Source organism: Stenotrophomonas veracruzanensis (genome assembly GCF_032911525.1).
In the GTDB taxonomy this organism is placed as follows: Bacteria; Pseudomonadota; Gammaproteobacteria; order Xanthomonadales; family Xanthomonadaceae; genus Stenotrophomonas; species Stenotrophomonas africana.
Map to the genome: position 1 here is coordinate 1 of NZ_JAWJTI010000013.1, position 94,271 is coordinate 94,271.

Below are 94,271 nucleotides of genomic sequence, written 5' to 3' on the forward strand. Positions count from 1 at the left end.
GCAGGACGCCCAACCCCGGTCTTGCCGTGTGCGCAGGACAGCGCACACGAGCAAGCGGCGATCGAGCTTACATGGACGTACTTGCAGCGTCCCCCGCGCAGCCCACCCGCCCGGCCCAGCCCATGAGGCCGGTCGACTAACAGTCGACCCTACCAAGGGGTCGCCACGAGGGGCTCCGCCGTTGGCCGGACACCCCGCGACAAACCCGCCCACGTGCGCAATCCCGGCGAACGGCGGACAATGGAGACCTTGGCGGCCCGCCGCGCCGCCCCTCCCGCTTTCCGCTGCAAGGATTCCGCCATGGCCGCCCGCAAGTCCTCCGCCCCCCTGATCGAAGTCACCGCCCGCCCCGGCCAGCCGCTGGGCATGGCGCCGGCCACCTTCCTGCGCGACTTCTGGCAGAAGCGCCCGCTGCTGATCCGCAACGCCTTCCCCAACTTCCAGACCCCGGTACAGCCGGAAGACCTGGCCGGGCTGGCCTGCGAAGAAGGCGTGCTGGCACGCCTGATCGAGCACGACAAGACCCAGGATGGCTGGCGCGTACGTACCGGCCCGTTCCAGGAAGACGTGTTCCCCGCCCTGCCCGACCACGACTGGACCCTGCTGGTGCAGGACGTGGACAAGTGGGACCCGGATGTGCGCGCCCTGATCGAGCACTTCAGCTTCCTGCCGCGCTGGCGCATGGATGATGTGATGATCAGCTTCGCCGCTACCGGCGGCTCGGTCGGCGCCCATGTCGACCAGTACGACGTGTTCCTGCTGCAGGCCCACGGCCACCGCCGCTGGCAGATCGATGCCAGCGAATCGATCAAGGGCAAGCAGCCGCCGCTGGGCTTCCGCCCGGACGTGGAGCTGAAGCTGCTGAAGGTGTTCAAGCCGACCCACGACTGGGTGCTGGCGCCGGGCGACATGCTGTACCTGCCGCCGAACGTGCCGCACCACGGCGTGGCCGAAGATCCGTGCCTGACCTTCTCGTTCGGCATGCGCGCGCCGTCCTCGGCCGAGTTGATCAGCGATTACCTGGACACCCTGATTGCCGATGCCGACGAGAACATCCGCTACCAGGATGCCGACCTGAAGGTGCCGGCCGATCCGAACGAAATCGACACGGTGGCGATGGCACGCGTGATCACCGCGCTCAACGCCATCCGCATGAACGACCCGGACAAGCTGGGCGACTGGTTCGGCCGTTTCATCACCACCTACCGTGCAGCGGGCGAAGTGATGGCCCACCAGGCCGCGCCGGCCCCGGAGGAAGTGGTCCAGGCCCTGGCCTCGGGCCTGCTGCTGCAGCGCCACCCGTGGGCACGCCTGGCCTGGCGCCGGGCCAAGCGCGGCGCCAGCCTGTACGTCAGCGGCCAGGACTTCGCGCTGCCGGTGAAGGACGCCCAGCGTCTGGCCGGCGCCGAACAGCTTGATGCCACCGCCTACCGTGGCCTGTCCGACAAGGGCCGCGCGGTGATCCAGCAGCTGCTGGTCGGTGGCGTGTTCCAGCTGATCGATCCGAATGAGGTGTATGACGCTGAAGATGAGGATGACGGCGAAGACGCCGTGGTGCTCGGCGAGGTCGTCGAAGGCCGCGACCGTGTCGACGCGATCGACGCCGACTCGGTGTCCGACGATGTCCACACCGTGACCGTGCACGACGACGGCATCGAGGTCATCGTCAACTTCGAGGATCACGACGAAGACGACAGCGACGACGGTCGCGCCTGAGCCTTGCCATGATCCGGGTCCAGCAGATCAGCCACGCCGACGCCCACGTCGCCATCCACGACGTGCGCCAACGCGTGTTCGTGCAGGAACAGGGCATCGCCGCCGAGCTGGAACGCGATGCGCTGGACCCGGTCAGCGCCCATGTGCTGGCGCTGGATGCCGACGGCCAGCCGGTCGGCACCGGCCGGCTGGCCCCGGATGGTCGCATTGGCCGCATGGCGGTGCTGGCCAGCCATCGCAGCCAGGGGGTGGGCGAGGCCCTGCTGGAGGCACTGGTCGAGGCCGGGCGCCGCCTCGGCCTGGCCGAACTGCACCTGCACGCCCAGCTGCCCGCCCGCGACTTCTATGCCCGCCAGGGATTCCTGCCCGAAGGCGAGGTGTTCGAGGAGGCCGGCATCGGCCACCAGCAGATGCGCCGCCGGCTGAGCGCCGCGAGCGCCATCGACAGCCGCGCCGAGGCGGTGGCCATCACTACGGCCATCATCCACCGCGCCCGTCGCCAGCTGTGGCTGCACAGCCGCCAGCTGGACCCGGGGCTGCTCGACGCGCCCCCGGTACAGGCGGCACTGCGCCGCTTCGTCACCGCCCGCCACGACAAGCAGCTGCGGGTGATCGTGCACGATGCCGCTGCGATCGCGTCTGCCGGGGCACCACTGCTGGCGCTGGCCCAGCGCCTGCCCAGTGTGATCCAGTTCCGCGAGGTCAGCGACCCGGTCGACCGTGCGCTGGCCTCGGCCTGCCTGCTCAACGATGCGGGCGACTTCTACTTTCGTCTGATCGGGCATCGGCTTGACGGCGAGGCCGGCATCGCGCTGCCGGCACGTTCGCAGCCGTTCGAGCAGCAATTGCAGCGCGTCTGGGACCGTTCGCGCGATTGCAGCGAACTGCGCGCGCTCGGCATCTGAGCCCGCACAACGGACTCAACCTGTCTGGAAGCGGCACCGGGGGACGCGGGATACCTCTGGTGGTGCCCCTTCGTGTCCGGTTGGGGGTACAATTTGGCTGTTTGAACGCGCCCGCGCAGGGCTATTCATCTTCCTGCCGGGTCCTTCTGAAGCCATACCCCACAAAGCGAATCAACACCCTCCATCGTGGACAATCAACTGAAGCAGTTTGCGCAATCTTCGCAACTCGCCGGCGGCAACGCCTCCTATGTCGAGGACCTGTACGAGCAGTACCTGGTCTCCCCGGATAGTGTCGATCCCAAATGGAAAACCTACTTCGACGGCTTCAAGGGCCGTGAAGCAGGTGACATTCCGCACTCGGCCGTCATCTCCCACATTGCGGACGCGGCCAAGGATGCGCTGAAGGCCGGTACCGGTAACGGTGCAGGCGACGAGCGCGAGCGCAATGTCGGTCGTCTGATCACCGCCTACCGTTCGCGCGGCCACCTGGACGCCCGCCTCGATCCGCTGGGCCTGGCCGCACCGGTCAACACCCCGGACCTGGGCCTGCCGTTCCACAGCCTGTCCGATGCCGACCTCAACAGCGAGTTCAGCACCGGCGGCGTCGGCGGCCAGCCGCGCATGAAGCTGCGCGACCTGCTGGCGCGCCTGAAGGCGACCTACACCGGCTCGATCGGTGCGGAGTTCATGCACATCTCCGAGGTCGAACAGCGCCAGTGGATCTACAAGAAGCTGGAAGCGGCCGGTGGCAACTACCAGCTGGACGCTGACACCCAGCGTCGCACCCTGGAGCGCCTGACCGCGGCCGAAGGCCTGGAGCGCTACCTGCACACCAAGTACGTCGGCCAGAAGCGCTTCTCGCTGGAAGGCGGCGACTCGCTGATCCCGATGATGGACACCATCATCCGCAGCGCCGGCAAGGATGGCGTCAAGGACGTGGTGATCGGCATGGCCCACCGCGGCCGCCTGAACGTGCTGGTCAACACCCTGGGCAAGAACCCGCGCAAGCTGTTCGACGAGTTCGAAGGCAAGTTCGAGCACGACGAACACGCCTCGGCCGGTGACGTGAAGTACCACATGGGCTTCTCCGCCGACGTCGCCACCGATGGCGGCCCGGTGCACCTGGCGCTGGCGTTCAACCCGTCGCACCTGGAAATCGCCGACCCGGTCGTGGCCGGTTCCGTGCGTTCGCGCCAGGAACGCCGCAAGGACACGGCACGCAAGCAGGTCATGCCCATCCTGATCCACGGCGACGCGGCCTTCTCCGGCCAGGGCGTGGTCATGGAACTGTTCCAGATGTCGCAGGCCCGCGGCTTTGCCGTCGGCGGCACCGTGCACATCGTGGTCAACAACCAGGTCGGCTTCACCACCTCCAACCCGCTGGATACGCGTTCCACGCGCTATGCCACCGACGTGGCGAAGATGATCGCCGCCCCGGTGCTGCACGTGAACGGCGATGATCCGGAAGCGGTGGTGTTCGCCGCGCAGCTGGCCTTCGAGTTCCGCCAGAAGTTCGCCAAGGACGTGGTCATCGACCTGATGTGCTACCGCCGTTGGGGCCACAACGAGGCTGACGAGCCGGCGATCACCCAGCCGCTGATGTACCAGGTGATCCGCAAGCATGCCACCACCCGCGAGATGTACGCCGAGCAGCTGGAAAAGGCGGGCGTGATTGCCGCCGGTGCCGGCAAGGCGATGGTCGATGCCTACCGCGAGAAGCTGGACGCCGGTGAAGTGACCACCGAGCTGGCCAAGGTCGAGAAGACTCCGCCGACCAGCCCGCTGTTCGTCGATTGGCCGAAGCTGCTGGAAGGCAAGCTTTCCGACCCGGTCTCGACCAAGGTGGAGAAGAACAGGCTGGTCGAGCTGGCCAAGCTGATCAACACCATCCCGGAAGAAGTGCAGCTGCACTCGCGCGTGGCCAAGGTCTACGACGACCGCCGCAAGATGGCCGCCGGCGAGATCCCGGGCGACTGGGGCTTTGCCGAGAACCTGGCTTACGCCACCCTGCTCGACGAAGGCAATGCACTGCGCCTGGTCGGCCAGGACGTGGGCCGCGGTACGTTCACGCACCGCCACGCGATCCTGCACGACCAGAAGACCGACAACTACTACATGCCGCTGCGGCAGCTGGTGGATTCGCCGGAGAAGGCCACCGTCATCGATTCGCTGCTGAGCGAAGAAGCGGTGATGGCCTATGAGTACGGCTTCTCCACCACCGATCCGAACACGCTGTGCATCTGGGAAGGCCAGTTCGGCGACTTCGCCAACGGTGCCCAGGTCGTCATCGACCAGTTCATCGCCGCCGGCGAAGCCAAGTGGGGCCGCATCTCCGGCCTGACCCTGCTGCTGCCGCATGGCTATGAAGGGCAAGGCCCGGAACACAGCTCGGCGCGCCTGGAGCGCTTCCTGCAGCTGTGCGCACTGGAGAACATGCTGGTGGTGGTGCCGTCGACCCCGGCGCAGGCCTTCCACATGCTGCGTCGCCAGCAGCACCTGACCACCCGCAAGCCGCTGGTGGTGATGTCGCCGAAGTCGCTGCTGCGCCACAAGCTGGCCGTGTCGACCCTGGACGAGCTGGCCAACGGCGAGTTCCAGCACCTGATCGGCGACGCCAACGCGGACGCCAAGAAGGTCAAGCGCGTGGTGCTGTGCTCGGGCAAGGTCTACTACGACCTGCTGGAAGACCAGACCAAGCGTGGCCAGGACGACGTGGCGATCATCCGCGTGGAGCAGCTGTACCCGTTCCCGCGTGCGCTGCTGGCTGCCGAACTGAAGAAGTACGGCAAGGCCACCGACGTGGTGTGGACGCAGGAAGAACCGCAGAACCAGGGTGCGTGGTACCAGATCCGCCACCACCTGCAGTTCTGCCTGGCCGATGGCCAGAACCTGCACTACGCCGGTCGCGCACGGTCGGCTTCGCCGGCTGCCGGTCATATGGCTGACCACGTCCGCGAACAGCAGCAGCTGGTCGCCGACGCACTGGTCAACCCGTTCAACGACACGTTCGCTGAATAATCCTCCCCCTATTTAGAAGACAAACCAGGAAGCTCCCGCAATGGCCACCGAAGTCAAAGCCCCGGTACTGCCCGAATCCGTCGCCGACGGCACCATCGCCACCTGGCACAAGAAGGTGGGCGACGCCGTCAAGCGCGACGAAAACCTGCTTGACCTGGAAACCGACAAGGTCGTCCTGGAAGTGCCGTCGCCGGTCGACGGCGTGCTCAAGGAGATCAAGTTCAAGGAAGGCGATACCGTGACCTCCAGCCAGGTCGTGGCGATCATCGAAGAAGGCGCCGTGGCTGCTGCCCCGGCCCCGGCCGCTGAAGAGAAGAAGGCTGAAGCCGCACCGGCGGCCGCTGCTCCGGCCGCTGCCGCCGCTCCGGCTCCGGCTGCCAAGTCGGCCGCCGACACCCTGCCGCCGGGCGCCCGCTTCACCGCCATCACCGAAGGCGTGAACCCGGCCGACGTCGACGGCACCGGCCGTCGCGGCGCGGTGACCAAGGAAGACATCGTCAACTTCGCCCGCAACGGCGGCGCCGGCAAGGCCGGTGGCGCACGCCCGGAAGAACGCGTGCCGATGACCCGCATCCGCAAGCGCATCGCCGAGCGCCTGATGGAGTCGAAGAACTCCACCGCCATGCTGACCACCTTCAACGAAGTCGACCTGTCCAAGGTCTCGGCTGCGCGCAAGGAGCTGCAGGACGAGTTCGTCAAGGCACACGGCATCAAGCTGGGCTTCATGAGCTTCTTCGTGAAGGCCGCTGCCAACGCGCTGCAGCGCTTCCCGCTGGTCAACGCCTCGATCGACGGCGACGACATCATCTACCACGGCTACTCGGACATCTCGATCGCCGTCTCGACCGAGAAGGGCCTGGTCACGCCGGTGCTGCGCAACGTCGAGCGCATGTCGTTCGCCGACATCGAGAAGACCATCGCCGACTACGCCAAGAAGGCCCGTGACGGCAAGCTGAGCCTGGAAGAACTGCAGGGCGGTACCTTCACCGTGACCAACGGCGGCACCTTCGGTTCGCTGCTGTCGACCCCGATCATCAACCCGCCGCAGAGCGCCATCCTGGGCATGCACGCCATCAAGGAGCGTCCGATCGCCCAGAACGGCCAGGTCGTGATCGCGCCGATGATGTACCTGGCGCTGTCGTACGACCACCGCATCATCGACGGCAAGGACTCGGTGCAGTTCCTGGTGGACATCAAGAACCAGCTGGAAAACCCGGGCCGCATGCTGTTCGGCCTGTAAGAAACCTCCCGCCCCTCCGCGCCTGCGCGGAGGGGTTCTGGTAATGCATCAAGGAATAATTCAATGGCTGAACAATTCGACGTCGTCGTCATCGGTGCCGGCCCGGCCGGTTACCACGCTGCCATCCGCGCGGCCCAGCTGGGCCTGAAGACCGCCTGCATCGACGCGGCGCTGGGCAAGGACGGCAAGCCGGCCCTCGGCGGCACCTGCCTGCGCGTGGGCTGCATCCCGTCCAAGGCGCTGCTGGATTCCTCGCGCCAGTTCTGGAACATGGGCCACATCTTTGGCGACCACGGCATCAGCTTCAAGGATGCCAAGATCGACGTCGAGGCGATGATTGGCCGCAAGGACAAGATCGTCAAGCAGTTCACCGGCGGCATCGGCATGCTGTTCAAGGCCAACAAGGTCGCCGCCTACTACGGCTTCGGCGAACTGCAGCCGGGCAACGTGGTCAAGGTCACCCAGCATGACGGTTCCATCGTCGAGCTGAAGGGTACCAACGTCATCATTGCGGCCGGTTCGGACTCGATCGAACTGCCGTTCGCCAAGTTCGACGGCGAGACCATCGTCGACAACGTCGGCGGCCTGGACTTCACCGAAGTGCCGAACCGCCTGGCGGTGATCGGCGCCGGCGTGATCGGCCTGGAACTGGGCAGCGTGTGGAAGCGCCTGGGCGCTGAAGTCACCATCCTGGAAGCACTGCCGGAGTTCCTGGCCGTGGCCGACGCCGAAGTGGCCAAGACCGCTGCCAAGGAATTCAAGAAGCAGGGCCTGGACATCCGTCTCGGTGCCAAGGTCTCCAAGACCGAGATCACCGGCAAGGGCAAGAAGAAGGAAGTCGTTGTCACCTACACCGACAGCGAAGGCGAAAAGACCCTGACCGTGGACAAGCTGCTGGTGGCCGTCGGCCGTCGCGCCGCCACCAAGGGCCTGCTGGCGGAAGGCACCGGCGTCAAGATCAACGAGCGTGGCCAGATCGAAGTCGACGCGCACTGCCACACCGGCGTCAATGGCGTGTGGGCGGTCGGCGACTGCGTGCGCGGCCCGATGCTGGCGCACAAGGGCTTCGAGGAAGGCATCGCGGTGGCTGAGCTGATCGCCGGCCTGCCGGGCCACGTCAACTTCGACACCATTCCGTGGGTCATCTACACCGAGCCGGAACTGGCATGGGTCGGCAAGACCGAAGCCCAGCTGAAGGCCGAAGGCATTCCGTACAAGGCCGGCAGCTTCCCGTTCGCCGCCAACGGCCGTGCCGTGGCGATGATCGAACCGGCAGGCTTCGTGAAGATCCTGGCCCATGCCGAAACCGATCGCATCCTCGGCATGCACCTGGTCGGCGCCAACGTCTCCGAACTGGTGCACGAAGGCGTGCTGACCATGGAGTTCAGCGGCTCGGCCGATGACTTGGCCCGCATCTGCCACGCCCACCCGTCGCTGTCGGAAGTGATCCACGACGCGGCAATGGCGGTCAGCAAGCGCGCCATCCACAAGGCGAACTGATCGGCATCCGGGTAGGTGCCGACCGTTGGTCGGCACGCGCCTGCAGACGAAAAGCCCCGCCTCGGCGGGGTTTTTTGTTGCCCATTTTTCGTTTAGAGCCAAGCCCACGCTCGGCTCTACACCTTGGCAGCCGGCTTCTTCGGCGGATCGTCGCAGATGCGGTGTTGCACTACGGCCTCACCAATCTTCCATTCCTTCACCACCTTGCAGCGCTCCTTGGCTTTCGGCACAGAAACCGCTGCAGCATTCGCCTCGTCAGCCGCAGCGGTCTGCTGGCGCTCCAGCCACACCGATGGCGGTGCTGGAGGTGAAGCCACGGCGGGCGCAGCGATCAGTGCCAGAGCGGTCAACAGCATGACCCTCATGCGGCAACCGGCCTGCCGCCGAGCAACCGTGCCGGCAGCATGAACAGCGCGCGCAGGAACGCGAACAGCGCCGAGAAGGTGATGCCGACCAGACGGAACGGCAGGCTCAGCAGCCACACGAACGGCCAGGCGATCAGGGCAAGGATCGCCAGCGGCCAGCACAGCACGAACAGCAGGCACCACACACCGAGCGCGAACAGGGTCTTCATCACGGTCTCCTTGTGGCGGCACCCTGCCGCCTGCGGACACCTTGGCGCCCCGCCCCACCGCCGGCAAACGGTTTGCGACGAAACCGGGCTGGGGGCGATGAAACCGATCCAGCGCTGTTGTAGAGCCGAGCCCGCGCTCGGCTGCTCATGGGAATGTGCGGACCAACGGTCCGCGCCCACCGGAGGCAGAGAGCAGCCGAGCGCGGGCTCGGCTCTACAGGAGCTGCACCGCGCCCGGGCGGCCATGGGCCACCTGGAAGTGCGCCGCGGTGCGCACTGCGGCATCCGCGCGCAGCACGCTGTCGGCGAAGCGCAGTTCGGCATCCACGGTCTGCCGGTTCAGCTGCAGCTTCCACCAGCCGCGGCGGTCGCCGTCGAAGTAGCGGATATGCGGATTCTGCGGAATCGACGGACCGTAGTACGGGCCGTACGGTGTGTCGTCGCCGCCACTGCTGATCGCCGGGGCGATGAATTCGGTGGCCACGATCGGCGCGCGGGCCGCGTCGAAATCCAGCTTCAGGTCGTTGACGAAAGTGGAATGCCAGTCACCGCCGAGCACGATGGCATTGCCCTGCCCGCCCGCCTGCAAGGCCTGCAGCAGCCGGTTGCGTGCGGCGGGATAGCCATCCCAGGCATCGTTCCAGAAGCGCTCGCGTGGCGTGCCGCCGTCCAGCCGCAGCTGCGCCATCAGCAGCTGCTGCACCACCACGTTCCAGCGCGTGCCCTGCGCGGCGGCCATCGACTGCGTGAACCACGCCTCCTGACCCACGCCGAGCATGCTCATGCGCGGATCCAGTGCCGCCTCGCAGCGTGGTGACTCGCCCACACCGCAGGGATTGGCCGGGCGGAACTGGCGGCAGTCCAGCAGCGTCAGCTGCGCCAGATCGCCATAGCGCAGCCGCCGGTGTACACGCAGGCCACCGTTGTCCGCAGGCGTGCTGCGCATCGGCAGGTGCTCGTAGAACGCACGATACGCCGCCGCACGCCGCACGATGAAGTCTTCGGTCGAGACGCCGGGCTTCTCCGGATGGATGCCGGAGTAATCGTTCTGCACCTCGTGGTCGTCCCAGATCACCGCGAACGCATGCGCGGCGTGTGCCGCCTGCAGATCCGGATCGAGCTTGTACAGCGCGTACTGGTCACGGTAGCGCTCCAGGCTGACCGTCTCGCCACTGAAGCGTTCCGCATCCAGTGTGCTGCCACGCGAGTTCTGCAGCGGGCTGTATTCGTACAGGTAGTCGCCGGCATGCAGCACCAGGTCGACGTCACTCTGCGCGATGTCGCGCAGCACCGGGTAGTAGCCGCTGTTCCAGGCCTGGCAGGTGCACAGCGCCAGCCGCAGCTGCTGCAGCTGCGTGTCCAGCAGCGGCGCGGTACGGAAATGGCCGACCGCGCTTTCCTCGTCACCGTCGCAGGCAAAACGGTAGTAGTAGTCGCGGCCTGGGCGCAGGCCATTGACCTCCACGTGCACCGAATGGGCCAACTCAGGCACAGCGGCAGCGACACCCCGTTGCACCAGCCGACGCATGCCGGGGTCTTCGGCCACGAACCAGCGCACCGGTACTGCCCGCGACGGCATGCCGCCGCCATTGAGCGGGTCCGGCGCCAGTCGTGTCCACAACACCGCACCCTGCGGATCCGGATCACCGGCGGCGACACCGAGGGTGAACGGATTACGGCCAAGCCGCGGCCGTGGGCCGGCCGTGGCCAGCCCCGGCATCGCCGCCAGTGCAATCGCCGCCCCCGTGCCTTGCCACGCCATGCGCAGCAGGCGACGACGGCTTTCCGGATCCACAGGCCCGCGCATCAGAAGTGCACGGTAGCGGTGGCCATCACCTGCCGCGGCGCGCCGACCTGCATGGTCGCCAGGCTGCGGGTCGGATCGGCGGCGTAGGTGCCGTTGGTGTTGATCGAGGACAGGTAGCGCTTGTCGGTCAGGTTGGTCAGGTTCAGCGCCACGGTCAGGTTCTGCGCCGGGCCGAGCTTGCCGAAGTCATAGGCCACCGAGGCGTTGACCAGCCAGTAGCTCGGCACCGACACATCGTTGGTATAGGTCACGTAACGCTTGCCGACATGGTTGGCGGCCAGGCGCAGGTCCCACGGGCCCGGCGTCCAGGCCAGGGTGCTGGCGAACATCCATTCCGGGGTGTCGACGGTCTTCTTGCCGCGGGTCGGCACCACACCGTTGTTCACGTAGTCGTTGTCGTAGGTGCTGTCATTCCACGACAGTGCGTTGGACCAAGTCAGGTCCTGCATCGGCTTCAGCTGCAGGGTCGCCTCGGCGCCGCGGCTGGTCACCGAACCCACGTTGGAGAACAGCGCCGGGCAACCGAGGATGCCCACGCACTGCGCGATGGCCAGCAGGCGGTTGTCGAACTTGACATCGTACACCGCCACCGAGGCTTCATAGCCCTGGCCATAGCCGCGCCAGCCCAGTTCGATGGTGCGCGACTGTTCCGGCTTCAGGCTCTGCGCGCTGGCGTCGAACGCGGCCTGCGGCACGTTGAACGGGCTGCCCACGCCCAGCGCGTACGCGGCCACGTTCTTGGCGAACGAACCGAAGATCTCGTTGCCTTCGTTGAGCTTGAAGTTGAAGCCGGCCTGCGGCAGCAGGCCCTTCTTCGAGGTCAGGCTGCTGTTGTTGGCATAGCTGCCCAGCGGCGTGCGCACGCTGGTGCGGGTGTGCGGCGACTTGGCGCCGATGTCGATGGTCAGGCGGTCATCGAACAGGCGGAAGCGGTCCTGCACGTAGAACTGGCGGGTGATGGTGGTGTAGCGCTGGTGCCACACGCGCTGATCCGGGTTGCGCAGGAAGAAGTCGTCGGTGATCGGGCCGTCGATGTAGTAGAAGTTGCGCTGCACGCTGTGGCCGTTGTCCTCGTACCAGAGGCCGGCTTCCAGTTCGTGGCCACCGACGTTCCAGGTGAACGCCGAGGTCACACCGGTGCGGTCGATCGCATACTCGGTGGTGCGGATCGAGATCGGGATCTGGCGGCTGGTGCCCGGGTTGGATGGATTGGACGGGCTGAACCAGTGGCCCTGTCCACGGTTGCTGTGGTTGTAGACATTCACCTTCAACCGCATCGAATCGCTCAGGCCGAAATCGCCGGCGATGCTGGACAGGTCATCGTTGCGCAGGCCGTGGCCGGAGTAGTACGCGTCCCACGGGCTGTTGACGCCACCCGTGTACTTTCCGCGTGCCGCGGCAACCGCGCGTTCCCAGTCCGGCGCGTAGTTGTCCCAGTCCCAGCCGAGGCGATCGATCATCTCCAGCGACAGGTCCTGGTAATCGGCCTCGACGCGGCGCGAGCCGTTGAACAGCGCGGTGATCCTGCTGTCCGTTCCGAAGTTGTAGGTGGCCTTGCCGTTGAACTGCTTCAGCTCCTGCGAGCCCTTGCCCTTCCACTTGTCACCTTCCGAGTACGCGCCGGACAGGTAGGCCGCAAAGCCCTGGTGGTCGCCGGTGTCGAGGCGCGCATAGCTGCGGCGCGCATTGTCGCTGCCGAAGCCCTGTGCCAGAACCACGCCGTATTCAGTGGACGGATCGATCGAGTAGAACTGGAACACGCCGCCAAGGTTGCTGGTGGACGGCGTACCCAGCGCGCCAATGCCGGTGGAGACCTCCGCACCGCCCAGGTTCTCACTGATCACCGCGCGGCTGATGTGCAGGCCGTTGCTGTTGCCGTAGGCCATGTTGCCCAGCGGGATGCCATCAAGGGTGTAGCCCAGGCGGTTCTGGTTGAAGCCACGCAGGCTGATGGTGGTGGACCATTCGTAGGCACCGGTGGCGTCGGCCGATTCGAAATGCACACCCGGCTTGGTCGCCAGCAGCTTCAGCGGGTTGGCACCCGGCGGCAGGATCTTCATGTCCTCGGCGGTCACGCGCTGCACCTGGCGGGCTTCGCCGCGGCCGATCACCGAGATCGAATCGAGCGTGGTGGCCGACGGTGTGTCGATGGCGGGGGCGGTTTCAGCGACAGCCAGCGACGGCAGCGAAGCACAGACCAGCAGGGCCAGCAGATTGCGGCGGGGCGGAGCGTGGGACGGCATGGGGGCGGATTCCTCGGGCACGCTGGACGCCGAAGGGCGGCGTCGAAGGGCAGCAGCGGCGGAATCGTAGAAGCGTCGCGTTACATGTCATTTACACGCCACATACGGAAGATTGGCGTTTTGAATGGTTTGCCGGCCGTGGGGTGGTTGCCGGCCAGCGGCCGGCACGCCTGTTACTCGAACGAGCCGACCGAATCGTGGGCCAGGTTGTCGAAGCGGGTGTATTCGCCGAAGAACTTCAGCTTGCACGAACCGGTCGGGCCACCACGGTGCTTGCCGATGATGATCTCGGCCAGGCCCTTGTCCGGCGAATTTTCCTTGTTGTAGTAATCATCGCGGTAGATGAAGACGATCATGTCCGCATCCTGCTCGATTGCGCCCGATTCGCGAAGGTCGGCCATCACCGGACGCTTGTCGGTACGTGTTTCCAGCGAGCGGTTGAGCTGCGACAGCGCGATCACCGGCACGTGCAGTTCCTTGGCCAGGCCCTTCAGCGAACGCGAGATCTCCGAGATTTCGGTCGCGCGGTTCTCGCTGTTGCCCGGCACGCTCATCAGCTGCAGGTAGTCGATCACCACCAGGCCCAGGTCATGCTCGCGCTTGAGCCGGCGGCACTTGGAACGCAGCACTTCCGGCGACACGCCGGGCGTGTCGTCGATGAAGATCTTGGTTTCCTTCAGCATCTTGATCGCGCTGGTGACGCGGCTCCAGTCCTCGTCTTCCAGCTGGCCGGTACGCAGGCGCTGCGCGTTGATGCGGCCGTTGGAGGAAATCAGGCGCATCGCCAGCTGCGATGCCGACATTTCCATCGAGAACACCGCCACGCCCTTCTTCGACTTGATCGCCGCGTACTCGGCGATGTTCAGTGCGAAGGTGGTCTTGCCCATGGCCGGGCGCGCGGCAAGGATGATCAGGTCGGTCGGCTGCAGGCCGGAGGTCATCGCATCGAAATCGTTGTAGCCGGTCGGCAGGCCGGTGATGTTGCCGCCGTTCTCGAAGCGGCTGCGCAGCTCTTCGAAGGCATCCTTCAGGGCACCGGGCATCGCCACGAAATCGGTACGGCCGCGTGCGCCCTGTTCGGCGATGGCGAACACGCTCTTTTCCGCCGACGCCAGCAGCTCGCTGCTCTCACGGCCCTCGGGCTGGAAACCATCGTTGACGATGTCGGTGCCCACCTGGATCAGCTGCCGCAGCACCGCCTTGTCACGCACGATCTCGGCGTAGGCCACGATGTTGGCTGCCGACGGCGTGGTACTGGCCAGCTCGATCAGATAGGCACCATCGCCCACCAGTTCCATCTTGCCCTGCGATTCGAACCACTCGCCCAGGGTCACCGCATCGAACGGCCGCTCGCGCTCGGACAGCTCGCGGATCGCGCGATAGATCATCTGATGGTCGCGGCGGTAGAAATCACCTTCGGTCAGCTGGTCGTTGACCCGGTCGTAGGCCTCCGGGGCCAGCATCAGGCCACCCAGCACCGCCTGCTCGGCTTCCACCGAATGTGGCGGTACCCGCAACTGGTCGATGCGCGACTCGTCGCGATCGCGATCGAAGCCATCACCGCGCTCTCTGCGGTTGGAACGGAAGCCGGGGCGAGCGGACATGCTGCGGTGTTTCCTGCAAAAGTGGGCCGGACGAGTGTAGGCATGCGCCGACCCCGGCGGCCATGGACAAGGCTGTGGATAAGCCGTGGAGAAACGGGGGATATCCGCCGGTGCCTGGCCAGATTGGCGTGGGGGCGTCGCACTGCCTGCGACGGGCGCCGTTGCGGCACCCGAGCGGGCATTATCGCAGATGGGGGTGGCAACCGCTGGCGTCAATCGCCCTTGACGTGAACCGCGATCAGCGCCAGGAAGCGGTCCACATAGCCCTGCAGGAATTTCTGCGTGCCTTCGTTGTGGATCGTGCCATCGGCATCGATCAGGCCGTCCTTGAAATGAATGAACGCCTCGGGCTGGCCGAGCACGTGCATGTCCAGGAAGGCCAGGCTGTTGCGCAGGTGCTGCTGGGCCACGGCGGTGCCGATCTGGCCGATGGAGGCGCCGATCACCGCCGCGGGCTTGCCGGCAAACGCACTGTCGCCATACGGGCGCGAGCCGATATCGATGGCGTTCTTCAGCACGCCCGGCACCGACCGGTTGTATTCGGGGGTCACGAACAGCACCGCGTCGGCGGCGCGCACCTGATCCTTCAGCCGGGTGCCCTGCGGCGGGTACTGGCCATCGAAATCCTGGTCGTAGAGCGGCAGATCACCGATCTGCACGTACTGGAAGCGTGCACGGTCGCCGGCGATCTTCTCCAGCGCGTGGGCCAGCCTGCGGTTGCAGGACTCCTTGCGCAGGCTGCCGACGAACACGGCGATGGTGGGGACGGACATCGGGACATTCTCCTCATGGTGCGGGAGACCCAGCCTAGTCGCCGGGCCCTTGCAGACCGGTGAAGATCAGCCGCCCGTCACGCCCGCACGCACCTGCCGCCAATGTGCCTGCCAGGCCTGGAACATCAGCACGTTCCACAGATGGGTATGCCACTTGCGCTGGCCGCCGAGGAACTGCTGCCACAGCGGCTGTACCGCAGCCGCCGACAGCACGCCCTCCCGCTCCAGCCGCGCCGGCTGCAGCAGGTCTTCGGCCCATGGCCGCAGGTCTCCCTTCAGCCAGTCACTGACCGGCGCGCCGAAGCCACGCTTGGGCCGGTGCACCATCGACTGCGGCACATAACGGCCCAGCACGCGCTTGAGCAGCACCTTGCTGGTGGTTTCACTGCGCTTGAAGCCCAGCGGCAGCGACCAGGCGAACTCGGCCACGCGTGAATCCAGCAGCGGCGCACGTGCTTCCAGGCTGACCGCCATCGAGGTGCGGTCGACCTTGCACAACAGGTCATCCGGAAGGTAGGTCACGTAATCGGCCAGCATCATCGCGTCGGCCGGTGTGCCGGCACCGTGCAACGGGTCGGCCAGGTCATAGAAGCTGCCCGCGGCCTGCGCCCCGGGCACTGCCGCCGCCGGGTCGCGCCAGCGCGAGATGCGGTTGCGGTACACGTCGCCGATGCCACGCGCGCCGGACTCGGCCAACAGCGCGGCCAGGCCGCCGGTACGCGAGGCCTCGCCCTGCTGCTGGGAGCGTGCGCCCATCCAGCGCCGCAGCGGCCCCGGCACACGGCCCAGCATCTGCCAGTTGCGCAGCGCGCGCACATAGCGGGTATAGCCGAAGAACAGCTCGTCGCCACCATCGCCGGACAGCGCGACGGTCACGCCCTGCCGCGCCAGGCGGGCGACCAGTGCGGTCGGCACCTGCGAGGCATCGGCGAAGGGTTCGTCGAACATTGCCGGCAACTGCGGCACCACCGCCAATGCATCGGCACCGCTGACGTAGAGTTCGGTGTGGTCACAGCCCAGATGCGCAGCCAGTTCCCTGGCCAACGGCGCCTCGTCGTGGCCCGAACCGGTGAAGCCGATACTGAAGCTGTGCACCGGCTGTCCGCTCTGTGCCTGCATCAGCGCGGCCACCAGCGACGAATCGGTGCCACCTGACAGGAACACGCCCACCGGCACGTCGGCCACCATGCGCAGCGCCACCGCGTCCCGCAACAGCCCGTCCAGCTGCTCCTCGGCTTCCTCGATGCGGCCCTGGAACGGCGCGGCCAACGCCGCCTGCATGCGTGCACGCGCATCCCAGTAGGGGCGCTGCGCCTGTTCCGGGCGGTGCGCCGATGCACCCGCCGCTACGGCTTCGGCATCCAGTCGCAGCACGCGGCCCGGCATCAGCTTGTAGCAGCGCTGGTGGATGCTGTGCGGGGCCGGAATGTAGTCCAACCGCAGCAACAGGGTCAGTGCATCGCGGTCGATGTCGTTGTCGAAGGCCGGGTGCTGCCACAGCGCCTTCAGCTCGGAACCGAACACCAGAGTGTCACCGGCCCAGCCGTAGTACAGCGGCTTCTTGCCGACGCGATCACGGGCCAGCCACAGGCACTGCTCCTGGCGGTCCCACAGCGCGATGGCAAACATGCCGTTGCAGCGCTGCAGGGTGTCCTCGATGCCCCATTGCAGGATCGCTGCCAGCAGCACCTCGGTATCGGAGTGGCCACGGAAGGTGTGCCCCAGCGGCTCCAGTTCGGCGCGCAGGGCGGCGAAGTTGTAGACCTCGCCGTTGTAGGCCATCACGTAGCGACCATCGGACGAGGCCATCGGCTGGTGGCCCAGCGGCGACAGGTCGAGAATGCTCAGCCGGCGGTGCGCCAGCGCGATGCCTGCCCCGGCATCGACCCAGCTGCCGCCATCATCCGGCCCGCGGTGGTGCAGCGCCTCGCCCATGGCCAGGACCTGCGCCTGCAGCACCTCGGCCGACGCCACAGGCGCCGGCAACAACATTCCCGCCAATCCACACATGCATCAAGGTTCCTGCGCCAGTTCAAGGGCGGCGCCAATCACCGCATTGTCGCTTGGAAGCCCGAACATTGCTGCCCCCGCCAGCGGGGTATAGGTATCGGCACCGCAGACCCTGCGCAGCGGCAGATGGCCGAAACCGGCCTCGACCAGTGCGGTCACCACGCCCTCGCCCACCCCGCCACTGTGGCGACCCTCGTCCAGCACCAACACGCGCCGTGCACTGGCCGCCTGGCTGGCGATGAAGCCTGCATCCAGTGGCACCAGCCAGCGCAGGTCGACCACCCGCACCTGCCAGCCCAGCTGCTGCTCGATCGCCCGCGCCGCGCGCAGCGCCATCGGCACGCCGTTGCCATAGGTGTAGACCACCAGGTCGCCTGCCTCCGGCGCATAGACCCGCCCCTCGCCCGGTACCAGCGCCTGGCCCTGGGCCGGGTAGTCGAACAGCCACTGGCCATCGCCCGGCTCATGCAGGTCCTTGCTCATGTACAGCGCGATCGGCTCCAGGAACACCGCCACACGTCCATCCACCCGGGCCAGCGCCGCCAGCGTGCGCAGCATCATCACCGCATCGTCGCCACGCGACGGGCAACCGACCACCAGGCCGGGAATGTCGCGCAGCGCCGTGATCGAATTATCGTTGTGGAAGTGGCCGCCGAAGCCCTTCTGGTAACCCAGCCCGGCCACCCGCACCAGCATCGGGTTGCGGTACTGGTCATTGGAGAAGAACTGCAGTGAACAGGCTTCGCCACGCAGCTGGTCGATGGCGTTGTGCAGGTAGGCCAGGTACTGGATCTCCGGAATCGGCAGCATGCCCATGTTGGCCAGGCCCTGCGCCATGCCCAGGATCATGGTTTCGTCCAACAGGGTGTTGAACACCCGGCGTGGGCCGAAGCGGCGCAGCAGATCCTTGGTGACGGTGTAGACACCGCCCTTCTGCGCGACGTCCTCGCCGAACAGCAGGCTCTGCGGATACTTCGCCAGCAGCTCCTGCAGGCCGTGGTTGATCTGGATGGCGAGGTGCCGTGGTGCCTGTCGCTCCGGTAGTGCGTCGGCGCCGCCATACAGTGCTTCGCGCCTCTCGGCGGACACCTCGCGGCGTGCTTCGGCCTGCACCGCCGATGGCGTGTACGGCGCCAGCGGCGCCATCACTTCCTGCAGCGACTGCAGCGTCGGGCGGCCTTCGGCGTCGGCAGCCGCCGCCATGCAGCGCGCGCGCATCGTTTCGTAGGCCACTTCGATGGCGGCCGCATCCATCCAGCCCGATTCCATCGCGATCTGCGCCGAGCGCAGAAGCGGATCCTGCGCCTCGGCCGCGCACAGCTCCGGCAGCGCGCGCCATTCCACTTCAAAGTCGGTGCCGGCGTGGCCCATCAGGCGCGTGGTACGCAGATGCAGGAAGGTCGGCCGCCGCGTGCGCCGGCAGTGTTCCACCGCGGCCTGCACCTGGGCGTGTCCGGTGGCCAGGTCCAGCCCATCGGCGAAGAAATAGTCGAGCCCCGGCTGGCGGCTGAAGCGCTCGGCAATCCAGCCTTCCGGCGTCTTCACAGAGATGCCCAGACCGTTGTCCTCGCAGACGAACAGGACCGGCGCCGGCAGCTTCTGGTAGGCCGACCACATCGCGGTATTGAATGCGGTCTGCGCGGTGGCATGGTTGGCCGAGGCATCCCCGAACGAGCACAGCACGATGCTGTCGGCGGGAATCGGCAGCACCTGCCCCAGCCGCTTGCCACTCTCGATGGCCAGCGCGGTGCCCAGCGCCTTCGGCAGGTGCGAAGCAATCGTCGAGGTCTGCGGCAGCACCCACAATGGCTTGCTGCCCCACACCTTGTGGCGGCCACCACTGGCCGGATCATCCGCGCTGGCGGCGAAGGACAGTGCGGCATCGCGCAGCGGATCGATGCCCGGCACCTGGCGCGAACGCTCGGCCATGAAAGCACCGGAGCGATAGTGCAGGAACGCTGGATCGGTATGCCGGCAGGCCCGCGCCAGCAGCGCGTTGCCTTCGTGGCCGGAGGAACCGATGGTGTAGAAGACCTTGTTCTGCACGCGCAGCACGCGTGCCATCAGGTCCAGCTGGCGGCTGGCCAGCTGCGACTCGAACAGTTCACCGAAGGCCGCAGCGCTGAGCGTGCTGCCCGGCAGGATCGGCGCGTCCGGTGCCGGGCGCGGTCGCGGGGTGCCGCGCCAGCCACGCACCGCATCGAGGAAGTTGACGTCGCATACCTCGGCGCGGTTGAGCGTGCGCATGCGTGCGGGAATCGGATCTGGAACCACAGCGAACATCGAACACCCTCCGTGTCGTTGTTGCATTCCGCCGGGCATGGCCCGGCGCTACCCTGTGGGGGTCACCCTGGTGAGAGTCACGCGGCCTCGAAACGCGAGCGCACTTCGGCGGTCACTGCCGGCATCGGCAGGAAGCGCGGCTGCTCACGCACGCGCTGCAGCCAGGCGCGAACTTCCGGGAACGGCTCCAGGCTGATGCCGCCCTCGCCCGCCACATCGGTATAGGCAAACAGGGCGATATCGGCAATGCCGTATCCGCTGCCGGTGAACCACTGCGCCTGGCGCAGGTGCTGCTCCATCACCGCCAGCGCGGTGGCGGCGCGTTCATGCAGGCGCGGCAGTTCGGCGCGGCGCGGCGAATCGGGTGCGGTCCAGCCGCGGATGAAGCGCGCCACTGCCACGCACGGCTCGTGCGTGTACTGCTCGAAGAACATCCAGCTCAACGCCTGCGCGCGCTCCCAGCCATCGGTGGGCAGGTACGGCGTGCCTTCGGCCAGCCAGAACAGGATCGCGTTGGATTCGGTCAGCACGCGGCCATCGTCGCGGACGATCAGCGGCACCTTGGCATTCGGGTTGAGCGCCAGGAATTCGGGGGTATGGGTCTGGCCGTGGGCACTGTCCACCTCCACCCAGCGGTAACGGCTGCCGAGCTGCTCCAGCAGCAGGCGGACCTTGTGGCAATTGCCCGAGACCGACATGCCATGCACCGTCAGCGGGACGCGCTCTTCCACCATTGCCTGCTCCATCACATCCGGCCGGCGGCCGGCTGCGTGCAGTCTGGCAAGCGCGTCTGTGAATGCCAAGCGCGGGTGCAGCATGGCGGGCTCGGCTCTACAACGGCGAACGGCGCTGTCGCCACTGCGCGCGCGACTGGCCCCAGATCTGCATCGGCTTGTCGTTGTACGGCGCTGGCAACTCCCCCATGCGCAGCATCGTGCTGCCGAGCTTGCGCGCGACCGCCCGCGAGTTGTCGTTGTTCTCGGCGATGGTATGGATCACTTCGTCCCATCCCAGCGTGTCGAACGCCCAGTCGATCGCGGCGACCGCCGCCTCCGGCGCATAGCCCCTGCCCCAGCTGGCATGACGGATGCCCCAGCCCACTTCGGTACCGGGCCAGTCCTGCGGCTGCCACGGGCCCATCCGTCCGATCCATTCGCCGCTGGATTTCTCGATCACGCTGAACATCGAGAAGCCGAACAACTGCCAGGCGCCAGCCAGGCTGCAGAAGCCACGCCAGGCCACCGACGGCGGCTGCACGCCACCGAGGGTGCGCATCGTTTCCTCGTCAGCGCAGAACGCCAGATACGGCTCGTAGTCCTCGCGCAGCAGCGGGCGCAGGATCAGGCGTTCGGTTTCAATGCGCAGGTCGAAGATGCTCATGCCGGCTCCGTGTCGAAAGGAGCGTCCATGATGGTGGATTGGCGCCCCACGCGGATGAATTCTGCCGGCTGCAACGAAACGGGCCGGCATGAGCCGGCCCGTCGGGTACTGCATGCTGCGTCTGGATTACTGGCGCGTGGTGGCCGCAGTGGCTCCGGCGGCAGCGGTCTGCGTGACCAGCTGGCCATCGACCACCGGCAGGCGATCGCTGGCCGGCTTGTTGTCCATGCGCACGGTCTTCTCGGCGCCGTCGTAGCGGTAGGTCACGTTGTAGCCCTTCACTACGTCGTTGGTACCCATGGCAATGCGGTTGCCCGGCTTGCTGGCCATGCGCATGGTGCCGGTGGTGCCGTCCTCGTTGCGATAGGTCACGTTGTAGCCGGTAACGCGGCTCGACTCGGAGGTCGCGGTCTCGGTGTGGCACTGGCGCTCGGTGCGGTTGACCACGCGGCCACCCACATGGCGCTTGTCGATCTGATTGCCGATGAAGCCACCCGCCACGGCACCGGCTGCGGTCGCGGCCTTCTTGCCGTTGCCGCCGCCGACCTGGTTGCCCAGCAGGCCACCCACCACGGCACCGACCACGGTGCCGCCGACGTTGCCGTCACGTTCCGGCAGGCGCTCCTGCACCGTCACGTCCTGGCAGACTTCATGAGGGGTCTGGGTGGTGGAGGTCTCACGCACCGCATCGGTGCCGATCACGGTGGCATAGGCCTTCTGCTTCTCGGTGATCGGGTCGACCTTCAGAACATCGGCATATTCAAGCCCGCGCGGCGCGGAGGGGTCCAGCTTGTCACCACGTGCGCCGTCGTCAGCGGCATTGCCGTCAACGAGGCGCGATTCGCCATTGGGGGTTCCGGCGCTGATGGAATCGGGCGACGTGCCGCCACTCTTCATGAAGGCGGCGGTGGCGATGCCACCGACCAGCAGCGCGCCCGCTGCGACCAGGACAGTTGTAGTTGTGCTTTTCATGACCTGCTCCTTGCGGACCATCCGCAACGTTCTCGGGCCAGATTGCAGCATGCGCTGCCTGAACGGAATCTCCACATTTCCTGCTCATTGCTGTAACCCATTCAGCATCGGGAAATGCTGGGCCCGTGGTAGCGTTTGCATATTCCCCAGGAGGATTCCCGCCATGGCCAACCCGATGCTGTTGCCGGTACTGCAATGGGCACGCCGGCTGCGCTACCCCACCCTGTTCAAGCTCACCGCCGGCCTGTTCGCGCTGACCCTGTTCATCCCGGACCCGATTCCGTTCGTCGATGAGCTGGTATTGGGCTTCGGCACCCTGCTGCTGGCGAACTGGAAGCGCCGCAACGCTGCCACGCCACCACCGCTGGAACAGCGTTGAGCCTGCTGGTCGACAGCCACTGCCACCTCGATGCCGACGAGTTCGACAGTGACCGCGCCGCCGTGATCGCACGCGCGCAGGCCGCTGGCGTGCGGCTGCAGGTGGTGCCGGCGGTGACCGCTGGCAGCTGGCCGAAGCTGCGCGAGGTCTGCAGGCAGGCACCGGGACTGTACCCGGCCTATGGCCTGCACCCGATGTTCCTGGCCGAGCACCGGCCCGGCCACCTGCCGCTGCTGCGCGAGTGGATCGAGCGCGAACGCCCCTGCGCGATCGGCGAATGCGGCTTGGACTTCTTTGCCGAAGGCCTGGATGCCGAGGCGCAGCAGGCGTACTTCGTCGGTCAGCTGGAACTGGCCCGTGAGTACGAACTGCCTGTGGTCGTGCATGCACGGCGTGCGGTGGATGCGGTGATCGCCGCGATCCGTCGCGTCGGCAGCCTGCGCGGCGTGGTGCACAGCTTTTCCGGCAGTCCGGAACAGGCGGCGCAACTGCACAGGCAGGGCTTCCTGCTCGGGCTCGGCGGCCCGTTGACCTACGACCGCGCGCAGCGCCTGCAGCGGCTGGTGCGCGAAATGCCGCTGGAACAACTGCTGCTGGAGACCGACGCGCCCGACCAGCCTGACGCCGGCATCCGCGGCCAGCGCAACGAACCGGCGCGGCTGGCGGTCATCGCCCGCCACGTGGCCGCGCTGCGCGGGATGGATCTGGACGCGGTGGCGCAGGCCACGACGGAGAATGCGCGGCGGCTGTTCGCGCTGCCGGCAAACTGAGGGTAGTGCCGGCCGCTGGCCGGCAACTCCGGAATGATTCGATCAGCGCAGTTGCCGGCCAGCGGCCGGCACTACCCTCACGCGTCGGCGTGATCCTCGACCACTTCGGCCTTCACCTTCTTCGGCTCCAGCAGCATTTCCAATGCCTTGCCCACCGCTGCGAAGGCGAACGCGCCAGTGATGTGGGTCGCCGCGCCCAGGCCTGCGCCACAGTCCAGTTTCAGTGCCGCATCGGCACCGAGGTTCGGGCGGATGCCACAGACGCTGCCATCAGCCTGCGGGTACTTCACGTTCTCCAGCGAATACACCGCCGGCACACCGAAATAGCGCTTGGCGTTCTTCGGAAAATTGAACTCGCTGCGCAGCTTTTTGCGGATCAGCGCCAGCATGGCATCGTGCTCGGTGCGCGAGACATCGCGGATCCGCACCAGGGTGGGATCGGTACGGCCACCGGCGGCGCCGACGGTCAGCAGTGGCAGCTTGCGGCGGCGGCACCACGCAATCGTCTCGACCTTGACCCGGAAGCTGTCACAGGCGTCGATCACCAGATCGAAGCCCCGGTCCAGCAGCTCGGCCATGTTGGACACCGTCAGGAACGCCTGCACCGCATCAACGTCGATGTCCGGGTTGATCGCGCGGCAGCGCTCGACCATCGCCTCGGCCTTGTTGCGGCCGTAGTTGCCTTCCATCGCCGGCAGCTGCCGGTTGGTATTGGACACGCAGATGTCATCGGCATCGATCAGGGTCAGGTGACCGACCGCGGAGCGCGCCAGCGCTTCCACCACCCATGAGCCGACACCCCCCATGCCCACCACCGCCACGCGGCTGCCCTGCAGGCGCTCGAGCGCACCCACGCCATACAGCCGTTCGATGCCGGCGAAGCGTTGTTTGACCTGTTCGTTCATCCGGCTATTTTAACGTGCAGGCGTCGGCGCCTGCAGCGCACCGGCATCGAACCCACCGTTGCACGCCCGGAGAGCCCGCCATGAACGCCAGCCCGCCCCGCCGCCCGTCCACCGCCTACCGCTATCTGTTCGTGCTGTGCCTGGGGCTGCTGATCGGCCTGATCGCCACGGTCATGGTGGGCCGCGCCCTGCAGGCGCGCCGCGACCCGTTCCCGGACAGCCTGATGCAGGTCATGCAGCGACAATCAGAGCTGCTGCAGCAGGCTCAGCAGCAGAACCGCTGCAGCCTGGCCGACAGCGTGCCGCGCCTGCAGGCCGTACGCCTGCTGTCCAATGATCTGGATCTGGCCTTTCCCGGGCTGAAGGACAACGCGCAGTTCCAGCAGCACGCCAGCCAGCTGCGCGGCAACCTCAACGCCGCGCTGGCGTCTCCGCCCAGCGACTGCAAGGCACTGGCCCAGGTGGTGGAAACGGTGCAGGCCGACTGCCGCGCATGCCACCAGGACTTCCGCTGAGCCGCATTCATCCTGCAGCCGGGCAAGGCACGCATGGTTGGCGCGTCGTTCACGTTCGAAAGGAGAGGATTCGTCCACCCTGCTGCATGACGCAGTACCACCCCAGACACCCGCCTTCACGGCCAGGAGACGCCCCATGAAGATCCAGCTCATTGCCGCCAGCGCCATCGCTACCCTCGCCCTGGCAGGCTGTGCCACCTCACCCGGCTACGGCGGTGGTGGCTACAACAACGGCTACAACAATGGCGGCTACGGCAACAATGGTGGCTACAACCAGGGCCGCTGCGCCGACTGCGGCATCGTCACCCGCATCAGCACCGTACAGTCCGGCCGTACCGCCCCCAGCGCTACCGGCGCCATCCTCGGCGGCATCGTCGGCGCCGTGGCCGGCCATGAGATCTCCGACCACACCGGCGGCAGCCGCGGCAACAAGAACATCGCCGCCGCCGCAGGCGCGGTAGGTGGCGCGCTGGCCGGCAACCAGATCCAGAAGAACGTGACCAGCGATACCTACGACATCAGCGTGCGCATGGACGATGGCCGCACCATCGTGGTGAACCAGCGCGACCTCGGTGGCATCCGCGAGAACACCTACGTGCGCGTGGTCAACGGCAAGGTCATCCTGCGCTGATCCGCACCGGGCCATGCGCAAAGAAAAAGGCCCGCTTGCGCGGGCCTTTTTCATGCCGACAGGCGGCGGGTATTACACCGGCTGCACCTTGTCAGCCTGCAGACCCTTCTGGCCCTGCACGACTTCGAAGCTCACAGTCTGGCCTTCCTTGAGGCTCTTGAAGCCCTGGGTCTCGATGGCGCGGAAGTGCACGAACACGTCCTCGCCATTCTGCCGGCTGATGAAGCCGAAGCCCTTCGCATCATTGAACCACTTTACGGTACCGGTCTCGCGATCAGCCATCTCACTAACTCCCTTTGACTCTCTCTTGTTGTTGGAAACGCCTGGTGGGCGGCTGACAAGCAAGGGGGAAGCGAGGTGCATCGATGCAGCGGATCGGGAAGATCTTGCTTCATCAGGCCACGATCCACGGTGACCTTGCCAAGCTCAGCGACTGCAACTTAACCCGCCCAAAACGAAAAATCAACTGGCAAAATCTTTCACTGTCAACCCCAAAACGACCACCATACGGGACAGCATGGGACTCTCATTCATCTTATATCTGCTAGCGGTCATTTTTGTCCTCGTCGGCATCGCCGGAATCATTCTTCCGGCCCTGCCCGGGGTCCCGCTGGTGTTCATCGGACTGCTGCTGGCAGCGTGGGCCGACGGCTTCGTCCATGTGGGCTGGCCAACCCTCGTCGTACTGGCTGTACTGACCGTGCTCTCACTGCTGGCGGACGTGCTGGCCACAGTGGTGGGCGCGCAACGGGTGGGCGCCAGCCGGAAGGCGCTATGGGGTACGTTCGTCGGCAGCATCGTCGGCCTGTTCTTCATGCCGATCGGTTTGTTCGCCGGTCCGCTGATCGGCGCCCTGCTCGGCGAGTATTGGCACACCCGCGAGCTGGGCCGCTCGACCAAGGTCGGCCTGGCCACCTGGCTCGGCATCCTGCTCGGCCTGGCGCTGAAACTGGCGGTGGTGATCGCGATGCTGGGGCTGTTCGCCTTCGCCTGGTTCCTGTGAGCGGCGCAGCCTTCACGCCACACGCACGCAGTGGCCGTGCATAAACCGTGGGGCTGGCCGCGATGCGGTGCAGCCGCCACACTGTGCGATCCCCATAGTCACCGAAGGGCCTGCTGGAATGACCCTCCCCTCGCTGCTTCCCCGCCTTGCGCCGCTGGCGCTGGCCCTGGCCAGTGCTCCGCTGGCCGCGCAGGAGTTCGTGCCCAGCACCGACACCTCGCCGGCCGCTTGCGCGGCCATCACCACCGACGCGGCGCGCCTGGCCTGCTATGACCGCCTGTTCGCGCACACCCCGCAGGCCACGGCCGCTGCCGACGCCGCTGCCGAGGCGGCCGCGCAGGCCCGTCGCGAAGAGCGCCAGACCGCACGCGTGAGCCAGGGCGAAGAGAAACTGCGCGAACGGGTCAGCGACCTGTTCCGTCCGGCAACACCGGACAGCGCACTGGCCAACGCCGGCCGTGGTTCGTTGCTGGACAGCCGCTGGGAACTGGCCGAAGACTCCAAGCTGGGTCCATTCCAGCTGCGTGCCTACAAGCCGGTGTACCTGCTGCCGGCGTTCTGGACCAGCGACCGCAACACCACGCCGCATTCGCCGAACCCGGCAAACACGGTCACCACGCCGCAGGTGCTGGACAGTGCCGAACTGAAGTTCCAGATCAGCTTCAAGACCAAGATCGCCGAGAACCTGTTCGGTGACAACGGCGATATCTGGGCCGGCTACACCCAGAGCTCGCGCTGGCAGGCCTACAACGGCGAGGATTCGCGCCCGTTCCGCGAAACCAATTACGAGCCGGAAGTGATGATGGTGTTCCGCAACGGCTATTCGATCGGTGGCTGGCGCGGGCGCATGACCGGCATCGCGCTGAACCACCAGTCCAATGGCCGCGCTGATCCGCTGTCGCGCAGCTGGAACCGGGTGATGCTCAACATCGGCCTGGACCGTGAGAACTGGGCGCTGGTGCTGCGGCCGTGGTACCGCATTCCCGAGACGCGCAGCGACGACAACAACCCGGACATCGAGGATTACATGGGCCGCGGTGACGCGACCCTGACCTGGAACCGCAACGGCCACGAAGTCTCTTTGATGGCGCGCCATTCGCTGCGCACCGGCAGCCGCTCGCACGGCGCCCTGCAGCTGGACTACGGCTTCCCGATCAGCAACCTGCTGCGCGGCCATGTGCAGGTCTTCGACGGCTACGGCGAAAGCCTGATCGACTACAACCACAAGGCTACCTACGTGGGCGTGGGCGTGTCCCTGCTGGAGTGGTTCTGATGGACGTGACGATCTGGCACAACCCGGCCTGCAGCAATTCACGCGGCGCATTGAAGCTGATTCGCGATGCAGGCTTTGAGCCGGAGGTGATCGAGTACCTCGGCAATCCACCCGATGTGGCCACACTGCGCCAGGTACTGGCCGAATCCGGGTTGAGCGCGCGTGATCTGGTGCGCAGCAAGGAAGCGCAGTTCGCCGAACTGGGCCTGGAAGATGCGGACGAGGCCACGCTGCTGGCCGCGATGGCCGAACATCCCCGCCTGATCAACCGCCCCGTGGTGCGCACGGACAAGGGCACGCGGCTGTGCCGCCCGCCCGAAACGGTGCTGGAGATCCTGTAACCCGCACTGCGTTGGTAGCGCCGAGCCATGCTCGGCTGCAATCATGGACTGCACGCGAACAGCAGCCGAGCATGGCTCGGCTCTACAGAACAGGTTACCGCCAGTCGGTGATGCCTTCGCGGCGGTACACCTCGGCGAACGCCGGGCGCGCCTTCATCGACGTGGCATGCGCCTTGAGCTCCGGCCAGGTGTCGCTGGGCTTCGGCATGTTGCGCGACCAGCGCATCAGCATCACCAGCATGTAGTCGACCACGCAGGGCGTGGTGCCCAGCAGGTAAGGGCCATGCGCCTGCAGGTGCGTGGCCACACGCTGCCAGGCCGCTTCAAGGCGCTGACGGGCCATCTCGCGACTCGCCTCGACGTTCGCCTCGCCCGCCACCTCATGCGGATAGAACCAGGCGCGATAGGCCGGCTGCAGCGTATTGGCACACCAGAACATCCAGCGGTAGGCATCGGCGCGCTGCGGCGTGCCCAGTGCGGGCAGCAGGTTGGCGTCCGGATGGCGATCAGCCAGGTACAACGCAATGGCCGCCGCTTCGGTCAGTACCAGGCCATCGATGAGCAGCGTCGGCACCACACCGGCCGGATTCAGTGCCAGGTACTGCGCTGACTTGTGCTCGCGCGCGTCGAAATCCAGCAGCACCAGTTCGTGCTCGATGCCCAGCTCGATCAGCAGCCAATGCACCACCAGGGCGGCGGTGCTGGTTGAACCATACAGCGTGGTGCTCATGCGCGGGTCCTGTGTGGATGGATCGACCGATTATGCGCCCACACCGGCTGTCGCCGCTCAGCCGCAACTGCTCATGCAGGCATCGCGGCGTTCGCCACAGGACATCATCGGCGCGCGCATCGTGCAGTCATGCGCCTTCAGTTCACAGGAACGGCGCAGTTCGGGGTTGGCAACGTCCTTGCAGCGCTTGTCCGGCGCCGGCACCACCTGCTGCTCGCAATTGCTCTGGCGACTGCCGAGCGAATCGTTCTGGGCCATGCAGCTGCGATAGCTGGCCTGGCATTGCATGCGGCACTGCGCGGAGGCGGAGAAATCCGCACCTTCGTAGGACGACGTTGTGCTGCAGCCGGCCAGGACCAGCAGGAACACAGCCGGGAGGGATCGATGCAGGCGCATGGGCACATCCTGGTGCAGTGGGTGTGTCGACCCTAGCAGACCACGGTTGCTCCTGCATGCACCAGCGCCCCCCGATCAGTACACGGGAATACCGGTGTCGGTGCGGACTTCATTCACGGTGCCGCCGCAGGAGAGAAGGCACTGGGCGTAAGGAGCACTGCATGAAGGAAGCGCCGGGGGACCACAGTAGTCGCCGGCACCGTTGCCTCCTTCGCAGTTGTGCCGCTGCTTGTCATCGGCGATACCACTGCAACGGCTGATGATCCGGCTCTTCTCGCTTTCGCAGCGCCGCTGCTCCGACTCGCCGCGGGCGCGGTTGTGGAAGTCACACGTCGCCTTCTGGCTCTCGCAGACCGACGCGCAGATCTTCCCCGCTTCGTGGGTTGGAGGTTCAACGAAGTAACGCGGCCCGCAGGCGCTGCACGCCAGCGCAGCGACCAGCAACACGAAAACACGCGACCACTTCAGCACGATGGACTCCCTTCCAAGGCGTCAGCCAGCACGTTAGCAGAGCAGGCCGCGTGCGGGCAGGCTGCACACGACAACGGCGCTACACGGGCGCCGTTGTCTGGACCGAAGCGTGCGGGGAATTACTCCACCACCACCGGAATCTTGCCGATGCGGGCCTGCCATTCGCGCGGGCCGGTCTTGTGCACCGATTCACCGGTGGAGTCGACGGCCACGGTCACCGGCATGTCCTGCACGGTGAACTCGTAGATCGCTTCCATGCCCAGGTCGGCGAAGCCGACCACCTTGGCCGCCTTGATCGCCTTGGACACGAGGTAGGCCGAACCACCGACGGCCATCAGGTAGGCCGACTTGTGCTTCTTGATGGCCTCGATGGCGGCCGGGCCGCGCTCGGCCTTGCCGACCATGCCCAGCAGGCCGGTCTGTGCTAGCACCTGCTCGGTGAACTTGTCCATGCGGGTCGCCGTGGTCGGACCGGCCGGGCCCACCACTTCGTCGCGCACCGGATCGACCGGGCCGACGTAGTAGATGAAGCGGCCCTTCAGATCGACCGGCAGTTCCTCACCCTTGTTGAGCATGTCGACCATGCGCTTGTGCGCAGCATCGCGCCCGGTCAGCAGCTTGCCGTTGAGCAGCAGGGTCTGGCCCGGCTTCCAGCTGGCCACGTCTTCCGGCGTGATCGTATCCAAGTCCACGCGGGTGCCCTTGGACGAATCGTAGGTCAGCTTCGGCCAGTCTTCCAGCGACGGCGGGTCCAGCATCACCGGGCCGCTGCCATCCAGGGTGAAGTGCGCATGGCGGGTGGCCGCGCAGTTCGGGATCATCGCCACCGGCAGGTTGGCCGCATGGGTCGGGTAATCGTTGATCTTGATGTCGAGCACGGTGGTCAGGCCGCCCAGGCCCTGCGCACCGATGCCCAGCGCGTTGACCTTCTCGTACAGCTCCAGGCGCAACTCTTCGATGCGGTTGGACGCACCACGGGCCTGCAGCTCGGTGATGTCGATCGGCTCCATCAGCGCTTCCTTGGCCAGCAGCATCGCCTTCTCGGCGGTGCCACCGATGCCGATGCCGAGCATGCCCGGCGGGCACCAGCCGGCGCCCATGGTCGGCACGGTCTTCAGCACCCAGTCGACGATCGAGTCGGACGGGTTGAGCATGGCGAACTTGGTCTTCGCTTCCGAACCACCGCCCTTGGCGGCGACGATCACGTCGACCTTGTTGCCCGGCACCACCTTCACGTTGACCACGCCCGGGGTGTTGTCCCTGGTGTTGATGCGCTTGCCGGCCGGATCAGCCAGCACCGAGGCGCGCAGCTTGTTGTCCGGGTGCATGTAGGCGCGGCGCACGCCTTCATTGGCCATGTCTTCCACGCCCATGGTGGCGTCGTCCCAGCGCACGTCCATGCCGATTTCCAGGAACACGGTGACGATGCCGGTGTCCTGGCAGATCGGACGGTGGCCTTCGGCGCACATACGCGAATTGATCAGGATCTGCGCCATCGCTTCCTTCGCGGCCGGCGACTCCTCGCGCTCATAGGCGGCGGCAAGGTTCTTGATGTAGTCGACCGGGTGGTAGTACGAGATGTACTGCAGCGCGTCGGCGATGGACTGGATGAGGTCTTCCTGCTTGATCGATGTCACGACTTGCTCGCTTGCTGGAGGCTGGCGGGGGTAATCCGCCCATTTTACCCCCTCCCCCGGCCGCAGGGTGGTAGTACCGGCCGCTGGCCGGCAATATCCACGCAAGCCCTCTGTCACGCCACGCGCCACTGCGGCGTCCTTGCCCACATGAACGCCGAAACCGCTTTCCAGACCCACCGCCCGCGCCTGATGGCCCTGGCCTACCGCCTGCTCGGCAGTCGCGCCGACGCCGAAGACGTGGTCCAGGATGCCTGGCTGCGCTGGTCCGGTGCCGATCCGGCGGCCGTCCGCGACCCCGAAGCCTGGCTGGTCACCACCACCACCCGGCTCGGCCTGGACCGGCTGCGCGCGGCCAAGCGCGAGCGCGTGCACTACGTCGGCCCATGGCTGGCCGAGCCGCTGGCGGTCACCCTGGAGCCCGACCCGGCGCCCGGCCCGGCCCAGCTGCATGCGCTGGCCGACGACGTCTCGGTCGCCTTCCTGACCCTGCTTGAACAACTCGGCCCCGAGGAACGCGCCGCCTTCCTGCTGAAGGAGGCCTTCGACCACGACTATCGCGAGATCGCCGAGCTGATCGGCCACAGCGAGGCCAACTGCCGGCAACTGGTGCATCGCGCCCGGCAGCGGTTGCAGGCCGGACGACCGCGCTTCAACGCCGATGCCAGCCAGCACCGGCAGCTGCTGGCGCGCTTCATGGATGCCTCGCAGCGCGGCGACAGCGAGGCGATCCAGGCCCTGCTGCACACCAACGCGTTGCTGGTGTCCGACGGCGGCGGTGTGGTCACCGCAGCGGTGCGCCCGTTGCTGGGCGCCGAGCGGATCGGTCGCCTGTTCTGGGCCATTGCCCGCCGCGGCGCGGTGCATCCGGCGAAGTTGGGCTACGTCAACGGCGAACCGGCGATCCTGCGCTTCCAGGGTGACCGCCTGCACTCGGTCACCACCATCGAAGTGGTCGATGGCCGCATCGCCAACGTGTACAGCGTGCTGAATCCGGAAAAGTTGCCGAAGGTTGTCACGCGCGGTGACGGTGCGGCGTCCTGGTAGTGAAAGGCGGCCATCGTGGCCGCCGTGGAGCCCACGATGTCGAACCATGCCTCTCCCCGCGTCCCCTACATCCGCCTGGCCGCCGAGGCCTTCAAGGGCCTGCTGGCCACCAGCCAGGCGGTGCATGACAGCTCGATCGATCCGACCCTGATGGAACTGGTGTTCCTGCGCGTGTCGCAGCTCAACGGCTGCGGCTACTGCATGGACATGCACGGCACGGCGCTGCGCAAGGGTGGCATCGAGCCGCGCAAGCTGGACACCCTGCCCGCCTGGCACGAAAGCCGTTTCTTCGATGCCCGCGAGCGTGCGGCGCTGGGCTGGGCCGAGGCACTGACCCGGCTGACCGACGGTGCGCCGTCGCAGGCGGCGTTCGATGCACTGGGACCGCACTTCGATGAGAAGGGCATCAGTGACCTGAGCATGGGGATTGCAGTGATCAATGCCTGGAACCGGCTGGGTGCGGGCCTGCTGCCGCCGCTGCCGGCCTGACCCACCCCGGCTTCGAGAGGTTCCTGCACCTGTTGGCAGGTGTCGACCTTGGTCGACACGGTAGATCCACGCCGTGCGTGGATGCGGGAGGGTCGGATCCCTTCGCTTCGCGAAGGGCTCTGATCCCCTCTGGGTCGCTGGGTTCATAGCCCTTTGCCGTGCAAAGGGATCTGACCCCGATGTCGGCCACACGGCTGCACTGACCCCCTCTGCACGTATCAGGCGCGCACAATACGGGCATGCCTGCTCCCCCCACCGCTGGCGCTGCCGCCGCGAAGAAACCCAGCCTGCGCCAGCGCTTCAGGGCCATGCGCAACCTGCCGCCGTTCCTGCGCATGGTCTGGCAGACCAGCCCTGCGCTCACCCTGGCCAGCCTCGGGCTGCGCCTGATCCGCGCCCTGCTGCCGGTGGCGATGCTGTACGTCGGCAAGCTGATCATCGACAGCGCCCTGCACCTGAGCCAGCACGATGCGGGCTTCCCGCCGCTGGGGGAGGCGCTATCCAGCGGCGTGCTCAATCCACTGTTGGGCCTGCTGGCGCTGGAATTCGGCCTGGCCATCGCCTCGGACCTGCTGGGCCGTTTGGTCAGCTATGCCGACGCCCTGCTTTCCGAACTGTTCGCCAACGTCACCAGCATCCGCCTGATGGAACACGCGGCAACGCTGGACCTGGAGGACTTCGAGGACCCGGACCTGCAGGACAAGCTGGACCGCGCGCGGCGCCAGACCATGGGCCGGATGAACCTGATGAGCCAGCTGTTCGGCCAGGTGCAGGACGCGATCACCGTGGCCAGCCTCGCCGTCGGCCTGCTGGTGTATGCGCCGTGGCTGATCCTGCTGTTGGCGCTGGCACTGGTGCCGGCCTTCATCGGCGAATCGCACTTCAACGCGGCCGGCTACAGCCTCAACTTCCAATGGACGCCGGAGCGCCGCCAGCTCGACTACCTGCGCCAACTCGGCGCCAGCGTGGAAACGGCCAAGGAGGTGAAGATCTACAACCTGCACCGCTTCCTGGTGGAGCGCTACCGGCGCCTGTCGGTGGCGTTGTTCCAGGCCAACCGGGCGCTGGCCCGGCGCCGCGCGTTCTGGGGCACGCTGCTGGCCGCGCTGGGTACGCTGGGTTACTACACCGCCTATGCCTACATCGCCTGGCGCACGGTGCGCGGCGATTTCTCGATCGGCGACCTGACCTTCCTCGCCGGCAGCTTCCTGCGCCTGCGCCAGCTGCTGGAGGGCCTGCTGATCGGGTTCTCTCAGGTGGCCAGCCAGGCGCTGTACCTGGATGACCTGTTCTCTTTCTTCCAGATCGAGCCGGAAATCCACTCGCGGGAAGACGCCGCGCGCGTGCCGCAGCCGATCCGCCAGGGATTCGTGTTCGAGAACGTCGGCTTCCGCTATCCCGATGCCGAGCAATGGGCGGTGCGCCATCTGGATTTCCAGCTGCACGCCGGCGAAGTGCTGGCCCTGGTCGGCGAGAATGGCGCGGGCAAGACCACACTGGTCAAACTGCTGGCACGCCTGTACGAACCGGACGAGGGCCGCATCCTGCTCGATGGCCGCGACCTGCGCGACTACGACCTGGACGACCTGCGCGCCAACCTCGGAGTGATCTTCCAGGACTTCGTGCGCTACAACCTCAGCGCCGGCGAGAACATCGGCGTCGGTCAGGTCGAGGCGATGGATGACCAGGCACGCATCGCCGATGCCGCGCGGCGCGGCATGGCCGAGGAAGTGATCGACGACCTGCCCGGCGGCTACGACCAGCTGATCGGCCGCCGCTTCAAGCAGGGCGTGGACCTTTCTGGCGGCCAGTGGCAGAAGATCGCCATTGCCCGCGCGTGGATGCGCAATGCGCAGGTGATGATCCTGGATGAGCCAACCGCAGCGCTGGACGCGCGAAGTGAGTTCGAAGTGTTCCAGCGGTTCAGGGAACTGGCGGATAATCGCACCGCAGTGTTGATTTCCCACCGCTTTTCCTCGGTACGCATGGCCGACCGCATCCTGGTGCTGGCCGATGGCCGGATCGAGGCCAGCGGCACCCATGCGCAGTTGATGGCACAGGGCGGCCGCTATGCCGAGCTGTTCGAGCTGCAGGCGGCGGGTTACCGCTGAGAACGCCTCTCGTTCCGCCCAATGAGAACTTGTCTCATTTGAGATAGAATCCCCCCGACGACTTTCGATAGATACGCCCATGTCCTCCGCTTTTGGCGCCGAAACGGTGCTTGAGGTCCGTCACTGGACCGATGCCTACTTCAGTTTCACCACTACCCGCGACAGCGGCTTCCGCTTCGAGAACGGCCAGTTCGTGATGATCGGCCTGGAAACCGAGGCGCGGCCGCTGCTGCGTGCGTATTCCATCGCCAGCGCCAACTGGGAAGAGCATCTGGAGTTCTTCAGCATCAAGGTGCAGGACGGCCCGCTGACCTCGCGTCTGCAGCACATCAAGCCAGGCGACAAGGTGCTGGTCGGCAAGAAGCCCACCGGCACCCTGCTGATCAGCGACCTGCACCCGGGCAAGAACCTGTACCTGCTGGGTACCGGCACCGGCATGGCACCGTGGCTGTCGGTCATCAAGGACCCGGAAACCTACGAGCGCTTCGAGAAGGTGATCCTCTGCCACGGCGTGCGCTACGAAAAGGACCTGGCCTACCGCGATTACTTCGAGAAGGAACTGCGCGAGCATGAGTTCCTGGGCGAGATGATCGGCGACAAGCTGCTGTACTACCCGGCGGTCACCCGTGAGCCGTTCGCCAACCAGGGGCGCCTGACCCAGCTGATGGAAAGCGGCGAGATGCAGCGCACCCTCGGCCTGCCGGAACTGAGCCCGGAAAACGACCGCGCGATGATCTGCGGCAGCCCGCAGATGCTGGCTGATCTGCGAACTGTGCTCGATGCCCGCGGCTTCCAGGTCTCGCCGCGCATCGGCCAACCGGGCCACTACGTGTTCGAGCGCGCGTTCGTCGAGAAATGATCTGCAACGGTAGTGCCGGCCGCTGGCCGGCTCTCCGTGCGCTCCGGGATTGCCGGCCAGCGGCCGGCACTACCACCCTTCACAACACCGCTTCGATCGCGCCGCGCAGCTGTTCCGGCTTGGTGGTGGGTGCAAAGCGATCCACCACGTTGCCCTGGCGGTCGACCAGGAACTTGCTGAAATTCCATTTGATGCGGGCGCTGCCCAGCAGGCCGCGCTTCTCGCGTGACAGCCATGCCCACAACGGATCAGCCCCCTCGCCGTTGACCTCGATCTTCTCCGACAGCGGGAAGCTGACCGGATAATCCAGCGAACAGAACTGGCGGATCTGCGCGGCGTCACCGGGTTCCTGCGCGCCGAACTGGTTGCACGGGAAGCCGATCACCACCAGGCCACGCTCGCGGTAGTCCTGCCACAGCTGCTCCAGCCCGGTGTACTGCGGGGTGAAGCCACAGCGGCTGGCGACGTTCACCAGCAGCAACGGGTGGCCCTGATAACGGGCCAGCGCCTGCGGCTGGCCGTCGAGGTCGCGGAAGCTGAAATCGTAGGCAGTGGTCATGGCAGCGGGCCCTGGGCGGTGAACGCATGGTACCCGCGCCCGGCCCCGGCAACATGCCTTTTGACACAAGTGCGGGCGCTGCCGGCCGGGTTACCCTCGGGCCCTTGTTTGCCTTACCGGAGTTCCTGCCTTGACCACCCGCCTTGCCCTTGCCGTGGCCATGTCCCTCGGCCTTGCCCTGCCCGCCTTCTCGGCCGGCGCCGCCACCCCGGCTGCCACCACCAATGCCCAGCAGGCCAATCCGTTCTTCGCCGAAAGCCCGCTGCCGCTGCACTTCCCGCAGTTCGACAAGATCAAGGACAGTGACTTCGCCCCGGCCTTCGACGCCGGCATGGCGCAGCAGCTGAAGGAAGTGGAGGCAATCGCCAACAACAAGGCCAAGCCGACCTTCGACAACACCATCATCGCCCTGGAAAAGAGCGGTGACATCCTCGACCGTGCGACGACCGTGTTCTTCAGCCTGGTCGGCGCCGACACCAACGACACCCGAAAGAAGCTGCAGGCCGACTACTCGGCCAAGTTCGCCGCGCACAGCGATGCGATCGCGCTGAACGGCAAGCTGTTCGCCCGCATCCAGGCGCTGTATGACACCCGCAGCCAGCTGGGCCTGGACGCCGAAGGCGTGCGCCTGGTCGAGAAGTACTACGACAACTACGTGCGCGCTGGCGCCAAGCTGTCCGAGGCCGACAAGGCCAAGTTGAAGGACATGAACGCCGAGCTGGCCAACCTGGGCACCAAGTTCAGCCAGAACGTGCAGTCGGAAGTGAACGCCTCGGCGATCACCGTCGACGACGTCAAGGAACTGGACGGCCTGTCCAAGGAGCAGATCGCCGCCGCCGCCGAAGCCGCCAAGGCCCGCGGCCAGGACGGCAAGTATGTGATTACCCTGCTCAACACCACCGGCCAGCCGCCGCTGACCAACCTGGCCAACCGCGCCCTGCGCCAGAAGATCTACGAAGCCTCGACCACCCGCGGCAGCCGCGGCGGTGAGTTCGACAACACCGCGCTGGTCTCGCGCATCATGCAGCTGCGCGCCGACAAGGCCAAGCTGATGGGCTTCCCGAACTTCGCCGCCTACAACCTGACCAACCAGACCGCCAAGACCCCGGAAGCGGTCAACGCGATGCTGGGCAAGCTGGCCCCGGCCGCCGTGGCCAACGCCAAGCGCGAAGCCGCCGACCTGCAGGCGATGATCGACAAGGAACAGAAGGCCGCGCGCAAGCCGACCTTCCAGCTGGAACCGTGGGACTGGGCCTTCTACAGCGAGAAGGTGCGCCAGGCCAAGTACAACTTCGACGAGTCACAGCTGAAGCCGTACTTCGAAATGAAGAACGTGCTGGAGAACGGCGTGTTCTACGCCGCCGGCCAGGAATTCGGCCTGACCTTCAAGCAGCGCACCGACCTGCCGGTCTACCACGATGACGTCACCGTCTACGATGTGTTCGACGCCGACGGCAGCCAGCTGGCGATCTTCATCTTCGACCCGTATGCACGCGCCTCCAAGCGCGGTGGTGCGTGGATGAACTCCTACGTCTCGCAGTCCAAGCTGACCGGCTTCAAGCCGGTGGTCGCCAACCACCTGAACATCCCGAAGCCGCCGGCCGGCCAGCCGACCCTGCTGACCTGGGATGAGGTGAACACCACCTTCCACGAGTTCGGCCACGCCCTGCACGGCATGTTCTCCAACGTGAAGTACCCGTACTTCTCGGGCACCTCGGTGCCGCGTGACTTCGTCGAGTTCCCCTCGCAGGTCAACGAGATGTGGGCCGACAACCCGGTCATCCTGAAGAACTACGCCAAGCACTACCAGAATGGTTCGGCGATGCCGCAGGCACTGCTGGACAAGGTGCTGGCGGCGGCCAAGTTCAACCAGGGCTTCGCCACCACCGAGTACCTGGGTGCAGCCATGCTTGATCAGCGCTGGCACCAGATCGGCGCCGACCAGGTGCCGGCCGCCAAGGACGTGATGGCCTTCGAGCGCGCCGCGCTGGAGAAGGACGGCATCTACTACGCGCCGGTGCCGCCGCGCTACAAGACCCCGTACTTCAGCCACATCATGGGCGGCTACTCGGCCGGTTACTACGCCTACATCTGGTCGGAAGTGCTCGACGCCAACACCCAGAAGTGGTTCAAGGACAACGGCGGCCTGAGCCGCAAGAACGGCGACCACTTCCGCGCCACCCTGCTGTCCAAGGGCGGCAGCGTCGACGCGATGCAGCTGTTCCGCGATTTCGCCGGCCACGAGCCGCAGATCGAACCGCTGCTGGAAAAGCGTGGCCTGACCGGCGCCGGCAACTGATCGCCAGCGCAGTCGCCTGAAACGAAAACTGCCCGGGAGACCGGGCGGTTTTTTGTTGAAGCATCCACGCATGGCGTGGATCTAGTGGTGGGTGCCGACCGTTGGTCGGCACGATCCATTCGCGCCACGAACCCCGGCATCATCGATCCACACATGACGCACTCCAGTAGATCCACGCCATGCGTGGACGATCTTCCGGATCAACGCGGTGCGACGTACCCACCCGGAACGCCTTCCGGCGACAGCACCAGCTGCCACAGCTGCGCGTGCCGGCAGCGGAAGGTGGCCATCGATCCGGCCAGGTAGAACCGCCACATGCGGCGGAAATGCTCGTCGTAGCGCGCATCCAGCTGCGGCCACGCCGCTTCCACGTTGCGGCGCCAGGCCTGCAGGGTGAGGTCGTAGTCGGTACCGAAGTTGTGCCAGTCCTCCAGCACGAAATGCCCTTCGAACGCCCGGGTGATCTGCACCGCCGACGGCAGCATCGAGTTGGGGAAGATGTAGCGCGCAATCCACGGATCGGTGCGATGCCGCGAAATGTTGGTACCGATGCTGTGCAACAACAGCAGGCCGCGCGGCGACAGGCAGCGTTTGGCCACCTCGAAGAAACTGGCGTAGTTCTTGTCCCCGACGTGCTCGAACATGCCGATCGAGAAGATCGCATCGAACGGTTCGTGCAGTTCGCGGTAGTCCTGCAGACGGATCTCGATCGGCAGGCCCGCGCACAGTTCGCGCGCGAACCCGGCCTGTTCCTGCGAAATGGTCACGCCGACGCCACTGACACCGTAGCGCTCTGCGGCAAACTTCAGGGCTTCGCCCCAACCGCAGCCGATGTCCAGCACGCGCTGGCCCGGGCGTAGGCCCAGCTTGCGGCAGACCAGGTCGAGCTTGGCCTCCTGCGCGGCGTCGAGATCGTCGGCATTGCGCCAGTAGCCGCAGCTGTAGACCAGGCGCTGACCGAGCATGGCCTGGTAGAGATCGTTGCCGAGGTCGTAGTGGCGGCGGCCCACTTCGTAGCTGCCCTGCCCGACCTGCAGGTTGAACAGGCGCGCCTTCAGTGCATCGGCCACTTCGCGCCAACCGTGCACCCGTTCGTCCAGGTGCGCCTGCATCAGGTGGACGAGGAATTCATCCAGGACGTTGGCGTCCCACCAACCGTCCATATAGCTCTCGCCGAGGCCAAGCGAGCCGTGCGCCATGACCCGCGCGAAGAAGCGCGGGTCATGCACCTGGATATCCTGTGGCTGGGTACCGCCGATGCGGACCCCGGCTTCCTGCAGCAGGCCGGCGACCCGCTCCTGCAACCCTGTATCCACGCCACCTCCTCGACTGCGGTCAACCGCGTGCGAACAGCTCCACGTAGTCCTTGGCCACGTGCGGCAACAGCACCGCCGCCGGTACATCGGCGGTCTGGGTGCCGTCCGAGTATGGACCCACCTGGTACGGCGGGAAAACAAAGCGCAGCGCGGTGATCTGCCCCTTGTCGTTGGTCAGCGGCTGGAACTGGCTGAAATTGTCGGCCTGCGGGCCGGTACCGTCGGCGATCATGCGCGATGCGTTGCGCAGCGACTCCTGCAGCTGGGCCGGGTCCATGTCCTCGCCACTGAGACGGGTGGCCACGCGTTCGCGCAACTGGTCGGCGACGAAATCGCTGATCGCCTTCCAGCCCTTGGCATCGGCCACCAGCTTTTCGGCGCTGAGCATCTGCTGATGCTGCGGCAGCCACACGAAGCGCGCCACCAGCGGTTCGCCATGGGCGCCACCGGTATAGCGGCTGCCGTCGGCACTGACCACCACCAGCTGCGGCGTTTCCAGCAGTTTCTCGAAGCTCAGCGACAGCTCGTAGGGCATGGTCGGCTTGTCGTTGCCAAGCCCGTCCAGCGCCTGCTGCAGGTCGCTGCGAGCGCTGGTGGCATAGTCCTGCAGCGCGCGCGCCAGGCCGGGGTAACGGTCGATGCCGGCCGGGTAGCTGATGCCCACCACTTCGCGTTCGTTGTTCTCGATAACGTCTCGCAGGTCCAGCGGCGCCTCGGTGGCCGGCGTTTCGCCGGCGGCGGTGGCCTCGGCGGCGGGTGCCGCGTCGGCTGCCGGCGCCGGCTCGCTTTCACGCTGGCAACCGGCCAGCAACAGCACGCCCACCACGCCGGCCAGCACGCTGCCGTGCAATGGCCGGTTGTTTCCAATCTTCATCGGGATCCCCTGTTCATGTTTGTACATCATCGCCTGCCATGGCTGAAGCGTGGCCCGCTGGCATTCAGCCAACGAGCAGGTCGTGGTACTCCTCGTGCCGCTGCAGGAAGGCCTCGGCGTAGGAACATGCCGGCACCACCTTGTACTTCTGCTCGCGGGCAAAGCGCAGTGCCACGCGGGTCAGCTCACCGGCAATGCCACGGCCGGCAATCGGCTCGGGTACCTCGGTGTGGGTGATGACCATGCGCCTGCGTTTGATCTGGTAATCGAGCACCGCCAGCTGTCCACGCACACGGGCGGTGAAGCGGTGGTTGGCCAGGTCGTGTTCGACCTCATAGGCCAGACCGGGGGGCGTGACCGAAGCCATGGAACTGTCTCCTGCGGCGACTGCGTGGATGGTGCGCAGCCGGGCGCCATGATCGCGTGAAGCCTGAACAGGGGCAAGTCCAGTCCGTTCACGTCAGTTTTCGACCCTCAAGCTGGAGGGCCGGCGGCCGCTATCGCCTATGGAGGGGTCCGGCCAGGCTGGCACGGCCCTTGCGACCGTTGATCATGCGCACCACCACGGAGGCACCGATGCACCCCAGTGATTCCCATACTGATACCGACCGTGCCCTGCTGGAGGGCCTGCTGCAACTGGCGGTGGAAGGGCAGACCGAAGACCAGGATTTCCAGCGCATCGGCGAGGAAGTGTTCGCCCGCCTGATGGACACCTACGGCCAGCAGACCGCAGCCTGAGCCTGCCGGGGCGGATCGCTGCCGATCCGCCCCGCTGCCGCCATCAACCGCCGCCGAGGCGGAAGGTCGGGTTGGAGAGCTCGCGCAGGAAGTGGTTGAAGATGCTCGGCTGCATGGCCAGCATGAAGATCACGCCGAACGCCGCGCCCGCCAGATGGGCACTGTGGTTGATGCGGTCACCGCCGCGCTTGTCCATCCAGATGCTGTAGCCGACATAGAACGCGGCGTAGACGATGGCTGGCGCCGGGATGAAGAACACCAGGATGATCGACCACGGCTTGATCAGGATGAAGGCGAACAGCACCGCCGACACCGCACCGGACGCACCCAGGCTGAGGTAGTTCGGATTCTTCTGGTTCTTCAGGTAGCTGGGCAGGATCGAAACCAGCAGCGCGCCGATGTAGAACGCCGGATAGGTCAGGTAGCTGCCGGTCAGCTGCACCATCACGCTCTCGATGAATCCCCCGAAGAAGAACAGGGTGATCATGTTGAAGATCAGGTGCGACCAGTCGGCGTGGATGAAGCCATAGGTCACCAGCCGGTCGTACTGGCGGTGACGGTCGATGGCCGGCGGCCAGAGGATCAGGCGGTCGGCCAGCTTGCGGTTGTTGAACGCCATCCACGACAGGATGGCGGTGATGGCGATCAACAGCAGATTGACGGGGGTCATGTCAGGCTCAGGCGCTACGGTAGTTGTCGACCATACGATAGCGTTTCGCATACCAACCGAAGGCCAACGCCGCGATGAAGGCGAAGCCGGCGAAGAAGAACATCAGGAACGCCGCCTCGCTCAGGCCCGTGCCGGCGATCTGGTGGGTCACCGTGTCATTGCGCACCGCCGCGTTGGACAGCAGCACCCACAGGTTGCCGATGGTGGTGGTCAGGTTCCAGAAGCTCATCACCACGCCCTTCATCGCCTGCGGCGCCTGGCTGTAGGCGAACTCCAGGCCGGTGGCCGAGACCAGCACCTCACCGAAGGTCAGCAGCGCGTACGGCAGGATCTGCCAGAAGATCGACATGGCATTGCCACCGTCCATCACCACCTGGATGCCACCGATGACGATCCAGGCCAGGCCGCTGAAGGCGATACCGGCGGTCATGCGGCGCAGCGCGGTCGGCTCGAAGCCGAAGCGGCGCAGGGCCGGGTACAGCACCAGGTTGTTGAACGGGATCAGGATCATCACCAGCAGCGGGTTCAGCGCCTGCATCTGCGAGGCGGTGAACCAGCTCGGCATCTGCATCTGCTGGCCCTGCAGGACCCAGGTCGAGGCCTTCTGGTCGAACAGCGAGAAGAACGGCGTGGTCAGCGCGAAGATCACCAGCACGCGCAGTACCGAACGCACACCTTCCACGGCTTCGGCCGGATGCTGGCCACGGGCGCGATCCAGCTGCAGCCAGGTGCCACCGCCGATGCCCGCCAGGATCGACACCAGCGCCAGGCACAGGCAGATCACGATGCCCAGCGAGCCGACCAGGCCGAACGAGGCCACTGCCAGCACCCCGCCGAGCACGGCGATCACCAGGCCCGGACGGCCCTGGCCGGCGACGCGCGCGGTCAGCGCGGTGCGCACCACGTTGGCGAACGAGTGCGGGTCCTTCGGCGGCAGCGGCACCAGCACGTAGCGCTTGCGGCCAAGCCAGAACACGAAGGTGGCGATGAACATCAGGATGCCCGGAATGCCGAACGCCCACTGCGGGCCCCAGTTCTTCAGCACCAGCGGGATCAGCAGCGAGGCGAACAGCGAGCCGAAGTTGATGATCCAGTAGAAGGCGTCGAAAACGATCTTGGCCAGGTGCTTGTTGCTCTGGTCGAACTGGTCGCCCATGAACGAGGCCACCAGCGGCTTGATGCCACCGGCACCCAGCGCGATCAGGCCCAGGCCGAGGAAGAAGCCTTCGCGGCTGTTTTCGAACAGTGCCAGGCACAGGTGGCCGGCGCAGTAGACCAGGCTGAACCAGAGGATGGTGTGGTACTTGCCGAAGAACTTGTCGGCCAGCCAGCCACCGAGCAGCGGGAAGAAATACACGCCGATCATGAAGCTGTGCATGATGTCCTTGGCTTCACCGGCACGGCCCTCTGCAGTGATTTCCTGCAGCAGCAGCGAGGTGATCAGGAACTGCACCAGGATGTTGCGCATCCCGTAGAAACTGAACCGTTCGCAGGCCTCATTGCCGATGATGTACGGAATCTGGCGCGGCATCCTTCCCTGGCCGGCGATGGGGGCAACTGCGTCGTGGCTCATCCTGTAAGGCATTCCTGCAAAGCGAAAGGCGCAAGGTTACCGGAACCGGGGCTTGCGAAGCACGCTGCAGGGCTGCATGACAACGGTGCCAATCCATGGCAGGCCGTCCTGGCCCCGCCGGAAGTCACGGAACCTGCACGACAAAAGCGTAAACTTATCGTTATGCGCCCCCTCGCCCACGCCCGCCTCCTGCTCAGCTGTCTTGCGCTGTTGATGGCGTTGCAGGCACAGGCGCGGCCGCAGGCGCCGGCGTCCGCCACCGGCGGGGGCGAGGCTCGCCAACTGACGGTGGCCGCGCTGGAACTGCCCAGCCGCGATGACACGCAGTGGAAACAGCGCCGCGAGCAGGTCGCGCAGCTGCTGACCGACCTGCAACCGGACGTGATTTCGGTGCAGCAGGTGCTGCAGCAACAGGGCCGCAACCCGGCCTGCTGGCTGGCCAGCCGGCTGCGCTACAGCTGCGACTTCGTTACCGCCGATCCGCCCAGCCAGCCGCTGCGGCATGGCAACGCGATGCTGACCCGGTTGCCGGTCAGCGAGGATGGCGTGACCCTGCTGCATCCACCCGGCACCTTCAGCGCCGCCGGCATGATGCGGCTGAAGCTGGGCGAGGCGCTGGTCAACATCTATGTGGCGCGACTGCGCCCGGACCTGGACGAGGCCACTGCCCGCCAGCATCAGACCAGCGATCTGATGACCTGGATCGGCGCCACCTCCGAGGGCATGCCCAGCCTGATCGCCGGTGATTTCTCCGCCAACACGGTGGAACTGGTGCGCAGCACGCCCGGCTTCCAGCCGGCCCGGCGCAATCCCGGCGGCCGCGCCGATCCGCCCGCGGCCAGTGGCGGCGGTGCGAGTGGCCATGGCCTGGATGTGCTGTTCCAGGTCAAGCACTTCGGCGGCATCCGCCAGCAGCCGATCCTGCTGCCGGCCGACGGCGACCTGCCCGGCCTGCGCCTGGGCGTGATGGCCACCCTGCGCCTGCAGGGCGATACGGCCACCGCCGAATAGCCCCGCCTTCGGCCCCGGTGGGTGCCAACCTTGGTCGGCACATTCCCACTGCGCTCGCATCATCTCCCGTGCCGACCAAGGTCGGCACCCACCGGAGGTCCTGCCCGGCGTCCAGAAGCTGGCAAACAGAAAGGCCGGGGTCTCCCCCGGCCTTCTCATTTCATTCCGTCACGCAATCAGGCGATCGCTTCCTGGTAACGGCGCTCGACTTCGTTCCAGTCGATGACGTTGAAGAACGCGCCGATGTATTCCGGACGGCGGTTCTGGTACTTCAGGTAGTAAGCGTGTTCCCACACGTCCAGGCCGAGGATGGGGGTGTTGCCTTCCATCAGCGGGCTGTCCTGGTTGCCGGTGCTCTCGACCACGACTTTCTTGTCCGGGGTCACGCTCAGCCACGCCCAGCCGCTGCCGAAACGGGTCAGCGCAGCCTTGGTGAAGGCGTCCTTGAACTTGTCGAAGCCGCCCAGGTCCTTGTCGATGGCCTTGGCCACGTCGCCCACCGGGTTGCCGCCAGCATTCGGAGCCATCACGGTCCAGAACAGCGAGTGGTTGGCATGGCCGCCACCGTTGTTGCGCACCGGACCCTGCAGGTTCTCCGGCAGCGACTTGAGCTTCTTCACCAGTTCTTCGACCGGCAGGTCAGCGTACTCGGTGCCTTCCAGCGCCGCGTTGACGTTGTTGATGTAGGTCTGGTGATGCTTGGTGTGATGGATTTCCATCGTCGCCGCATCGATATGCGGTTCCAGCGCGTCGTAGGCGTAGGACAGCTTGGGCAGGGTATAGGCCATGATGCATCTCCTGATTGCGAGGGCACCCGACGGTGTCGGGCGTTGCGCGGTGAATGATGGGGACAGACCCCCAGATTACCAAGGGGGATGTAAAGGAAATTGCGTCCTGCCAGTGAGCACGACGGCAATTGTTACGCAGCAGTGACGCGACGCCGTCCTCATGCACCGTGCAGCGCACAGGCGCTACAGTCCCTGCACCACCCTCGCCCGCTCCCTGCCCATGCGCAACCCCCGGCTGCTGATCACCGCCATCGCCCTGCTGCTGCTCGGCCTGGTCGTCAACCATTTCATGCAGCGCCCGCCGGCGCCGCAGTTCGCGCCGGACCTGCAGGGTACGCCTGTCGCGCGCGCGCCGGCCACGGCCGCAACCGGCAACGACAGCGGCCTGCCCGCGTTCCTGCCCGCCGAAGCCCGGCAGACCATCGCCCTGATCCAGCGCGGTGGTCCATTCCCGCACCGCCAGGACGGCAGCACCTTCGGCAACCGCGAACAGCAGCTGCCACAGCGTCCGCGTGGCTACTACCGCGAATACACCGTCGACACCCCCGGTGCGCGTACCCGCGGCACGCGCCGCATCGTCACCGGTGGCGATCCGCCGGAGGCGTGGTACTACACCGACGACCACTACGAATCGTTCCGCAGCTTTACCGTACCGGCCCAGGGAGCGCAGTGATGAGCCACGATGATTTCGGCCTCGGCCTGCATGACATCAACAATGCTGGGGTCTACGCCATCGACAGCGACGACATCGACGCACTGGCCGCAGCGATGCGTGATGCCGGGCTGAAGGTGATCCGCATCGATCTGGAAGGCGTGGCCGACAAGCGCACCCTGCTCGCCCGGCTGGCCGCGCAACTGGATTTCCCGGCCGGCTTCGGCGGCAACTGGGATGCGCTGTCGGACAACCTGCGCGACCTGCAATGGCTGCCGGCCAACGGTTACGCGCTGTTCCTGGCCGACGTGGACACGTTGCGCGCCTCCACGCAGAAGGACTTCGACACCCTGCTGGATGTGATGGACGAGACCAGCCGCGACTGGGTCGGCCGCGACGTGCCGTTCTGGGTGTTCCTGTCGCAGAGCGCGTAAGGTCACTGCCCTGGCGGATGTCGACCTTGGTCGGCATGCGCCGGTGCCTTGGTAGAGGCCGACCCTGGTCGGCGCTTCTGTGCCAACCAGGGTTGGCACCCACCAAAGCGCGGGCCGGCCGGCGTGTGGGGTCCGGCCCCTTGCCTAGCGGCTCCCGTTATCTTCCTGCAGTTCCTTCTTGAACGGGATGTCCGGTGGCGGTCGCGCCACCGCCGGCTGGTCCTGCATGTTCGGATTGGTCAGGCCGCAGCCACCACCAGCCTGCAGGATCGAGATCACACAGGATATCTTCGTGCCGGTGCCCGGCAACGGAATCTCCATCGACTTGATGCCCTTGCGCACCCACTCGGCCAGCAGCGATTCCTGCGGAACCCAGTACTTGTCGAACGAAGTGGGCGTGTAGTCGTAAGGCGGTCGCTTCAACCAGGTGCCCGATTGCGCGATGCGTTCCTTGCTCCAGCCATCGTTGGCGCCACCGGGCGCACCGCGCTCGGCACGACCCTCGCCTTCCTGGCCCGGCACGCGGACGCTGCCATCGGCATTGAACAGGCCACTGCCCTTGCCGGTGGCGCTGGCCTGGCGGGCGCCCTTGTCGGCGCCGCCATGGTTGCGGCTCGATGCACCCCAGTCATCGCCCTTGGCGGGCGTGGCCCAGTTGCCCGGATCGGGGGCTGGACGCGCTCCGGCCTGGGCCGGGGGCGCGCTGGATGCAGCGGGCCGCGCAGTGCTGCTGCTCGCCTGCGTCGCGCTGCCACTGGATGCCGGCGCAGGCGTTGCCGCAGGTGCACTCCCATTCGAAGACGAAGGGGCTGCCGCCGGTGCCGAGGCTACTTCGCGCTCGCGCACCTGTACGTCACGACCCGCTGGCGCATGCACTGCCGGCTCACGACCGGCGACGGTTGCCATCCGCACCTGCGGATCGACCACTGCCTGCACTTCACGCTCGCGCACCTGCACGTCGCGCTGCGGCACGCGCACCTGCACATCGGCCGTGCGCAGCGGCTGCGACACCGCCGGTGCATCGACCGTACTGACTTCGCGTTCCTGCACCGGGATGTCACGCAGCTGCGGCGTCCGCACCGCGATCTCCGGCACACGCGGTGCGGTGGGGGTTGGCGGCGACTGCACCGGCTGCACGCTGCGCTCGCGCACCGGGGGTGTGGTGTCACGCGGCACGATGCTGACCTCGGTGCGCGGCACGCTGACCGGCGGCACCACGAAATCGGTGCTGGCCTGCGCCACTTCGGTGGCCTGCACCGGCGATGGTGGCGGGGCCGCAAGCGGGGCCGGCTCGGCGTCGGCCGGCGGCGACGGCACACTGGCTGTCGGTGCTGGAGCCGGTGCGGGCGCAGGCGCCGACGCGGCTGCAGGACGCGGCTCAGCTGCAGTCGCTGCCCCCGCTTCCTGGCCGGCGGCAATCTGGCCGGCCGGTGCAGCCGCAGCCGCCTCGGCACCCGGCTGCTCGCCTCCGCCGTCCTGGGAGGCGCGGCCGATGAATTCCACCTGCACACGCTCGCCTTCGGCGCCCTCTGCTTCCGGTGCCGTGGTGCGGATCACCGCCACCCACAGCAGCAGCACGAAGAACAGCAGGTGCAGGAGCGCGCTGGCGAACGCAGAGGTCCAGCGCATCCAGCGCTGATCGCGCGGCGCTGCGTCCCAGTCCTGCCAGAACAACCGGCGCAGCGACTGCCACGATGACAGCCGGGGCGAATGGCCCGGCGGCCCCGGCAGCGGGCGCGGCAGCAATACCGCAATCACTTCGCGGGCGTGGAACGGCCGCGGCAGCGGGCCCAGCGAACGCAGCCACAGCGCCCAGCCATAGGGCAGGCGCGTGGACTTCTCGAGGACGGCGCGTGGCTGCTGGCGGGCCAGCAGCAGGTCGATAAGTTGCTCGGCCCGGGTCAGAGGCACGCGTCAGCGATCAGGCGGCGTTGCCGCGAGGTATGTACGGCGCGTGGCCACTGTCGTGGTCGGTCGCGTCGCGCACGGCAGTCACACCCGGCACACGGCCCATCAGGGTCTTCTCGATACCCTGCTTGAGCGTCACATCGGCCATGCCACAGCCCTGGCAGCCACCACCGAAGCGCAGCAGCACCACACCTTCGGCCGACACTTCCTGCACGGCCACCTTGCCGCCATGCGAGGCCAGTTGCGGATTGACTTCGTTCTCGACCACCCAGTGCACGCGCTCGACCAGCGACGCGGCATCGCCGGGGGCCTCGCCCTTGATGCGCGGCGCCTTGATGGTCAGCTGCTGGGTACCGGCGGTGCCGGCGACGATGTCGATCTCGGCGCCGTCGAGCCAGCCGACGCTGCTCGCATCGACGTAGAGGGTGAAGCCATCGCAGTCCACCGCCCACTCATCACCGAGCAGGTCGCTGGGTTCGGCGAACTCAAGCCGGGCATCGGCGCGCGGGGTGCCGGGGTCGACTGCACTCAAGCGCACGCCCATGCCGGGCACGCCCTCGCGTTCGATCAGCTTGCGGAAATGGGTCTGGGCAGTGTCGGAGATCTGGATCATCAGGCTATTCTAGCCAAGTAAGCGTCAGCCGCTCATTCGGTTTATACACTGTCCGGCGCATTGTTCAGTCAACACGAGGTGGAGATTCCCATGGCCGACCTGATTCCACTGGCCCAGGCCCGTTGCGTGCCGCGCAAAGGCAGCGACCACAAGCTTGGCGAAGCCCGCCTGGCTGAACTGCTGCCGCAGATTCCCGGCTGGGAGCTGAGCGAGGGTGGCCAGGCGCTGTCGCGCACCTTCCGCTTCAAGGACTACTACGCCACCATGGCCTTCGTGAACGCGCTGGCCTGGATCGCCCACCGCGAGGACCACCATCCGGACCTGGGCGTGCACTACGACCGCGCGGTCGTGCGCTTCTCCACCCACGACGTGGGCGGCCTGAGCGAGAACGACTTCATCTGCGCGGCAAAGACTTCGGCCCTGACGGAGCAACTGCCATGAACATACGCTTGCTGAGCCTGTCCCTGATGGCTGCGACCGGCCTGGCCGGCTGTGGCGCGTCCGAACCGCCGGCACCACCACCGCCGCCGCCGACAGAAGTGGCCGCAGTGAAGACGCCGCCGCCGCAGTATCCGCTGGAGCTGGCCTGCATGGGCGTGGGTGGCACCAGCACCTTCAAGGTGACCATCGGCACCGACGGCAAGCCGAGCGAGGTCGCGCTGTTGACCGGGGCCGGCAACCCGCAACTGGACGAACTGGCCAAGACCGCCGTGCAGGGCTGGCAGTTCAACGCTGCCACCCGCAACGGCCAACCGGTGCCGGCCACCATCCAGGTGCCGGTCAGCTTCAACCCGCCGCAGCCCAAGCCAGACCAGTGCTTCGCCATCGAAGAACGGCTGCGCCGCGGCGGCTGATCGCCCGTACCCCGACGAGGCCAGCCGACGCCCGCCTCGCCCTCGCCGCCCCGGCCTTGCCCGGGGCGGCTGTCTGTTGACCAGGACCGCGTCGGTACATGCTGCAGATTCCCCCCGAAAACATCTGGATCGCGCTGGCGGTCACCCTCGCGGCCGGCCTCGCCACCGCCATCGGCAGCCTGCTGGTGCTGTTCTCGCGCCGCCCCAATCCGCGCCTGCTGGCGTTCGGCCTGGCTTTCGCCGGCGGCGCGATGGTCTATGTGTCGCTGTCAGAGATCCTCAACAAGTCCATTGCCTCCTTCGCACTGGCCTATGGAGAGCGCACCGGCTTCACCTACGGCACCCTGGCTTTCCTGCTGGGCGTGATCGTGATCGTGCTGATCGACCACTTCATCCCCAACCCGCATGAGAGCCTGGACAAGCAGGATCCCGCGTTCCGCGAGAACAGCCGCGAGTACCTCAAGCGCGTTGCCCTGCTGACCTCGATCGCGATCACCGCGCACAATTTCCCGGAAGGTCTGGCGACCTTCTTCGCTACGCTGGAAAGCCCGTCGGTGGGCATGCCGCTGGCCTTCGCCATCGCCATCCACAACATTCCCGAGGGCATCGCGATCGCGGTGCCGGTGTACTTCGCCACCCAGAACAAGTTCTATGCGTTCAGCGCCAGCCTGCTGTCGGGCCTGGCCGAACCGGTGGGCGCGGCGCTTGGCTACTGGCTGCTGTCCGGATCACTGTCGCACGCCACCTTCGGCTGGGTGTTCGGGCTGATCGCCGGCGTGATGGTGTTCCTGGCGCTGGATGAGCTGCTGCCGGCGGCCAAGCGCTATGCCAAGGGCCACGAGACGGTTTACGGGCTGGTGGCCGGCATGGGCACGCTGGCGATCAGTCTGGTGCTGTTCAAGTGGTGAGGGGTTTGCGGCCAACGGACTGAGCCCCCTCGCGGCTGGCGCATTCCACAGTATCGAGCGGTCACGGGCGGGGTCGGTTCGCGGGGGACGCCGTTATCCGTCCCTGGAGGCTTGTCCGCGCCATCCATGCCGCGGCCAAGCCCCCAAGGATGGGTTCACGGCGTCCCCCGCCAACCCATCCGGACCGACCAAAACCGGAATCCCATGTTGGACGCCAGCCGCGAGGGGGCTGCGCCGGTTGGCCGGTCAGCCCCGAGGGGGTTACTTCAGGCGGTCCAGCGCCTCGGCCAGCTCATCCGCCAGCGGCGCGTTCAGCACGTACGGGCTCTTGCCGTCGTCCAGCGAGAACTCCAGCGAGGCCGCATGCAGGAACAGGCGCTTCAGTCCGATCTGCTCACGAAGCCGCTTGTTGACCGCCGGATCGCCGTATTTGTCATCACCCGCCACCGGATGACCCAGGTGCTGGGCATGCACGCGGATCTGGTGGGTGCGACCGGTTTCGATGCGCACCTCGCAGTACGAATGGCCGCCGCGACGCTCCAGCACGCGGAAGTGGCTGATCGATTCCTTGCCGATCGCGTTCACCTGCACATGGCGCTCGCCACCCTGGCGCAGGCCCACGTGCAGCGGCGCATCGACGGTCATCACGCCGTCGGGCATGCGCCCGGCCAGCAGGGTCAGGTAGCGCTTGCGGATACCGGCGCCATGGTCTTCACGCAGCAGCGCCTGCAGCTCGCTCAGGGCCGAACGCTTCTTGGCCACGATCAGCAGGCCCGACGTGTCGCGATCCAACCGGTGGACCAGCTCGAGAGTCTGGCCCGGGCGCAGCGCGCGCAGGGTCTCGATGGCGCCGAAGCTGATGCCGCTGCCGCCGTGGCTGGCTACGCCAGTGGGCTTGTTCAGGGCCAGCAGGCGGGCATCCTCGAAGACGATGGCCTGCTCCAGGCGGCGCATGAACGCCTCCGGCGGACCGGCCTTGTCTCCTTCTTCACTGAGACGAACCGGCGGCACGCGCACCTCGTCGCCCGCCTCCAGCTTGCGCTCGGCCTTGGCACGGCCACCATTCACCCGCACCTGGCCGCTGCGTACCAGCTTGTAGACCAGGCTGCGCGGGGCGCCCTTCAGCTGGCCGAGCAGGAAGTTGTCCAGACGCTGGCCGGCGCGGTCGGCGGGAACGGTGATCATGCGCACGGAAGGCTTGTCGCCAGCGGGCTTGGTGGGGTCTTGGGCAGTCATCAGGCTGTTTATTCTGTTACACTCGGGGGGCGAGATAAGGGATTGATTTCGTTGGAAGTTACTCAGGGCCAGAAGCCCAGCTTCCGACGAATCCGGCACAGTGCGCGACCACCGCCCGCGGGGCGGCCATGTTAGCGGCTCACCGGCCTTCCCGGCCATCGCCGGATGCCTGACACGCAACCGTGCTGAACATGTCCCGCGTGGCGCTCCAGCCTGGCTGACAGCTGCCTGCGGCCTGTAACACCCCAAAACCCATAAGAGTGAAGCGCTCCCGCGGCCTGCCGTGGTGTCGTAGCGCTGGAAACCCAAGCCGCCCTCCCCGCGCTTGCGCGAATGGGCGGCGAACCGTGTCCAGAGGCGAAACCCCATGGCGTTCCGCGCGGTAGCCGCTTGCGAGGAACGCAACAATGAAGCGAATGCTGATCAACGCCACGCAGGCTGAAGAGCTGCGTGTTGCCATCGTGGATGGCCAGTCGTTGTATGACATCGACATCGAGCAGCCGTCGAAGGAACAGAAGAAGTCCAACATCTACAAGGGCCGGATCTTCCGCATCGAGCCCTCGCTGGAAGCGGCCTTCGTCGAATACGGTGGGGGCCGCCATGGCTTCCTGCCGCTGAAGGAAATCTCCCGCGATTACTTCCAGGCCGGTGTCGACCACAACAAGGCCGGCATCCGCGAACTGCTGAAGGAAGGCCAGGAGATCGTCGTCCAGGTCGACAAGGAAGAGCGTGGCAACAAGGGCGCCGCCCTGACCACGTTCATCTCGCTGGCCGGCCGTTACATGGTGCTGATGCCGAACTCGCCCAGCGCCGGCGGTGTCTCCCGTCGCATCGAGGGCGAAGACCGGGCCGCCCTGAAGGACGCCCTGGACAAGCTGAACATCCCCGACGAAATGGGCGTGATCATCCGTACCGCTGGCGTCGGCCGCGATGCGGAAGAGCTGCAGTGGGACCTGGACTACCTGCTCAACGTCTGGCGTGCCATCGCCGAAGCCGCGCTGAGCAAGCCGGCCCCGTTCCTGATCTACCAGGAATCGCGCCTGATCGTGCGCGCCCTGCGTGACTACCTGCGCGCCGACATCGGCGAGATCCTGGTGGACACCGAGGAGATGTACGAGCACGCCCGCGAGTTCATGCAGCAGGTGATGCCGCAGACCCTGCGCAAGCTCAAGCATTACAAGGACGACATCCCGCTGTTCAACCGCTTCCAGATCGAATCGCAGATCGAAGGCGCCTACGAGCGCAACGTGCGCCTGCCGTCGGGCGGCTCGATCGTGGTCGACCAGACCGAAGCGTTGACCGCCGTTGACGTCAACTCCTCGCGCGCCACCAAGGGCAGCGACATCGAGGACACCGCGTTCCAGACCAACCTGGAAGCGGCCGAGGAAGTGGCCCGCCAGCTGCGCCTGCGCGACCTGGGTGGCCTGGTGGTCATCGACTTCATCGACATGGCCTCCAACAAGCACCAGCGCGAGGTCGAGAACCGCCTGGCCAACGCGCTGAAGTACGACCGCGCCCGCGTCCAGGTCGGCCGCATCTCGCGCTTCGGCCTGCTGGAAATGAGCCGCCAGCGCCTGCGCCCGAGCCTGGGCGAGTCCAGCCAGATCGTCTGCCCGCGTTGCGACGGCCACGGCCGCATGCGCAGCGTCGAGTCGCTGTCGCTGTCGATCATCCGCGTCGCCGAAGAGCATGCGATGAAGGAGAACACCGGGCAGGTGCTGGTGCAGGCCCCGGTGGAGATCGCCAATTACCTGTTGAACGAAAAGCGCAGCGCCCTGCGCGAGATCGAGCAGCGCCACGAGGCGCCGATCGTGATCGTCGCCGACGAACAGCTGCACACCCCGCACTACACCGTCACCCGCCTGCGCGAGAACGAGCTGGGTGAAGAGAGCAACAAGCCCAGCTACCAGCGCGGCACCCCGCGCAAGCTGCCGGTGCACGCCCTGACCAAGGGCCAGCTGAACATCCCGCCGCCGGCGGTGACCCAGGTCAAGCACACCTCCCCCGCCCCGGTGCGCGAGGAAGTGGAGCCGGCCGCAGCTGCCCCGGCCCCGGTCGTGGCAGCGCCGGTGGCGCCGGCCCCGAGCGGCGGCGTGATCGGTTGGCTCAAGCGCGTGTTCGGTGGCGAACCGGCCCCCGCGCCGGCGCCGGTCGCGCCGGCAGGGCGTCAGTCGCAGGACGGTGGCCGCAAGGACCGCAACAAGGATCGCAACAAGGACCGCAAGGACCGTCGCGACGACAATCGTGGCAACGGCGGCAACGGCAGCGCGCAGCAGCAGAAGGACGGCGGCAACCGCAAGGACCGTGGTGAGCAGCGCAAGGACGGCCGCAACGGCAATGCCCAGCAGCAGCCGCAGCAGGGCAAGCAGAAGGAGTCGCAGCAGAAGGATGGCCAGCAGCAGCCGCAGCAGCAGAACAAGCCGCGCAACGAGCAGCAGGGCCAGAACCAGCAGCAGCCGAAGCTGAAGCAGCCCAAGCAGCCGCGCCAGCAGCAGGATGGTGACAAGCCAGCCGAGAAGCCGCAGCGCGGTGCCGCCGAAGCACCGGCCGAGGCCGTGACCGCGGCAGCAGCCGTGGCCGCCAGCGCCGTCGCCGCCAATGTGGTGACCGCGCAGGAAGCCACTGCACCGGTCCCCCCGGTTGCGCCGGTGGCCGCCGCTCCGGTGGACACCGCAGCACCGGTCGAGACCGGTGCCAACGCTGCCAGCGAGACCGAGGTGGTTGCGATTGCCGGTGAAGAGGCTGCAACCGACGCCAATGGCGAGCAGGCAGGCGAAGGCGCGACGCGACGTCGTCGTGGTCGTCGTGGTGGCCGTCGCCGTCGTCGCGGGGGCGCCGAGAACGCCGCCGGCAGCGACGTCCTGGGCGATGACCAGGACGATGGTGACGACGGTGATGACGCCGACGGCGCCGAGCCGAACGTCGACAGCACTGCCGGCACTGCGCCGGTCGCTGCTGCGCAGCCGGCCCGTTCGCAGCCGGAGTTCGACTTCGATGACGACGCCGAACCGGTCGCTGTCGAAGCCGAGAAGCCAGCCCGTGCTGCCGCCGCTGTTGTCGCCGTGCCGGTTGCCGTGGTGAGCAGCGCTGTGGTCGAAGCCGCCGCCCCGGTCGTGGCTGAAGTGCAGGCACCGGTCGAAGCTGCGAAGACCGAAGCGGTGTCCTCGCCGGTGCAGACCAGCATGCTCGATGCCATCGACGCCGCGACCCCGGTCCAGCCGGTCGCCGTTGCCGCGCCGGTCGCCAACGCCACTCCGGTGGTGGACGCTGCTGCGCCGGCCATCGAAGCAAAGCCGGTTGTGGCTGAAACGGCCGCGGTGGTTGAAGCCGCTCCGGTGATCGAAGCGAAGCCGGTCGCAGTCGAGGCCGCGCCGGTCGTGGAATCGAAGCCGCAGGTGGTTGAAGCAACCCCGGTGGTTGAAACCAAGCCGGTGGCCAGTGAGAGTGCCCCGGTGGTGGAGGCCGGCCCGGCCGTTGAAGCCACGCCGGTCGTCGAGGCTGCGCCGATCGCGGAACAGCCGGTCGCTCCGGTGGCGGTCGAAGCCGCACCGATCGAAGCCGCCGCCCCGAGCGCTGATGCGGTGGTGACGCCGTCGATCGATCCGGTCGCCGATGGCCATGCCGACGCTGCAGCCCAGGCTGCAGAAGCCAAGGCTGATGAAGAAGACGAAGAGGCCGCCAAGCGCACGCCGCCGGCGAACTGATCGCTCCTTGATAGCGTGAAAGCAAAACGGCGGGGATCAATGATCCCCGCCGTTTTTGTTTGTGCTTCGGGCCGAACCGTGCCAACCAAGGTTGGCATCTACCTGATGCACGCACAGCGCACTGGTAGAGGCCGACCTTGGTCGGCGCCGTGGGTCGGTCGCCAGCGGACACCTCCGTGCCAACCAAGGTTGGCACCCACCAGGGCACAACCCGCGCACGGTCACCGCTTTGGTAGAGGCCAACCTTGGTTGGCGCCGTTGATTGAGTGCACGCGGACACGCCCGTGCCAACCAAGGTTGGCACCTACCCAAGCGTGTCTCGTCAGGGTTTCGGCGCGAACTGCAGGCGGGTCCACACGCCGTAGTGGTCCGAGGCCCAGCGACCGCTGTCGTCGGGCTGGTCGAACAGGATCTTCGCCTCGCGCGCGACCATCTCGTCCTGCTGGAAGAAGATGTGGTCGATCCGCGAAGGCGCCTGGTAGTAGTGACGATTGAGCGTGCTGACCCCGGCCAGGTCGGTGTTGACATGCACGCTGCCGTAGCTGTCGCCGTAGTGGCTGCGCAGCTCGCTCAGGTCGCCGGCGTCCACCAGCGCATTGAAATCGCCGGCGATCACCACCGGCGCACCGGCCGAGGTTGCAGTGATGAAGCGCAGAAGGTCCTCCACCTGGGTGCGACGGATGCGCTGCCCACTCTCGTCGTTGCGCTCGTTCAGATGCGTGGCGTAGACGTTCACCGGCGCGCCGTCGACGTCGATGCGCAGGTGAGCGACAGTGCGGTAGTCGTCCAACGGCTGCAGCAGATGATCCCCCTGGGCGAGGATCGGCCGCCGGGTCAGCAGCGCATTGCCGTAGCGCTTCGGTGCGCCCACGGGATCGGTAGACACGAACACGTACCTGTAGCCGAGTTGGCTGGCCAGCCATTGCGCCTGGTTGCGCACGTTGCGGCGCTGGATCACCTCCTGCAGGGCAACCGCATCCGGCTGCAGGCGCTTGAGCTCGGCCAGGATGGTGCGGCGCCGGCTCGGCCAGTCTTCGCGGTCATGATGCAGGTTGAAGGTGACCATGCTCATGCCCGGTGCGCTGGCAACGTCGGCCGCCGCAGTGGTGGCAACCGGTTCGGCCGCCATCATCACGCCCGGCAATGCCAATGCAATTGCCAGCCCCAGGGCACGCACGGTCGTGCGCACCCTCTCCCCCTGCTGCTTCATCGTTACTGTCCCTTGCGCTCGGCGCGGCGCACCGCGTTCGGCACTTCGATCTCGACCCGCGCCGGCAGCTGGTGCACGTGCAGTTCCCTGTTGACCCACTCGGCGGCTTCGCCGTTGACCGTCGCCTCGCCCGGATCACCCGCGTACGGCCATGGCAGCACCACGCCACCGGCCGGTGGCACCAGGCCCGGCTGCACCTCCAGCACCAGCTGCTTGTCGCTGCGCTGCAGGCGGTAGTTGAGCTGGCCCTGCGGCGTACGCAGGCCCTGAACGGCGATGCCCTCGCCCTGCAGCCACGCGGTCGGTACACCGGCAGCCAGCACCAGCGCATCGTCCATGTCGCGGTTGTAGGCGAACATGTCCAGCGCCGAGCGCACGAAGTCCGAAGCCACCCAGGCATGCGGCAGGTCACCGACGAAGAACGGCTTGCGCGGCGTGCGCGAAACCACCTCGGCCCACTGGTTCCAGGCCTGCGGTGCGCGATCCTTGAAGAAGAACTCGGTGGCCTGCCAGGCGCGGTCGCGCCAGCCCAGGCGCACGAACGCGGCCACGTTGCGCCACTCGTACGGGGTGTAGTCCTTCCACTCGCGCTTGCCATCGCGACGCGCCACGAACTCCTTCCAGTAGCGATCGAAGGTAGCCTCCAGTGCCTGCTGCGGCAGCCTGCCCTGCTCCCCGCCCGGCGCCAGCGCGATGGTGGTCGAGGTCGCGTCGAAGTCGCCCAGCTCGGCCGAGCCCGGCAGGTAATCGATCTTGCGCTGCTGCATCGCCGACAGCAGCGAGGCCTGCAGGTCAGCACGGAACTGGTCTCGCGATTCGGCCATCTGCATCGACTCGACCTTGCCCAGCTGGGTCGCCAGCAGCGCCGCGTCCTTGTAGCCGCGCAGCGCCCAGAAGTTGTCCCAGTACGAGTGCATCGGCTTGGCCGAATAGCCTTCGTGGCTGATCGAGGCCGGCATCATGCCGTAGAAGGCCGGATTGCGTGCGCGGTTCTCCTCGGTGCGCTCGCTGGACCGCAGCTGCTCCATGTAGCTGTAGGCGCCCTGCACGTGCGGCCACATCAGCTCGACGAAGGTACTGTCGCCGGTGTAGCGCCCGTATTCGGCAATGCTGTAGATCAGCTCGCCATGACTGTCGTTCTCCGGCACCGGGTCGCTGCCACGTGCATCGACACAGCACGGCACCTTGCCGTTCTCGAACTGGTAGGGCGCATACCAGTTGATGTAGTCGCGCACCGCATCGCTGCGGCCCATGCGCAGCAGGCCCTCGGAGATCATCGCGCCATCGCGGATCCAGCTGCGCGCATACGAGCGCGTGCCCGGCTGCAGGCGCGGCCCCACGCGCGAAATCAGCATGTGCGCGACTGCCGTACGCAGGGTGTCGACCAGCGGCTGGCCCGCAGCGGGCACCTGCAGCGAGACCACGCCCAGCTTCTGCCGCCACTGCTCGGCCACCTGCGCCTGCGCCTTGGCCACGTCCAGCGCCTGCGGCGCCCAGCCACCGGTCTGCGGCAGTACTACCGCCACCTCGCGGCTCTGGCCGGGCTCGAGCGTGATCGTATAGATCAACGCGCCCGACGCCATGCCGGTGCTGTCCTTCACTGCAGTGGTGGCCGGATACTTTCCGTCCGCCAGATGCATCGCATCGAGCTTGCCGTCGAACGTACTGGCAAAGCGTGCGTCCGGCACCTGCAGCGGGTAGATGCGCGGCTCACCGTTGACCCGCACCAGCTGCTCGCCCACGTCCAGTGCATCGATGCGGCTGAAGCCACCGACGGTGTTGAGGAACTGGGTGGGCGGATTGACCTGCCACGGACGGATCGCCAGTGCCAGGGTGTACTCGTGCGCGACCTTGTCCGGATTGCTCAGCCGGTAGCGGCCGATCAGCTGCGCGCGCTCCGGCGTGCCCTGCACGAAACTCGTCACCGCCAGGCCGGCCTTCTCATGCACCCAGTCGACGTTGGCGATCGGCAGGTAGTGATCCTGCAGCGACTGGGTGATGGCCACCTTCGACCAGTCCAGCAGCTTGCCGTCGAGGCGGATCAACGGTTCGATGCTGAAGCTGCCCTTGGCCGGCTCCAGTGCGCCGTCCTCACTGATCAACGCCTGTTCCTGGCCGCCATCAAGGCCCAGCAGGGTCCAGTACGGCTGTTCGCCCACGTAGGCACGCGGCAACGACCCGCGCGGCAGGTCGGCGGCCACCGAGGACAGGAACGCGTTCGGCGTGGCCGCGAAGGCCAGCGGCTTGAGCGCGATGTCACGGATGCCATAGCGCCAGTTCGGGCCATCCTGCAGATCGAAGCGCACGTAGCGCGCATCGGTGTCCGGCAGCGCAAGCCAGTCGCGGCCACCCGCACCGCTGGTGACTTCGCGCACGGTACGCCAGTCACGGCCGTCCTCGGAGGTGCGCACGGTGTAGCGACGCGCTTCCAGGTTCGGCAGCCAGTCGATCACCGCACCGCCGATCTCGCGGCTCTTGTGCAGGTCCAGGCTGATGGTCTGCTGCTTGACGCCACCGCTGATCCAGAACGTATCGCTCTTGCCGTCGATCATGCGGTCCTGCAGCGCGGTGGCGGTGTCGGCGATCACCGACGGCACCAGCGCCGAATCATCCTGCGGCGGCAGGCCCTGCAGGGTCAGCTTGTCGAAGCACACCGTGCCGCGGCCGCCGACCTTGCTGTAGATGGTGAATTCGACGGCGGCGCTGCGTGCCATCTCCTTCTCGGGCGAGGGCCCCCATGCCTTGTCGATCTGCCGACGCCGGTACTCGACCGGCGTCCATGCCTTGGGGAAGCTGTAGCCGGGACGGTTGACCCACCAGACGTTGTCGCCGCTGGCGTCGATCAGCTTGAACTGCAGGTCGTTGCCCGGTGAATCACCGCGCAGCTGGAAGCCGAAGCGGTAATTGACCGGGTACTCGACGTTCAGCGCACGACGGATGCCGACGTAGCCGGAGACATCGTGGAAGTCATAGTCCAGGCACAGCGCGCGGCCGCCGCCAGCGCCACTGACCGGCCGCAGCGAACCACTGACCTGGTCGGACAGCACCAGCTTCCAGGCACCCATGTCGTCGAAATCGTCCAGCACCTTCGGTGCCGGCAGCGCCGGAGGTGCGGCGATCGCCAGGGAGGTCCACAACAGGCCCAGTCCAACGGCGATCACTCGCTTCATCCCTTCACGCTCCCCAACAACAGACCTTGGATGTAGTACCGCTGCAGCACCAGGAACAGCGCCAGCACCGGAACCACGGTGACCACCGCGCCGGCCATCATCATTTCCACGTCCATGATGTGCTCGCGCGAGAGGGTGGCCAGCGCCACCGGCAAAGTGTAGTGCTCCTGATCGGTCAGCACGATCAACGGCCACATGAAATCGTTCCATGCGCCCATGAAAGTGAAGATCGCCAGGGTCACCAGCACCGGCTTGAGCATCGGCAGCACGATCTGGAAGAAGATGCGCAGCTCACCTGCCCCGTCGATGCGGGCCGCTTCCAGCAGTTCGTCCGGAATCGAACGCGCGTACTGGCGCACCAGGAAGATGCCGAACACGCTGGCCAGCGCCGGCACGATCACGCCGCCGAAGCTGTTGACCAGGCCCAGCTGCTTCATCAGCAGGAACAGCGGCAGCATTGCTACCTGTGCCGGGATCACCAGCGCCGCCATCAACACCTGGAACAGGCGCTCGCGGCCAACGAAGTTCAGCTTGGCGAAGGCGTAGCCGGCCATCGTGTTGAGCAGCAGCGAACCCAGGGTGATGCCGACCGACACCAGCAGGCTGTTGGCGAAGTTGCCGCCCATGCCGGTGCGCGCGAACAACTCATGGTAGTTGCGCGTGGTGATGCTGGACGGCAGCAGCGGCGGCGGGAAGTGGGTCGCCTCGCCCTGCGGCATGAACGAGACCGAGAGCATCCACAGCAACGGTGCCAGGCTGACCAGGGCCAGCACCAGCAACGCACCATTGATCAACCACGGGTACCAGCGCGACTGGCCGATTTCACGACTCATACCAACTGCCTCTTGCGGCCGAAACGCAGCATCACGGTGGTCACCGCCAGGATGATCAGGAACAGCAGGAACGCCACCGCGGAGGCGCGTCCCAGGTTCCACCACTTGAAGCCTTCCTCGAACATGAAATACAGCACGCTGACGGTACTCTGCAGTGGGTCGCCACGGGTCATCACGTAGGGCTCTGCGAACAGCTGGAAGTAGCCGGACACGGTGATCACGCCGACCACCAGCAGCACCGGGCCGAGCATCGGCAGGGTGATGTGCAGGAACTGCTTCCAGCGCGAGGCACCGTCGATGCGGGCGGCCTCGTACAGGTCATGCGGGATCGCCTGCAGGCCCGCCAGGAAGATCACCATGTTGTAGCCGAAGTTCTTCCACACCGCGAACAGCATGATGGTCGGCATCGCCCAGTTGGGATCGCCCAGCCAGTCGATCGGACTGATGCCCAGATGGCCCAGGCCGTAGTTCACCAGCCCGTAGCTGGTATGGAACAGGTAGCGCCAGATCACCGCCACCGCTACCAGCGTGGTCACCACCGGCGCGAACAGCGCGGTGCGGAACATCGCCTTGAAACGCGCGGCCGGTGCATTCAGCAGCATCGCTGCGCCCAGCGACACACCAATCGACAACGGCACGCCGATCAACACGAAGTAAGTGGTATTCCACAACGACTTCCAGAACATCGGTGTCTGCAGCAGATCGATGTAGTTGCCCAGGCCGACAAAGCGCAGGTTGCTGCTGTCAGCCAAGGCATACAGGTCGAAGTCGGTCACGCTCAGCGCCAGCGCTGAAGCCACCGGCAGGCCGAAGAACACGCCCAGCACGATCAGCGAGGGACCGGCGAAGATCCAGCCGGCAAGCGAAGTACGTTTCATTGCGCGCTCCCGGCGGCCACGGCACTGCTCGATTGCGGCGACGGAACGCGCTGCTGCAGGCGTTGTTGTTCATGCATCCAGCGGCGCTTGGCCAGCACCTTGTCCACGCGCTGGTCCAGCTCTTCCACGGCCTGGTCCTGCGCCAGGCCACCACGCACCACCTTCTCGGTGACGATGCGCATTTCCTGCACGATGCGCTCCCACTCAAGCACCTTCGGGGTCGGCTTGACCCGCTCCAGCTGGTCGCGGAACGCGGCCGCCAGCGGATCGTTGGCCAGCGACGGGGCACTCCAGGCGCTGCGGCGCGGCGGCAGGTCACCGATGATGGAATGGAAGCGGGCCTGGATGTCCGGGCGCGACAGGAACTCGATCAGCTTCCACGACGCTTCCTTCTGCTGCGACTTGCGGAAGATCACCAGGCTGGTCCCCCCGGCAATGCCGGCGCCCGGACCGTCCGGACCCGGCAGCGCGGCCGTACCCCACTGCCCTTCCAGTTCCTTGGGCTGCAGCTTCTTGAACTCGCGGATGTTCCAGGGGCCGGAAATGTAGAACACGTTGAAGCCGCGGAAGAACTCATCCCAGACGTTGGAAATCTGCGTCTCGGACATCTTCGGCGCCCAGCCCTGCTCGAACATGTTGGCGTAGAAGGCCAACGTGCGGCGGAACCCCGGGCTGGCGAAGTTGCCGCGGGTGTCATCGTCGCGCAGCAGCGGATCGGGCTGCTGCAGCGCCAGCGACAACTGCTGCTCGAACTCGTTGATCGGCATCAGCACCGCATAGCGGTTCGGGCCCTGCATGCGCTTGATCGCCGCCATCTGTTCGTCCCACTCCGCCCACGTGCGCGGCGGGTGGTCGTAGCCGGCCTTGGCCAGCAGATCCTTGCGGTAGTAGATCAGACGCGTGTCGACATACCACGGCACGCCGACCAGCTCGCCATGGATCACATTGGTATCCCAGATGCCCTGGAAGTAGTCCTTCGGGTCGACCACGGCCGAACGCTGCACGAACGGCTGCAGCGGGGTCAGCGCATCCAGCTCGGCGAACTCCGGCACCCAGGTGTTGCCGAGCTGGCACACGTCCGGCAGGCCGTCGGCGGCGAACGCGGTCAGCAGCTTTTCGTGCGCAGCGGTCCACGGGATGTTCTGCACATCCACCTTGATGCCCGGGTTCTCGGCTTCGAACTCATGGATCAGTTCGCTGACCACCTCGGCTTCGCGGCCCATCGCCCAGAAGCGCACGGTGGTGGTGCCCGGTTCGGTGCGGGCGCAGCCGGCCACGGCCAGTGCGGCCAGGGCTGGCAGTGTCCAGCGGCGCAGACGGTCGATCCAGTTCGGCATCAGGTTACTTGCCCTGGCCTGTGTTGCGGTTGGCATTGTTCTTCTGTTCCTGCGCGGCAGCCGCGCGTGATTCGGCGATACCCACCGCGCGTGCCGCCGCGGCCTTTTCGTCTTTCTGCAGTTCCAGCGGCTGGAACGAACCTTCCGGCGCCAGCCAGCCACCACTGAACCCCGCCCGCTCCAGGCCCTTGCGGATGTACGGGTTCTTCTTCATCACTTCCCAGACGAAGTCATTGCGGTAGTTGGCGATCATGGTCAGGATCGGCCCCTGGTCGATGGCGATGTAGTCGCTGGCGACCCAGCCACGATCCGGCACCACGCGGCCGGTCTTGATCGGGATGTCGTAGTTGAAGCTGGGATTGAACGAATCCAGGAAGCCGTAGCTGGAATAGATGTAATCGCCGTAACGCTTGTGCATCTCCAGCGTGGCCGGGATCACCTGTTCCGGCGCGAACACCACCGACGCGATCGCGGCAGTGGGGGCGATGGTGCCGTCATCGAAATTCTCGCGCAGGCCAGCGCCGCGTGAAGAGTAATGGCGGAACTGGCGCTGCTCGCCGCGATAGTCCTGGGTGGTGTTCTGTGGTCCGTCGCTGGCGGTCAAACCCCACACGTTTTCGCCGTACTCCTTCCACTGCATCGGATTGGCGATGGCATACTCGCGCTGGGCCAGGGCGGCCGAGCGGCTGTTGAGGAAGTAGGTGCTGCCACGCTCGCGCATGTACGCGTCCTGGATGTCGCGGAAGTCGATCCAGACGTGGCTGTACTGATGGCCGAACAGCGGGCCGAAGGACAGGTACTCCTGGCCTTGGTAGACGCCCCAGTCGTTGTCATAGGTACGCGTCCACACCGTCCACGCATCCGGGCTGACCGGGTGCGTCGGCGAACCCAGGGCGAGGATGTAGACCATCATCGCCTCGTTGTAGCCCATCCAGTCGTGGTCGATGAAGCCGCTCTCGGGGAACCAGCCCATCGAGATCAGCGGCGCGCGCTGCTGCAACCACGGCCAGTCGACCTTCTTGTACAACGTATCGGCGATCTGGCGGATTTCCTTTTCGCGCGGATCGTCACCATCGTAGTACGACTGCGCGAACAGCACGCCCATCATCAGCAGCGCGGTATCCACCGAGGACAGCTCGACCCAGCTGTCGTAGCGGCGGCCTTCCTGCATGTCCAGGAAGTGGTAGTAGAAGCCCTTGTAGCCGGCCTTGCCGGTGCGCTGCGGGCCCATCGGCACGTCGCGGAAGAACTTCAGGGTGGTCAGGGTGCGGTCGATCGCCTGGTTGCGGCTGACCCAGCCGTTCTCGATGCCGATCGGATAGGCGGTCAGCGCGAAGCCGACCGAGGCGATGCTGGCGAACGGCCGCGACGGGTAGCGGTCCGGGGTCAGGCCGTTGATCTCGTTGGTGGTGTCCCAGAAGAACTGGAAAGTACGGCGCTCGATGTCATCGAACAGCGGCGGCAGCTCCGGCTTCATCGGCCGCGGCGGTGCATCGGCCTCGATCAGGATCACCGGCGGCCGCGGCTTGGCAGGCTCCTGCTGGGCCGGCTGGCAGGCAGCAGCAGCCAGGCTCAACGCCGCGGCGGACAACAGATGGCGTGCCTGCATGGCGCGATTCCTCCGGTGGTCTGATCGATGGGAAAGCATAACGTCCAATGATCTGAAATCGTTTACAAGCTGCGTTCAAAAAAAACCACGAGAAACGTGGTTTGACACCGCGATCATTGCCCACGCCGCTGCCCCCTGCCCGGCAGCGGCGTGGGCAATGGACCGGCACGAAGCCGGCCATTGCCGTTTTCCCGCGACCGATGCCGCCGGCGGAGCGGCGGCATCGGGTCGTGCATCTACACCCGGGCTTAGAAGCGGAAGCCCACTTCGGCCTTGATCTGACGCGGCGTACCGATGATTTCGCCGGTCTCGTTGTAGCTGGCCTGCAGCTTGCCGTTGGTCTTGACGTAGTTGTAAGTGGAGAAGTTGTCGAAGTTGAAGACGTTGATGATGTCGATACGTGCGTACAGCTCGGTATCGCCCGGCATCTTGAACGTCTTCGTCGCCTGCAGGTCGACCGAACGGTAGCCGAAGATCTTGCCGCCCACCAGGAACTTGCCGGTGGCGTTGGGCACGGCCGCCTGCGGCGTCGGCAGGGTGTAGCCGCTGGCCTGCATCACCGGGTACCAGTCGTTGACGGCGGTCGGGGTGGCCAGGGTGATCTTGCCGCCGAAGGTGATGCCCCAGAAGCCCGCGTACGAACCGGTTACCACCAGGCGGTGGCGCGGTGCGCCGTTGGAGCGGATGGTCGGATAGTCGCCGATCAGACCGCGGTCAAACGCGTACTTCTCGTTGATGTCGCGGTTGTGGCGGGCGGTGGTCCAGGTATAGGCGATGGAGGTACCCCAGCCGCTTTCCTTGGTGAAGGGCTTCTGCGCCGACAGCAGCACCTGGGTTGCACGGGTCTTGATGCCCTGCTGGCCGATGATCAGGCTGCCGAAGCCCGGCACGTTGCAGCTCCACGCCTGGCTCAGGCCCGGGTCGGTGCCACCGCACAGGCGCGGGTCATCGAAGAACTGGCCGGTCGGGTAACGGTTGCCCAGGGTGAAGGCGAAACCGTCGTAGCTCAGGGTGCGAGCGATGGTGGCATCGGTCAGCCACTCGCCGATCCGGTTGCTCATGCCCAGGCTGAACTGGTCCGAGTACGGCGCCTTCAGCTTGTTGTTCAACAGGTCCACTTCCAGACCGGCATTGCTGGTCGCGCCGACCAGGGACTGCAGGTTGCCGATGCCGTTGAGCAGGTTCGGGTTCCAGTCATAGCAGGCGGCCTGGCCGTTGATGCAGGTGCCGGTGGCCGGGTTGCGGAAGTAGATGGTCGGCTGCGGCAAAGCCAGCTTGGTGGTCTCCAGCTGCAGGTTGTCGAACAGGTCGCGGTCGTAGGACCGGCCGGCACCGCCGTGGATCACGTGCTGCTCGTCGGCATTGATGTCATACGAGAAGCCCAGGCGCGGCTGCCAGGCATCCTTGAACGCCTTGCGGTTGTGACCGTTGCTGATGTAGTCGCTGATGTCCAGGCCACCCAGTGCCAGCGAATCGGCGTAGGTCTGGCCGGCAGGCGCACGCGGATCCTGCGAATAGATGGCGTCGACCACCTGCTGCGGGGTGACGAAATTCAGGTAGGTCGGGGTCTTTTCGTAGTCCCAGCGCAGGCCGATGTTCAGCTGCAGGTGGTCGTTGACCTGCCAGTCGTCCTGGATGAACACACCGTACTGCTTGGACTTCGAACGCACTTCGCCGGACACGCCCGACACGCCGGTCACCGGCTTGACGAACTGCGCCTTGTACGGAATCGAATCCGGGAAGTCCGGGTCTCCCAGGGAATAGGTGAAGGTCGGGTTGATCTGCGCCGCGTCGGAAGCGTACAGGTCGATCTGCTTGTACTTCACGCCCATCTTGATGGTGTGGTCACCGGCCCACTGGATGCCATCCAGGGTCAGGTTGTCTTCGATCGACCAGCCCTTCTGGCCCTTCACCTGCGAATCCAGAGCCGATGCACCGCCGATCTTCACCACGGTGCGGTCTTCGGGACCGTCCGGCGCGGTGTAGGTGATGCCGTTGGCCAGGGTCAGCGGGGTCGGATTGTTGAACGAATCCTCGTGGGTGACCATCAATTCGTTGTAGTAACGCTCACCGCTGTGGTTCCAGCGCAGGGCGTAGCGACGGTCGGTATTGACCACTTCGCGCCCGGCCTGCGGCGAGGTCTGGCCACTGAACTGCGACTGGGTTTCGTCGCGGTCCTGGAAGGTCAGTTCAATGCGATCGTTGTCGGTCGGCTCGAAGTCGATCTTGCCGAAGATCAGATCCTGCTGGAACGGCTGGCTGGCCGGGCCGAGGCCGGCGGCGCCGGCCGGCGGCAGCAGGCCCGCAGCGCCGGTGACCGCGCCGTCCGGCGCGATGGTGACCGGCAGATCGAAGCGCTTGGCTTCGTAGGTGACAAAGAAGTGCGCCTTGTCCTGGATGATCGGGCCGCCCAGGGCGAAGCCGTATTCCTTCTCGGCCGAGACCATCTTGTCCTTGCCGCCCTGACGCTCGGCCGGGGTCTTGGCACGCATGTCCTCATCGGTGTAGCGGTAGAACGCCTCACCCTTGAACTCATTGGTACCGGACTTGGTCGCAGCAGTCACTGCGGCGCTCGACACCTGGCCATACTCGGCCTTGTAGTTGCCGCTGATGACCTTGTATTCACCGATGGCCAGCTGCGGGAACGGGTTGCCGGCGCTGCCGGACTGGCCGGCCACGCCGCCACCCTTGACGTAGCTCTTCTGGCCCACGCCGTCGATGTACACATTGGTGCCATCGGCATTGGTGGCACCGCCGCGCAGCGAGGTATTGCCCTTGGCGTCACGGGTGAAGATCAGGCCCGGCACAGCGTCGGCGAACTCCAGGAAGTTGCGCGAGACCTGCGGGGTGGTCTGGATCTGCTGCAGGCTGACGGTCTTGCCGACTTCGGAGGTGCGCACTTCCTGCAGCAGGGTCGGCGCGACGACGTTGACAGTGTCCAGGTTGGTGGCCGCGGTCGAACCCGGGGTGCTGCTGGCAGCGCCGGCAAAGTTCAGCGTAGCGGTCGAGGCCACGGTGACGGTGACCTTCTGCGACTGGCCGTTGGCAACCACGTCGTAGGTGCCCGGGTCCAGGCCCATCAGCGAGTAGCTGCCATCGGCACGCACGGTGCCGCGACGGACGGTACCGGTGGCCACGTTGGTGGCGGTGACTTCGGCGCCGGCCTGGGCGCCGGAAACCTGGCCGCGCAGGCTGGCGTTGGCCGACTGCGCCATGACGTTCGGAGCGGCGGCCAGCATCAGGCAGCTGACCAGTGCGGTGCTCAGCAGCCGGCGTGCCGGCGTGCGGAAGGTGGTGTGCATCATCAACTCAATCTCCGGGTGGCGGTAACCGCTTGCGCGGTACCTGCGATCAATCAAAAAAGAAGGAACGCCTCTGGCTTCAATGGCCCGATGGCGGAGTGGTGGAATCGCGAACTATCAAGCGGGGAACCAGGGTCTGCTTGTCCCCTGTCCCGTCCGTGGAGGTGCCGTCCATCAACTGCAGCAGGCGCGTCATGGCCCGGTCGCCGAGCTCGGCGATGCTGACCTGCATGGTGGTCAGCGACGGGTGGACGAAACGCGCCAGTGGAATGTCATCGAAACCCGCCAGGGCGACATCGGCCGGAACACGGACCCCTGCCTGCGTGAACGCATACAGGCAGCCCAGGGCCATCATGTCGTTGGCGGCGAACACGGCATCGGGCAGCGCTCCGGCTGCCAGCAACTCCTGACCGGCGCGATGGCCGGAAGCTTCGTCGAAATCACCGGGCAGCTCGATGCCCTCGGCGCCACTGCCAAAAGCCACCAGCGCGTCACGGAAGCCGCGCAGGCGCTCGCGCGCGTCGAAGTTGAGGTCCGGGCCAGAAATGAATGCAATGCGGCGGTGGCCGGCGTCCAGCAGGTGGCGGGTCATCGCCATCGCACCGGCATGGTCGTCAATGCTCAGCACCGGGTGGTCCTGCCCGGGCAGATAGGTGTTGATCAACACCGTCGGCAACGACTGCGGCAGGTTGTCGGTCAGGAAACCGGGGCTCTCGGCATAGGGCGAGAGCACCAGCAGGCCGTCGACGCGACCGCGCATGGCGCGCAGGGCCGCGCCCTGCTGTTCCTGGTCGCCGTGATAGCTGGACACCAGCAGGTGCTGGCGGCGGCTACGGGCGACGTTGTCGATGCCACGCATCAGCTCGGAGAAGAACTCGCCGTACAGATCCGGCAGCACCACGCCCACCGTATTGGTGCGGCGGCTGCTCAGGCTGCGGGCGGCGGCGTGCGGGGTGTAACGCAGCCGTGCGGCGACCTCCAGCACAAGCTGGCGGACCGGTTCGGCGACATTTTCATGCCCGTTGAGCGCGCGGGAAACCGTGGCCACGGAGACCCGGGCTTCGCGAGCGACGTCTTTGATTGTGATAGCTGCCTTGTTCACGAAGCCGCCCTCCACGGCTTGGACCTACCAGCATTGGCGCGGAATGTAAGCGTTTCCATCTGGGCTTGTAAACAGTCCGTTAGGCGAATGTCCCGAAATGGACATGAAAATCTGTCCGCGGCGAGGCCCGTGCGGCCCGGCCAGGACAGTGCGGGACAAGGGCTCAGCCCTGTTCTGACGGGGTATGTGCGCGGATGGACAGCGCGTGGATATCGGTCTCCATCATCGACCCCAGTGCGGCGTACACCGCGCGATGCCGGGCCAGCGGGCCCAGTCCGGCGAAGCGTTCACTGACCACATGCACGTTGAAATGGCCGCGACCGTCGCGCGCACCGGCGTGGCCGGCATGCCGATGGCTGTCGTCTTCGATTTCCAGCACGCTGGGGACCAGCGCCTGTTGCAGCGCATCACGCATTCGCGAGATCCGTTCCGCGTTCACGGCAGCACCTTGCGGAACGGACGCACCTGTACGCGGGTGTAGACGCCGGCCGCAACGTAAGGGTCGGCGTCGGCCCAGGCCTGGGCCTGCAGCAGCGATTCGAACTGCGCGATCACCACCGAACCACTGAAACCGGCCGGGCCGGGGTCTTCACTGTCCACCGCCGGGCACGGCCCGGCCAGCAGCAGGCGGCCTTCGTCACGCAGCGCGTGCAGCCGCGCCAGGTGCTCCGGCCGCGCCTGCAGCCGCTGCGCCAGCACATCCTGGCCGTCATAGCCTTCAATCACATACCACACGGCATTTCCTCGCTTGCGTTGTCGGGTGCGCAGATTCTAGCCAATGCGGCCCCCGCCCCGGCCCGGCTGGACACTGGCGCGACAAAGGCTTACCCTAGGCTCCATTGCACGTGGCTGGATGCAGCAGCCCGTCGGTTTTTGCGGCCAACGCAGCCCCCGACGACCGTCCCGCTGCTTCAAACCGGTCCACCTGGCCGGGCCACGTAGACGACCTCCCCGTAGTTCCGTCGCTGCCGTTTCCTGCGGCGCGTCCTGCTGTTTGATATGTGTGGAATCGCGCCGATCCCGGCGTGTCTGGTGCCCTGGGGCTCCGTGGCGTTGGCCCGGCGAACCCGGTGCCGCGACTGGTCCGTTGCAATCCTGATGTCCATTAGATGACTTCCGAACTCGCGCTCGACGCGAACCCGCCAACCCGGCCGCCCGCCCCCCAGCAGCAGGAAATGCCGCTGGCCGTGGTGCATGGGCAACCGGTCCTGCAGATTCCGCAGGACCTGTACATTCCGCCGGACGCGCTGGAAGTCATCCTGGATGCCTTCGAAGGCCCACTGGACCTGCTGCTGTACCTGATCCGCCGCCAGAACCTGGATGTCCTGGACATTCCCGTTGCCGAGATCACCCGGCAGTACGTGGAATACATCACCGTGATGCGCGAGCTGCGCTTCGAGCTGGCCGCCGAGTACCTGGTGATGGCGGCGATCCTGGCCGAGGTGAAGTCACGCATGCTGCTGCCGCGCCCGGTCAGCGAGGAAGGCGATGAGGCCGATCCGCGCGCCGAACTGGTGCGCCGGCTGCAGGAGTACGAACGCTTCAAGCAGGCCGCCGAGGACATCGACGCCCTGCCCCGCCAGGATCGCGACACGACGGTGGCGCATGCCTTCATGCCCGAACGCGCCACGGTGAAGCTGCCGCCGCCGGTGGACCTGAAGGAGATGCTGCTGGCGCTGCACGACGTGCTCAAGCGCGCCGAGCTGTTCAGCGGCCACGCCATCAAGCGTGAGGCACTGAGCGTGCGGCAACGCATGGGCGAAGTGCTGGGACGCCTGGAAGATGGCAAGTTCTATCGTTTTGAAGGGTTGTTCACGGCCGAAGAAGGCAAGCTGGGTGTGCTGGTCACGTTCCTGGCGGTGCTGGAGCTGGCCAAGGAACAGCTGCTGGACATCGTCCAGGAAGAACCGCTGGCGCCGATCTACGTGAAATCGCTGGCCGCCGGCAACACCAATGCCCCGCTGCAGTTCAGCAGCGAATTCGACGACAACGACGCCGCCAATGCAGACGAGTGAGCGCTGACTGCCGATGGATCAATTGCTGATCAACCGCATTGTCGAGGGTGCCCTGCTGGCCTCCAGCCAGCCGCTCACCCTGGCCCAGCTGAAGGATCTGTTCCCGGAAGAGGAACCGGCACCTCCGGGTAGCATCGAACGCGCACTGGAACGCCTGCGCGAGGCCTGCGAAGGGCGCGGCGTGGAACTGGTCGAGGTCGCCTCCGGCTTCCGCTACCAGGTCACCGGCGAAGTGCATGGCTGGATCAGCCGGCTGTGGACCGAACGCAAGACCCGTTACACCCGCGCCACCCTGGAAACCCTGGCGCTGATCGCCTACCGGCAGCCGATCACCCGCGGCGAGATCGAGCAGGTACGCGGCGTGGCGGTCAGCAGCAACATCATCCAGGCGCTGGAAGAACGCGAGTGGATCCGCGTGGTCGGTCACCGCGATGTGCCCGGCAAGCCGGCGCTGTTCGGCACCACCAAGGGCTTTCTGGATTATTTCGGCCTGAAGCGATTGGATGAGCTGCCGCCACTGTCGGAACTGAAGGACCTGGGCGAGCTGGAACCCCAGCTGTCCCTGGACCGCGATGCGCCGGCAGCAGCAAGCGCCGACGGTCCTGACATCTCGGCCGGCGACGAAGGCGCTGCCGCGAACGATGATGCCGGCCTGGCCGGCAGTGACACCCCCGATTCCGCCGACGCAGCTCCTGCGGCGGCTTCCGATGAGCAAGCACCTTCGCCCCTCGATGATGGGCACCCCGATTCCGCGCCGGGCGAGCGCGCGGTGCCAGTGAACGAACGCGAAGACAACGCCGTCGCGATGACGACCGTGGCTGTTGACCAAGCCGATTCCGAACCAGAGGCCGACCTCGAAACCGTCGGCCGGAGCAAAACTGATGAGTGACACCCCCCGTAACAAGCTCTCGCTGAAGCGCGAAGCCACCTCCGAACAGTTCAAGCTGGAAGAGCGCCTGCACAAGGTGCTGGCCCAGGCCGGCCTCGGCTCGCGCCGCGCGCTGGAACAGCGCATCGCCGAAGGCCTGGTCAAGGTCAACGGTGAAGTCGCGCAGACCGGCATGTCGGTCAAGAGCGGCGACAAGATCGAACTGGATGGCCGTGGCTTCGTCGCCACCGCCCTGGCCGAGCCGTCGCGCGTGCTGGTCTACAACAAGCCGGAAGGCGAAGTGACCACCCGCGATGATCCGGAAGGCCGCCCGACCGTGTTCGAATCGCTGCCGCCGCTGAAGGGCGCGCGCTGGATCGCGATCGGCCGCCTGGACATCAACACCACCGGCCTGCTGCTGGCCACCACCGACGGTGAACTGGCCAACGCCATGATGCACCCGTCGTTCGAGGTCGAGCGCGAGTACGTGGTGCGCGTGCGTGCGCCGGAAGGCGAGGAAAAGGTCTCCGACGCCATCGTCGACCGCCTCACCCGTGGCGTGGCACTGGAAGACGGCCCGGCCAAGTTCGACGAGATCGAACGCATCGGCGGCACCGATTCGCACGACTGGTTCCGCGTCGTGGTGAAGGAAGGCCGCAACCGCGAAGTGCGCCGCCTGTGGGAATCGCAGGGCTGCCAGGTCAGCCGCCTGAAGCGCACCCGCTATGGCAAGGTGAGCCTGCCGCGCGAACTGGCCCGTGGCCATTCGGTGGAACTGGGCACCGCCCAGGTGGAAGCCCTGCGCGCGCAGCTGAAACTGGAAGAAGGCGCACCGTCGGCACTGACGCTGCAGCCGGTGATCGGCCAGCGCCGCGCCGCCAAGACCACCGTGCGCGTGCGCGAAGGTGGCCGCGGCAATGCCTATGTCAACGGCCACAACACCGCCGACGAAGGCCGCGAGCTGCGTCGTTTCGACAACGTCCGCGAAGACCGCGGCCGTGGTCGCGGCGGCAAGGGTGGCGGCTTCAAGGGCGGCCTGACGGTCAGCGGTGAAGCGGCAGCCAAGCAGTCGCAGAAGCCGTTCAAGCAGCGCGCCCAGAAGAACGATCGTTCGCTGCCGGAAGGCAATCCGGCGGCGTTCCGCACCTGGTACGTGCCGGATGGCGTGAGCACCGGCCCGAGCGGCCATCGCAATGCCGGTCCGGGCGCACGTGGCCCGGGTGCCCGTGGTCCGGGTGCTGGCGGCCAGGGCCGTCCGTACGGCAAGCCGAAGGGTCCGGGCGCAGGCGCCGGTGGCGGCCAGGGCCGTGGCGGTTTCGGCGGCGAAGGCCGTAGCGGCGCAGGCGGCCAGGGCCGTCCGGCCGGTGCGGGCAACCGCTCGCAGGGCCAGGGCAACAAGCACCCGTACGGCCATCCGGGCAATGCCCCGAGCTTCCCGTCCGACCACGCCACCCCGGGCTTCAATCCGTATGGCAGCCCGAAGCCGGCGCAGGGCGCCCGTCCGGGCGGTCGTGGTCCGGGCGGCGGCAACCGTGGTCCGGGCGGTAATCGCGGCCCGGGTGGTCCGGGTGGCAACCGTGGCCCGGGCGGCCCCGGCGGCAACCGCGGTCCGGGCGGCCCGCGCCGCAGCGGCCCGCGCGGCGGCTGATCACCGACCCGACTGAAATGAAAAACCCCGGCTCCGGCCGGGGTTTTTCGTTGAAAAGGGGACGGAGGGGATTAAGTCGTTTTTGCCACGATGTACATCAAAGGGGCGAAAGCGACTTAATCCCCTCCGTCCCCTTTTGCGTGGCGCTGGAACGCGGCGGGCGTGGTGCCGGTCATGCTGCGGAAGAAGGCGATGAACGGGCTCTCGGCGGAGAAGCCGGTGTCCTGGGCCACATGCGCGACGCGACGGCCGAGCAGCAGCAGCTCCATGGCCCGCATCAGGCGCCATTGCTGGCGCCAGGCCTGATAGCTCATGCCGGTATCACGTTGCATCAACCGGCCGACGGTACGCGCGCTCAGGCCCGTGCGCGCGGCCAGCTCGCCCAGTTCGGGCGGCAGCTGTTCGGCCAGCGGCAGGCAACGAGTGATTCGTGGATCACGCGGTAAAGGCAGGTCCATCGGCGCCACCGGTGCAGCGGCGATTTCCAGCACGCACAACGCCAGTTGGTGGTGCGCACGCGGCGCCTGCCAGTCCTGGTCGAACGGTGCCTGTGCGATCGGCTCCAGCAACGCCTGCAGCAGCGGACCCACGCCGATGATCGCCGGCTGCCGGGGCAGCTGGGCCGCCAGGCTGGCGTCGAAGTACAACGAACGGTAGTCGACCGCCTGGCGCATCTGCGCGCGATGGCGCAGCCCACCCGGGATCCACGCGGCGCGCGCGGGCGGCAGCAGGCTGATGCGATCACCGTAAGTCAGGCGTGTACAGCCCTGCCGGGTGTACAGCAGCTGCGCGCGTGCGTGCTGGTGCCAACCCGAATCGTGATCCGCCAGTGAGGCCGCGATACCCAGCACCGGAGCGCTCCAGGCATCGGCGTCGAAGTGCGCGTCCGGCTGCAACCAGGCCATGTCTGATTTCATACATCCAATGACAGATTAGACAGGGTGCGCCATTGCGGACGCGACCACAATGCGCGGCCCTGTTCCTGGAGCGCCCGCATGTCGCGCCGCCTGTTGTTGCTGACCATTGCACTGCTGATGTTTCCGCAGCTGGCACAGACCCTGTACAGCCCGGCCCTGGCCGATCTGGCCAAACGCTTCTCCTTGCCGCCGAGTGCCGCCAGCCAGGCCATGAGCCTGTACCTGTTCGGCTTCGCTGCAGGCGTGCTGCTGTGGGGGCGCCTGGCCGATCGCCTCGGTCGCCGCCCCGCCCTTCTCTGTGGCCTCGGCGTCTTCGCAGTGGCTGCATTGGGCGGCCTGATGGCAGGCAGCTTCGGCCAGGTACTGCTGGCCCAGGCGCTGGCCGCAGTCGGCGCCGCCGCCGCTTCGGTGGTCACCCAGACCGTGCTGCGCGACCATCTGCGGGGGCCGGCATTGGCGCAGGCATTCTCCTGGATCGGCATGGCCCTGGCCCTGAGCCCGGCCATCGGCCTTGCACTGGGCACGCTGCTGGTCGCCGCCCATGGCTATGTCGGCGTACAGTCCGGCCTGCTGCTGATCGCTGCCCTGCTGGCGGTGGCATGCCTGGCAGGCCTGCGTGAAAGTCGCCCTGCAGAGATCCCGCATACGCCCATGCTGCCGCTGCTGCGGCAGCTGCTGCGCGATCGCTGGATCTGGTCACACGCGTTGCTGGTGATGGCCTTCAACGTGGCGATGTACAGCTGGTATGTACTCGGCCCCTTCGTGTTCGCGCGCCTGCACTGGCCAGCCACCTGGTTCGGCGCCAGCGGCGCGGTGCTGGCACTGGGCTCGGCATTGGGCGCGTGGGGCAATGGCCGCCTGCTGCGTGCAGGCGTTGCCACAACCACGCGTATCCGCATCGCCGCAGGCCTGGTTCTGACGGGAGGCCTGGCTGCGCTGCTGCATGATCACCCTGCCGTGGTCGCGGCGATGGTGCCGGTGGTGACGGGCTTCGGCCTTGCCATTCCCAATGTGCTTGGCCAGGCCCTGCGTGGCTATCCACACTGCCTCGGCAGCGCAGGCGCGCTGTTCGGCCTGCTCTACTACCTGTTGATCGGTGCGGCGATGGCGCTGGTCGGTGCAGTGCAACTGCTGGCACCGACCCTCATCGTGTGTGGCCTGCTGGCCTTGTGGCTGCAGCGGCAGCGTCCCGTTACAGCCTAGGAATTGCTGCAAAAGCAGCGCACTGTGCGCGCCTCCCGGGAATGGTTTTGATTCCCCGGCTATCGTGCGCGCTCTCCCACACAAGACAGATGCCCGTGATCACCATCACCGCCGAACAGGCCCGCGCCAACGCCGATGCTGCCAAGCGCCCAATCGAACTGTTCTACCGCGATCTCGACAACGCTATCCAGATCGGCTCGGAAAATGGCCGACGCTACATCGTGTTCGGCTTCAACCAGGTAATGGCCAGCGAGCAGCTCGTCGAAGACGTGGTCGCGCAGCTACTGAAGAATGGTTTCGGTGTCGAACGGTTATTGAGCGACTCCGAACAGCACTACATCCGCATCAGCTGGGGAGCTGCCGAGCCGTCGCGCCTCAGCGCCGGCTGAGGGTGAACGCGGTGCCGTCCACGCCCAGGTCCCAGCCTTTGCCGGTACCGGACAGGGCCAGTGAGATGTCGCCCTTGGTCATCACCTGCGCATTGCTGGATTTCATCGCACCGGCATGTGCACCGACCGACGCGTAGGTGCCCAGCAGCTGTTCGATGCTGATCGCGCCGGTGAAGTTGCCGCGCCCGTTGGTGATCTTCGACTTGCCCACCGTCAGGCCACCGCCCTTCATCTGGATGTGCACAGGCATGCTGGCACCGTTGCTGCAGGTGACCGTGCCATTGCCGGAGGCAGTCTTGTAGATCAGCGACCAGCCGGACAGGTTGTAGCTCAGCTCGCAGTCGAGATTGCCGGCAGCCTGCGCAGCCGGAGCGAGCGACGCGGCGGCCAGGGCCAGCAGCAGGGCGAAGGGCGATTTCATGGCAGGACTTCCAGTTCGGGCGGTCTGGCGGCGAATCTAGCAGCGCGCGCGTGCAGGTTGAATGCAGGCGCGCGCCCTGGTGCAGCGGCGTTCAGGCCGTCGCTCAGGCCTGCTCGTCCAGGTGGAAGGCATCGGCATCAAGCATGGCCGGGAAGCGCGCGCGATGCGCGGCCAGCGCCTCGGCCGAAATAGTGGTGGTGACCACCTGTTCGCGCTCACGGATTTCCACCTGGGGCTGGCCGAGGAAATCCAGAACCGCGCTGTCGCCGGCGTAATGGAGCTGGTTGCCATCAATGCCGACGCGGTTCACCGCAGCAACGAAGCACAGGTTCTCGATCGCGCGTGCACGCAGCAGTGTCTTCCACGCATAGGCGCGTGCCGACGGCCAGTTGGCGACGAAGATCTGCAGGTCGAAGTCCAGCTGCTGCGGACGCTCCACATTGAAGCGGTTGCGGCAGAACACCGGGAAACGCAGGTCGTAGCAGACCTGCGGATTGATCCGCCAGCCCTTCCATTCCACGCTGAGGCGCTCGCGGCCGGCGGCATAACGCTCGTGCTCGCCGCCGTAGCGGAACAGGTGGCGCTTGTCGTAGTACTGCAGGTTGCCATCGGGCGTGGCGAACAGCAGGCGGTTGTAGACGCCTTCGCCATCACGCAGCTGCACGCTGCCGATCATCGCTGCGTTCAAGGCTCGGGCCTGCTCGCGCACCCAGGCCACGGTCGGGCCGTCCATGCCTTCGGCCTGGGCAATGGCGTCGTTGGAGAAGCCACTGGTGAAGGTCTCCGGCAGGATCACCAGATCGGTGCTGCCGGCCAGCGGCGCCAGCAGCGCACCGTAGTAGGCGCGGTTGCCCGCCGGGTCATGCCAGCGGGTGTCGCCCTGGACGAGGGAAATGCGCAGGTCCTGCATGTTCAGCCCTCCGCTCACAACAGGCGCAGGCGTTCGATCGCCGCGTCCATGGTCGCTTCGTTCTTGGCGAAGCACAGGCGCACCAGCCGCTGGCCGGCCGGCGGATTCTCGTAGAACGGCGACAACGGAATGGCAGTGACGCCTTTCTCGATGGTCAGCCACTTCACGAACTCATGGTCCGGCAGGTCGCTGATGGCCGAATAGTCGACCAGCTGGAAGTAGCCACCCGGCACCGGCAACGCCTTCAGGCGGGTGTCGGCCAGCTGCTCGCGGAAGCGGTCGCGCTTGGCCTGGTAGAACGCGCCCAGCTCCAGGTGGTGCTCGGGCTCGTCACGGATCATCGCGGCGAAGCCGTACTGCGCCGGGCCGAAACTGGTGAAGGTGTTGTACTGGTGCACCTTGCGGAACTCGGCGGTCAGCGCCGGCGGTGCGATCGCATAGCCGATCTTCCAGCCGGTGCAGTGGTAGGTCTTGCCGAAGCTGGAGATCACGAACGCGCGCTCGCGCAGTTCCGGGTAGCGCAGCGCCGATTCATGGCGGCGGCCGTCGTAGATGATGTGTTCGTACACCTCATCGGAGATCAGGTAGATCTGCGTGCCACGCAGCAGCTCGGCCAGTGCCTGCATGTCCTGCGCCGACAGCATCGCGCCGGACGGATTGTGCGGGGTATTGACGATCAACATGCGGGTGCGCGGGGTGATCGCCGCACGCACGCGGTCCCAGTCGACGGCGAACGTCTGCGGATCGAGCGACACATGTACGGCCTTGGCACCGGCCAGGTCGATCGCCGGTTCGTAGCAGTCATAGGCCGGGTCGAGCACGATCACTTCCTCGCCGGCACGCACCACGGCGTGGATGGCGTTGAAAATGGCCTCGGTGCCACCGCTGGTGACAGTGATCTCGCTGTCCGCATCGACCTGCGCGCCGTAGCAGTCCAGCGCCTTCTGCGCGATGGCCTGGCGCAGCGGTGCCACGCCGGTCATCGGCGGGTACTGGTTCAGCCCGGCGGCCATCGCCCTGGCAGTCTCGTCGATCAGGCGCTGCGGCGCCGAAAAATCCGGGAAACCCTGGCCCAGGTTGACCGCGCCGTGTTCGGCGGCGAGCTGGGACATCACGGTGAAGATCGTGGTACCGACCTTGGGCAGCTTGGTGGTGGGTTGCATCGGCCTGGGCTGTGGGGGAACAGACCTGCGAGTTTACGCAATCCGCGCGTCGGTAGTGCCGGCCGCCGGCCGGCAACTTCGGCTGGCAGGTGGCGAAATTGCCGGCCAGAGGCCGCCACTACCATCGGCATTCACCGCTACAATTGCCGCCGCACTCCGGCATGAAGACCTTTGCCCCTTGAACACCCCTGCATTGCTGGCTGCCAGCGGCCTGAGCTTTTCCCGCAATGACGAGCCGGTGTTCGGCCCGCTGGACTTCCATGTGGACGCCGGCGAAGCCCTGCTGGTGCAGGGCGGCAACGGCGCCGGCAAGACCACCCTGCTGCGCGTGCTGGCCGGCCTGGCCCGGCCCGGGGCCGGGCAGGTGCGGATCGACGGCAAGCCGGCCAACAATGCCGAACGTGCACGCTACGTGGCCTACCTCAGCCATCTGCCGGCCCTGAAGCCAGACCTGGACACGCTGGAGAACCTGCACTTCCTGTGCGGCCTGCACGGCCGCCGCGCACGGCAGATGCCGGGCAACGCGCTGGCCATTGTCGGCCTGGCCGGATATGAGGAAACCCTTGTGCGGCATCTATCGGCCGGGCAGAAGCGGCGGCTGGCACTGGCGCGCATCTGGCTGTCGCCGGCGCCGCTGTGGCTGCTCGACGAACCCTACGCCAACCTCGACCTGGAGGGCATCACTCTGGTCAACCGGATGATTTCCGCGCACCTGCGCGCCGGTGGCGCTGCGCTGGTCACCACCCACGGCGCCTATGCCGCACCGCCGGTGCGGACCCGCCAGCTCGACCTCGGCGGTGCCGCATGATCGCGCCGGGCACCGAACCGGGCCTGTGGCAGACCGCAGGCGCCCTGCTCAAGCGCGACCTGCGCCTGCTCTGGCGGCGCCGCGGCGACGCGCTGCAGCCGCTGCTGTTCGCGGTGCTGGTGGTGGTGCTGTTCGCGCTGGCCCAGGGCCGCGAGCCAAACCTGCTGGCCGCCACCTCAGGCGCAGTGCTGTGGCTTGCTGTGCTGCTGGCCGGGCAGCTGTCGCTGGATTCACTGTTCCGCTCCGATGCCGAAGACGGCTCGCTGGAACAATGGCTGCTGGCGCCGGTGCCGCTGGCCTGGCTGGTGCTGGTGCGCGTGCTGCTGCACTGGGCCACCACCGCCCTGCCGTTGATCGTGGTCAGCCCGCTGCTGGCCGAAATGCTGCATCTGCCGCATGACCAGCTGCCGATGTTGCTGGCATCGTTGCTGCTGGGAACGCCGTTGCTGAGCCTGATCGGTGGCGTGGTCGCCGCGCTGACCGTGGGCATCCGACGCTCTGGTATTCTCGTGGCGTTGCTGTCGCTGCCGCTGTACGTGCCGGTGCTGGTGTTCGGCGCAGGCAGTCTGGTGGCAGCCGGACGCGGGCAGGATCCGGTCGGTGCGCTGCTGATGCTGGGCGCCGGCCTGCTGGTCGCGCTGGTGCTGGCACCGCTGGCCACTGCCGCTGCAATACGTATTTCTCTGAGTTGACCGAGCTGAGAGCCAATCCACCCCTGCTGGATAGCCGCCACGCATGAATCCGATTGTCCGCTGGTTCCACCAACTCGGTTCGCCTCCCACGTTCGACCGCTTCGCTGCCCGCTGGTCGCGGGTGTTCTACCTGGCTGCGGTGCCGGTGCTACTGGTCGGCATGTGGCAGGCGCTGCTGGTGGTGCCGCCGGAAGCCAAGCAGCTGGACAGCTTCCGCATCCTCTACATCCACGTGCCCAGTGCCTGGATGAGCCTGTTCGTGTTCGCGCTGATGGCGCTGTATGCCGCCATCGCCCTGATCTGGCGGATCAAGGTCTGCGAGATCCTGGCCATGGCGTGTGCGCCGATGGGTGCCGGCTTCACCCTGATCACCCTGTTGACCGGCAGCATCTGGGGCAAGGGCACCTGGGGCACCTGGTGGGACTGGGACCCGCGCATGACCAGCGAGCTGGTGCTGCTGTTCCTGTACCTGGGCGTGATCGGCCTGTACCACGCCATCGAGGACCGCCGCAGCGCCGCGCGCGCGGCCGGCCTGCTGGCCATCGTCGGTGTCAGCCTGCTGCCGGTGATCCGCTACTCGGTGGACTGGTGGGGCGGCCTGCACCAGCGCCAGTCGATCAGCGTGTTCGGTGAATCGGCGATCAGCAGCGCGATGATCGCGCCACTGTGGTGGATGGTGATCGGCACCAAGTTCTGGTTCGCCGGCTCGGTGCTGGCCAAGGCCCGCGCCGACAATCTCGACCGCGAGGCCGGCAAGGCCTGGGTCGGTGGCCGCGTCGATGCCGCACGTGCGGCCGGGGAGGCCCGATCATGACCCACCTGCCCTATGTGATCGGCGCCTACGCCGTGTTCGTACTGGTGCTCGGCGCCGATGCCATCGGTTCATGGCTGCGCCTGCGTGTGGCACGCCGGTTGGCGCTGGCCCGTCAGCAGCGGCAGCAGACCCGCGCCGTCAAACAGGATGCTGCAGCGCCGCTGTCGACGGAGCTGGAACGATGACGCCGGTACAACGCCGTCGCCTGGCCTGGGTACTGCTGGCCCTGCTCGCCTCCGGGCTGGCCACCGCGCTGGTGGCGATGGCGCTGGAACGCAACATCGCCTACCTCTACACACCTTCGGAAGTGCTGCGCGGGGATGTCGATGCGCAGTCGCGCTTCCGCCTGGGCGGCATGGTGGTGAAAGGTTCCTTCAACCGACCGGTCGGCTCGCTGGAAGCACGATTTGAAGTGACCGACGGCGATGCCCAGCTGGCAGTGACCACGTCGCGGATCCTGCCGGACATGTTTGCCGAAGGCACCGCGGTGGTCGCCACTGGTCGCCTGCAGGACGGCACCTTCGTCGCCGACGAGGTGCTGGCCAAGCACGATGAGAAGTACGTGCCGAAGGAAGTAGCCGACAAGATGGGCGACGCCCATCGCAAGCACGACGTGCCGGTAACGGCACCCGAGGTGCGCTGAGTGCTGCCCGAACTGGGTCAGATCCTGCTGTTGTGCGCGTTGCTGGCCTCGCTGCTGCAGGCCAGCCTGCCACTGGTTGGCGCGCATCGCAGCAACACGGCATGGATGGCGGTGGCACGGCCTGCTGCCTTCGCGCAGCTGCTGCTGCTCGCCGGCGCGTTCGCGGTGCTGACCGCCGCGTTCGTGCAGCAGGATTTCTCGGTGCGCTACGTGGCCGAGAACTCCAATTCGCTGCTGCCGATGATCTACCGCTATTCGGCGGTCTGGGGCGCGCACGAAGGCTCGCTGCTGATGTGGGCGCTGGTGCTGGCCCTATGGACCGGCGCGGTGGCGCTGTTCTCGCGGCACCTGCCGGCACCGGTGCAGGCGCGCGTGCTTGCAGTGATGGGCGTGATCAGCGTCGGCTTTCTCGCCTTCCTGATCTTCACCTCCAATCCGTTCCTGCGCCTGAACCCGGCGCCGCTGGAAGGTCGCGACCTCAACCCGCTGCTGCAGGACCCGGGGCTGATCATCCATCCGCCGATGTTGTACATCGGATACGTGGGCTTCGCCGTTCCCTTCGCATTCGCGGTAGCGGCGCTGCTGGAAGGCCGCGTCGACGCACGCTGGCTGCGCTGGACGCGGCCGTGGACCAACGTCGCCTGGGGTTTCCTGACCCTGGGCATCGCGCTGGGCAGCTGGTGGGCCTATTACGAGCTGGGCTGGGGCGGCTGGTGGTTCTGGGACCCGGTGGAGAACGCCAGCTTCATGCCATGGCTGGTCGGTGCGGCACTGATCCACTCGCAGGCCGTCACCGAAAAGCGCGGCACCTTCGGCAGCTGGACGCTGTTGCTGGCGATTGCCGCCTTCGCGCTGTCACTGCTGGGCACCTTCCTGGTGCGCTCCGGCGTGCTGACCAGCGTGCATTCGTTCGCAGCCGATCCCTCGCGCGGCCTGTTCATCCTGGTCTTCCTGTCGGTGCTGGTCGGTGGCAGCCTGCTGCTGTACGCCCTGCGCGCCAGCCAGCTGAGCGTGGACGCCGACGATCCACGCCGAGGCTTCACCGCCACCTCGCGCGAGACCCTGCTGCTGGCCAACAACCTGCTGCTGGCCACGGCCTGCGCGATGGTGCTGCTCGGCACGCTGTATCCGTTGCTGGCCGATGCGCTGTCGCTGGGCAAGATCTCGGTCGGCCCGCCCTACTTCGGCAGCCTGTTCCTGCTGCTGATGGCACCGATGATCCTGCTGCTGCCGTTCGGCCCGCTGGTGAAATGGCAGCGTGACCAGCCCTCGCGCGCCTTCGCGCTGCTGGCACCGTGGCTGGGCTTGGCGCTGCTGCTGGGCGCGCTGGCCTGGTGGCAGGCGCCGCAGAACGGCTGGAAGGCCGGCATCGGCGTGGCCGCTGCGGCCTGGGTCGCACTCGGTACCGCACGCTTCGTCTGGCAGCGACTGCGCGGCAACGGCCGCTTCACCGCCGAAATGCTCGGCATGATCGTTGCCCACGCCGGCATCGCCGTGTTCCTGGCCGGCGCGCTGCTGGTGGAAGCCTTGAACGTGCAGCGCGAAGTGGCGCTGGCCCCGGGCCAGCAGCTGGTGGTCGGTCGCTACGAAGTGCGCTTCGAAGGCGTGGACCATCGCGAAGGCCCCAATTTCATCGCTGACCGCGGTCACCTGCGGGTGTTCCACGACGGCCGCGAACTGGCCCTGCTGCACCCGGAGAAGCGCCAGTACGCCAGCGGCGGCCAGGTGATGACCGAGGCCGGCATCGATGCACGCTTCGACGGCGACGTCTACGTGGCATTGGGCGAGCCGCTGGGCAACAATGCATGGGCGGTACGGGTGCACATCAAGCCGTTCGTGCGCTGGATCTGGCTGGGCGCGCTGCTGATGGCCCTGGGTGGATTCATCGCCGCCGCCGACCGCCGTTTCCGTCGTCCGTAGGAGTTTCCATGTCCGAGTCCCCCGCCCCGCGCCCCTCCCGCCCGCTGCCGCCGGTAGCCATCGTGATCGGCGTGCTGTTCTTCTTCGGCCTGCTCGGGCTGATGATCTACGGGGTGATGAAATCAGGTGACCCGCAGCGCGACGTGCTGCCATCGGCGCTGATCGACAAGCCGGCGCCGGCGTTCGCCCTGCCGGTGCTGCACGACCCGGAAATGATCGTGCACAGCGACGACCTGCGCGGCGCGCCGTATCTGTTGAACGTGTGGGGCAGCTGGTGCGCGGCCTGCCGCGAGGAACACCCGGTGCTGACCCGTTTCGCCGAGAGCAAGCGCGTGCGCGTGATCGGCTACAACTGGAAGGACGACCCGACCGATGCCCTGCATTGGCTGGAACAGCTGGGCAACCCGTTCATGGTCGTGCTCAGCGATGTCGAGGGCCGCACCGCGATCGACTGGGGTGTGACCGCCGCACCGGAGACCTTCCTTGTGGACGGCAGCGGTATCGTGCGCTGGAAGTACAGCGGTGCGATGTCCCAGCGCGTGGTCGACGAGAAGCTGATTCCGGCGCTGGAAAAGATCGAGAAGGCCCAGGGCAATGCCGGCAGCACGCTGCACACGGCGCCCTGAGCCCATGCGCTGGCTGCTGGCGCTGCTGGCGCTGCTGCTTCTGATGCTGCCGCTGGCCGCGGTGGCACAGCAGCCGCTGCATGATCCGCAGCCGCTGCAGTTCCGCGATGGCGCCGAAGAACGCCGCTTTCACGACCTGGCCGCGCAGCTGCGCTGCGTGCAGTGCCAGAACCAGTCGCTGGCCGATTCCAACGCGCAGATCGCGCAGGACCTGCGCCGCGAAGTGCTGCAGCTGATGCAGCAGGGCCACGACGACGCGCAGATCAAGCAGTTCCTGGTCGCGCGCTACGGGGAGTTCGTGCTCTACCAGCCACCATTGCAGCCGGGTACCTGGCTGCTGTGGGGCGGTCCCCTGCTGATGCTCGGTGCGGGTGCTCTGGTGGTGCTGGGCATCGTCCGCCGCCGTGGCCGTACGGTTGGCGCCGCAGCGGCCGGCAAGGCCGATGAAGGAGACGGATGGTGAGCCATTGGCTGCCGGTGCTGGCTGGGCTCGTTGCTGCGCTGATGGCAGTGCTGGTGCTGTGGCCGCTGCGCCACTCTGGCCGCCGCGGCTTCGTGGTCGGCGTGTTCGCACTGGGCGTGGCCGGCGCCTGCCTGTATCTGCTGGTCGGTGATCCGCGTGCAGCACAGGTGCAACCGACGCCATCGGTAGCCACCCTGCGCGATGGCGTGCAGGCCCTGCAGGATGCACTGAAGCGTGACCCGCAGCGGGCCGATGGTTGGGCGCTGCTGGGCCGGTCGCAGGCCGAACTGGGCAATGCCTCAGCTGCGGCGGACGCGTTCGCGCGGGCCGCCACTCTCGCCCCGGAAGACCCCGGCGTGCTGGTGGAAGCGGCACAGGCACGTGCGCAGGCCGATGCCGGCAAGCAGTTCGATGACACCGCGATGGCGTGGCTGCAGCAGGCTCGTGCGCTGGCGCCCGATGCCGAGCGCGCCAGCTGGCTGCTGGGTATCGCCCTGCGCCAGCGCGGAAAGAATGCCGAGGCTGCCGACGTCTGGAGCGGCTTGCTGCCGCGCCTGGAACCCGGGGCCGCACAGGCGCTGCAGGCGCAGATCGCCATCGCGCGTGAAGCCGCCGGCCAGACGCCTGATACTCCCCCTGCAGCCGCGCCGGCACTGCTGCGGGTCCGCGTACAGCTACCTGCAATGAAGGCGAACGAGTGGCCCGCCAGCACCCGGGTGTTCGTGCTGGCCCGTGCCGTCGGCGGCCCGCCGATGCCGGTGGCCGCTCGCAAGCTGCCCCTGGCCGGCCTCCCGGCCACGGTCGGGCTGGGCGACGGAGACAGTCCGATGCCGACCGCGCCGTTGTCCGCACATCGCGAAGTGGAAGTGCTGGCACGCATCTCGCGCACCGGCAGCGCCAACCGCAGCGAGGATGACCTGCAGAGCATCCCGGTGAAGGTGAGCCTGCCGCATGAGGGCGTGGTGGAGCTGCGGTTCCCTTGACCCGTAGAGCCGAGCCATGCTCGGCTGCGGAATGCTGGGAAACCAACGGCAGCCGAGCATGGGCTCGGCTCTACAGTAGATCCGCGCCATGCGTGAATGTGACGATCCGGTCCGGGTGCATCGCCGATGGAAACCAGCGTGTCGCCAGCTCCACATGCGGCCCCGCTAGAATGCCTGCATGACCGAATTCATCCCGCCCGGCACCCGCTTCCACGCCCTGCCCTCGCCCTTCCCGTTCAAGCGCGGCGGCGCCCTGCACGGCGCGCGCGTGGCCTATGAAACCTGGGGAACACTGGCGGCCGACGCCAGTAACGCGATCCTGATCGTGACCGGCCTGTCGCCGGATGCACACGCGGCAGCCAACGACGCCAACCCGGCAGCGGGCTGGTGGGAAGGGATGGTGGGCCCCGGCAAGGCGATCGATACCGACCGCTGGTTCGTGGTCTGCGTGAACTCGCTGGGCAGCTGCAAGGGCTCGACCGGTCCGGCCTCGATCAACCCGGCCACCGGCCAACCGTATCGTCTCGACTTCCCCGAACTGTCGATCGAAGACGGCGCGCGCGCCGCGATCGACGTCGTGCGCGCCCTGGGCATCGAACAGCTGGCCTGCGTGGTCGGCAATTCAATGGGCGGCATGACCGCGCTCGCCGTGCTGATGCTGCACCCGGGCATCGCGCGCAGCCACGTCAACATTTCCGGTAGTGCGCAGGCGCTGCCGTTCTCCATCGCGATCCGCTCGCTGCAGCGCGAGGCCATCCGTCTCGATCCGCGCTGGAATGGCGGCCACTACGACGATGCCGAATACCCCGAGTCCGGCATGCGCATGGCGCGCAAGCTGGGCGTGATCACCTATCGCTCGGCACTGGAATGGGACGGCCGTTTCGGCCGCGTGCGGCTGGATTCGGACCAGACCGATGATGATCCGTTCGGCCTGGAATTCCAGGTGGAAAGCTATCTGGAAGGGCACGCGCGACGCTTCGTGCGTTTCTTCGACCCGAACTGCTATCTGTACCTGAGCCGATCGATGGACTGGTTCGACCTGGCCGAGTACGCCGATGGCGATGTGCTGGCGGGGCTGGCGAAGATCCGGGTGGAGAAGGCGCTGGCCATCGGCGCCAACACCGACATCCTGTTCCCGGTGCAGCAGCAGCAACAGGTCGCCGACGGCCTGCGTGCCGGAGGCGCTGAAGCGCATTTCATCGGATTGGAGTCACCGCAGGGCCACGACGCCTTCCTGGTCGACTTCGATCGTTTCGGCCCGGCCGTGCGCGGCTTCCTCGACGCGCTGTAAGTGGGCTGGCGGCGCAACCTGGCGCTGGCCGCGTTCGGCGCGTTGATCGCGCTGATGATCAGCGGCGTGCTGTCACTGTGGCTGGGCGGCTGGTGCCTGCTGGCCAGTGCGGTGTCGTTCGGCCTCTACGGCCACGACAAGCGCGCGGCGCAGCGAAAGCAGTGGCGCATTCCCGAGCGCACACTGCAGTTGCTGGCCTTTGCCGGCGGTTGGCCCGGCGCGCTGCTGGGCCAGGCGATGTTCCGCCACAAGCACCGCAAGGCCGCATTCCAGTGGGTGTTCTGGCTGTGCGTGCTGGCCAACGTGGCCTCGATCACGGTGATGCTGCGCGAGTTCTCGCGATAGCCAACCTGTAGGGCCGAGCCCATGCTCGGCTGCCTCTGCACGAAGCCGAGCATGGGCTCGGCTCTACAGTAGATCCACGCCAAGCATGGTTGTGCATCGGTCAAAGTTCGCGGACCAGGGCCCCGTCACGCAGCCGGTACTGCGCATCGACCACGCCTTCGGGCAGGTCGTCGTGGGTGATCATCAGCAGGCTGCGCCCGTCCAGCAGCCCGGAAAGATCCTGCAGCAGCGCACGTGCAGTATCCACGTCCAGGCCTTCGGTGGGTTCGTCCAGCAGCAGGATCGGCGCATTGCGCAGCAGCGCGCGCGCCAGCGCCAGGCGCCGCGCCTGGCCGGCCGACATCGTCGCGCCGTTCTCGCCCACCCAGGTCTGCAGGCCGCCGTTGCGCTCGGCCCATTCGCCCAAGCGCACGCGACGCAGCACCGCCCACAACGCTGCGTCACTGGCATCGGGATCACCCAACCGCAGGTTCCCGGCCACAGTGCCGGCAAACACCGGCGCGTTCTGCGGCAGCCACGCCAGTTGCCGGTGCCAGTCGGCCTGGGCGAAATCACGCAGATCGCGGCCACCGTAGGTCAGCCGTCCCTGCTGCGGATCCCACAGCCGCAGCAGCAGGCTCGACAGCGTGGTCTTGCCACTGCCGCTGTCACCGCGAATCGCGATGCGCTCGCCCGGCGCCAGGGTCAGCTGCAGACCGCACAGCACCGGCCGCGCAGCACCCGGCCACTGGAAATGCACGTCATCCCAATGCACGCGCGCGGACTGTGGCACCGCCTGCGGTGCCAGCGGATCCTCCACCGTCGGCGGTTGCTCGACGATGGCCTGCAGGCGACCGGCGGCGATGCGCCCGGACTGCAGCGACTGCCAGGCCAGGCCCATGCCCGCCCACAGCTCGATCAGCGCCACAGTGAGGAACACCAGCCCCGCCGCCATTTCCGGCGCGATGCGCTGCTGTTCGGCCGCATGCAGGGCCAATGCCAGCATCGCCACCAGGCCCATCCCAGCCACCAAGCCATGCAGGGTCGAGGCCGCGATCAGGCGCCAGCGCCGACGACGATCCCGCGAAGCCAGCTGCTTGGCGGCCACGCGTACCTTCAGCTGCCACGCCGCATCGGCGTGCAGCGCAGCCAGATCTCCCGCGCCTTCCAGTCCTTCGAAGGCCGCGGTACGCAGGGCAGCGCGATGCGCGGCGCGGTCGGCCTCCTCATCGTCACGACCACGCACGCCCAGCCACGGCACACCGAAGGCGATCAGCAGCGCCAGCACCGCCAGCAGTACCGCTGCCGAGGGCAGGATCAGCGCTGCCGAGGCGACCGCCACCAGTGACAGCGCGCCCAGCGCCACCAGCGGCCCGATCGCACGCACCAGCAGCCCATCCACTTCGCCGATGTCCCCCAGCAGGCGCGCCAGCAGCTCGCCAGTGCGCGTAGCACCCAGCCGTGCCGGCGCCAGCGGCAGCGCGCGGCGGAAGAACCACACACGCAGGTCGCGGGCGATGCGCAAGGTAGCGTCGTGGCCGACCAGCTTTTCGAAGTAGCGCGACACGATGCGTGCCATGGTCAGGCCACGGATGCCGGCCGAGGGCGAGAAGAAATTGAAGCCTTGGCCGAGGCCCGCAGCACCTGCCAGCGCGGCCGCAGTAAGGAAACCACCGGACAGGCCCAGCAGGGCGGTGCCGGCCAGCATCGTGATCCACAGCAGCAGCACGGTCAGCAGCAGGCGCGGACGATGGCGCAGAAACACCGCGCGCAGCGAATCAGGCGAACGACTCATGCGCGCACCGCCTGTGCCGGTTCCACCAGCCGGCCTTCCGGCAACAGCAGGCAACGGTCGGCCCAGGCGATCACCGCCGGGCTGTGGGTGGCAACCACTACGCTGCGTCCACGTGCATAGGCTGCCAGGCTGCGCAGCAGCGCCGCTTCGGTATCGGCATCGAGGAACGCGGTGGGTTCGTCCAGCAGCAGCACCTGCGGGTCGCGCAGCAACAGGCGGGCCAGGCCGATACGGCGCGCTTCGCCACCGGACAGGCCAAAGCCGCGTTCGCCGATCACCGTATCCAGGCCCTGCGGCAGGCGCTGCGCGAACTGCAGCACCTGCGAGGCCTCGGCCACCGCGCGCAGGCGCGCATCGCTGGCACCGGGATCGGCCAGGCGCAGGTTGTCGGCGATGCTGCCATGGAACAGGTACGGTCGCTGGCTCGCGTAGGCCACCTGCACGCCGGGCCGCAACTGCAGCTTGCCGGCACGCGGCGGCAACCAACCGGCCAGTGCTTCCAGCAGCGTGCTTTTGCCGGATCCGCTGGGACCGACCAGGGCCAGCCGCTGGCCCGGTTCCAGCAGTACATCCAGATCCTGCAGCACATCGTGGGGGGCGCCCAATGGGCGCAGTACCAGCCCCTGCGCCCGCAACGGCGGCAACGCGGCCTCGGCCGGCTCCACCGCCAGCGGTACAACCTCGTTCTCGATCAGGCCCTGCTCGTCCGGCAACGACTGCAGCAGACGCTCAACCTCGGCCGCCGCTGCCAGTGCGTTGGCGCGGTCATGGTAGTGCGCAGCCAAACGCCGCAGCGGCGCATAGAACTCCGGCGCCAGCAGCAGGCAGAACAGGCCCGCGCCCAGGGTCGGCACCGTCGAGTGCAGCGACATCATGCCCAGGTACCTCAGGCCCAGGTACAGCGCGACCATCGCCACGCTCACCGAGGCGAAGAACTCCAGCACCGTGGACGACAGGAAGGCGATGCGCAGCACCTTCAGGGTGCGCACGCGTACGCCTTCTGCAGCCGCCTCGATACCTTCCAGTTCGGCCTCGCCACGGCCATACAGGCGTAGCAGGCCCAGGCCCTTGATGCGGTCGGCGAAGTGGCCGCTCATCCGCGCCAGCTCGCCCAGTTGCGCACGGCCGGCGGCTTCGGCGCCCCAGCCCACCAGCATCATGAAGAACGGCACCAGCGGTGCGGTGAACAGCAGGATCAACGCCACCACCCAGTCCACCCAGGCTACCGCGGCCAGGATCAGCAGGGGCACCACCACCACTTCGGTGCGCACCGGCAGGAAGCCGCTGTAGTAGCTTTCAATCGCGTCGCCGTGATGCAGCATCAGCTCGCCCAGCTCGCCGGTGCGGCGCTGGCGCAGCCACAGCGGCCCATGGCCGAGCAGACGCGCGAACACACGCTCGCGCAACGCCAATCGCGCGGCATCGGCCACATCACCGGCAGCCGCCTGGCTGGTACTGCCCAGCAGCGTGCGCAGCACCAGGATCACGGCCAGTCCAGCGAGCACCGGCAGACCCGACGCCAGCGGTGCGCGCTCCACCAGCACCGTCTGCACCAACCAGGCAATGGCCGCAGCCTGCCCGACCAGCAACCCGCCGGACAGGCTGATGCACACCGCCGCCAGCCGCTGGCGGCCCCGGGCGGACCGTGCCAGATCGGCCAGCCAGGCCGTACGAACACGCCGCTGGCGGGCGGTTTCAGCTTCCGGGGAAAGGCCGTCAGGGGTCGTTTCGGCAGCGCTCAAGGGGTCTTCACGGGCATCGGGGGAGACACGGCATTGTAGGCGCAGGCAATAGCCCGCCCCTGCGGCCGGCGGTCGCAGTCTTCATCAGGTTGGCATACGATCAACCGGGGCACCTGTTCATACATTGATCTGGATCAAGGCTGTTTGAAGTAGTCGGTCACATCATTCACGTCGTAGACCACCCTTCCCGCCACCTGCAACGGCACTATCCAACGAGGTAGCCAGGCCATGATTGATCAGACAGTCGTAGAACTGTCGCGGCTGCAATTCGCTCTGACCGCGATGTACCACTTCCTATTCGTCCCGCTCACGCTTGGCCTGTCGTTCATGGTGGCCATCATGGAGAGCGTCTATGTGATGACCGGCAAGGAGATCTGGCGCAGGATGACCCTGTTCTGGGGCGTCCTGTTCGGCATCAACTTCGCCATGGGCGTTGCCACCGGCATCGTCATGGAATTCCAGTTCGGCATGAACTGGTCCTACTACAGCCACTACGTGGGTGACATCTTCGGTGCGCCGCTGGCGATCGAAGGCCTGATGGCGTTCTTCCTGGAAGCCACCTTCGTCGGCCTGTTCTTCTTCGGCTGGAACCGCCTGAGCAAGGTCAAGCACCTGATGGTGACCTGGCTGATGGCGCTGGGCACCAATCTGTCGGCGATCTGGATCCTGATCGCCAACGGCTGGATGCAGAACCCGACCGGCGCGGTGTTCAACCCGGAAACCATGCGCATGGAAGTCGTCGACTTCATGGCCGTGGTGTTCAACCCGGTGGCGCAGGCCAAGTTCGTGCATACCGTCAGCGCCGGGTACGTGACCGGCGCGGTGTTCGTGATGGCGATCAGCGCCCTGTTCCTGCTGCGCAACAAGCACAAGGACCTGGCCCGTCGTTCGTTCGCGGTGGCCGCAGCCTTCGGCCTGCTGTCGTCGCTGTCGGTGGTGGTGCTGGGTGACGAGAGCGGTTACGCCGCCAGCGAACACCAGAAGATGAAGCTGGCCGCGATTGAAGCGATGTGGGAGACCGAGCGTGCACCGGCCGACTTCACCGCCTTCGGCATCCCGAACCAGGAAACCCACCAGAACGACTACGCGGTGAAGATCCCGTACCTGATGGGCCTGATCGCCACCCGTTCGTTGAACCAGCCGATCCCGGGCATCCTGGAACTGGTCGAGCGCGCCGAGCACCGCGTGCGCGGCGGCCAGCTGGCCTACGGTGCGCTGGAACGCCTGCGTGCAAACAAGAACGACCTTGAAGCGCGTGAAATGTTCGACCGCCACTGGCAGGACCTGGGCCACGGCCTGCTGCTCAAGCGCTACCGCGATGACATCCTCAACGCCACCCCGCAGGAAATCTCGCAGGCGGCAATGGACACCGTGCCGCGCGTGATGCCGCTGTTCTGGACCTTCCGGGTGATGGCCGGCCTGGGCTTCTACCTGATCGCCTTCTTCGCACTGGCCTTCTACTACTCCTGCCGCAACAACTTCCAGGACAAGCGCTGGTTCCTGCGCCTGGCCCTGTGGACGCTGCCGGCGCCGTGGATCGCGATCGAATGCGGCTGGTTCGTGGCCGAGTACGGTCGCCAGCCGTGGGCGGTCGATGGCGTGCTGCCGACCTTCTATGCGGCATCGGGCCTGGCCCTGCATGAAATCGTGCTGACCCTGGCCGGCTTCACCGCGATCTACACCGCACTGATCGTGGTCGAGATCAAGCTGATGCTCAAGGCGATCCGCAAGGGTCCGGACGAGGTGCTGCCGTCGCTGCAGTCGCCCCAGCCGCATGCTTCCCACAATGCCTCGGCGCCGGCCGCCGGCCAGGCCTGAGGCAGGAGAACCAAGATGGATTTCATTCTTCTGGACTACACCACGCTGCGCGTGATCTGGTGGCTGCTGCTCGGCATCCTGCTGATCGGTTTTGCCGTGATGGATGGTTTCGACCTGGGCGTGGGCACCCTGCTGCCCTTCGTGGCCCGCAACGATGCCGAGCGCCGGCTGGTGATCAACACCATCGGCCCGGTCTGGGAAGGCAACCAGGTGTGGCTGGTGCTCGGTGGCGGTGCGATCTTCGCCGCCTGGCCGCCGCTGTATGCGGTCAGCTTCTCCGGGTTCTACCTGGCGATGTTCGTGATCCTGTTCGCCCTGATCCTGCGTCCGGTCGGCTTCAAGTTCCGCAGCAAGATGCCCAGCGAGCGCTGGCGCAACACCTGGGACTGGGCGCTGTTCATCGGTGGCTTCATCCCGGCACTGATCATGGGCGTGGCGGTGGGCAACGTGGTGCTGGGCGTGCCGTTCCACTTCGATGACAGCATGCGCATCTTCTACACCGGCTCGTTCTTCGGCCTGCTGATGCCCTTCGCACTGCTGGCCGGCCTGCTCAGCGTGTCGATGCTGGTCGCCCACGGTGCCGCCATGCTGGTGCTGAAGACCGATGGGCCGGTGGCCGAGCGTGCGGCCCGCTTCGGCAGCATCGCCGCGATCATCGCCTTCGTGCTGTTCGCCGTCGGTGGCGCCTGGGTGGCCTTCGGCCTGCCGGGTTACCAGATCACCTCGCAGGTGGTCACCGATGGCGCCACCAATCCGCTGCTGAAGACCGCTGAACTTGGCGCCGCCGGTGGCTGGATGCGCAACTACAGCGCGATGCCCGCCACGATCCTGGCCCCGCTGCTCGGCCTGGCGGGCCTGCTGGCCAGTGCGGTGCTGCTGCGTGCCCGTCGCGGCGGCCTGGCCTTCATCGCCTCCGGTGCGGCCATCGCCGGCATCATCCTGACCGTCGGCTTCGCCATCTTCCCGTTCCTGCTGCCGTCCTCGAGCCAGCCCACGTCCAGCCTGACCGTGTGGGATGCCTCGTCCAGCCATCTGACCCTGTGGATCATGCTGCTGGCCACGGCGGTGTTCCTGCCGATCATCATCGGTTACACCACCTGGGTGTACCGCGTACTGAAGGGCAAGACCACCACCGAAGAGATGGGCAACAACCCGAACGCTTACTGATTGCCGGTGTGCCGGCCCACGGCCGGCACATCCCTTGAACAAAGGAGATTGACCATGTGGTATTTCGCCTGGATTCTCGGCGCCGGCCTCGCCTCGACGGTGGCCATCCTCAACGGCATGTGGTTCGAAGCCCGCGAGCAGAACCGCATCGAGAAAGAAAATCGTCGCTGAGCTGTAAAAAAACCTTGCCGCCTGGGCCTTCACACGGTATCTTAGGCGGCTCCTTCGGGGTGTAGCTCAGTCTGGTAGAGCGCTACGTTCGGGACGTAGAGGTCGCAGGTTCGAATCCTGTCTCCCCGACCACTCACGTGGTCGCATTCAAGCCTGGTGAAGTCGTCCAGGCTTTTTTGTTCCCTGAAGTGGCACTGCTTCGGCAGTGTGAAGAAAACAGCATTCACCCCTTGCCGCCATCGGGGTGAATCGCTAGAATAGGCGGCTCCCTTCGGGGTGTAGCTCAGTCTGGTAGAGCGCTACGTTCGGGACGTAGAGGTCGC

The 94,271-nt window shown here is 66.7% G+C and carries 87 protein-coding genes and 1 tRNA gene; 45 read left to right on the plus strand and 43 right to left on the minus strand.

Annotated elements, in window-relative coordinates:
- Positions 1 to 300: 300 nt before the first annotated feature.
- From R1H25_RS10520 to lpdA, 5 genes are all read left to right on the plus strand, one after another.
- Entirely contained in the window at positions 301 to 1,716 is a 1,416-nt protein-coding gene (locus R1H25_RS10520) for a cupin domain-containing protein (protein WP_317223540.1), read from the plus strand.
- Positions 1,717 to 1,724: 8 nt separating this feature from the next.
- Positions 1,725 to 2,621 (plus strand): GNAT family N-acetyltransferase, encoded by an 897-nt coding sequence (locus R1H25_RS10525; protein WP_088480255.1) that lies wholly within the window; start codon positions 1,725 to 1,727, stop codon positions 2,619 to 2,621.
- 186 nt (positions 2,622 to 2,807) lie between these two features.
- Positions 2,808 to 5,639 (plus strand): 2-oxoglutarate dehydrogenase E1 component, encoded by a 2,832-nt coding sequence (locus tag R1H25_RS10530; protein WP_057500657.1) that lies wholly within the window; start codon positions 2,808 to 2,810, stop codon positions 5,637 to 5,639.
- A 40-nt stretch (positions 5,640 to 5,679) separates the two neighbouring features.
- On the plus strand, positions 5,680 to 6,879 hold the full coding sequence (sucB, locus tag R1H25_RS10535) for a dihydrolipoyllysine-residue succinyltransferase (RefSeq protein WP_049449173.1): 1,200 nt from the start codon (positions 5,680 to 5,682) through the stop codon (positions 6,877 to 6,879).
- A gap of 63 nt (positions 6,880 to 6,942) precedes the next feature.
- Positions 6,943 to 8,379: a dihydrolipoyl dehydrogenase gene (lpdA, locus tag R1H25_RS10540; RefSeq protein WP_010486837.1), complete on the plus strand. Its 1,437-nt coding sequence runs from the start codon at positions 6,943 to 6,945 to the stop codon at positions 8,377 to 8,379.
- A 116-nt stretch (positions 8,380 to 8,495) separates the two neighbouring features.
- Here lpdA and R1H25_RS10545 read toward each other — a convergent pair whose 3' ends face one another.
- The 11 genes from R1H25_RS10545 to R1H25_RS10595 form a co-directional block, all read right to left on the minus strand.
- Positions 8,496 to 8,735: a hypothetical protein gene (locus R1H25_RS10545; RefSeq protein WP_226053668.1), complete on the minus strand. Its 240-nt coding sequence runs from the start codon at positions 8,733 to 8,735 to the stop codon at positions 8,496 to 8,498.
- A gap of 5 nt (positions 8,736 to 8,740) precedes the next feature.
- Complete coding sequence (locus R1H25_RS10550; protein ID WP_317223541.1) at positions 8,741 to 8,953, minus strand: hypothetical protein; 213 nt, start codon at positions 8,951 to 8,953, stop codon at positions 8,741 to 8,743.
- A 214-nt stretch (positions 8,954 to 9,167) separates the two neighbouring features.
- Complete coding sequence (locus R1H25_RS10555; protein ID WP_317223542.1) at positions 9,168 to 10,760, minus strand: alkaline phosphatase D family protein; 1,593 nt, start codon at positions 10,758 to 10,760, stop codon at positions 9,168 to 9,170.
- Positions 10,760 to 13,003 carry a TonB-dependent receptor domain-containing protein gene (locus tag R1H25_RS10560; RefSeq protein WP_317223543.1) on the minus strand — a complete coding sequence of 748 codons (2,244 nt, stop codon included), beginning with the start codon at positions 13,001 to 13,003 and terminating at the stop codon, positions 10,760 to 10,762. Before R1H25_RS10560 ends, R1H25_RS10555 begins: the two co-directional genes overlap by 1 nt.
- Before the next feature lie 173 nt (positions 13,004 to 13,176).
- Positions 13,177 to 14,607, minus strand: coding sequence for a replicative DNA helicase (locus R1H25_RS10565; RefSeq protein WP_010486827.1), 1,431 nt, complete (start codon positions 14,605 to 14,607; stop codon positions 13,177 to 13,179).
- 212 nt (positions 14,608 to 14,819) lie between these two features.
- Positions 14,820 to 15,380 (minus strand): NADPH-dependent FMN reductase, encoded by a 561-nt coding sequence (locus R1H25_RS10570; RefSeq protein ID WP_049449181.1) that lies wholly within the window; start codon positions 15,378 to 15,380, stop codon positions 14,820 to 14,822.
- Between the two features lie 66 nt (positions 15,381 to 15,446).
- Entirely contained in the window at positions 15,447 to 17,390 is a 1,944-nt protein-coding gene (gene asnB / locus R1H25_RS10575; RefSeq protein ID WP_049449183.1) for an asparagine synthase (glutamine-hydrolyzing), read from the minus strand.
- Between the two features lie 3 nt (positions 17,391 to 17,393).
- Positions 17,394 to 19,673: a thiamine pyrophosphate-dependent enzyme gene (locus R1H25_RS10580; protein ID WP_317223544.1), complete on the minus strand. Its 2,280-nt coding sequence runs from the start codon at positions 19,671 to 19,673 to the stop codon at positions 17,394 to 17,396.
- Positions 19,674 to 19,750: 77 nt separating this feature from the next.
- A complete protein-coding gene (locus tag R1H25_RS10585; protein WP_029380098.1) occupies positions 19,751 to 20,407 on the minus strand; it encodes a glutathione S-transferase family protein in 657 nt (218 codons plus the stop codon).
- A gap of 97 nt (positions 20,408 to 20,504) precedes the next feature.
- The gene (locus R1H25_RS10590; protein WP_057500665.1) at positions 20,505 to 21,053 is read right to left on the minus strand and encodes a GNAT family N-acetyltransferase; all 549 of its coding nucleotides are present in this window, start codon (positions 21,051 to 21,053) and stop codon (positions 20,505 to 20,507) included.
- A gap of 126 nt (positions 21,054 to 21,179) precedes the next feature.
- Positions 21,180 to 22,025 (minus strand): glycine zipper 2TM domain-containing protein, encoded by an 846-nt coding sequence (locus tag R1H25_RS10595; RefSeq protein ID WP_317223545.1) that lies wholly within the window; start codon positions 22,023 to 22,025, stop codon positions 21,180 to 21,182.
- Positions 22,026 to 22,188: 163 nt separating this feature from the next.
- Between R1H25_RS10595 and R1H25_RS10600 the strand changes: the two genes are divergently transcribed.
- The gene (locus tag R1H25_RS10600; RefSeq protein ID WP_049449187.1) at positions 22,189 to 22,404 is read left to right on the plus strand and encodes a DUF6116 family protein; all 216 of its coding nucleotides are present in this window, start codon (positions 22,189 to 22,191) and stop codon (positions 22,402 to 22,404) included.
- The gene (locus tag R1H25_RS10605) at positions 22,401 to 23,174 is read left to right on the plus strand and encodes a TatD family hydrolase (RefSeq protein WP_317223546.1); all 774 of its coding nucleotides are present in this window, start codon (positions 22,401 to 22,403) and stop codon (positions 23,172 to 23,174) included. The genes R1H25_RS10600 and R1H25_RS10605 overlap by 4 nt, the downstream gene beginning before the upstream one ends.
- 77 nt (positions 23,175 to 23,251) lie before the next feature.
- On the opposite strand, the gene R1H25_RS10610 is transcribed toward R1H25_RS10605, so the two are convergent.
- Positions 23,252 to 24,079, minus strand: a complete 828-nt coding sequence (locus R1H25_RS10610) for a tRNA threonylcarbamoyladenosine dehydratase (protein ID WP_317223547.1) — start codon at positions 24,077 to 24,079, stop codon at positions 23,252 to 23,254.
- Between the two features lie 80 nt (positions 24,080 to 24,159).
- On the opposite strand from R1H25_RS10610, the gene R1H25_RS10615 reads away from it, so the two are divergent.
- Positions 24,160 to 24,594, plus strand: coding sequence for a cytochrome c (locus tag R1H25_RS10615; protein WP_099588887.1), 435 nt, complete (start codon positions 24,160 to 24,162; stop codon positions 24,592 to 24,594).
- A 136-nt stretch (positions 24,595 to 24,730) separates the two neighbouring features.
- Positions 24,731 to 25,225 carry a glycine zipper 2TM domain-containing protein gene (locus R1H25_RS10620; protein WP_049449195.1) on the plus strand — a complete coding sequence of 165 codons (495 nt, stop codon included), beginning with the start codon at positions 24,731 to 24,733 and terminating at the stop codon, positions 25,223 to 25,225.
- 72 nt (positions 25,226 to 25,297) lie between these two features.
- On the opposite strand, the gene R1H25_RS10625 is transcribed toward R1H25_RS10620, so the two are convergent.
- On the minus strand, positions 25,298 to 25,507 hold the full coding sequence (locus R1H25_RS10625; RefSeq protein ID WP_010486802.1) for a cold-shock protein: 210 nt from the start codon (positions 25,505 to 25,507) through the stop codon (positions 25,298 to 25,300).
- Positions 25,508 to 25,742: 235 nt separating this feature from the next.
- Here R1H25_RS10625 and R1H25_RS10630 point away from each other — a divergent pair, with 235 nt between their 5' ends.
- The 3 genes from R1H25_RS10630 to arsC all read left to right on the plus strand — a co-directional run bounded on the left by R1H25_RS10630 (position 25,743) and on the right by arsC (position 27,842).
- Entirely contained in the window at positions 25,743 to 26,228 is a 486-nt protein-coding gene (locus tag R1H25_RS10630; protein ID WP_317223548.1) for a DUF456 domain-containing protein, read from the plus strand.
- A gap of 118 nt (positions 26,229 to 26,346) precedes the next feature.
- Complete coding sequence (locus R1H25_RS10635; RefSeq protein WP_317223549.1) at positions 26,347 to 27,501, plus strand: phospholipase A; 1,155 nt, start codon at positions 26,347 to 26,349, stop codon at positions 27,499 to 27,501.
- Positions 27,501 to 27,842 carry an arsenate reductase (glutaredoxin) gene (arsC, locus tag R1H25_RS10640; RefSeq protein WP_317223550.1) on the plus strand — a complete coding sequence of 114 codons (342 nt, stop codon included), beginning with the start codon at positions 27,501 to 27,503 and terminating at the stop codon, positions 27,840 to 27,842. Before R1H25_RS10635 ends, arsC begins: the two co-directional genes overlap by 1 nt.
- 94 nt (positions 27,843 to 27,936) lie before the next feature.
- Here arsC and R1H25_RS10645 read toward each other — a convergent pair whose 3' ends face one another.
- The 4 genes from R1H25_RS10645 to R1H25_RS10660 form a co-directional block, all read right to left on the minus strand.
- Positions 27,937 to 28,572: a glutathione S-transferase family protein gene (locus R1H25_RS10645; protein ID WP_317223551.1), complete on the minus strand. Its 636-nt coding sequence runs from the start codon at positions 28,570 to 28,572 to the stop codon at positions 27,937 to 27,939.
- A gap of 57 nt (positions 28,573 to 28,629) precedes the next feature.
- Positions 28,630 to 28,968, minus strand: coding sequence for a hypothetical protein (locus tag R1H25_RS10650; protein WP_317223552.1), 339 nt, complete (start codon positions 28,966 to 28,968; stop codon positions 28,630 to 28,632).
- Between the two features lie 75 nt (positions 28,969 to 29,043).
- Positions 29,044 to 29,439: a hypothetical protein gene (locus tag R1H25_RS10655; protein ID WP_317223553.1), complete on the minus strand. Its 396-nt coding sequence runs from the start codon at positions 29,437 to 29,439 to the stop codon at positions 29,044 to 29,046.
- Between the two features lie 119 nt (positions 29,440 to 29,558).
- Positions 29,559 to 31,076 carry a fumarate hydratase gene (locus R1H25_RS10660; RefSeq protein ID WP_109813587.1) on the minus strand — a complete coding sequence of 506 codons (1,518 nt, stop codon included), beginning with the start codon at positions 31,074 to 31,076 and terminating at the stop codon, positions 29,559 to 29,561.
- A gap of 147 nt (positions 31,077 to 31,223) precedes the next feature.
- Between R1H25_RS10660 and R1H25_RS10665 the strand changes: the two genes are divergently transcribed.
- The 4 genes from R1H25_RS10665 to R1H25_RS10680 all read left to right on the plus strand — a co-directional run bounded on the left by R1H25_RS10665 (position 31,224) and on the right by R1H25_RS10680 (position 35,579).
- Positions 31,224 to 32,120: an RNA polymerase sigma-70 factor gene (locus tag R1H25_RS10665; protein WP_317223554.1), complete on the plus strand. Its 897-nt coding sequence runs from the start codon at positions 31,224 to 31,226 to the stop codon at positions 32,118 to 32,120.
- 36 nt (positions 32,121 to 32,156) lie between these two features.
- Positions 32,157 to 32,609, plus strand: coding sequence for a carboxymuconolactone decarboxylase family protein (locus R1H25_RS10670; protein ID WP_317223555.1), 453 nt, complete (start codon positions 32,157 to 32,159; stop codon positions 32,607 to 32,609).
- 239 nt (positions 32,610 to 32,848) lie between these two features.
- Positions 32,849 to 34,720, plus strand: coding sequence for an ABC transporter ATP-binding protein (locus tag R1H25_RS10675; RefSeq protein WP_317223556.1), 1,872 nt, complete (start codon positions 32,849 to 32,851; stop codon positions 34,718 to 34,720).
- A gap of 79 nt (positions 34,721 to 34,799) precedes the next feature.
- Positions 34,800 to 35,579 (plus strand): ferredoxin--NADP reductase, encoded by a 780-nt coding sequence (locus tag R1H25_RS10680; RefSeq protein ID WP_010486777.1) that lies wholly within the window; start codon positions 34,800 to 34,802, stop codon positions 35,577 to 35,579.
- Positions 35,580 to 35,658: 79 nt separating this feature from the next.
- On the opposite strand, the gene R1H25_RS10685 is transcribed toward R1H25_RS10680, so the two are convergent.
- Positions 35,659 to 36,138 carry a glutathione peroxidase gene (locus R1H25_RS10685; protein ID WP_049449215.1) on the minus strand — a complete coding sequence of 160 codons (480 nt, stop codon included), beginning with the start codon at positions 36,136 to 36,138 and terminating at the stop codon, positions 35,659 to 35,661.
- Positions 36,139 to 36,268: 130 nt separating this feature from the next.
- Here R1H25_RS10685 and R1H25_RS10690 point away from each other — a divergent pair, with 130 nt between their 5' ends.
- On the plus strand, positions 36,269 to 38,437 hold the full coding sequence (locus R1H25_RS10690) for a M3 family metallopeptidase (protein WP_317223557.1): 2,169 nt from the start codon (positions 36,269 to 36,271) through the stop codon (positions 38,435 to 38,437).
- A 200-nt stretch (positions 38,438 to 38,637) separates the two neighbouring features.
- Here the strand turns inward: R1H25_RS10690 and cfa are convergent, their stop codons facing one another.
- Genes cfa through R1H25_RS10705 form a run of 3 tightly spaced genes read right to left on the minus strand, consistent with a single transcriptional unit; the run spans position 38,638 to position 40,994 of the window.
- Positions 38,638 to 39,753 (minus strand): cyclopropane fatty acyl phospholipid synthase, encoded by a 1,116-nt coding sequence (cfa, locus tag R1H25_RS10695; protein WP_317223558.1) that lies wholly within the window; start codon positions 39,751 to 39,753, stop codon positions 38,638 to 38,640.
- A 19-nt stretch (positions 39,754 to 39,772) separates the two neighbouring features.
- On the minus strand, positions 39,773 to 40,654 hold the full coding sequence (locus tag R1H25_RS10700; protein ID WP_049449223.1) for a DUF3298 and DUF4163 domain-containing protein: 882 nt from the start codon (positions 40,652 to 40,654) through the stop codon (positions 39,773 to 39,775).
- Between the two features lie 37 nt (positions 40,655 to 40,691).
- Complete coding sequence (locus tag R1H25_RS10705) at positions 40,692 to 40,994, minus strand: GNAT family N-acetyltransferase (RefSeq protein ID WP_006455911.1); 303 nt, start codon at positions 40,992 to 40,994, stop codon at positions 40,692 to 40,694.
- 209 nt (positions 40,995 to 41,203) lie between these two features.
- Here R1H25_RS10705 and R1H25_RS10710 point away from each other — a divergent pair, with 209 nt between their 5' ends.
- Positions 41,204 to 41,365, plus strand: a complete 162-nt coding sequence (locus R1H25_RS10710; RefSeq protein ID WP_162838400.1) for a hypothetical protein — start codon at positions 41,204 to 41,206, stop codon at positions 41,363 to 41,365.
- A gap of 43 nt (positions 41,366 to 41,408) precedes the next feature.
- Here R1H25_RS10710 and R1H25_RS10715 read toward each other — a convergent pair whose 3' ends face one another.
- Positions 41,409 to 42,035: a rhomboid family intramembrane serine protease gene (locus R1H25_RS10715; RefSeq protein ID WP_057500143.1), complete on the minus strand. Its 627-nt coding sequence runs from the start codon at positions 42,033 to 42,035 to the stop codon at positions 41,409 to 41,411.
- A gap of 7 nt (positions 42,036 to 42,042) precedes the next feature.
- Positions 42,043 to 43,608 (minus strand): oligopeptide:H+ symporter, encoded by a 1,566-nt coding sequence (locus R1H25_RS10720; RefSeq protein WP_049449227.1) that lies wholly within the window; start codon positions 43,606 to 43,608, stop codon positions 42,043 to 42,045.
- Between the two features lie 162 nt (positions 43,609 to 43,770).
- Between R1H25_RS10720 and R1H25_RS10725 the strand changes: the two genes are divergently transcribed.
- Positions 43,771 to 44,619 carry an endonuclease/exonuclease/phosphatase family protein gene (locus R1H25_RS10725; protein WP_317223559.1) on the plus strand — a complete coding sequence of 283 codons (849 nt, stop codon included), beginning with the start codon at positions 43,771 to 43,773 and terminating at the stop codon, positions 44,617 to 44,619.
- 176 nt (positions 44,620 to 44,795) lie between these two features.
- Here R1H25_RS10725 and R1H25_RS10730 read toward each other — a convergent pair whose 3' ends face one another.
- Complete coding sequence (locus R1H25_RS10730; protein ID WP_005410310.1) at positions 44,796 to 45,407, minus strand: superoxide dismutase; 612 nt, start codon at positions 45,405 to 45,407, stop codon at positions 44,796 to 44,798.
- A gap of 220 nt (positions 45,408 to 45,627) precedes the next feature.
- Between R1H25_RS10730 and R1H25_RS10735 the strand changes: the two genes are divergently transcribed.
- Together R1H25_RS10735 and R1H25_RS10740 are read left to right on the plus strand one after the other, a co-directional pair.
- Complete coding sequence (locus tag R1H25_RS10735) at positions 45,628 to 46,080, plus strand: ribonuclease domain-containing protein (protein WP_317223560.1); 453 nt, start codon at positions 45,628 to 45,630, stop codon at positions 46,078 to 46,080.
- Positions 46,080 to 46,493 (plus strand): barstar family protein, encoded by a 414-nt coding sequence (locus R1H25_RS10740; RefSeq protein ID WP_049449230.1) that lies wholly within the window; start codon positions 46,080 to 46,082, stop codon positions 46,491 to 46,493. Before R1H25_RS10735 ends, R1H25_RS10740 begins: the two co-directional genes overlap by 1 nt.
- A 144-nt stretch (positions 46,494 to 46,637) precedes the next feature.
- On the opposite strand, the gene R1H25_RS10745 is transcribed toward R1H25_RS10740, so the two are convergent.
- Both R1H25_RS10745 and R1H25_RS10750 read right to left on the minus strand, forming a co-directional pair.
- Positions 46,638 to 48,404 (minus strand): hypothetical protein, encoded by a 1,767-nt coding sequence (locus R1H25_RS10745; protein ID WP_317223561.1) that lies wholly within the window; start codon positions 48,402 to 48,404, stop codon positions 46,638 to 46,640.
- Positions 48,405 to 48,414: 10 nt separating this feature from the next.
- The gene (locus R1H25_RS10750; RefSeq protein ID WP_049449234.1) at positions 48,415 to 49,014 is read right to left on the minus strand and encodes an NfuA family Fe-S biogenesis protein; all 600 of its coding nucleotides are present in this window, start codon (positions 49,012 to 49,014) and stop codon (positions 48,415 to 48,417) included.
- A 90-nt stretch (positions 49,015 to 49,104) separates the two neighbouring features.
- Between R1H25_RS10750 and R1H25_RS10755 the strand changes: the two genes are divergently transcribed.
- The 3 genes from R1H25_RS10755 to zupT all read left to right on the plus strand — a co-directional run bounded on the left by R1H25_RS10755 (position 49,105) and on the right by zupT (position 50,776).
- Positions 49,105 to 49,455 carry a 4a-hydroxytetrahydrobiopterin dehydratase gene (locus tag R1H25_RS10755; RefSeq protein WP_006456031.1) on the plus strand — a complete coding sequence of 117 codons (351 nt, stop codon included), beginning with the start codon at positions 49,105 to 49,107 and terminating at the stop codon, positions 49,453 to 49,455.
- Positions 49,452 to 49,868 carry an energy transducer TonB gene (locus R1H25_RS10760; RefSeq protein ID WP_317223562.1) on the plus strand — a complete coding sequence of 139 codons (417 nt, stop codon included), beginning with the start codon at positions 49,452 to 49,454 and terminating at the stop codon, positions 49,866 to 49,868. Before R1H25_RS10755 ends, R1H25_RS10760 begins: the two co-directional genes overlap by 4 nt.
- Positions 49,869 to 49,966: 98 nt before the next feature.
- Positions 49,967 to 50,776, plus strand: coding sequence for a zinc transporter ZupT (zupT, locus tag R1H25_RS10765; RefSeq protein WP_317223563.1), 810 nt, complete (start codon positions 49,967 to 49,969; stop codon positions 50,774 to 50,776).
- Positions 50,777 to 51,037: 261 nt separating this feature from the next.
- On the opposite strand, the gene R1H25_RS10770 is transcribed toward zupT, so the two are convergent.
- Positions 51,038 to 52,012, minus strand: a complete 975-nt coding sequence (locus tag R1H25_RS10770; protein WP_088480237.1) for an RluA family pseudouridine synthase — start codon at positions 52,010 to 52,012, stop codon at positions 51,038 to 51,040.
- A gap of 407 nt (positions 52,013 to 52,419) precedes the next feature.
- Here R1H25_RS10770 and R1H25_RS10775 point away from each other — a divergent pair, with 407 nt between their 5' ends.
- Positions 52,420 to 55,716 (plus strand): Rne/Rng family ribonuclease, encoded by a 3,297-nt coding sequence (locus tag R1H25_RS10775; protein WP_317223564.1) that lies wholly within the window; start codon positions 52,420 to 52,422, stop codon positions 55,714 to 55,716.
- A 322-nt stretch (positions 55,717 to 56,038) separates the two neighbouring features.
- Here the strand turns inward: R1H25_RS10775 and R1H25_RS10780 are convergent, their stop codons facing one another.
- The 10 genes from R1H25_RS10780 to R1H25_RS10825 form a co-directional block, all read right to left on the minus strand.
- Complete coding sequence (locus R1H25_RS10780; RefSeq protein ID WP_317223565.1) at positions 56,039 to 56,926, minus strand: endonuclease/exonuclease/phosphatase family protein; 888 nt, start codon at positions 56,924 to 56,926, stop codon at positions 56,039 to 56,041.
- A 2-nt stretch (positions 56,927 to 56,928) separates the two neighbouring features.
- A complete protein-coding gene (locus R1H25_RS10785; RefSeq protein ID WP_317223566.1) occupies positions 56,929 to 60,096 on the minus strand; it encodes a discoidin domain-containing protein in 3,168 nt (1,055 codons plus the stop codon).
- Entirely contained in the window at positions 60,093 to 60,929 is an 837-nt protein-coding gene (locus tag R1H25_RS10790) for a carbohydrate ABC transporter permease (protein WP_006378064.1), read from the minus strand. The genes R1H25_RS10785 and R1H25_RS10790 overlap by 4 nt, the downstream gene beginning before the upstream one ends.
- Positions 60,926 to 61,807, minus strand: coding sequence for a sugar ABC transporter permease (locus R1H25_RS10795; RefSeq protein ID WP_317223567.1), 882 nt, complete (start codon positions 61,805 to 61,807; stop codon positions 60,926 to 60,928). The genes R1H25_RS10790 and R1H25_RS10795 overlap by 4 nt, the downstream gene beginning before the upstream one ends.
- Entirely contained in the window at positions 61,804 to 63,144 is a 1,341-nt protein-coding gene (locus R1H25_RS10800; RefSeq protein ID WP_317223568.1) for a sugar ABC transporter substrate-binding protein, read from the minus strand. The genes R1H25_RS10795 and R1H25_RS10800 overlap by 4 nt, the downstream gene beginning before the upstream one ends.
- A gap of 4 nt (positions 63,145 to 63,148) precedes the next feature.
- On the minus strand, positions 63,149 to 64,753 hold the full coding sequence (locus tag R1H25_RS10805; RefSeq protein WP_049447376.1) for a glucoamylase family protein: 1,605 nt from the start codon (positions 64,751 to 64,753) through the stop codon (positions 63,149 to 63,151).
- Positions 64,754 to 65,001: 248 nt separating this feature from the next.
- Positions 65,002 to 68,058 carry a TonB-dependent receptor domain-containing protein gene (locus tag R1H25_RS10810; RefSeq protein WP_317223569.1) on the minus strand — a complete coding sequence of 1,019 codons (3,057 nt, stop codon included), beginning with the start codon at positions 68,056 to 68,058 and terminating at the stop codon, positions 65,002 to 65,004.
- Between the two features lie 76 nt (positions 68,059 to 68,134).
- Positions 68,135 to 69,172 (minus strand): LacI family DNA-binding transcriptional regulator, encoded by a 1,038-nt coding sequence (locus tag R1H25_RS10815; RefSeq protein ID WP_049447374.1) that lies wholly within the window; start codon positions 69,170 to 69,172, stop codon positions 68,135 to 68,137.
- A 148-nt stretch (positions 69,173 to 69,320) separates the two neighbouring features.
- On the minus strand, positions 69,321 to 69,572 hold the full coding sequence (locus tag R1H25_RS10820) for a BolA family transcriptional regulator (RefSeq protein ID WP_057500212.1): 252 nt from the start codon (positions 69,570 to 69,572) through the stop codon (positions 69,321 to 69,323).
- Between the two features lie 20 nt (positions 69,573 to 69,592).
- On the minus strand, positions 69,593 to 69,892 hold the full coding sequence (locus R1H25_RS10825) for a YciI family protein (protein ID WP_032129789.1): 300 nt from the start codon (positions 69,890 to 69,892) through the stop codon (positions 69,593 to 69,595).
- Between the two features lie 374 nt (positions 69,893 to 70,266).
- On the opposite strand from R1H25_RS10825, the gene R1H25_RS10830 reads away from it, so the two are divergent.
- Genes R1H25_RS10830 through R1H25_RS10840 form a run of 3 tightly spaced genes read left to right on the plus strand, consistent with a single transcriptional unit; the run spans position 70,267 to position 73,688 of the window.
- Positions 70,267 to 71,172 carry a ScpA family protein gene (locus tag R1H25_RS10830; protein WP_010486714.1) on the plus strand — a complete coding sequence of 302 codons (906 nt, stop codon included), beginning with the start codon at positions 70,267 to 70,269 and terminating at the stop codon, positions 71,170 to 71,172.
- A gap of 13 nt (positions 71,173 to 71,185) precedes the next feature.
- Complete coding sequence (scpB, locus tag R1H25_RS10835; RefSeq protein WP_088480234.1) at positions 71,186 to 72,061, plus strand: SMC-Scp complex subunit ScpB; 876 nt, start codon at positions 71,186 to 71,188, stop codon at positions 72,059 to 72,061.
- Positions 72,054 to 73,688 carry a pseudouridine synthase gene (locus tag R1H25_RS10840; protein ID WP_049447371.1) on the plus strand — a complete coding sequence of 545 codons (1,635 nt, stop codon included), beginning with the start codon at positions 72,054 to 72,056 and terminating at the stop codon, positions 73,686 to 73,688. Before scpB ends, R1H25_RS10840 begins: the two co-directional genes overlap by 8 nt.
- Positions 73,689 to 73,804: 116 nt before the next feature.
- Here the strand turns inward: R1H25_RS10840 and R1H25_RS10845 are convergent, their stop codons facing one another.
- Entirely contained in the window at positions 73,805 to 74,593 is a 789-nt protein-coding gene (locus tag R1H25_RS10845; protein WP_088480232.1) for a helix-turn-helix transcriptional regulator, read from the minus strand.
- A gap of 90 nt (positions 74,594 to 74,683) precedes the next feature.
- Here R1H25_RS10845 and R1H25_RS10850 point away from each other — a divergent pair, with 90 nt between their 5' ends.
- On the plus strand, positions 74,684 to 75,808 hold the full coding sequence (locus tag R1H25_RS10850) for an MFS transporter (protein WP_317223570.1): 1,125 nt from the start codon (positions 74,684 to 74,686) through the stop codon (positions 75,806 to 75,808).
- A gap of 89 nt (positions 75,809 to 75,897) precedes the next feature.
- On the plus strand, positions 75,898 to 76,197 hold the full coding sequence (locus R1H25_RS10855) for a hypothetical protein (RefSeq protein WP_317223571.1): 300 nt from the start codon (positions 75,898 to 75,900) through the stop codon (positions 76,195 to 76,197).
- On the opposite strand, the gene R1H25_RS10860 is transcribed toward R1H25_RS10855, so the two are convergent.
- The 3 genes from R1H25_RS10860 to R1H25_RS10870 form a co-directional block, all read right to left on the minus strand.
- Positions 76,184 to 76,618, minus strand: coding sequence for a hypothetical protein (locus R1H25_RS10860; RefSeq protein WP_317223572.1), 435 nt, complete (start codon positions 76,616 to 76,618; stop codon positions 76,184 to 76,186). The two genes, R1H25_RS10855 and R1H25_RS10860, sit on opposite strands and share 14 nt — an antisense overlap.
- 103 nt (positions 76,619 to 76,721) lie before the next feature.
- On the minus strand, positions 76,722 to 77,528 hold the full coding sequence (locus R1H25_RS10865) for an amidohydrolase (protein ID WP_317223573.1): 807 nt from the start codon (positions 77,526 to 77,528) through the stop codon (positions 76,722 to 76,724).
- 14 nt (positions 77,529 to 77,542) lie between these two features.
- Positions 77,543 to 78,691, minus strand: coding sequence for a pyridoxal phosphate-dependent aminotransferase (locus R1H25_RS10870; RefSeq protein WP_317223574.1), 1,149 nt, complete (start codon positions 78,689 to 78,691; stop codon positions 77,543 to 77,545).
- A 178-nt stretch (positions 78,692 to 78,869) separates the two neighbouring features.
- Here R1H25_RS10870 and ccmA point away from each other — a divergent pair, with 178 nt between their 5' ends.
- The 11 genes from ccmA (at position 78,870) to R1H25_RS10925 (ending at position 87,276) form a co-directional block, all read left to right on the plus strand.
- Entirely contained in the window at positions 78,870 to 79,499 is a 630-nt protein-coding gene (ccmA, locus tag R1H25_RS10875) for a heme ABC exporter ATP-binding protein CcmA (RefSeq protein WP_049447365.1), read from the plus strand.
- Positions 79,496 to 80,191 (plus strand): heme exporter protein CcmB, encoded by a 696-nt coding sequence (gene ccmB, locus R1H25_RS10880; RefSeq protein ID WP_317223575.1) that lies wholly within the window; start codon positions 79,496 to 79,498, stop codon positions 80,189 to 80,191. Before ccmA ends, ccmB begins: the two co-directional genes overlap by 4 nt.
- A gap of 43 nt (positions 80,192 to 80,234) precedes the next feature.
- Positions 80,235 to 81,005, plus strand: coding sequence for a heme ABC transporter permease CcmC (gene ccmC / locus R1H25_RS10885; RefSeq protein ID WP_049447363.1), 771 nt, complete (start codon positions 80,235 to 80,237; stop codon positions 81,003 to 81,005).
- On the plus strand, positions 81,002 to 81,190 hold the full coding sequence (locus R1H25_RS10890; protein ID WP_032129786.1) for a heme exporter protein CcmD: 189 nt from the start codon (positions 81,002 to 81,004) through the stop codon (positions 81,188 to 81,190). The genes ccmC and R1H25_RS10890 overlap by 4 nt, the downstream gene beginning before the upstream one ends.
- Positions 81,187 to 81,648: a cytochrome c maturation protein CcmE gene (gene ccmE / locus R1H25_RS10895; RefSeq protein WP_049447362.1), complete on the plus strand. Its 462-nt coding sequence runs from the start codon at positions 81,187 to 81,189 to the stop codon at positions 81,646 to 81,648. The genes R1H25_RS10890 and ccmE overlap by 4 nt, the downstream gene beginning before the upstream one ends.
- A complete protein-coding gene (locus R1H25_RS10900) occupies positions 81,649 to 83,568 on the plus strand; it encodes a heme lyase CcmF/NrfE family subunit (RefSeq protein WP_317223576.1) in 1,920 nt (639 codons plus the stop codon).
- Between the two features lie 8 nt (positions 83,569 to 83,576).
- Entirely contained in the window at positions 83,577 to 84,194 is a 618-nt protein-coding gene (locus tag R1H25_RS10905; RefSeq protein WP_057500201.1) for a DsbE family thiol:disulfide interchange protein, read from the plus strand.
- 4 nt (positions 84,195 to 84,198) lie between these two features.
- On the plus strand, positions 84,199 to 84,657 hold the full coding sequence (locus R1H25_RS10910) for a cytochrome c-type biogenesis protein (RefSeq protein WP_317223577.1): 459 nt from the start codon (positions 84,199 to 84,201) through the stop codon (positions 84,655 to 84,657).
- Positions 84,651 to 85,640, plus strand: a complete 990-nt coding sequence (locus tag R1H25_RS10915; RefSeq protein WP_317223578.1) for a tetratricopeptide repeat protein — start codon at positions 84,651 to 84,653, stop codon at positions 85,638 to 85,640. Before R1H25_RS10910 ends, R1H25_RS10915 begins: the two co-directional genes overlap by 7 nt.
- Positions 85,641 to 85,818: 178 nt before the next feature.
- Positions 85,819 to 86,931, plus strand: coding sequence for a homoserine O-acetyltransferase (locus R1H25_RS10920; protein WP_317223579.1), 1,113 nt, complete (start codon positions 85,819 to 85,821; stop codon positions 86,929 to 86,931).
- Complete coding sequence (locus tag R1H25_RS10925) at positions 86,932 to 87,276, plus strand: DUF1294 domain-containing protein (protein WP_317223580.1); 345 nt, start codon at positions 86,932 to 86,934, stop codon at positions 87,274 to 87,276.
- A gap of 100 nt (positions 87,277 to 87,376) precedes the next feature.
- Here the strand turns inward: R1H25_RS10925 and cydC are convergent, their stop codons facing one another.
- On the minus strand, positions 87,377 to 89,050 hold the full coding sequence (gene cydC / locus R1H25_RS10930; protein ID WP_317223581.1) for a thiol reductant ABC exporter subunit CydC: 1,674 nt from the start codon (positions 89,048 to 89,050) through the stop codon (positions 87,377 to 87,379).
- Positions 89,047 to 90,792 carry a thiol reductant ABC exporter subunit CydD gene (cydD, locus tag R1H25_RS10935; RefSeq protein ID WP_317223582.1) on the minus strand — a complete coding sequence of 582 codons (1,746 nt, stop codon included), beginning with the start codon at positions 90,790 to 90,792 and terminating at the stop codon, positions 89,047 to 89,049. The genes cydC and cydD overlap by 4 nt, the downstream gene beginning before the upstream one ends.
- A gap of 228 nt (positions 90,793 to 91,020) precedes the next feature.
- Here cydD and R1H25_RS10940 point away from each other — a divergent pair, with 228 nt between their 5' ends.
- From R1H25_RS10940 to R1H25_RS10955, 4 genes are all read left to right on the plus strand, one after another.
- The gene (locus R1H25_RS10940) at positions 91,021 to 92,610 is read left to right on the plus strand and encodes a cytochrome ubiquinol oxidase subunit I (protein WP_088480219.1); all 1,590 of its coding nucleotides are present in this window, start codon (positions 91,021 to 91,023) and stop codon (positions 92,608 to 92,610) included.
- Between the two features lie 15 nt (positions 92,611 to 92,625).
- On the plus strand, positions 92,626 to 93,777 hold the full coding sequence (gene cydB / locus R1H25_RS10945) for a cytochrome d ubiquinol oxidase subunit II (RefSeq protein WP_049435076.1): 1,152 nt from the start codon (positions 92,626 to 92,628) through the stop codon (positions 93,775 to 93,777).
- A 54-nt stretch (positions 93,778 to 93,831) separates the two neighbouring features.
- Entirely contained in the window at positions 93,832 to 93,948 is a 117-nt protein-coding gene (gene cydX / locus R1H25_RS10950; protein WP_005410354.1) for a cytochrome bd-I oxidase subunit CydX, read from the plus strand.
- 55 nt (positions 93,949 to 94,003) lie between these two features.
- Positions 94,004 to 94,080: transfer RNA gene (locus tag R1H25_RS10955), tRNA-Pro, on the plus strand.
- The last annotated feature ends 191 nt before the right edge of the window (positions 94,081 to 94,271 follow it).

Coding starts and splice junctions, on each gene's coding strand:
- R1H25_RS10520 (WP_317223540.1), top strand. CDS start 301: ATGGCCGCCCGCAAGTCCTCCGCCCCCCTGATCGAAGTCACCGCCCGC.
- R1H25_RS10525 (WP_088480255.1), top strand. CDS start 1,725: ATGATCCGGGTCCAGCAGATCAGCCACGCCGACGCCCACGTCGCCATC.
- sucB (WP_049449173.1), top strand. CDS start 5,680: ATGGCCACCGAAGTCAAAGCCCCGGTACTGCCCGAATCCGTCGCCGAC.
- lpdA (WP_010486837.1), top strand. CDS start 6,943: ATGGCTGAACAATTCGACGTCGTCGTCATCGGTGCCGGCCCGGCCGGT.
- R1H25_RS10545 (WP_226053668.1), bottom strand. CDS start 8,735: ATGCTGTTGACCGCTCTGGCACTGATCGCTGCGCCCGCCGTGGCTTCA.
- R1H25_RS10550 (WP_317223541.1), bottom strand. CDS start 8,953: ATGAAGACCCTGTTCGCGCTCGGTGTGTGGTGCCTGCTGTTCGTGCTG.
- R1H25_RS10555 (WP_317223542.1), bottom strand. CDS start 10,760: ATGCGCGGGCCTGTGGATCCGGAAAGCCGTCGTCGCCTGCTGCGCATG.
- R1H25_RS10560 (WP_317223543.1), bottom strand. CDS start 13,003: ATGCCGTCCCACGCTCCGCCCCGCCGCAATCTGCTGGCCCTGCTGGTC.
- R1H25_RS10565 (WP_010486827.1), bottom strand. CDS start 14,607: ATGTCCGCTCGCCCCGGCTTCCGTTCCAACCGCAGAGAGCGCGGTGAT.
- R1H25_RS10570 (WP_049449181.1), bottom strand. CDS start 15,380: ATGTCCGTCCCCACCATCGCCGTGTTCGTCGGCAGCCTGCGCAAGGAG.
- asnB (WP_049449183.1), bottom strand. CDS start 17,390: ATGTGTGGATTGGCGGGAATGTTGTTGCCGGCGCCTGTGGCGTCGGCC.
- R1H25_RS10580 (WP_317223544.1), bottom strand. CDS start 19,673: ATGTTCGCTGTGGTTCCAGATCCGATTCCCGCACGCATGCGCACGCTC.
- R1H25_RS10585 (WP_029380098.1), bottom strand. CDS start 20,407: ATGGTGGAAGAGCGCGTCCCGCTGACGGTGCATGGCATGTCGGTCTCG.
- R1H25_RS10590 (WP_057500665.1), bottom strand. CDS start 21,053: ATGAGCATCTTCGACCTGCGCATTGAAACCGAACGCCTGATCCTGCGC.
- R1H25_RS10595 (WP_317223545.1), bottom strand. CDS start 22,025: ATGAAAAGCACAACTACAACTGTCCTGGTCGCAGCGGGCGCGCTGCTG.
- R1H25_RS10600 (WP_049449187.1), top strand. CDS start 22,189: ATGGCCAACCCGATGCTGTTGCCGGTACTGCAATGGGCACGCCGGCTG.
- R1H25_RS10610 (WP_317223547.1), bottom strand. CDS start 24,079: ATGAACGAACAGGTCAAACAACGCTTCGCCGGCATCGAACGGCTGTAT.
- R1H25_RS10615 (WP_099588887.1), top strand. CDS start 24,160: ATGAACGCCAGCCCGCCCCGCCGCCCGTCCACCGCCTACCGCTATCTG.
- R1H25_RS10620 (WP_049449195.1), top strand. CDS start 24,731: ATGAAGATCCAGCTCATTGCCGCCAGCGCCATCGCTACCCTCGCCCTG.
- R1H25_RS10625 (WP_010486802.1), bottom strand. CDS start 25,507: ATGGCTGATCGCGAGACCGGTACCGTAAAGTGGTTCAATGATGCGAAG.
- R1H25_RS10630 (WP_317223548.1), top strand. CDS start 25,743: ATGGGACTCTCATTCATCTTATATCTGCTAGCGGTCATTTTTGTCCTC.
- R1H25_RS10635 (WP_317223549.1), top strand. CDS start 26,347: ATGACCCTCCCCTCGCTGCTTCCCCGCCTTGCGCCGCTGGCGCTGGCC.
- arsC (WP_317223550.1), top strand. CDS start 27,501: ATGGACGTGACGATCTGGCACAACCCGGCCTGCAGCAATTCACGCGGC.
- R1H25_RS10645 (WP_317223551.1), bottom strand. CDS start 28,572: ATGAGCACCACGCTGTATGGTTCAACCAGCACCGCCGCCCTGGTGGTG.
- R1H25_RS10650 (WP_317223552.1), bottom strand. CDS start 28,968: ATGCGCCTGCATCGATCCCTCCCGGCTGTGTTCCTGCTGGTCCTGGCC.
- R1H25_RS10665 (WP_317223554.1), top strand. CDS start 31,224: ATGAACGCCGAAACCGCTTTCCAGACCCACCGCCCGCGCCTGATGGCC.
- R1H25_RS10670 (WP_317223555.1), top strand. CDS start 32,157: ATGTCGAACCATGCCTCTCCCCGCGTCCCCTACATCCGCCTGGCCGCC.
- R1H25_RS10675 (WP_317223556.1), top strand. CDS start 32,849: ATGCCTGCTCCCCCCACCGCTGGCGCTGCCGCCGCGAAGAAACCCAGC.
- R1H25_RS10680 (WP_010486777.1), top strand. CDS start 34,800: ATGTCCTCCGCTTTTGGCGCCGAAACGGTGCTTGAGGTCCGTCACTGG.
- R1H25_RS10685 (WP_049449215.1), bottom strand. CDS start 36,138: ATGACCACTGCCTACGATTTCAGCTTCCGCGACCTCGACGGCCAGCCG.
- R1H25_RS10700 (WP_049449223.1), bottom strand. CDS start 40,654: ATGTACAAACATGAACAGGGGATCCCGATGAAGATTGGAAACAACCGG.
- R1H25_RS10705 (WP_006455911.1), bottom strand. CDS start 40,994: ATGGCTTCGGTCACGCCCCCCGGTCTGGCCTATGAGGTCGAACACGAC.
- R1H25_RS10710 (WP_162838400.1), top strand. CDS start 41,204: ATGCACCCCAGTGATTCCCATACTGATACCGACCGTGCCCTGCTGGAG.
- R1H25_RS10715 (WP_057500143.1), bottom strand. CDS start 42,035: ATGACCCCCGTCAATCTGCTGTTGATCGCCATCACCGCCATCCTGTCG.
- R1H25_RS10720 (WP_049449227.1), bottom strand. CDS start 43,608: ATGAGCCACGACGCAGTTGCCCCCATCGCCGGCCAGGGAAGGATGCCG.
- R1H25_RS10725 (WP_317223559.1), top strand. CDS start 43,771: ATGCGCCCCCTCGCCCACGCCCGCCTCCTGCTCAGCTGTCTTGCGCTG.
- R1H25_RS10730 (WP_005410310.1), bottom strand. CDS start 45,407: ATGGCCTATACCCTGCCCAAGCTGTCCTACGCCTACGACGCGCTGGAA.
- R1H25_RS10735 (WP_317223560.1), top strand. CDS start 45,628: ATGCGCAACCCCCGGCTGCTGATCACCGCCATCGCCCTGCTGCTGCTC.
- R1H25_RS10740 (WP_049449230.1), top strand. CDS start 46,080: ATGAGCCACGATGATTTCGGCCTCGGCCTGCATGACATCAACAATGCT.
- R1H25_RS10750 (WP_049449234.1), bottom strand. CDS start 49,014: ATGATCCAGATCTCCGACACTGCCCAGACCCATTTCCGCAAGCTGATC.
- R1H25_RS10755 (WP_006456031.1), top strand. CDS start 49,105: ATGGCCGACCTGATTCCACTGGCCCAGGCCCGTTGCGTGCCGCGCAAA.
- R1H25_RS10760 (WP_317223562.1), top strand. CDS start 49,452: ATGAACATACGCTTGCTGAGCCTGTCCCTGATGGCTGCGACCGGCCTG.
- zupT (WP_317223563.1), top strand. CDS start 49,967: ATGCTGCAGATTCCCCCCGAAAACATCTGGATCGCGCTGGCGGTCACC.
- R1H25_RS10770 (WP_088480237.1), bottom strand. CDS start 52,012: ATGACTGCCCAAGACCCCACCAAGCCCGCTGGCGACAAGCCTTCCGTG.
- R1H25_RS10775 (WP_317223564.1), top strand. CDS start 52,420: ATGAAGCGAATGCTGATCAACGCCACGCAGGCTGAAGAGCTGCGTGTT.
- R1H25_RS10780 (WP_317223565.1), bottom strand. CDS start 56,926: ATGAAGCAGCAGGGGGAGAGGGTGCGCACGACCGTGCGTGCCCTGGGG.
- R1H25_RS10785 (WP_317223566.1), bottom strand. CDS start 60,096: ATGAAGCGAGTGATCGCCGTTGGACTGGGCCTGTTGTGGACCTCCCTG.
- R1H25_RS10790 (WP_006378064.1), bottom strand. CDS start 60,929: ATGAGTCGTGAAATCGGCCAGTCGCGCTGGTACCCGTGGTTGATCAAT.
- R1H25_RS10795 (WP_317223567.1), bottom strand. CDS start 61,807: ATGAAACGTACTTCGCTTGCCGGCTGGATCTTCGCCGGTCCCTCGCTG.
- R1H25_RS10800 (WP_317223568.1), bottom strand. CDS start 63,144: ATGCCGAACTGGATCGACCGTCTGCGCCGCTGGACACTGCCAGCCCTG.
- R1H25_RS10805 (WP_049447376.1), bottom strand. CDS start 64,753: ATGCAGGCACGCCATCTGTTGTCCGCCGCGGCGTTGAGCCTGGCTGCT.
- R1H25_RS10810 (WP_317223569.1), bottom strand. CDS start 68,058: ATGATGCACACCACCTTCCGCACGCCGGCACGCCGGCTGCTGAGCACC.
- R1H25_RS10820 (WP_057500212.1), bottom strand. CDS start 69,572: ATGCGTGATGCGCTGCAACAGGCGCTGGTCCCCAGCGTGCTGGAAATC.
- R1H25_RS10830 (WP_010486714.1), top strand. CDS start 70,267: ATGACTTCCGAACTCGCGCTCGACGCGAACCCGCCAACCCGGCCGCCC.
- scpB (WP_088480234.1), top strand. CDS start 71,186: ATGGATCAATTGCTGATCAACCGCATTGTCGAGGGTGCCCTGCTGGCC.
- R1H25_RS10840 (WP_049447371.1), top strand. CDS start 72,054: ATGAGTGACACCCCCCGTAACAAGCTCTCGCTGAAGCGCGAAGCCACC.
- R1H25_RS10845 (WP_088480232.1), bottom strand. CDS start 74,593: ATGGCCTGGTTGCAGCCGGACGCGCACTTCGACGCCGATGCCTGGAGC.
- R1H25_RS10850 (WP_317223570.1), top strand. CDS start 74,684: ATGTCGCGCCGCCTGTTGTTGCTGACCATTGCACTGCTGATGTTTCCG.
- R1H25_RS10855 (WP_317223571.1), top strand. CDS start 75,898: ATGCCCGTGATCACCATCACCGCCGAACAGGCCCGCGCCAACGCCGAT.
- R1H25_RS10860 (WP_317223572.1), bottom strand. CDS start 76,618: ATGAAATCGCCCTTCGCCCTGCTGCTGGCCCTGGCCGCCGCGTCGCTC.
- R1H25_RS10865 (WP_317223573.1), bottom strand. CDS start 77,528: ATGCAGGACCTGCGCATTTCCCTCGTCCAGGGCGACACCCGCTGGCAT.
- R1H25_RS10870 (WP_317223574.1), bottom strand. CDS start 78,691: ATGCAACCCACCACCAAGCTGCCCAAGGTCGGTACCACGATCTTCACC.
- ccmB (WP_317223575.1), top strand. CDS start 79,496: ATGATCGCGCCGGGCACCGAACCGGGCCTGTGGCAGACCGCAGGCGCC.
- ccmC (WP_049447363.1), top strand. CDS start 80,235: ATGAATCCGATTGTCCGCTGGTTCCACCAACTCGGTTCGCCTCCCACG.
- R1H25_RS10890 (WP_032129786.1), top strand. CDS start 81,002: ATGACCCACCTGCCCTATGTGATCGGCGCCTACGCCGTGTTCGTACTG.
- ccmE (WP_049447362.1), top strand. CDS start 81,187: ATGACGCCGGTACAACGCCGTCGCCTGGCCTGGGTACTGCTGGCCCTG.
- R1H25_RS10905 (WP_057500201.1), top strand. CDS start 83,577: ATGTCCGAGTCCCCCGCCCCGCGCCCCTCCCGCCCGCTGCCGCCGGTA.
- R1H25_RS10910 (WP_317223577.1), top strand. CDS start 84,199: ATGCGCTGGCTGCTGGCGCTGCTGGCGCTGCTGCTTCTGATGCTGCCG.
- R1H25_RS10915 (WP_317223578.1), top strand. CDS start 84,651: ATGGTGAGCCATTGGCTGCCGGTGCTGGCTGGGCTCGTTGCTGCGCTG.
- R1H25_RS10920 (WP_317223579.1), top strand. CDS start 85,819: ATGACCGAATTCATCCCGCCCGGCACCCGCTTCCACGCCCTGCCCTCG.
- cydC (WP_317223581.1), bottom strand. CDS start 89,050: ATGAGTCGTTCGCCTGATTCGCTGCGCGCGGTGTTTCTGCGCCATCGT.
- R1H25_RS10940 (WP_088480219.1), top strand. CDS start 91,021: ATGATTGATCAGACAGTCGTAGAACTGTCGCGGCTGCAATTCGCTCTG.
- cydB (WP_049435076.1), top strand. CDS start 92,626: ATGGATTTCATTCTTCTGGACTACACCACGCTGCGCGTGATCTGGTGG.
- cydX (WP_005410354.1), top strand. CDS start 93,832: ATGTGGTATTTCGCCTGGATTCTCGGCGCCGGCCTCGCCTCGACGGTG.